We start from the raw sequence: 102,736 nt of genomic DNA on the forward strand, positions 1-102,736 counted from the left end.
CCCCGGCCGCGGCGCTACCGGCCCCGCGTCGGCCTCGTCGGCTGCGGGGGGATCAGCGGCTACCACCTGGCGGCCTACCGGGCGATGGGCCTGGAGGTGGCCGTGCTGTGCGACCGCCACCTCGAGCGCGCCCGAGCCCGCCGCGACGAGTTCTTCCCCGAGGCCGCCGTCTGCACCGACCCCTACGAGCTCCTCGGGCGCGAGGACCTCGAGGTCCTCGACCTCACCCTCCACCCCGAAGGCCGCGCCCCGCTGACGGAGGCCGCGCTCGAGGCCGGCAAGCACGTGCTCTCGCAGAAGCCCTTCGTGCTCGACCTCGACCTCGGCGAGCGCCTGTGCGACCTGGCCGACTCCCGCGGCGTGAAGCTGGCGGTCAACCAGAACGGGCGCTGGGCCCCGCACCTCGCCTACATCCGCGAGGCGGTGGGGGCCGGGCTCGTCGGCGAGGTGCTCAGCGTGCACTGCGGGGTGCACTGGGACCACACCTGGACCGCCGGGACCCGCTTCGAGGAGGTCGAGGACCTCGTACTCTTCGACTTCGGCATCCACTGGTTCGACTTCCTCGCCAGCCTGGCGGGCGCTCGAGCCCGGCGGGTGCAGGCCTCGCGCGGCTTCGCGGCGGGGCAGGCCATGAAGCCGCCCATGCTCGCGCAGGTGATCGTCGAGCTCGAGGGCGGCCAGGCCTCGCTGGTCTTCGACGCCCACCTCAAGCACGGCCCGCTGGACCGCACCTACGTCGGCGGGAGCCGGGGCTCGCTGCTGAGCACGGGGCCCGACCTGGGCCGGCAGGCCCTCGAGCTCCACACCGCGCAGGGCCGGGCGGTTCCCGCGCTCGAGGGCCACTGGTTCCAGCAAGGTTTCCAGGGTACGATGGGCGAGCTTCTGTGCGCTATCGAAGAAGGCCGTGAGCCCTCCAACGGGGGCAGGGCCAACTTATCCAGCCTCGCGCTCTGCTTCGCCGCCGTCGCCGCGGCCCGGGAGGGCGTCGCCAAGGTCCCCGGTCAGGTCCGGAAGCTGCCTTCCGTGCATTGGACGTAGGAGGTGATTCGAGAATCGAGTTCAGGTTTTAGCGCTCCCGTCGGCCTCGAGGCAATCCATACCCAGGAGGAAAAGATGAAGCTCAAGCAATTGGCATTCGGTCTGTCGGCATTGGCCCTCACGAGCGCGGCCCTGCTGGCCCTCACCCCGGCCCAGGCCCAGGCCAAGACCTACCGCATCGGCATTTCCAACGGCTTCGTAGGTTCGGAGTGGCGCACCCAGATGCTCGACGGCATCCGCGAGGTGGTCGAGGAGTACAAGAAGGCCGGCACCAACGTCGAGCTGGTGATCCAGAGCGCCGACGTGGACGTGCAGGGCCAGATCCAGCAGATCCGCAACCTCATCAACGCCAAGGTCGACGGCATCATCATCAACCCCAACTCGCAGACCGGCCTCAACCAGGTGATCCGCGAGGCCACCGACGCGGGCATCAAGGTGGTGGTCGTGGACCAGGAGGTCTCGGCCCCCACCGCCGTCAACGTCGCCATCGACCAGCGGGCCTGGGCCAAGGACAAGATGGACTGGCTGGCTAAGGCCCTGGGCGGCAAGGGCAACATCGTCGTGATCAACGGCATCGACGGCCACCCCGCCAACGAGGCCCGCGAGGCCGGCATCGCCGACTCGCTGAAGAATTACCCCAACATCAAGGTGCTCAACACCGCCAACGGCGACTGGGACCACGCCAAGGCCCAGCAGGTGCTCTCCTCCATCCTGGCCTCCCAGCCCAACATCGACGGCATCTTCACCCAAGACGGCATGGGCCAGGGCGTGCTGCGCGCGCTCATCGCGGCCAAGCCCCGCAAGATGCCCATCGTCTCGGGCGAGGCCTACGTGGGCTACATGAAGCTGTGGACCGAGATCAAGAAGAGCTACCCCGACTTCCGCTCCTACGGCCTGGCCAACCCGCCCGGCGTGGGCGCCTCGGGGCTGCGCGTGGTGATGAGCCTCATCCAGGGCAAGCAGCTTAAAGACGGCGTGCTGAAGGGCCCCTACAAGAACACCATCTACGTGCCCATCCCCGCCCGCGTCGACGACAGCACCCTCGCCAAGACCCTCGCCGACCTGCTGGCGAAGAAGAAGGCCGACACCTACACCATGGACGGCTACCTGACCCAGGCCCAGGCCAACGCGTACTTCAAGTAGCCGGGGGACGAGGGCGGGTGGCTCGCGGTTTTTGGCTCACGGCCTCGAGCCCCCGGCCCTCGACCTTCCGCCAACCGCCGGGGCGGGACTTTGGGGCCCGCCCCACCCCCGACCCCTTTGAGAGCGACAACGGCACAACCGCGCTATGAGTGAGACCCTTTTGCTCCAGGCCCAGCGCGTGAGCAAGCGCTACGGGGCCACCATCGCCCTGCAGGAGGCCAGCTTTGGCCTGCGAAAGGGGGAGGTGCACGCCCTGCTGGGCGCCAACGGCAGCGGCAAGTCCACGCTGGCGAAGGTGGTGGCCGGGGTGGTGGCGCCCGACGGCGGGGAGATTTGGCTGGGGGGCCAGGCGGTGCGCTTCCGCAACCCGCTCGAGGCCCGCGCCGCGGGGATCGCGGTGGTCTACCAGGAGCTCTCGCTGGTCGAGGACCTCAGCGTGCAGGACAACCTCTGGCTGGGGCACGAGCCCCCGGCCCGTTTCGGGCGGGTGGACGCCAGGGCCGCCCGCGCGCGCACCGAGGCCCTGCTGGGGCTGTTCGAGGACGTCGCCGGGCCGCGCTTCGCCCCCGAGACCCTGGCCGGGGAACTGCCCCCCGACGAGCGGCAGTTGGTGGAGATCCTCAAGGCCGTGAGCCTGGAGCCGCGGGTGCTGGTGCTCGACGAGGCCACCGCCAGCCTGGACGGGCGGCAGGTGGAGCGGCTGTTCGGCCTGGTCGGGGAGTGGAAGGCCAGGGGCTGGGGCATCGTGATCGTGACCCACCGCATGGAGGAGATCTTCCGGGTGGCCGACCGGGCCACGGTGCTCAGGAACGGGCAGGTCGTGGGCGAGGTGCGCATCGGGGAGACCAGCCGCGAGGAGCTCATCGGGCTGATCTCGGGGGAGGCCAGCCGGGCGCTGCACAGCGCCGAGGCCAGGGCGAGCGCCCCGGCCCGGCGCACGTCGCCGCTGCTGAGCCTGCGGGTGCGGCGGGGCCGCAAGCTGCGCGGGCTCGAGCTCGAGGTCTACCCCGGCGAGATCCTGGGCCTGGGCGGGCTGCACGGGCAGGGCCAGAGCGAGCTGCTGCTCAGCCTCTTCGGGGCGCTGCCGGGCCAGGACCTGAGCCTGCGGCTGGAGGGCCAGCCCCGCGCCTTCCGCCACCCCAGCGAGGCCATGCGGGCCGGCCTGGCCTACGTCCCCGGCGACCGCAACCGCGAGGGGCTGCTCGCGGCGCGCTCGATCCTCGAGAACTTCCTGCTGCCGAGCTGGAAGAGCTACCACCGCGGCCCCCTGCTCGACTTAGGCCAAGCCCGGCGGGCCGCGCTCGAGGTGGGCGAAAAGCTCAAGCTCAAGTTCGGGGCGCTCGACGACCGCGTGACCTCGCTCTCCGGCGGCAACGCGCAGAAGGTGGTGCTGGGCAAGTGGCTGCTGCGCTCGCCCCGGGTGCTGCTGCTCGACGACCCCACCAAGGGCATCGACGTGGGCGCGAAGGCCGAGTTCTACCAACTGCTGGCCGAGCTGCGCGCGCAGGGCCTGGGCGTGGTCTTCTACTCCTCCGACGACGACGAGCTGCTGAGCCTGTGCGACCGTGTGCTGGTGCTGCTCGAGGGCCGCATCACCGCCGAGCTGAGCCACGCGGAGCTCACCCGCGACCGCCTGATCCGCGCCAGCCTGGGCGTGAAGGAGGTCGTCAGCGGTGAGCCCTGACGCGGGGAAGGGCCCGCCCACCTGCCACCGGCCTCGAGCCACACGCCCCCTTCGTCCGCGTCACCCCTGCCCGGAACCTGATCCCGCCCTATGACCCTCCTCCGCCGCCTCCTCGCCCAACCCTACGCCCTGGCCCTGATCCTGCTGATCCTGGGGCTCGTCGTCACCGCCCTCTTCCAGCCGGCCTTCTTCACCCCCCGCACCTTCGCCAACAACCTCCGCACCTACCTGCCCCTGATCCTGCTGGCGGTGGGCCAGACCGTCGTGGTGCTGGGCGGGGGCATCGACCTCAGCCTGGGGGCCATCCTGACGCTCTCGAGCGTGGTCATGGTGCAGGCTTTCGGCATGGAGGCCGACCCCGGCCCCCTGCGCACCTTCGGCGGGGTGGCGCTGGGCCTGCTGGTGGGCACGCTGGCGGGGGCGGTCAACGGCTTTTGCGTGGCCTACCTGCGGTTGCAGCCCATCATCGCCACCTTCGCCACCTCCTTCATCTGGGGCGGGCTGGCGCTGTGGGTGCTGCCCCAGCCGGGGGGCAACGTGCCGACCGTGCTGCAGGACTTCGTGCGGGCCTATTTCCTGATGCCCTTCTCGCTGTGGGCGGTGCTGGCGATCCTGCTGGCGTGGGCCTGGTTTTTGGGGACGCGCTGGGCCCGCGCGCTCTACGCGGTGGGCGGCAACCCCCAGGCGGCCTTCACCTCGGGGCTGAGCGTGGAGCGCACCCGGCTGGGCGCCTACGCCGCGGCGGGGCTCCTCACCGGCCTGGGGGCCTTCTTCCTCACCGCCGACATCGCCACCGGCGACCCCCTCATCGGCGGCCCGCTCACCCTCGCCAGCGTGGTGGCGGTGGTGATCGGCGGCACCCGCCTCTCCGGCGGGGCGGGCGGCATCGTGGGCAGCATCCTGGGCGCGGTGGCCTACTACCTGCTCAAGAACGTGGTGGCGCTGTCGGTGTTCAACTTCAACCTCTCCCCGCAGTGGCAGACCCTCATCGACGGCACGGTGATCGTGCTGGCCCTGGCGGCTCCGGGGCTCTTGCGCCTGGTGCGGAGGCAGCCGTGAGGGGGAGCTGTCAGGCCTGTGGGGTGTGGCTCGAGGTTAAAGGCTTTTCCCACGGGCCTCGAGCCACCCGCCACGAGCCTTCTTTGACCTCTGACCCATGCCTATGACCCGTCCTCCCAACCCCCTCCCGACCCTGCTCCGCACCCCCCCGATGATCGCGGTGGGGCTGGCCGTCCTGCTGCTGCTGCTGGGCGAACTCGTGCGCCCCGGTTTCGCCGACTACGGCCAGGTCACCAACATCCTGCGCATCGCGGCTTTCTTAGGCATCGTGGCCATCGGGCAAACGCTGGTGATCCTGTCGGGCGGGGAGGGCATCGACCTCTCGGTAGGCGCGGTGGTGACGCTGGGGGCCATCATCATCTACCGCTTCACCGGCGGCTCCGACGCCCTGCTGCTGCCCGCGCTGCTGATCGCGCTGGGGGTGGGCTTCCTGATCGGGCTGGTCAACGGCGTCGGCATCGCCTGGGTCAAGATCCCGCCGCTGGTGATGACCTTGGGCATGATGGGGGTGGTCAAGGGCCTGATCCTGGTCTACACCGGCGGCCGCCCCCAGGGGGCCACCCCGCCCGTGATGAAGAGCATCATCTCCGACCCCTGGGTCCTGGGCATCCCCGGCGACGTGTTCATCTGGGTGATCCTGGGCGTGGGGGTGACGCTCTTGCTCCAGCGCACCGCCTACGGCAAGGCGCTCTACGCCATCGGGTCCAACCGCACCACCGCCCGGCTCTCGGGGGTGCGGGTCGAGCGCATGCTGATCCTGACCTACGCCCTCTCCGGGATGTTCTCGGCGCTGGGCGGCTTCGTGCTGCTGGGCTACCTGCAGAACGTCTTCATCAACTTGGGCGACCCGTACACCCTGCCCACCATCGCGGCGGTGGTGGTGGGCGGCACCGCGCTGGCCGGGGGGATGGGGGGCTACGCGGGCACCATGGCGGGGGCGCTGGTGCTGACGCTGGTCTCGAGCCTCCTCATCACCCTGGGCCTGCCCGAGTTCGGGCGCCAGATCACCTACGGCCTGATCCTGCTGGTGCTGCTGGCGGTGTACGGGCGCGAGCGCCGCCTGCGGGGCTAACCATGACCCGCGCCGAACGGCGACGCCTGCTCGAGCCCGCCGTCCAGGGGCCCGGCACCTGGGCCGACCTGGGCGCAGGCTCCGGGGCCTTCACCGAGGTCCTGGCCGAGCTGCTGGGCCCCGAGGGCACTGTCTACGCCGTGGACCGCGACCGCCGGGCGCTGGAACACATCCCCCGCCCGCCCCACGGCGCCCACGTCGTCACGCTGGCCGCCGATTTCACGGGCCCGCTCGAGCTACCCCCCTTGGGCGGCATCCTGCTGGCCAACAGCCTGCACTACGTGCGCGACGCAGCCGTCTTGTTGCGGCATTTGCGGGGGCTGTTGAAGCCGGAGGGCGTGGTGCTGGTGGTGGAATACGCCGACCGCCGCCCCAGCCCCTGGGTGCCCTACCCGGTACCACCTGCCCGGCTGGGCGAGCTAGCGCAGGAGGCAGGTTTCGAGGGAATGCGAGAACTGGGGCGGGTGGGCTCGAGCTTTGGGGGGAGCGTGTATTCGGCTTTGTTGTCGATGGTCGATGGTCGATAGTCGATAGCCGAACGCCCTGTTGAGATCAGTCATCCACTGGGGTTGTGCCCGGCCTGCAGGCCAACTACAGCCCCACGCCCCAGGGGACATCCGCTCGGTGGTCGCTGCCCCGCCCCGGCCGGGGTGTGCGGCTCACGGGGGAGGGGGTGAGGGAGGTGGCGCAGACGAGCATGCCGCCGGGTCAAGGTGCGGTCCGCACCCCCGCGTACGCGGGCACTGAGGCCCGGCGGCACGTCCGCGAGTCCCTCGGGGGAGCCCAGGGGGAGCAGGTTTCCGGCGCATGCCGGATCGCGTACCGCGATGCCCTCGCCACGTGGAATGGCCTCCCCCTCGCTCCCCCGACGGCGGAACCGCGGTCGCCAAACCAAAGCACCGCAAACCGCCCTTCCCCGCCAGCAAACAGAGAAAAAAGGCGCACACGCCCCTACGCGGTTCGCCAAACGGCATCGCTCGCAGAAGGGTCCAGCCGTTCGTGGCGCTCGAGGCTCCCCTCCACCGCCTCCCGGCTCAGCAAGGCCTCGCGCATGGCCTTGCGGGCGAAGAGCTCGAGCTGGTCGCCGTTGTGGGGCGAGCCCGGCTGCGAGCTGTTGCCGTAGCTCAGCAGCACCTTCGCCCGCACCACCTCGCCGAACTCCACCGCCGCCACGTAGGTCGTGCCGAAAGCCGTGTCCCAACGCCCGTCCGGGGCGGGAGCGAAGCCACTGACGCGGAACACCCCGAACGGGTCCAGGTGCCCGTGGCCCGGCACGTCGTAAGCCCCCCGCCGCGCCCGCACCACCTCGCCCCAGGGACGCTCGAGGGTGCCCGCCTCGCCCAGCAGGCCCAGGGCGGCCACCCGCAGCGCGAAGAGCGCCCGGGCCGGGTCGGCCAGCCCCCGCGGGGTGTCCAGCGGCCGGGCGGGGTCCCAGGGCTCGGCGACGAGGTTGGAGGCCAGCCGGTCGGCGGGCTGCATCGCCAACAGCCAGCGCGAGAAGAGGTCGGCCCCCACGCTCTGGGGGTCGAAGGCCCGGTCCCAGCGCTCGAGCACCCCCGCGGCCCGGCGCACCAGGGGGTCGGGGGCGTTCCGGGCGGCCTCCAGCAGCGGCGGCACGAGCCGGTCGGCCAGCTCCGAGCGGGTAGAACCGGCGGCCTCGACCATCTTCTCCAGCGTCGCCCCTCCCTGCGCGAGGGCGGCGAGCAGCCGGATCGAGCGCTGCTCACGGAAGATCATCAGTTGCGGGGCCACGTAAGGTGGGTAGTCCTCGGCCCGCAGCGCGGGCGGGAGGGTGGTGAACCAGGGCGGGTTGTTGGCGTTCTGCAGCCAGCCCGTCTCGGGGTCGAGCACGCGGGGCAGCTCGTCGTAGCCGTGCACCTCGTGCCAGATCAGGCTCGAGTCGTCCCCCGGCAGCGTGCTTGCCCACGCGCTCCAGTCGCCCCCGGGCCGCCGGGGCACCAGCCCGCCGAACAGGTGCAGCACGTGGCCCTCGCCGTCGGCGTAGAGCACGCTGAACATCGCGTTCTGCTGCTTCCGCAGCGCGGCCTCGAACCCGGCGAGGTCGTGGGCCTTGCCCATCGCCCAGTACTGCTCGAAGACGCCGGGGATGGGGGCCACCTCGAGCCCCACGCAGCGCACCGCCACCGGGCGGCCGTTCTGCTCGCCCACCACCGGCCCGTGGACCGAGCGGCGCACCTCGAGCCGCTCCTCGCGCAAGCCCCCGTCGGGCTGGCGCACGCGGAGGGTCTGGTGCCCCACCTCGAAAGGCCGCCACCGCCCGTCCAGCCAGTAGCCCTCCCCCTCCGCCCGCAGGGCGTAGGCGTCCCAGCCCTTGAGGGTGTTGACGGTGTGGGCCCAGCCCAGGCGCGGGTTGAAGCCGTAGCGCAGCACCGGCCATCCCACCTGCGCCACGCCGTAGAGCTCGAGGCCCGGCGCGTTGAGGTGGGCCTCGAAGAAGGTGTGGTAGTCGCCCCAGTAGAGGTGGGGGTTGGCCAGCAGCAGGCTGTGCCCGCGCTCGGTGCGGCTCGCCGCCACCGCCCAGGCGTTCGAGCCCGCGACCCCCGTGCCCATCGCCGGGGCGTCGGGCAGCAGGTCGGGGATGGGGATCACGTCGTTGAAGGGCTCCCCCGCCGGCCGCTGCCCGCCCAGCGTGAGGTAGACGAAGTAGACCCGCTGGATGTGGGCGAAGAGGTCCTCCACCGTCACGGGCAGCACCGGCCGCACCTCGGGGGCGAAGTGCTCGGGGTGCGCCCGGGCGAAGGCGTTGACGCCCCGCACGAAGGCCTCGAGGTTCGCCCGCATCGCCGGCGACTGGGCCTCCGCCCACCGCGGCGCCCGCTCCGGGATGCCCATCCGCCGCAACAGCCGGTCGCTCGGCAGGTACTTCGGCCCGAAGTACTCCGCCCCCCTCCCCCGCGCAACCCCGTACAGCCTGAGCAAGAGGTCCCCGTGCGCCTGGGCCTGCGCCCAGCCGAAGGCATAGAAAACCCCCGCGTCGTCGGGGGCATAGACGTGCGGGACTCCCCAGGTGTCCCAGAGGATCTCGGTATCGGAAGATGGCGTGGGCACGACTCAGTTTAGCGGGGAACAGTAATACCGGATTCAAAAAGATAATCATCCGATCCGAAGAGCCCGGAGGCTATCTTTTCGGATCCTAGAGCACACCCCTCCCTGACGGCCGGCGAAGAAAGCGTATCCCTTCCAAGGGGCGGTACCGCCCTCCGCCACGCGGATAACTTCGGCCGGCCGCCCCGCCTTGGCGGGGCGGCGTCACCGAACGGTGACGAACCAACCGAATCTGGTATAAGCCGTCAGCGGTCAGCTCTCAGCCGTCAGCGAAATTCCCCCCAGCCCCCCTTGCTAAGGGGGGAACAAGGCGTCTTGCGTCTTGCGTTTTGCGTACGACGTACGACGTACGACCCGCCCCCGGCGCCCGGCTATCAGCCATCCGCTCACTTCTGAAACGGCGTCCTAGGCAACCGGTGATAAATCTGCGCGTCCCCGTTGTCGTAGACCCGGTTGTCCAGCAGCAGCAGCGGCTGGCGGAAGCGCCAGGCGGTGTTGTTGGCCTCCTGGGTGCTCGAGTACAGGGCGTGGTAGGCGCGGGGGTTGTAGTCGCCGGTGACGAGGTTGTTGTCGTTGGGCAGGCCCAGGCCGTGGTTCATGTACCACGCGTCGTTGAGGCGGGTGGTGCGCCCGGCGTAGAGCAGGCTGCTCTCCTCGTAGCGCGCCCAGGTGCGGATGGCCTGGAGCTCGGTGCGGGTGTACTGGAGCCAGAGGTTGGAGATGTGGGGGTCGAGGGTGGCCTTGACCACGCTGAGGAAGCCGAAGGTCGTCATCACCAGCGCCACCAGCACCCGGGTGCGCGGCCCCACCAGCCGGGTCAGGCCCAGCACGAAGACGGGGGCGGCGAAGAGCACGAAGTAGGTGTACATGCGCACCTGCAGGTTGCTGCCGGCCTCGAGGCCCAGCAGGTCCACGGGGATCGCCACCGCCATCTGGAAGCCGAAGGCGCCGTAGAGCGCCAGCAGGAACACGCGGGTGAGCGGGGCCTTGGAGTTGCGGAAGACCGTGGGGGCCAGCAGCAACATCCAGGTGAGGAAGGAGACGCCGAAGAGGATCCAGCGGAAGGAGGAGATCAGGCGGTAGCCCAGCACGCTGGCCCAGGGGTCCACGTCCTGCACGTAGGGGTTGGACTCGGGCGTGAAGCTCAGGAAGAGGCTGCCCAGCTTCTCCACCGCCGTCTTGAGCAGGTTGAAGTTGTCCCCGGCCGAGGGGTAGATGTACCACATCACGATCAGCACCAGCAGCCAGGAGGTCGCGATGCGCAGCGTCAGGCGCTCGAGCGGCTTGCGGATGATGCCCCACTGCGAGGGGCGGAAGCGCAGGAAGACCCAGGCCACCACCACCGTGAGCGTGGAGGCCACGATGAAGGAGGAGCCGAAGAGGACGTTGAGCGAGGAGAGGGTGAAGGAGATGAAGTAGTAGACCGTCAGCCAGGAGGCGAAGAGCTTCCAGTTGCGCGCTTGGATCTCGAGGAAGCTCTTCAACAGCGCCAGCGAGGCCAGCAGCGTGAGCGAGACCGTGATCTTCTCGTGGTTGCCGCGCGAGACCGTGAAGACGAGCTCGGGCACCAGAAACAGCACCGACGCCGCCAGCAGGCCCAGCCGGTCGCTGCCCAGCCAGCGCCGGTAGGCGCAGAAGCCGAACAGCGCCAGGAAGAGGTTGCCCACCATGGGCGTGTACCAGCGCATCAGCTCGCCCACCGGCAGCCCGGTGAGGTAGGAGAGCGAGGCCATCCACACCGGGTAGGCGTAGCCGTGAGGGTAGTTCTTGGGGTTGACGTCCTGGCTGAAGCTGCCGTAGTGCTGCAGGTTGGAGATGATGCCGCTGAAGGCCACCGAGTCGATCTCGGCCCACTGCCCGCTGTAGCGCAGGATGAAGTAGCCGCCGAAGGCCAGCCCGATCCAGAAGGCGTAGGTGAAGGACGAGACCCGCAGGGGCTGGCGGGCGATGGCCCGCGGGGCCCACAGCAGGTCCTGCACGCGTTGGGGGAGGCGGGGCAGGTTCACGCGGCCTCCCTCCAGACCCGCCAGATGCCCAGCAGGCCCAGCATCAGCACCAACAGCGCGAAGGGCGCGGCCAGGGGGTTGGGCGGCTGGGCGGTGACGCGGGGGGTGGGGGCCACCTCGAGCCGCCCCACCTCGAGCCGGCGCTCGCCCAGCGTCAGCACCACCTCTTCAGGGCCGGCCGCGCGGGGGGCCCAGGGGATGGCCTCGCGGAAGGTGCGCTGGCCGGGCAGTTCCAGCCGCTCCCAGCGCTTGAGCACCTCCGGCTCGACCTTGCCCCACGGGTTGGTGCGCAGCGCCACGAGCTCGGCGGGGCCGGCCCAGGTGACGCCGCCCTGGTTGTGCACCTCGAGCTCGAGCACCGTGGGGTAGAGCTCGCGCAGCGTGCGGCTCTTCAGGCGGGCCACCAGGCGGGGCGGGGGGCTCTCCTCCAGGCTCCAGCGGCCCGTGGCCGCGGCGTAGCGCAGCACGTAGGTGCCCGCCCGCCCGGGCGCCAGGCTCCCGCGGCCCCTCCCCTCGCTCCACAGCACCAGGCGCAGGCCCTCGGGGGTGCGCTGCACCTCGCTCAGCCGGGCGCCGGGGTCTTGCAGCAGGGTGGCGCCGCCCAGCGGGCCCAGCCAACTGTCCAGGCGGCGGGGGTCGCGGCCGCCCTCGAGCCCCGGCAGGCGGCTGGCCCAGGGCTGCCAGGTCTCGCGGTTGGTGGGGACGGGCAGCTCGAGGCCGTGCAGCTCGGCCGCGCCCCGGCGCACCACCACCCCGGAGGGGCCGGAGTAGATGAGGAAGCCGGACAGGTAGTGCAGCCGCTCGAGGGGCTCGCCCGGCTTGGCGATGACCACCGGGCCCTTCTGCAGCGGCACCCGCTCGCGCACCCAACTGTCGATGTAGTCGTCGGGCTCGAGGTTGTAGCTGCGCAGCACCTGGCCCTGGCCCAGGTTCCAGACCCCGGCCTGGGCCCCCTTGAGGTGCACGCGCCGGTCCACGGGCGAAAAGTAGATCTCGGGCACGCGGTTGTAGGCCATGCTGTACTCGCCGCGGAAGCCCTCGGCCAGCCGCTGGGGGTGGATCTGGGGGAACTCGATGTAGGGCTGGTCGTAGCCGGGGGGCGGCACGTCGCGCAGGCCGTTGACCCAGTAGGCCAGCTCGGGCGTGTCCTCCACCGAGTAGTCGTAGATGCCCTCCGAGCCGGGCTCGCCCTGCGTGGACTCCACCAGCGTCACCGCCTTCCAGCTCTTCGTCGCCACCCAGGCCGGGTAGTCCCAGTAGGGCACCGCCAGCACCTCGTGGTCGCCCACCTTCACCCGCGTGCGCATCTCGTGGTTGCCCGCGACGGTGAGCGAGTAGCGCCAGTGGACGGGGTCGTCGGCCTTCCAGCTCATGCGGAAGGCCGAGCGGGTCGTGCGGTAGACCTCGGGGCCGAAGAGGCTCTTCTGGGGCCAGTAGTCGGCGCGCACCACCAGGTCGGCGTACTTGGGGTCGGGGGCGGTGCGGTTGAAGCGGTACCAGGCGAAGGGGGCCTCGAAGTCGGTGTAGGGGGGGAAGGACTTGGAGTTGAAGGAGAAGACCCCCGCGCTCTGGAAGCCCGACCAGGTGGTGCGGAAGGCGTGGGTGTTGAGCTCGTAGACCATGGGGCGGTTCTCGCCGAAGGGGTCGAAGCCCTGCACCACGCTGAGGTAGGGGAAGCTGGGCAGCAGGGGCTCGGCCAGCACGAAGGGCACGGCGGGGTCGGAGCGCACCCCGGCGCCGAAGCGGGAGTAGCCGCGGTCGGCGGAGGCGTCGTTGACGATGCGGGTGGTGTGCCACAGCGGCTCGCCGGGGCGGCTGGGGTTGGCGGCCACGCTGAGCCCGAACATCAGGCCCTGCTGCTCGTCGCTGGGCACGAGGCCCTCGAGGTCGAAGTTGGGCCGCCCGTCGCGCAGCAGCCAGTCCTCGTTCTCGTCGCGCGGCCACAGCTCGATGACCTGCTTGTGGGTGCCGGGGAGGATGTACTGCCCGGCCAGGGCCCGCACCTGGGCGCGCTCGCGCTGGTCGACGACGTAGATGCGCACCCGCGGCCGGTCCACCCGCAGCCCGAAGTCGAGGATCAGGTCGTAGCCGCCCGGGGAAAAGCCGAAGAGGAAGACGTCGCTGTTGGTGCGGCCCCACTGCCACCAGGGCTTGTTCCGGCGGTCCTCGGCGGAGATGGTGTGGCCGCGCGCCACCACCGCCACGTGCAGGGCGAGGCCGTTCCACTGCCCCTCCCAGCGGGCCACGTCGCCCTGGGCCCGTGCCAGCGGGAGGCAGAAGGCCAGGAGCAGCAGGCCCAGGGGGAAAGCCCACCGGGGCCTGGGCTTTGGCGGGGAGGCTCTCCTCATGCGGGCACCGTGTCGAGCTGCATCTGCCGGGCCCAGCCCTCGAGCAGGGCCAGGCTCCAGGTCTGGTAGGCGGCCTGGGTCGACTCCACGCGCGCCTCGGGCAGGCGCTGCCCCAGGCGCTGGCCCAGGGCCTTGAGCTGGGAACGCGCCCAAGGCTCCAGCGCCCCGCCCTCGCGCAGCCAGCCCAGCAAGGGGGCCTGGAAGTGGCGCTTGGGGCGGTGCAGCACCTCGCGGGGCAGCTCGGCGAAGCTCTGCTTCATCAGGCCCTTGAGCCCCCCGTCCATCAGGGCCTCGGCGCCCAGCCGCAGCACGCAGTCGAGGAGGTCGAGGTCTTGCAGCGGCACCCGCGCCTCCACGCTCGCGTTCATGCTGGCGCGGTCGAGGCGCTGGTTGTAGTGCTCGGGCACGTTGAACAGCAGGTCCATGCGGGCGGCGAGCTCCACCGGGCGCAGGGGACGGCCCGCCGGCGAGGGCAGGCGCTGGGCGCGCCCGTGCGCCTCCTCGAGCAGCGCCCGCAGGGTCTCGCCCACCTCCGCAGCGGGCAGCCCGGCCAACCGCGCCGCGGTCGCCGCGTCGAAGAGCACGGCCGAGCGCCGGGCGTAGCCCTCGAGGAAGGGCTGGCGCCACACGCTGGCCGCCCCGCGCAGGTTGTCGCGGGCGTCGCCGGGGAGGAAGGGCAGGCTCGAGGCCGCCCGTAGGGCCGGGCCCAGCAGGGGGATGCGGTCGTAGCGCTCGCCCTTCTCCACCGCCTGGTAGGTGGGGTAGCCCATGAACACCTCGTCGCCGCCGTGGCCGGTGAGCACCACGATGACCCCGGCGGCCCGCGCGGCCTGCGAGAGCAGCACCTCGCCGCGGAAGTAGGGCTCGAGCACCGGCTCGTCCATGCGGGCGAGCAGGTCGGCGGGGTCCTGGGCCACCTCGGCGGGGTCGAAGGGGATCTCGTGGTGCTCGAGGCCCAGCTTCTTGGCCTGCGCCGCGGCGAGGTCGGCGTCGAGCTCGGCCTCGGGGCTGCCGCCGTGCAGCGGCCGCAGGCTGAAGGAGGCCAGGGGGCCGGTGCGGGCGACCACGTGCGCGATGGCCGAGGAGTCCACCCCGCCCGAGAGGAAGATGCCCACCGGCACGTCGGAGAGCAGTTGCCCCTCCACCGCCCGCTCCACCGCCGCGCGCAGGTCGCCGGGCTCGACGTCGCGGGCTTCCTGCCAGGCGCCGTACTGGATGAAGCCGCTGCGCGGCTGGCGCCCGAAGACCCGCACCTCGCCGGGGCGGAGCTTCTTCACGTCCTCGAGCAGCGAGAAGGGCGCGGGCACGAAGCCCAGCGCGGCGTAGAGCGCCACCCCCTGCGCCGAGAGCCGCCCGCGGCTGTGGGGGCGCAGGGCCCTGAGCTCGGAGGCGAAGTAGACCGAGCCGCCGTGCTCGAGGTAGAGCAGCGGCTTGACCCCCAGCGGGTCGCGCACCAGCGTGAGCTCCTGCTTGTGCTTGTCCCAGACGGCCAGGGCGTACATGCCGTTGAGGCGGCCCAGGGTGCGCTCGAGGCCCCACTGCTCGAAGGCCTGCAGCACGGTCTCGGTGTCGGAGTGCCCGCGCCAGCCACCCGCGGGCGTGGCGAGCTCCTGCCGGAGCCGGGCCTGGTTGTAGATCTCGCCGTTGAGCATTAAGGTGAAGCGCTCGCCCTGCATGGGCTGGTTGCCCGCCTCGGAGAGGTCCTGGATCGCCAGGCGGCGGAAGCCGAAGCCGACGGGGCCGTCGTGGTAGGTCCCGCCGGAGTCGGGGCCGCGGTGCAGCACGATCTGGCTCCAGACCGCCAGGTCGGGGCGGGGTTTGCCTTGGGGAATGAGGTATCCGACGAAACCGCACATGAATGATCCTCCGGGCGGGAATGCTTGGCTAAGTCCGGCTGCCCACGGCGGCCGGGGGGTTGAGGCAGGCGTGGTAAATCGCTTCGACCTCGGCCGCGACCTGCTCCCAGGTTAAGGCCTGCATGGCCCTCCTTCCGTGAGACCCGAGCTGCTGCCGCAGGGCCGGGTTCTGGCTGAGGTCGCGCAGGGCGCTCTCGAGCGCGGCCTCGTCGCCGGGCGGGACCAGCTTGCCCCCGCCCTGCACCACCTCGGGCAGCCCCCCCACGTTCGAGGCCACCACCGGGCGCTCGCAGGCCAGGGCCTCGGCGGCCACCAGCCCGAAGGGCTCGAGCCACACCGAAGGCACCACCAGCCCGTCGCAGGCGGCGTAGACCGCCGGCATCTCGCCCCCGCCCACCACCCCCAGCCAGTGCACCTGCCCACGGGCCTCGGCGGCGGCGAGGGTGCGGCGCACCTCGAGCTCGTAGGCGGCCTGGGGGTCCTCGCGCTCGAAGCTCTGGCGCCACAGGGCGCTGCCCCCCGCGATCACCAGGTGGGCCTGGGGGATGCGCTCGGCCAGCCGGGCAAAGGCGCGGGCCAGGTGCAGCACGCCCTTCTCCGGCACCACGGCCCCGGCGTAGAGCCAGGTGGGGTCGCCCGCCTTAATCCCCCAGCGCTCGCGCAGCTCGGCGCGCTCGCGGGCGTAGCGGGCGGGGTCGAAGCGCTCGGTGTCCACGGCGTTGTAGACCCGGTGGACGCGCTCGGCGCTCCCCAGGCCCTGCTCGAGCCGCCGCGCCACGAACTGGCTCACCGCCACGAAGGCGTCGCAGTGGCGGGCGACGGCGGCGAGGTCGGCGCCCGCGCCCTCGTGCAGCGGGTCGTGGTGCACGTGCACCACGCGGGCCCGTGCGCGCAGGAAGCGCAGGTAGCTGTAGAGGTGGCCGTGCGCCACGTCGAAGCCCTCGCGCAGCGACAGCAGCACGTAGGGCAGGTGGGCGCGGAAGTCGAGGCCCCGCCAGCGGGCCCAGGGCAGGGGCTTTAGCTGCACCAGCCGCACGCCCTGCCACTCCTGCCGCCAGGCCTCGGGCCCGACGCTCACCACCCACGGCTCGTGCCCGGCCGCCGCCTGCTGGCGGGCAAGCTCGAGCGCCACCCGCACCGCGCCGCTGGCCTGCTCGTGCTCGGGGTCCTTGGGCAGCAGCAATTGCCCCACCAGGTGCAGCACCTTCACGCCGTACCCCCCTGGGCCGGGGCCAGTTCCTGGGCGATGCGCCCCACGTAGCCCAGCTTCCACATCGCCGTCGCGTAGGACGCCGCCGCCAGCACGATGCCCAGCAGCAACCCCACCGCGCCGGGGAACAGGTGCAGCGTCAGCAGCGGGAGCAAGAAAGCGCACACGAAGCCGATGAGCACGACCCGGGCGATCACCCCCCACGGCAGGCCCACCCCGGCCAGGCGCTGCACCAGGAAGTACTTGAGCGCGGCGTAAATCACCTGGGCGACGGTGTTGGCTATGGCCGCCCCCACCGCCCCGTGCTGCGGCACCAGCCACACGCTCAGGGCGATGCCCAGCAGCGAGGTGCCGATGCCGATGGGGAACACCGCCCAGGGGCGGTTGATGGCGTTGAGCGTGAGGCCGTACAGGCCCACCAGGCACATCGGCAGCATCCCGATGAAGAGCACCTGGGCCGGGTGGGCGGCCGCGGCCTTGTCGGCCCCGAAGAGCAGGGCGATGAGCTCAGGCAGCGTCACCAGCCCGCCCAGGCACAGCGGGATGGCGTACACCGCGCTCAGGAGCCCGGCCTGCTGGATCTTGTGGCGGATCGAGGCCCAGTCCCCCTGCCCGAAGCTGCTGGAGATGGCGGGGTAGAAGCTGTTGACCAGCGCCCAGCCGGTCATGAACAGGAGCTGGAAGATGGTGTAGGCCAGGCTGTAGAAGCCGATCTGGGCCTCGGTGGAGTAGCGCTCGAGGAAGAACACCCCCGAGCGCTGGATCATCACCAGCTCGAGCATCCCCATCACCACCAGCGGGAAGCTGAAGGTGAGGTAGTAGCGCACGGTGGCGGGGTTCGGCCACCAGCGGCGCGGGCCGGGCTCGGGCTCCTCCTGCGCCGGGCTCAGCAGCAGCGCCGCGCAGTTAGCCACCGGCAGGGCCAGCGTCAGCAGCAGGTAGCCCGCCACCCCCCAGCCCTGCCAGTAGGCCAGCAACACCAGCAGCACCTGCAAGCCGCTGCCCAGCAGGTTGGCGATGGAGGTGATGCGGTAGTTCTCCCGGCTCCAGAACACCGACGACAGCAGCGAGGCCAGCACCCCCGGCAGGGGCGCGGCCGCCACCACCAGCAGGTAGTAGCGGAAGGGGGGCGCGGCGCCCAGGGCCTTAGCCAGCAGCGCCACGCTCAGCAGCAGGCTCGAGCCCACCAGCACCAGCATGACCCCCCGCCCCAGCGCCCGCGCCTCCCCCACCGCGCCCTGGCCCCGCAGCTCCGCGGCCACCTTGGTCAGGGCCGAGCCGAAGGCCTGGCTGCTCAGGACCGCCACCAGCACGCCCGAGAGCCAGGCGTAGTAGCTGTAGATGCCGAACTCGTGCTCGCTCAGGCTGCGGGCCACGATCACCGAGGTGACCACGCCCACCAGGGCCATGAGCAGGTTGGCGGCGCCGTTCCACAGCCCGTTGCGTACGGCACGGGCGAGGCGGGCAGGAGGGGCGGGCGGGGAAATGTCGTTCATGAAGACCTTGCGTGCGGGGCCCAGCGGGCCGGGAATAGGGAAAAAGGAGTTCAGGCCGGGCTACGGCGGGCCCGGAAGGCCAGGTTCTCGGCGAGCTCCCAGAGCTTGGAGCGGATGCCGCGCGAGAGGGGTAGGTTGGCGATGAAGTGGGCGATGCGGATGCCCAGGCTCGGGTTGGGGTCGAGCCGGGCCGCCTTGACCAGGATCTCTTTGGCCTCTTCCTCCTGGCCGGCCTTGAGCAGGCGCTGGGCCAACGCCAGCATACGGCTGCGGAGGTTGGCGATGCGCTCGCCCTCGAGCTCGGGCGGGCAGCTCTCGGCCGCCGTCTCGAAGATGCGCACCTCCTCGCGCAGCCGGGGGATGATGTTCTTGTCGATGGTGTGGGACTGGGGGTGCTCGCGGAAGTAGGCCAGCTTCTCGGGCAGGTAATACCCGACCGCCCCCCGGTTCATGATGTCGACCCAGAGCATGTAGTCGGGGGCGTAGTTGAAGCCCAGCCGGTAGAGGTGGGGGTAGGGCTTGTGCTGCTCGAAGAGCGAGCGCCGCTGCAGCACGGTCTGGGCGAAGATGTAGTTGTTGCGGTAGAGCTCCTTGAGCGCGCGGTGCTTGCCCGCGGAGGGCAGGTGGGCGAAGAGGTCCATGTACTCGAACAGCGGCTTGCCCTCGGGGTCGACCTTGTAGCCCGCACAGTGCACGAAGGTGAGCTCAGGGTCGGCCTCGGCGATGGCGACGAGCTTGGAGAGCATGTTGGGCTCCCACCAGTCGTCGGCGGGAAGGATGATGACATAGCGGCTGTCGGGGTGCATCAGCTCATAGCAGCGGTTGTAGTTGGGCGTCATGCCGATGTTCTCGGCGTTGCGGTGGTAGCGCACTCGAGGGTCGGCCAGGTACGGCGCCACCACCGCCTGGGTGTCGTCGGTGGAGGCGTTATCGCTGATGATCAGCTCGATGTCCCCCAGGTCCTGCCCGAGTGCACTCTCGATGGAATGCGCGATGAATTTCGCGTAGTTGTAGGTAGGCATCAAGATGCTCACCAAGGGGGCTTTCTTCATAAGCGCCACAACACTCCTCTCAGCCTAGAGCGTAGTCCTTGGCGCGTTAAGCTGCCGTTACCTGCTCCAGCGCACTGTCGCGCGGGGGGAAGCGGGTGTCGGGGGAAGGGGGAAGGGTCCAGGGAGGCCCGTGGCCCGTGGTCTGTCGAGAGTCGAGGGTCGAGGGCCCAGGCGTCTCGCGTCTTGCGTTTGGCGTACGACGTACCACGCAGGAGTACGACCCACCTGCAGCCCCCGTACCTGGCCCGATTATCGATATGTCGGGGTAACGCCCGGCATAACGCGAGCGTGCCCTACGCCTCGGGGAGGACGAGGGCGATGGCCAGGCCGTCGTAGCCCTTCGAGCCCACGGTCTGGATCGCGGTGGCGCTCAGGCGGGGCTCGGCGGCCACCTGCTCGTAGAAGCGGCGGATGCCCTGGACGTTGGGGTCGCGGCTCGAGCCCTCCAGCACCGCCCCTGCGCGCACCACGTTGTCGGCGACGATCAGGCTGCCGGGGCGGGTGAGCTCGAGGGCCCATCGCAGGTACTCGGGGGTGGAGGGCTTGTCGGCGTCGAGGAAGACCAGGTCGAAGGGGCCCGCCCCCTCGTCGGCGAGCCGGGGGAGGGTGTCCAGCGCCCGCCCCAGCCGCACCTCCACCACCCCCGCCAGCCCGGCCCGCTCGAGGTTGGCCCGCGCCACCTCGGCGTGGCGGGGGTCGGCCTCAAGGGTGATCAGGCGCCCGCCCGGGGGCAGCGCCCGCGCCAGCCAGACGGTGCTGTAACCGCCCAGGGTGCCGACCTCGAGGATGAGGCGCGCGCCCTGCAGCCGCGCCAGCAGCCACAGCAGCTTGCCCTGGTTGGGCGCGACGTGGATGGGCGGCAGGCCGGCCGCCGCGCTGGCCTCGAGCACCCCCTCCAGCACGGGGTCGGCAGGCACCAGCCGCTCGGCGATGTAGCGGTCCACCTCGCTCCACAATTCCGGGTCGTGGCTCATGGCGCTTCGCCCCAGCATAAACCGGGCGGGGGTCGGGTGGAAAATGAGAAATACACGCGGGCCGGATGGTCAAAATCGCGAGCGCCGCGCCACACAGTTATGTAAGGTACGGCTGAAGTGGGCGCGCGTGCTCAGACCACAAGCTCGACACCGGCCGCCGCTGTCACGCTGGCGGCGCTGGTAGCCGCGCACCTGCTATGGACGGCGCTCCCGGCCTCCGTCCGCCCGTGGGAATGGTTCGGGAGCGTCGTGCAGCCCCTGATCGGGCTGGTGGTGGTGTGGCTGGTCTGGAGCAGCCGGCCCTACCACCCCCGGCACCTCCACGGGGCCTGGGCGCTGTACGCCCTGAGCCTGTCGACCTGGACGGTGGGCGACCTGCTGTACTACTCCTACGCCCTGGCGGCGGGGGAGGCCCCCTTCCCTTCCTGGGTCGACGGGGTCTACCTGCTGTACGCCCCGCTGCTCCTCGTGGCGATGTTCCAATTCGCCCACCCGCGCCCGGCCCAGTCCTGGGAGCGCCTGCGGCTGCCGCTGGACGTCGGCACGGTGGTGACGGCCATCGGGGCCTACCTCTGGTACTCCCTGCTGGCCCGCACGGCCCAGCCCTACTTCGGCGACCCCCTGGGCCTGGGCGTGACGCTGGCCTACGCCTTCACCGATCTGCTGCTCGTCAGCGTGCTGTTGCTGTTGCTGCTGCGCACCTCGCCCTGGCTGCCGATCCCCACCGCGCTGTGGCTGGGGGTCGGGCTGGTGCTCAACATCGTGGCGGACATCTGGTACACCGCGCTCGAGGCCGTCGAAGCCTACGGCCCCGCCCACCCGGTGGACGTGCTGTACGTGCTGGCCCAGAGCGCCTTCGCCCTGGCGGCCCTGGCCGGCCGGGGTAAGCCCGCCCGTAGCCTGCCCTTCCCCCGGTGGCTGCGCCGCCTCTCCTGGTACCTGCCCTACGTGGCCGTGGCCGCGACCTACGGCCTGGTGGTGCTGGTTTACGGCCGGGACCGGGACGGGGCGACGGGGGCTCTGCTGAGCATGGGGCTGGTGACGCTGCTGGTGATCGTGCGGCAGGTGCTGGCCCTGCGCGAGAACGACCGGCTCAACCAGGCCCTGCGGCTGTCGTCGGAGGAGCTCGAGCTGCGGGCGGCGGCGCTGTCGCACATGGCCCACCACGATCAGCTCACGGGCCTGGCCAACCGCACCCTCTTCGAGGCCCAGCTCAGGGAGGCCATCGCCCGGGCCGAGCGCGAGGGCCACCTGGTCGGGGTGCTCTTCATCGACCTCGACCACTTCAAGGCGGTCAACGACACCCTGGGCCACGACGCAGGCGACGAGTTGCTCGTCGCCGTCGCCCAGCGCATCCGCGCCACGGTGCGGGCCTCCGACACCGTCGCCCGGCTGGGGGGCGACGAGTTCACGGTGGTGCTCAGCCAGCTCCCCGAAGCCAAGGCGGCGGAGCGGGTGGTGTCGAAGCTGCTGGGGGCCCTGTCGGAGCCCTTCGCGGTGGCCGGGCGCTCCCTGTTCGTCACCGGCAGCATCGGCATCGCCCTCTACCCCCGCGACGGCCTCGACCCCTCCACCCTCCAACGCCACGCCGACGCGGCGATGTACCAGGCCAAGGCCGCCGGCCGCAACGGCTTCCGGGTGTTCCGCCCGGAATACACCGCCCAGGCCCTGCAGCGCCTCGAGCTCGAGCAGGACCTGCGCAAGGCGCTGCACCAGGGCGAGCTCGAGGTGCACTACCAGCCGCAGTTCTCCCTCGACGACCGCCGGGTCATCGGCGTGGAGGCCCTGCTGCGCTGGCGGCACCCCAAGCACGGCCTCGTGCCCCCGGCGCGCTTCATCCCCCTGGCCGAGGAGAGCGGCCTGATCGTGCCCATCGGGACCTGGGTGCTGCAGCAGGCCTGCCAGCAGGCCGCCTCCTGGCGGACCCGCGTCGCGGTCAACGTCTCGGCCATCCAGTTCTGCCGCGCCGACTTCGCGGACGCCGTGGCCGCGACCCTGGCCACGACCGGCCTGCCCCCCCAGCAGCTCGAGCTCGAGCTCACCGAGAGCACCGTGATGCGCGACGCCGAGGAGTCGCTGTGCCAGCTCAAGCGCCTGCAGGCGCTGGGCGTGCGCATCGCCATCGACGACTTCGGCACCGGCCACTCCTCGCTCGGGCTGTTGCGCTCCTTGCCCATCGACGCCGTCAAGATCGACCGCTCCTTCGTCGCCGGCCTGCCTGCTTCCGCCAGCAACCTCGCCCTCGTACGCGCCATCCTGACCCTGGCGGAAGCCTTCGGGCTCGAGGTCGTGGCCGAAGGGGTGGAGACCGCGGTCCAGCAAGACACCCTCAGCCAGATGGGCTGCCACTCGGCCCAGGGCTACGCGCTAGCCATGCCGATGCCCGCGGAGGAGATGGGCAGGATTCTCGAGAAGAACAACCCGAAATCCTAGGGCGCTCTGCGGCCCTTCACGAGGAATGGGCTGTAGGGTAGGCCAAGGACTGGCGTCAGGGTCGCTACGGTTGCGTTCGGAATGGTACGTGACGCGAGCGTAGAGCGTGATAAGCTCCCCCGGAAGTGGTTTTAACCAACCGGGCAACAGGACCGGTTCGTCCCCTCTCATACCCGATTCGGTTAGTTCGTCACCGAATGGTGACGCCGCCCCGCCAAGGCGGGGCGGCCGACCGAAGTTATCCGCGTAGCGGAGGGCGGTAGCGCCCCTCGGGAGGGATGCGCTTGCTTCGCCGGCCGTCAGGGAGGGGTGTGCTCTGGGATTCAAAAAGATAGCCCCTGGGTCTCTTTGGTTCGGATGATTATCTTTTTGAATCCGGTATCACGGCGCAATGCCCGAGGGTTACCCGGGGTTGCAGCCTCGTGGTGGATGGTTAAAAGCGAAATCCCCCACTCTGAGAGTGGGGGATCTATATCAAATGGAGCGGGAGACGAGACTCGAACTCGCGACCCCAACCTTGGCAAGGTTGTGCTCTACCGGCTGAGCTACTCCCGCACGCGCGGCGCGGGGCGCTGCGCGGGGCGAAAGAAAAGGAAAAAACCTCTGCGCTGCCCTACTCTCCCGGGCCCCTTCGGGCCGAGTACCATCGGCGCAGGTGCGTTTCACTTCCGTGTTCGGAATGGGGACGGGTGGGACCACACCGCTATGAGCACAGAGGCGTCTGCTGTTGCTGGTTGCGATTACTCACGCCTTGGTCTGTAAAGGTCGGACCGGCGAAAGCGAAGCAGCCGAGAGGGGAGCGGGTATGAGTGCTGAAGAGGTCAAGACCTCGGGCCATTCGCACCGGTCGGCTCCGTGCATTGCTGCACTTCCACCCCCGGCCGATCCACCTGCTGGTCTCGCAGGGCCCTTACCGGATCACTCCGTGGGAAGTCTCATCTCGGGGCGAGTTTCCCGCTTAGATGCTTTCAGCGGTTATCTCTCCCGTACTTGGCTACCCGGCATTTGCCCTTGGAAGGACAGCCGGAAAACCAGCGGTACGTCCACTCCGGTCCTCTCGTACTAGGAGCAGCCCCCCCCAAACTTCCTCCGCCCGTGACGGATAGAGACCGAACTGTCTCACGACGTTCTGAACCCAGCTCGCGTGCCACTTTAATGGGCGAACAGCCCAACCCTTGGGACCTTCTTCAGCCCCAGGATGTGACGAGCCGACATCGAGGTGCCAAACGATTCCGCCGCTATGGACGCTCGGGAATCATCAGCCTGTTATCCCCAGGGTAACTTTTATCCGTTGATCGATGGCCCTTCCACACGGTACCACCGGTTCACTAGGCCCAGCTTTCGCTCCTGTTCGGCTCGCAGGCCTCACAGTCAGGCTCCCTTCTACCCTTGCGCTCACCGCGTGGTTTCCGTCCACGCTGAGGGAACCTTTGGGCGCCTCCGTTACGCTTTGGGAGGCGACCGCCCCAGTCAAACTGCCCATCAAGCACTGTCCCCCGCCCGGGGTTAGGCTCCCGAACAGGCCAGGGTGGTATTTCACCGACGCCTCCCCCCGGCCCGAAAGCCGGGGATCGCAGGCTCCCACCTATCCTACGCAGGCCTGTCCAGAAGCCAATGCCAGACTACAGTAAAGCTCCATGGGGTCTTTTCGTCCTGCCACGGGTAGGCTGCATCTTCACAGCCAGTTCAATTTCACCGAGTCCCTCGTTGAGACAGCGCGCTGATCGTTACGCTTTTCGTGCAGGTCGGAACTTACCCGACAAGGAATTTCGCTACCTTAGGACCGTTATAGTTACGGCCGCCGTTCACTGGGGCTTCGGATCAGGGCTTGCACCCCTCCCCTTGACCTTCCAGCACCGGGCAAGCGTCGCTCCCTATACCTCCACTTACGTGTTCGCAGAGAGCTGAGTTTTTGGTAAACAGTCGCCAGCGCCTATTCACTGCGGCCCCCGTCGCCGGGGGCACCCCTTCTCCCGAAGTTACGGGGCTAGATTGCAAAGTTCCTTAACGAGGGTTCTCTCGCGCGCCTTGGTGCGTTCACACCCACCCACCTGTGTCGGTTTGCGGTACGGGCACTCTTCGGTTATGCTTAGAAGCTTTTCTCGGCTCCGTGGCTTCGGCAGGTTGTCAGCTCGCGCCTTCCCCACCACGCACGGGTAGCGGGCTACGGGTTTGCCTGTAGCCCCCCTTGCGCTTCTGGCCGGGCTCGTCCATGGCTCCGGTCTGCCTAGCCTAGAGCGTCCCTCCGTCGCACCTAGAGTGGGACTGGAGTATTAACCAGTTGTCCGTCGACTACGCCTCTCGGCCTCGCCTTAGGCCCCGCCTAACCCTACGATGACGACCATAACGTAGGAAACCTTGGGTTTACGGCGATGGGGATTCTCACCCCATTTATCGTTACTCATGCCGGCATTCGCACTTCCCGTACCTCCACCACCCCTCGCGGTATGGCTTCGTCGGCATAGGGAACGCTCCCCTACCGGTGCGCTCGCGCGCACCCCGCAGCTTCGGTGTCGGGCTTAAGCCCCGATCATTTTCGGCGCAAGGCCACTCGACCAGTGAGCTATTACGCACTCTCTCAAGGGTGGCTGCTTCTAAGCCAACCTCCTGGCTGTCTGTGCGGCCTCACATCCTTATCCACTTAGCCCGAACTTGGGGACCTTAGCTGGCGGTCTCGGTTGTTCCCGCGCTTGGACATGGATGTTAGCACTCATGCCCTCACTCCCGGACTCCCCTTGCGACCCTTCAGAGTTTGACAGGGTTTGGTAGGCTGGTAGGCCCCCTAGCCCAATCAGTGCTTTACAGGCCGCAATCAGCGTCCGAGGCTGACCCTAAAGTCATTTCGGGGAGAACTAGCTATCTCCTGGATCGGTTAGCTTTTCACTCCTAGACCCAGCTCATCCGAGGGATTTGCATCTCCAACCGGTTCGGCCCTCCACGCGGTGTCACCCGCGCTTCAGCCTGGCCAGGCCTAGCTCTCCAGGTTTCGAGTCTACGCCGACGTACTCGCCGCCCTCTTCGGACTCGCTTTCGCTACGCCTCCGGCTATCGCCTTAAGCTCGCACGCCAACGTAAGTCGCCGGCTCATGCTTCAATAGGCACACCGCAACGCCCGTGTGGCGCCGCGATTGCTTGTAAGCACACGGGTTCAGGTTCTGTTTCACTCCCCTCCCGGGGTTCTTTTCACCTTTCCCTCACGGTACTGCTTCGCTATCGGTCACCCGGAATATTTAGCCTTACGCGGTGGGCCGCGCAGATTCGCCCAGTCTTCCACGAAAACCAGGCTACTCGGGTACGCCCTACTAGTCTCCTCTTTTCGCCTACAGGACTTTCACCCTCTCCGGTCAGCCTTCCCAGGCTGTTCGGCTAAGACTCGACTTCGACATCGGGCGCCCCACGACCCCGGCGTGCACGCACGCCGGTTTAGGCTGCTCCCCTTTCGCTCGCCGCTACTCAGGGAATCGCTTTCGCTTTCTTCTCCTGCCGGTACTTAGATGTTTCAGTTCCCGGCGTTCCCCCCGCTCGCGCGGTACCCCCTGTTCCCAGAGGGTGGGTTCCCCCATTCGGACACCCACGGATCAACGCTCACTACCAACTCCCCGTGGCTTTTCGCAGGTAATCACGTCCTTCGTCGGTTCGGGTGCCAGGGCATCCACCGTGTGCCCTTCCTATCTTGACCCTTCTTCTGCTACACACAGCCCCTCGGCCCCCGCCGGCCCGCGCCCCGTATCCCTACGGCGCCCGCGCCCCTCGGCGGCCCAGGAGCAGTGATGTCATCGCTACTCTCGACTCCTTCGCTTTCAAGGTCCCCGCACCGCCCTCTGGACAGCGCAACGAGTAGATTACCGCTCGCCCTGAGTTATGTCAAGCCTCCCACCCCACGACGCCGGTTACCCCCCTCGTTTTGTGCGCTCAACAACGAAATTTCTTGCCGACGCGGAGCATCACCTTCAGGACATGGAGCCCTCAGACGCCAGCGGTTTGGTAACGATTCTCGTTCTCAAAGGCAATAAATCCGACTGGATTACTTGACATTCAACGGGGGCCTGCCTAGACTGCCCCTTGGTGAGTTGTCGGGGCGGGATCATCTGTACCCGGGCAGCTCGAGAGGAACCGCCATGAAGAACCTGAGAATCGCGATCGTTGCTGCGCTGGCTCTGGGAGCCCTCGCGCAGGCCCAGGGAACCCTGACCATCTACTCCGGGCGCAGCCAAGGGCTCGTCGACCCCCTGGTCAAGCAATTCCAGGCCGAGACCGGCATCAAGGTCAACGTGAAGTACGGCCGCGACGCCGAGCTGCTGGCCGCCCTCCAGGAGGAAGGGGCCCGCAGCCCCGCCGACATCTTCTGGGCCAACACCTCCGGAGCCCTGGGCGCGGCACAGCCCCTGATGATCAAGTTGCCCGCCTCCATCACCAGCAAGCCCAGCGGCTTCATGCCGGGGTCGGGCACCTGGACCCCCCTCTCCATCCGCTTCCGGGTGCTGGCCTACAACACCCAGAAGCTCAAGCCCGAGCAGTTCCCCCAGTCGGTGATGGAGCTGCCCCAGCAGACCCAGCTCAAGGGCCGCATCGGCTGGACCCCTACCTACTCCAGCTTCCAGGACTTCATCGCCGCCATGATCCTGGTCCACGGCGAGGCCAAGACCAAGGAGTGGCTCGAGGGCATGAAGCGGCTCGAGCCCAAGGTCTACCCCTCCAACCCGCCCATGATGGAGGCCATCCGGGCCGGTGAGATCGATGTGGCCCTGACCAACCACTACTACATCCAGCGCTTCGTCAAGGCCGGCTACCCCATCGGCACCTACTACTTCGCCAAGGGCGACGTGGGCAGCCTGGCGCTGGTGACCGGCGCGGGCATCCTCAAGAGCAGCAAGAACGTGGCCAACTCCACCCGCTTCCTGATCTGGCTGCTCTCCCCCAAGGCCCAGCAGTTCTTCCCCGGCGAGCTCTTCGAGTACCCGGTGACCAAGGGGGCCATCCTGCCCACCACCCTCAACCCCCTCGACGACATCCTCGCCCGCAGCCCCAAGATCGACTTCGAGAAGCTCCAGCTCGACAACGCCCTCAAAGTGCTGCGCGAAGCCGGGCTGCTTTAAACCCCTGATTGCCGATCGTCCCGATCGGGTGCCGGAGGCGGAGGGCGAGCGTGCCCTCCGCCTCCAATTGGCGCCCGGGCGGTTCGGGTATCGTGGAGGCTCATGGAACGGGAAACCGCACCCACCCTTTCCCCCCTGCCGACGGCCGAGCTGCTCGAGCTCATCCGCCGGCGCCGCAGCGTCAAGCAGAACCTGCTGCGCCCCGACCCCGTCCCGCGGGAGTGCGTGGAGCAGATGCTCGAGGCCGCCAACTGGGCCCCCAACCACGGGGGGAGCGAGCCCTGGCGCTTCACGGTCTTCGCCGGGGAGACCCGGCGGGCGCTGGGCGAGACCTTCGCCCGGTCCTACCGGCTGGGCATCGACCCTGCCAAGCACAGCCCCCAGGCCGAGCAGGCCCAGCTCGAGCGGGTCTGGCTGGCGCCGGTGTGGATCTCCATCGGGATGCAGCCCGGCGGGCGCCACCCCGAGTGGGAAGAGGTCGCCGCCGTGGGGGCCGCGGTGCACGCGGCGCAGCTGGTCGCGGCCAGCCGGGGCCTGGCCGCGTTCTGGACCTCGGGCATGCCGGTGCTGCACGAGAACACCGCGCGCTTCGTGGGGCTCGAGGCCCCCGCCCGCCTGCTGGGCTTCCTCTACGTGGGCTACCCGGCCATCCCCTGGCCCGAGGGCGTGCGGGGCGACTGGCGCGAGAAGGTCGCCTGGCGCTGGGGGTGAGCCCCGCTTATTGCGAACGATTCGCAGTGTGTTTTTTGCCCCGAAACCCTAGCGGAAAACTAGGATAAACTCATCAGGCTGTGGTGCGCGCCAGCCGCCGGCCCATCCCCTGGCACTTCCTAATCCCCGCCCTGATCGCGGGGGCCGGGGTCTTGCTGCCGCTGGCCTACCTGGGGGTGCGGGCCCTCGAGGCCGACCCCCGCACCCTGGCCGAGCTGGTGCTGCGCGAGCGCAACCTGCGGCTGCTGCTCAACACCGTGGCCCTGCTGGTCGGGGTCTTGCTGGGCACCGCCCTGCTGGCGCTGCCCCTGGCCTGGCTCACCACCCGCAGCGACCTGCGCGGCAAGCGCTTCTGGACGGTGCTCCTGACCCTGCCGCTGGCGGTGCCCGGCTTCGTGGGGGCCTACGCCCTGCTGGGCGCGACCGGGCCGAGCGGGATGCTCGAGGCCGTCCTGGGCATCGACTGGCCCCGCCCCTGGGGCTACTGGGGGGCCTGGGGGGTGCTGGTGCTCTTCACCTACCCCTACCTCTTCCTCAACCTCAGGGCCGGGCTGCTGGGCCTGGACCCCAGCCTCGAGGAGGCCGCCCAGAGCCTGGGTTACCGGCGGATGGAGGTCTTCCTCAAGGTGGTGCTGCCCCAACTGCGCCCCGCCTTCTACGCCGGGGGGCTGCTGGTGGGGCTGCACGTGCTGGGCGACTTCGGCGTGGTCAGCCTGATGCGCTACGAGACCTTCAGCTACGCCATCTACCTGCAGTACTCCGCCTCCTTCGACCGCGTCTACGCCGCCTGGCTCTCGCTGATGCTCATCGGGCTCACCGGGGGGTTGCTGTGGCTCGAGTCGCGCCTGCTCTCGGGGCTCAGCTTTTCGCGGGTGGGGCTGGGCAGCGCCCGGCTGGCGCGCCCGGTGCCGCTGGGGCCCTGGCGCTGGCTGAGCTACCCGCTGCTGCTGGTCCCGGTGGTGGGCGCGCTGCTCATCCCCCTGGCTACCATGCTCTACTGGGCGCTGCGCTTCCCCTACGAGAACCGGGTGTCGGTGACCGAGGCCCTGGCCAACTCGGCCCAGGCCGCCGCGCCCGCCGCGCTGGTGGCGGTGCTGCTGGCCCTGCCCCTGGCCTACTTGGGGGTGCGCTTCCCCTCCCCCTTCTCCCGGCTCCTCGAGCGCACCGCCTACCTGGGCTACGCCACCCCGCCCCTGGCCTTCGCCCTGGCCCTGATCTTCTTCAGCCTGCGCGGGGTGCCCTTCCTCTACCAGACCCTGGCCCTGCTGGTGCTGGCCTACGCCCTGCACTTCATGGCCGAGGCCATCGGGCCCATGCGCAGCGCGCTCTACCAGGCCCCGCCGCGGCTGGAGGAGGCCGCGCGCAACCTGGGCTTCGGCCCCCTCCAGGCCTTCCTCAAGGCCACCTTCCCGCTCTTGTGGCGGGGGGTGCTCGCCAGCTTAGCCCTGGTCTTCCTCTCCTCGGTCAAGGAGCTGCCACTGACCTTCCTGCTGGCGCCGGTGGGCTACAGCACCCTCGCCACCCAGATCTGGGCCTACACCTCCGAGGCCATGTATGCTGAGGCAGCCCCCTACGCCCTGCTGATCGTGCTCTTCTCGGCCTGCTTCGTCGGGCTCTTGATCTCCCAGGAACGCCGCCGATGATCGAAACCGCCCCCAACCCCCAGACCCCCGCCCAGGCCCTCGAGCCCGTCCTGCGCGTCGAAGGGCTGACCAAGCGCTTCCACCCCTCGATCCCCGCGGTCGTGGACCACGTGAGCTTCGGGGTGGCCCCCGGCGAGATCTTCGCCCTGCTGGGCCCTTCGGGCTGCGGCAAGACCACCACCCTGCGGCTCATCGCCGGCTTCGAGCGCCCCGACGGCGGGCAGGTCTGGCTGGGCGGGGAGAACCTGACCCACCGCCCGCCCGAGAAGCGCGGCATCGGCTTCGTCTTCCAGGACTACGCGCTCTTTCCCCACCTCAGCGTGTTCGAGAACGTGGCCTTCGGGCTGCGCAACCTGAGCCCGGCCCGGCGGCGGGAGCGGGTCGAGGAGGTGCTGAGCCTGGTCGGCCTCACCGTCTTCCGCGACCGGCGGCCCCACGAGCTCTCGGGCGGGCAGCAGCAGCGGGTGGCGCTGGCCCGCGCCATCGCGCCCGGCCCCAAGGTGGTCTTGCTCGACGAGCCCTTCAGCAGCCTCGACGCCGGGCTGCGCCAGGCCACGCGCGACGAGGTGCGCGAGCTGCTCAAGCGCTCGGGCATCGGCGCGGTGCTGGTGACGCACGACCAGGAGGAGGCCCTCTCCTTCGCCGAGCGCCTGGCGGTGATGCGGGCGGGGAGCCTCGAGCAGGTCGGCACCCCCGAGGAGGTTTACGCCCGTCCCCGCACCCCCTTCGTCGCCCAGTTCCTGGGTCGCACCAACCTGATCCCCGGCGAGGCCCACGGCATCGAGGCCGAGACCCCCTTGGGCTCGGTCCGGCTGGCCGAGGGCGCCCTCGGCCCCGTGCTGCTCTCGCTGCGCCCCGAAGCCCTGGCGCTCGAGCCCGGCGGCGAGGGCGTGGTGATGAGCCGCGAGTTCAAGGGCCACGACCTCACCTACCGCGTCCGGCTCGCGGGCCGCGACTACGTGGTGCAGGCCGACCCCCACTGCCCCTGCCGGCCCGGGGACAAAGTGCGCCTCGAGGCGCGCGACCCGGCGGTGGTGGTCGGGCGGAGCGGCGGGGAAGCCTGACCTGGGGTCGGTCGCCGGTAGCCGAAGGCCGCAGGCGAGAAGCGTTCGCCCACCCCGGCCGTGATCACCGGCAGGGCGCCTCTCCCTCCGGGCGCGCGGCGTACGACGTACTGACGCGAGACGGTACAATAGCGTAGTCTTGATAGCCGTGCTGGACCCGCTGGAACAGCTCGAGACCGAACCCGCCGCGCCCTCCGGGATGCGGCGCATCCGCCTGACCGTCGAGTACGACGGCACGCACTTCGCGGGGCTTCAGACCCAGGCCCGGGGGGAGCGCACCATCCAGTCCGTGCTCGAGGCCGCCCTCGCCCGCATACCGGGCGCCTCCCCCAAGGTGGTGGCCGCCGGGCGCACCGACGCCGGGGTGCACGCCCTGGCGATGCCCTTCCACTACGACACCGCCGACTCCATCCCCGCCCCCAAGATCCCCTACGCCCTCAACGCCCTCCTCCCCCCCGACCTGCGGGCCCTTAGCGCCGAGGAGGTCGAGCCCGACTTCCATGCCCGCAAGAGCTGCCACTGGCGCTGCTACCGCTACCGCATCCTGCAGCGCCCCATGGCGCCGGGCCTCGAGCGCCACCGGGTGTGGTGGATCCCCCAGGCCCTCAACCTCGTCGCGATGCGGCACGCCCTCGAGGCACTCGAGGGCGAGCACGACTTCCGGGCCTTCGCCATCAAGGAAGAGCGCAGCACGGTGCGCCGGATCTACCGCGCCCACCTCACCGTGGTCACGCCGCTCGAGGGCCGCTCGGCGCAGGAGATCTGGCTCGAGTTCGTCGGCAGCGGCTTCGTGCGCGGCCAGGTGCGCAGCATGGTGGGCACGCTGGTCGAGGTGGGGCTGGGCAAGCGCGACTCCAGCGACATCCCCCGCCTTCTCGAGCACGGCACCCGCAAGGACGCCGGGCCCACGGCCCCGCCCCAGGGGCTCTACTTCGTGCACGCGGGGTATACGCCTTGGAATGGCTGATAGCCGATAGCCCATAGCCGAACGCCAAACGCAAGACGCAAGACGCCTTGGCCCTCGGCCCTCGACTCTCGGCGCCAGCGGGAAGGATTCCTTTCACCACAGGTCAAAGGCCACAAGCTGACGGCTGACCGCTTACCCCTTCCTCCCGTCTACTACGAGCCATACGCCGCTCCGCTACCCGCCTCCCTCACGGCACCGTGAGCTCGAGCCACAGCCGCCAGGCCTCGACCGGGCGCCACGAGGCGTCGGCCCCGATCTTGAGGTGGGGGTCGAGGCGGTACGACAGGCCGAGGAGCAGCTTCGAGGCCAGGTCCTCCCCGGGGTTCCACCAGCCCCAAGCCCCGAGGGCGCTCGCCCCGTCCAGCGGCCAGCGCAGGCGGCCCCATAAGCCGGTGTTCCACTGGTAGTAGAGCTCGCCCAGCTCGCCGCTAACCCCCACGCGCGGCGTGAGGCCACCGGGCGAGATCCACGTGCCCCCCTCCAGGCCTCCCAGGCGCCCGCCCACGTACGCCTGGCCCTCGACGTAGGCGGCCTCGAGGCGTGCCTGCTCGTCCAGGCGGTACTGGCCGTACACGCCCCACTGGCCCTCGTCGCCCCACGGCGTGCGGCTGTAAGGGGTGGTGTACACCGCCTGTTTGCCCAGGCTCAGGCGGAACTCCTCGAGCGGCACCAGCAGATAAACCTCCCCGACCCCGGCCTGCACCGCGCTGCCGAAGGCGGCGTAGCCGCGGCCCCTGAGCTCGTACCACCCGGCCAACAGGTTGGCCTCGAGGCGCACCCCGAATTGCACCTGCTCACCCGTACTCCCGCTCTGCCAGCGCCAGAAGCTGCTGGGGAAGAGGTTGAGGCTGAGCAGGCCCGAGAGCAGGGGGAGGGAGATCCACGAATAAAGGCGGTTGTGCATCGCCCTCCACCATAACCGAGCCCTGGCGAAGCGCGCAGCATGAAAAAGCCGACCCCGGAGGGCCGGCGAAGAAGCCATTGGGCCTTCAGGCGCTGCAGCACCCGCCGCTGCCCTCGCCCTCGGGGGCCTTGGCCCCGTCGGTGCGGAAGGAGTGGCCGCAGCCGCAGGAGGAGGTGGCGTTGGGGTTGTTCACGCTAAACCCGCCGCCCATCAGGTTCTCCACCCAGTCCACCTGCGAGCCCGCCAACAGCGGCAGCGACATGCGGTCGACGACCAGGCGCACCCCGTGCATCTCGGTCACGGTGTCGCCCTCGAGCTCGCGCTCGTCCACGGCCATGCCGTACTGGTAGCCGCTGCACCCGCCCGATTTAATGAACACCCGGATGGCCGCGTTGGGCTTGTTGTAGCGGGCCAGAATCTCCCGCGCCCGCTCAGCGGCCAGTGGGGTGATCGAAAGCGCAGTCTGTTCCTGAACCATCCCAGCACCTCCATTGCCTTTTGCTCTCGAGGATTCCCCGCTTTTCGGGCAAAAGCCCACGGCGGGGCGGCAACTGCTCCTGATCAAGAGGTTAGCACACGAAAGGGGGGCAAACGTGATGGGATGCACCGCGTTGGGTGCCGATGGTCGATAGCTGATAGCCGATAGTCGATAGCGGGGAGAGGGCGGGCACGGGGGCCCGCCCCTACGTCATGCGTTTGGCGTCTCGCGTACGGCGCAGGACGTACGACGTACGACCCGCACCCGGCGTTGGGCGTTCGACGCCCGGCGTTTTAGACTGACCCCGTGGACATCGCCAAAGCCCAACACGCCCTGCGGAAGGCCGGACTGCCCGGCTGGCTGCTCTACGGCTTCTTCGGCAACAACCCCCTGGCGCTGGAGACGCTGGGGCTGCGCGGGCTGCACCTCTCGCGCCGCTTCGCCTACCTCATCCCGGCGGAGGGGGATCCCGTGTTCATCGTCCACGCCATCGAGAGGGCCAACTTCCCGGCCCTGCCGGGGCGCTGGGTGGTGTACTCGAGCTGGTCGAGCTTCGTCGGCGCCCTCCAGGCCCACGTCGCCCCGCTCGGGCGGGTGGCGATGGAGTACCACCCGGGCGGGGGCATCCCCTACCTCTCGCGCCTCGACGGCGGCACCCTCGAGCTGCTGCGCGGCATGGGCCTGGAGATCGTCTCCTCGGCCGAGCTGCTCTTGCAGTTCCAGACCTGGGACGCCGAGGCCCTGGCCTCCCACCGCCGGGCGGCACGGGGCCTCGAGGCCGCTAAGGACCGGGGGTTGGAGTACATCCGCTCGCGCCTCGCCGGCTCGACCCCCCCCAGCGAGCTCGAGGTGCAGGCCGAGATCCTCAAGGTGCTGCACGCGCACGGCCTAGTCTGGGACCACGACGCCAACGTGAGCTTCGGGCCCAACGCCGCCAACCCGCACCACTCCCCGGACGCCAGCCGCCTCGAGAGCGGCCAGGTGGTGCTGTTCGACATCTGGGCCAAAGAGCCCTCCGGCCCCTACGCCGACATCACCTGGATGGCCGGCTGGAACGTGTCCGGCGAGGTCGAGGACGCCTTCCGCGTGGTAATGGCCTCCCGCGATAAGGCCGTGGACTACGTGCGCGAAGCCTACGCCAGGGGGCGGCACCCCCGGGGCTACGAGGTCGACCGCGAGGCCCGCGAGGTGCTGGTAGCGGCGGGCTACGCCGAGCACGTGCTCCACCGCACCGGCCACAACCTGGGCTGGGACGCCGCCCACGGCAACGGCACCCACCTCGACGACCTCGAGACCCACGACACCCGCCCCCTCATCCCCGGCCTCGCCTTCACCGTCGAGCCCGGCGTTTACCCCGGCCCCTTCGGCCTGCGCAGCGAGATCAACGTCTACCTGCACGAGCACGGGCCGGAGGTGACCACGGCCTTGCAGACGGAGATGGACAGGCTTTAGCGGTCGTACGCCGAACGCTAAACGCCGATAGCCCATAGCTGATAGCCAAACGCCGAACGCGGGACGCAAGACGCCCTCGGCCCTGGACCCTCGACGTTGGCGGGGCTGGCTCGAGGCCTTCGGCCATCGGCGTTCGACGTTAGGCTTTCGGCGGGTTATGCTTTTGGGCGGTTATGGATCGCCCCCTGATGATCTTTAGCGGACAGTCCAACGTCCCGCTGGCCCAGGAAATCGCCGACAACCTGGGCGTTCCTTTGGGCAAGAGCAGCACCGAGCGCTTCGCCAACGACTGCCTCTTCGTGCGCTACGAGCAGAGCCTGCGCGAGGGCGACGTGTTCATCATCCAGTCCCTCACGCCTCCGGTGCAGGACCACCTGGTCGAGCTACTGATGATGATCGACGCGGCCAAGAGCAGCAGCGCGGCCCGCGTCACCGCCGTCATCCCCTACTACGCCTACGCCCGCTCGGACAAGAAAGACGCCCCCCGCATCTCCATCACCGCGCGCCTGGTCGCCGACCTGATCCAAACCGCGGGCGCCGACCGGGTGCTCACCATGACCCTGCACTCCGCCCAGGTCCACGGCTTCTTCAAGATCCCCGTCGACCACCTTTCGGCCGAGCTGGTCATCGCCAACTACTTCGCCACCCGCGTGGACCAGCTCGAGAACGCCGTCATCGTCGCCCCCGACGCCGGCGACCTCAAGCGCGCCAGCGCCCTGGCCCGCCGCCTGGCCCTGCCCCTGGCCTTCATCGACAAACAGCGCCTCTCCGACACCGAGGTGACCTCGAGGGGCCTCGTCGGCAACGTCAAGGGCAAGACTGCCCTCATCATCGACGACGAGGTCTCGACCGCCGGCACGCTGGTTCAGGCCGTCGACGTGCTCAAGCAGAACGGGGCCGAAGCCGTCTACGCGGCCTTCACCCACGGCGTCTACGTGGGGCCCGCCATCGAGCGCATCGAGAAGAGCCCCATCCTCGAGGTCGCCGCCACCAACACCTGCCTCTACAAGGGCCAGCCCAGCCCCAAACTGCAGACCCTCTCGGTGGGCCCGCTCTTCGCCGAAGCCATCTGGCGCACCCACCGGGGCGAATCGGTCTCCTCGCTGTTCACCTAGCGGGCCTCGAGCTTCGGCAGCTTCCACCCGCTGGGCTCTGCCGAGCGGGTCCCGTCCGAGTTGACCTGCACCCGCACCAGCTTGGAGACCGTCACCGTCGCCGGGTAGGGCTTGGCCCGCTTGCCGGCCTCGGCCAGAGCCTGCACCAGGGCGTTGGAGAAGTCCAGCAGCAGGGCGTCTTGCTGCCAGGCGGGCAGGGTGCTCGAGGCCGCCACCCGGGTGAAGCACGAGGGGTTAGGACTGGCGCAGTGGGGCTCGAGGCGGAGCTGCCCGCCCTCGAGGCGCAGCACATACGCCCCCAGCTCGACCCTCCCGCCCCGCTGGAGGATGGCCTGCCACTGCGCCACCGCCCCGGCCCAGAAGGCCCGGGCCTCGGCCGTGCGCGGCCCGACCGTATACCGCCAAGCCCCGGGGGTGGCGGCCGCCCGAGACTGCGAAGCGGTGATCCCGAAGAAATTCGCCGTCTGCACCACCTGGGCCAGCCCCAGAGCGAACAGGCCCAGCAGGGCCGTCAGAACCCACCGCCTCATTTAGACCCCGCCACCACCTGGGTGTCCCGCTGCCTCACTACCCCGGCCTGGGGCGGAGCCAGCGCCTCCGCCAGGAAAGCCCAGAACACGCCCACGAGCAAGCCCAACACGCCGGCGATGGCCGTGTAGAGCAACGGGCGCGGCGAGATCGGGCGCAAGGGCTCGGCCGGAGGCACCAGCACCTGCACCTGCAGCGCCTGCCCCACCAACTGGCTGAGCTGCTCCGGCTTGTCGAGCAAGGGGGTCAGGGTATCGATCCGGGCCTGAAGCTGCGCTACGGTCGAGCGCAGGCGCGACTCGTCGAGGCTCAGGCTGGTGAAGGCGGGGCTCGAGCTGCGCGCCGTCTCCGGGCCTACCTGCCGGGCCTCCAGGGCGGCCGCGATGGCCGCGTCCGAGCGCCCCTCGGCCGAGAGGTTCTTCAGCTCGGCCTGGATGCGCTTGAGGCTCTCCCGGGCGGACTCGAGGTCGAGCTGCGTCTGCGCCAGCAGAGCCCGGATGTTGGAGGCCGCTCCCTCGGCCATGCGCGCCCGGAGGTAATCCGTCGCCACCTGCACGATGCGCTCTGCCCGCTGACGAGCCTCGCCGGGGGTTCCCCCTTTCGCGCTGAGGTTGAGCAACCCCTTCTTTTCATCGAAGCGAGCACCGTAAGTCGTAGGGGGTTGAGCAACACCGAGGTCTCTAGCCAGCAGCGTAGTGTTCTGGAGGTCCACGAAACCCTGGGCAAGCCCAGGTAATGATGGGAGATTGCTCAGTACCCCTGATTGATTCGTAAGCGATAGGCTCACGACCACCTTACTGCTATAGGTTTTCGGCAGGACCTGGCCCACGGCAAAGATGAGAATTGCCAAGCCGATCGGAAGTCCGATGACTAGATTCCGGCGGCGCTTCAGCACCAGGTACAGGTCACGTAGCGATAGCTCATCGCTCTGAGTGTGAGACTCCATATTCACCCGCGCATTGTATCAGGGGACGGTAATTCTGGCTTAGAAGGTGTTCTTAACGCCCAAGCCACAGCAACCCAGAGCGGGTAGTAAACCCCAGCATAAAACCAAGTGTAGTCGAACAGGTTCACTATTAGAGCCCCGCTAATAACAGTAAGCACTCTCAACTCACGCAGTTGCCATAATTTCCATATTATATAACCCCAGAGCATCAGGAACCCGGACAAGCCGAGTAGCCCCATCTCAGCCAGAAGGTGTAAGAACAGATTATGGGCATGACTTGCCACAGGCTCCAGAGCATCTATAGGGCGATGCTCGAGGTAGTAAATCTCGAAGCGGTTCGCGCCAACTCCCGTAAGGGGGTGTTCCATAAAGGCCTGCCAAGCCACTCGCCAAATCTCCAAGCGGGATTGGCTCGAGGGGGAACTTATGTCAACAATGCTAGAAAATCGTCCTAGGTGGTCCCCCCAACCGAGCCCAACGGCAAGGGCAGCGCTCAAGAATAAAAGCGTTAGCGTTACCCACTTCCACCGTAGGGGTAACCCCTTAATCCAGATCATCCCCAAGAATAATGCGCCTAGAAAAGCGGCTCGACTACCTGATATCCACACCGCACTGATCATCACCCCTAAGGCGGGTATCGCTAACCTGCAATCTCCTATCAGCCAAGTGAGGCCAGCAACTACTACGCTAGAAGCACCAAAGGCGTTTGGGTTAACTGTTAACCCGGTAGCTCGTAGATTATCTGAAAGGTACTGCTCCACCCCTATACCTACGTGAACAATAAACCCTATAACTATCATCAGCGAAGCTTTAAATCCGTCTATATGAGGAAACAAATGTTTGCTCATATAAAGTACCATCCATCCCAAGAGGGCTGTTCCTATCCACCACAAAAAACGTTCCCAACCAGCTGAATTAGGCCAACCACCTAAAATATGGGATGGGGCAGAACCTACTTCGAGTTGAGCATAACCAATATCAATGTATCTCCACACACCTCTAAAATTGATCAAATCTGGGCCCTGGATCAGATCGTCACCTGGTCTAGCTTGATACGTGGCATATGCGCGCTTAAGCCCTCCACCCACATCTTCAATCACTGTGGAAACTGCTTGTCTACCTCGCCGGGTCCAAAAAGTGAGGTCAAACACCAAGTTCGGATTATCACTGCGGAAGTATATGCTTTGTGTATATACCTTACCATTATCGATAGGTACAGCGTAGTCTGAAGTAATGACTGTAGTAAAAGCACTGTCATCCGAATATTTTCTGTAAAACCGAAATAAACCATCCGGCTTAAGCTCACCAAGATAACGGGAACCGTATACATACAGTTCTGCAGCGGCATTATACCTAAATAAATTCGCCATACCTCGAGTATCTTGCGGATAAGAGTATGGAAAACTAGGGTTTAACTGCACTTGCTTTAGCTGTGGTAGACCGCCCAAAAGGACGTAAAGAAAGAATATAATCTGAATATGCCTGTCAAGCACCACTTTTACCTTGTTCTTAAAAGAAAGAAATAGTACTACAGCAACAGCCAAGCTGATAAACCAAACTGGCTGTACAGGCAGTAAAAGGAAAGATAGTGTAACAAGCCAAGTAGTCAAGGGCTAGTTTTTCTCATGCAAGATATTAATAAAGGCACGCTCCCAGCCAGTGTAATACTGCTTAACAACCTCTGAAGATGTTTCTTCCGTTAGATACTTCACGTTGCTATATATAGGATTACGATAATCTACAACATCACCCCTTCGGATAGCCTCGACAACCTGCTGAACACCTTGCTCTAAAGTCCACTGTGGCTCAAAATTGAGCATTCTGCGAATTTTACTAAAGTCTACCCGGTAGTTACGTCGATCTCCATCTTGACCGGAATCGATTAGTTCTGCACTAGGGATAATTCGTTGAATAAGTTCACCAACCTGCCCTAGAGTCATATTCTGCTCGTTCGAGCCCACGTTGAAAATCTGGTTGCGTACTAGCTCGACCGGCGCCTCTATAGCCTTAAGGACCGCTAAGGCAGCATCATCCACGTGGACGAACGGCCGCCACTGATCCCCCCCGAACACGGTGATCTTACCGTCCACCACAGCTTTGGCTGCCAAGAGGTTGACTACTAGGTCAAACCGTGTACGTCCTGAAAGGCCGTATATGGTGCCGAAGCGGAGGTTAACTACTGCAAACTGTTCATCAGCCAGCATGGCCAGAACGCGTTCCGAGGCGATCTTGCTCCGAGCATAAAGGGACACGGGGTTGAGACTCGAGCGCTCGTCAAGAATCTGATCGCTAGCCCCATAGACTGAGCAGGTGCTCGCAAAAATAAACTTTGATATCCCGAATCCCTTGGCCACCTCAGCGATCATCCGAGTCGCCATCAGGTTAATTTCGATGGTTAGGTTCTCATCTACCGCGCAAGCAGGATCGCCTACCAACCCTCCGAGGTGCACGACCGTATCCATCCCCTGCATAGCCTCGACCACCTTATCGACCTGACGGAAATCCGCCTGGATGATTTCGAGGTGGGGGTGATTAATTACGCTCTGGATGGGCTCCTTACCATAGAGAAGTAGATCCAGCAGGCGCACTTTGTACCCGCGCTCTAACAGCTTAGGTAGCAACGCCGAACCGATGTACCCGGCCCCGCCGATCACCAGCACATTCTTGCCTGAGGTAGCTTTAGGCCGCTCATAAGTGGTGACTTCCGCGATCGCCAGTCGTTTCCAAAAGTCCGACCACAACCGTGCCGAGATGATCAGCGGCAGGGCAAAAGCCCAGGCGATGAGAATAACTGACCGGGGGGGGTTCACATGTTGGGGCAACAGGAATCCCAGGAAGCCGAAGAGCAAAAAGCTCAGGGTTACCGCCTGCACGACCACAAGCACCTTATAGCGGCTGGCATAAGCCCGCCCCTTGGTGTAGAAACCGAAGAGTGCAAACACAGCTATCCCCAACGGCAACAAGATCGGCAAGGAGCGTAGATAAATGTCTACGTAGCCCTGAACCAGGCTGATATCCTGGCTCTTCTCCACGTAGAAGACAACAAACAGCCGGGTAAGCAAGGCCAAGGCGTAGCTAGCCGATAATAGGGCAGCGTCTGCCAGCACACGCACAAGTATTTCGCGGTTGAGAACTTTCATGCTTTTACCTCGAGGCCTGCTCCATCACCTGTTCAACAGCGGCTGCTGTTGCTTCGATATGCTCCGGCTGGAGAGTGGGGTGCACCAGGAACATCAGTGAGGTCTCGCCAAGTTGCCGTGCGATCGGCAAGCGCTCAGCAGGCCGTAGCCCTGCTTTTTCGAAAGCCTTCTCCAGGTAGATCTCACTGCAGCTGCCGCTAAAGCACGGGATCCCCATCTCACCAACCGCCATCATAATACGGTCGCGGTCCCAGCCGGGTTTGAGTTTTTCAGGACGCACGTAGACGTAGTACTTGTAGTAAGCATGATGAATATCTCTGGGGACGGGTGTAATCCGCAGGGCGGGAATTTGCCCGAATCGCTTATTAAGGTAATTAGCATACTCCCTTCGCTTATCGACCCAACGGTCTAGCTTCTTCAAGATCACACGGCCAATAGAGGCTTGTAACTCGAGCATACGCCAATTGGTGCCGAAGTCCTCATGGAGCCAGCGGAATCCGGGAGGGTGTTGGCGGTTGTATACCGCGTCGTAGCTCTTGCCATGGTCCTTGAACGACCAAGCTTTAGACCAAACCTCAGGATCATCGGTCGTGAGCATTCCGCCCTCACCACCCGTGGTAAGGATCTTATCCTGACAGAAGGACCACGCGCCGACATGCCCGATGGAGCCCACTGAGCGCCCTTTATACTTGGCCCCGTGGGCTTGAGCACAGTCTTCGATCACCTTAAGACCATACTTACCGGCTAGGTCCATGATAGGGTCCATGTCGGCCGACCACCCCGCCAGGTGGACCACGATAATGGCCTTGGTTCGCGGAGTAATCACTTTTTCGATGGTCTCAGCGGTAATATTACCGCTGTCGGGATCAACGTCTGCGAAAACCGGCTTAGCCCCACGCATTACTGCCGCGCTAGCCGAGGCGACAAAAGTACGGGGAGTCGTGACGACCTCATCCCCGCTGCCAACGCCCAAGGCATAAAGGGCGAGCTCGAGGGCTACCGTACCGTTGTGTAGGGCCACCGCATAGCGAGTGCCTACATATTCTGCAAACTCTTGTTCAAATAACCGCCCTTCCTGCCCAGTCCAGTAATTAACCTTTCCAGATTGCAGAACCCTCGTGGCCGCCTCAATTTCATCGGCTTCGAAGTGGGGCCAAGGTGCGAAGGGCTTGCTTAGCGAGCTTTTCACCATTGTCTAGTCTCCTGTCAAACCACCATACAAGCTTTAGCAGTGGTGCTTAATGACTTTTGCGGGTATCCCCACCGCGGTGACATGCGAAGGCAAATCTCGGGTTACCACCGCTCCGGCTCCCACTGTGGTCCAGGCTCCAACACGGACTAGCGGAATAGCAACACTACCGGTCCCCATCATTACACCCTCCTCCAGGACAACCCCACCAGCAAGGTGAACCCCGGGCGTGACCTGGGCATAATCATCTAAAAAGCAGTCGTGGTCTACGGTAGCTCCTGTGTTTACTACCACGTGCCTGCCGAGTTTGGCATGAGGCTGGACGACCGTTCCCGCGAAGACCACCGACCCCTCACCAACCTGAGCCGAGGGATCTACCCAAGCAGAAGGATGGATGAGGCGAACCCAATTCACATCTCTGAAGCACTCGGCAATACGCTTTCTTATACGGTTATTACCGATCCCGATAACTGCCTTAAGCCCAGGGTACTCTCTGGCTGACTCCACGGGCCCTAAGACGGGGACTCCCAATAAGCTCTGGCCTTTTTTGGTGGGGTCATCATCAAAAACACCGGCTATTGGCTTTCCTAGGGCTTTTAGCAAGCCAATAATCACCTTGGCGTGCCCGCCGGCGCCGATGACAAATATACCCTCAGCCATTTCGGGAACCCCTAAATTCTGGCATTGTGGCATGGCCAGCTGCACTGATCCCATCCCGCCGAACAACTTTAAGGAGTGTCAACCAGAGGATTCTTAGATCCAACGTTAGGGTCCAGTTGTCTACATACCATACATCGAGCTTAAACTTCTCTTCCCAAGTCAAGGCGTTACGCCCATTAACCTGTGCCCATCCGGTTATGCCCGGTTTAACCTCATGCCGTCGGGCTTGTTCCGGTGTGTAGAGCTCGAGGTATTTCATCAGTAAGGGACGAGGGCCGACCAGGCTCATCTCTCCCTTGATTACGTTCCACAGCTCCGGCAGTTCGTCCAGGCTTGTACTCCGCAGAAATTGGCCAAACTGGGTTAGTCGCCGGTCATCAGGCAGTAATTGCCCCTCAGAGTCTCGAGCGTCAGACATGGTGCGAAACTTGTACATTACAAAGGGCTTGCCGCCTAGGCCAGGACGCATCTGGGTAAAGAAAATGGGCGACCCTAAATTTCTGCGCACAAGGTAAGCCACGATGGCTATTAGGGGCGAGAGAAGCACGATGGCCAGTCCCGCACCTATAAGATCAAATACCCTTTTAAGCACCAAAGAACGCACTTCTTTTCTCCCTCAGTACTTCGTCATACAACTCCATGTGGAGGCGCAGGATGTTTGCGAGGTCATAAGCACGTATGGCCTCGAGTCCATGCTTCCCCATTCTATCTGCCTCCTCAGGCTGGTTGATCAGGTACTGCATCGCTTCCGCCAAGGCTACAACATTACCCACAGGTACAACAATTCCAGCTCCACTTTCTAGAAGGTCGCGTGTTCCCCGAGCATCTGCACCAATCACTGGAACGCCAAGGGCCATCGACTCCATTACTGCTCTAGGCAGTCCCTCCCGCTCTGACGTGAGCACGGTGGCAACCGATGCCCGCATCAAGGCAGGTATGTCTTTCCGAAACCCCAGGAAGCGCACTTGCTCAGCTACCCCAACACTTTGAGCCAGCTCCTCGATCCTGGGGCGTAGCGGTCCTTCCCCGGCGAAAGCCAGCACCACCTCTTTCCTACGGAGCAACGCCAGCGCCTCAATAGCATCTTTATGGCGCTTACCCGGGTCAAAAGCCGCCACCATTAATAAGAGTTTTTGTCTTTCCTCGAGCTTTAGCTCTTCACGTACCCGCTTAATATCCTCCTGAGAAACCCGCTCTGCTGTGTACTGGTTAAGGTCAATGCCGATACCGGGCATGTAGCGAAGCCGCTCTGGGGGAACAATACGGTAACGTCTGGCTGCGGCCTCGTCCTCCCGGTTGATGACCACCAGATAATCGGTCCAGCGCCCGGCCAGCTTCTCGAGCCCCAGGAATATTGCATTGCTCAACGGGCGACCGTTCCGGTGGAAGTGGAAGCCGTGAGCTGTATAAATTACCTTTGGTTTTTTAATTCGCCGTAAGTTCCTCAGTGCATAGCGGGTAACGAAGGCCGCTACCGGGGTATGTACATGAACCAGGTTATATGCTCCTTCTTCAACCGCTTTACGCACTCGAGACACGGCTCGAGTAAAGTTGTCCGAATCTAGGGGATTGCGAGACCATTCAATCTCGTAAACTCGATCATAATCGGTTTTACACTCTGAGCACGATGTAATTCCAGCCGCCATGGCGTCTACCCGCCAATTCTTCATCCGAAAATACCGAGCGAACGGCAACAGGAAAGCCCGGTGGGTAGCATGGACGGTAGTGATAAAGAGAATTCTAGGTGTGTTCACCGCTTAGTTTCCTTTGCGCTAGAAGTTTCTCATACAAGGTTTCCCATTGCTCTATTACTGCCTCTAACTTATAACGTGCCTCTATGTGTGCTCGCCCAGCCGCCCCTATAACCTTTTGCCGTTCGTTAGTGAAAGTCATTAGGCGGAGCATGGCGTCAGCCAAAGCCTCGGGATTTTTGTGAGGCACCAACAGACCCGTCTTCTCGTGAAGTACTACCTCGCTATTCCCACCCACGTCAGTAGCCACAACAGGAAGGCCCGTGGCTGAAGCTTCCAGCAGCACCAACGGCATTCCTTCCCAAGCAGAAGATAATACGTAGGCATCCGCTGCGTTCATCAGATCAGGTATGTCCCTCCGAAGTCCCAGAAATCGCACAGCATTAGCAATTCCCAACCCTGATACCAAGTTTTCAATAGCTTCCCGCATTGGACCTTGACCAGCAATGAGGAGTTGAGTAGGGACGCCATCGTTATATTGATGGACTTTAGCGAAGGCATGAATCATGGTTGGATAATCCTTCGGCTCCTCAAATCGTCCTACTGCCAACCACACAAAGGAATTCTTGAGGTCTAATTCTTCCCTAAGCCGTCTGCGCACCGTAGGTCTGGGGCTGAAGCGGTTAGTATCTACTCCATTAGGTACAACCTGAAGCTTTGTCCTAGGGACAGCCCCGACTTGGATGTACCGTTCTGCACCAATTTGACTTACCTGGGTAGTTAGGTCGCACAGAAAATCAGTGAACCGGTAAGCCCATTCTCTGTGACGCCCTCCTTCATCAATACTATGAGCGGTACAAACCAACACCGGCACCCAGGCCAGAGGTCGGACTAGCCGGGCTAGAAGGTTGGCATGAACCATGTGACTATGGAGCACCTGTGGACGCTCCCTTCTCAGAATTCGTGCTAGCCGCAATAGTGCTCGGGGGTCAGGTACTCCCCGCCTCATTCCTAAAGACTCTACTGGGATCCCCAAGTCCTCCAAATCAGCCACATAGGCTCGAGGTGGAAGCATAGAAACCACCCTGACTTCCCAGCCTCGAGTTTTGATTTCTCTGGCCAGTTGTACCAGTTGAGTTTCCGCCCCACCATAGGCGAGGCCAGTAATCAGGAAAATTAGCTTGCGATTGGCTTTATCTTTCTCTTCCATAGCGGCTTGAGCAGCTCCGAAAGAATATACATTCCAGCTATCAAGAGAATTACCCAAAAATAAGCACTTAACGTTCCCCCAGTACTGCTTCTGTGTACTATAAGCACGAACATAGAAAAAGACGTATAGAAAGAAGCAAACCACAGCGAGTGCGTTTGCAGACGCAGCCTCTCAAGCATTCCCAGCAATAGGCCATAGGAGAAGAATACTAGTAAAGGACCTAGGTTACCGAAGTTCCATCGGGCTTCTAAAAGACTAGAGAATGCCGTACCGGCTATTGTAGAGTTCTTAGCCCAATCACTGAAAAAAGTATCTCTAAACTCATAAAGAATGCTTTGGGGCTTTTCTCCAGGATATAAGAAACTCGGTATCGCCACGGTCAAATCCATGAGGTAGCTCTTTCCCCATAAGAGTTCGAAGTCATCTCTTTGCATAAAAGTAGAGTAATTGCCAAATGAAGCTCCAAATTCATTAAGGGCTGGGTTTAAAGAGGATAAGACAAGCCTTTGGCTATCTTGAGCTAGGCTTATTTCCTCTCCAGAAATAAGTAAGGGGAAGGCCCACCTAAAGGCATAGAGGGGGGCAAAAATCAAGTATATCAGTAGCCCAATGAAGAGTGCACGGGTTGGGAATCTGGTAAGGGGGTAGTAATAGTACCTACCTAATGTTAGAGCAATCAAGTACATAGCTAACTCGAGCCTTTGACCCAGTATTAAATGAACGATCAATAGTGGTAACGCAATGATAAGAAAGTAAGAAAGCAGTACCAGGGTTTTTCTGGTAGGGGAGTTAGCAAGACCTAGACCCAAAAGTCCGAACGCGAGCAGAGCGAAAGTAGAGGACGGCAGGGTTAATGTAAGTTCAGAAACTTCACTTTGATAGATTGCTTTTCCTGCAAGGAGAGCGGAAGGTCCTACCCTTACGAGATTAACTAACTCACTAGAAGCGGCTATAAGTATAAGTGCAATAGCAAAGCGATAAGGATCAGGCTTAGTTGACAAGGTTATGCGATTAGATCCTCCTAAAGGAACTAAAAGGCGAACCAGAAATATCCCCAAAGAAAAGGCTATTATTCCTACTGAGGCGTCTACTAACCAATCTATTAATGGGAAGGGTGGCGAAAATGGTGCAATTTGGCCGGAGCCAAAGAGAATTTCATATGGGCCAGAAAGCGTATATAGTGCAAAAAAAAGCACAAAGATGTGAGAAAGTGTGAGCCAAGAGCCCCAAAGGACACGCAGCGTAGCAAGTAGGCAAAGCAGACTGGTCAGAGTAAACACTAAGGATAACCCTAATAGGGTTTCAGGCGCGCTCGAGCTTATCCCTAGACCCAGGAGAGCAAGAACATTCGTGGCTAGAAGAAGAAGTACGCCTTTCATCCCTCACACCTATAGGCCTAGAATGTCTACATAAGCTGAGACAACTCTTTGCAGCTCATAAGGATGAGAAGCCTCTCTTGGCGAAGAAGGCACCTCCCCAGACAACGCACAAAGGATGGCTTGGGCTAGTGCATTTACGTCTCCTACAGGCACTAGCCGTCCCCACCTTCCACCTTCTAAGATCTCTGAAGGGCCACTCGGACAGTCGGTCGAGATAACTGGAGTTCCTAAAGCCAAGGCTTCGATGAGTACTGTAGGAAGACCTTCCCACTTAGAAGAAAGCACAAAAACCGCAGCCCGCTTTATATACTTATAGGGGTTACTCACAAACCCTGGTAGTTCCACGCTATCTTCTAGATCTAAATCACGTACGAAGGTTTCCAGACGAGTCCGCTCCTCTCCTTCACCTAATATTATAAGTCTAGCAGGACAAACCTCTTTTACAATAGAAAATGCCCGAATAAGGGTGGTGAAATCTTTCGGCTCGGTAAGTCGGCCCACACCAAGTACCACCGGTAGTTCATCAGCTGCGAACCAGGGATGATCTAAGACTTCCTCAGCCTGAACAAAGAGTTCCGGGGCTACTACTGGATTATAAATAACGTGGACCTTCTCCTTCCGCAGTTTAGAAACTCGCATTAAGTCATCTGCTACTCCTTTAGAAACGGCAATAACGGCATCGGCCCATGGATAAAATAAGCGGGTCCAGGATGGTATAAGCCGCCCTCTGAGGCTCATCGCGCGCGCGCTTGATTGGCTTAGCGTGCTATGTACACTTACTGCCAAGCGCACGGGTGATCTGGAAAGTAGCTTTGCCCCAAGAGCTATTACATTAGCATGATCTAGTGCCGAAATTAGCGCTTCGGGTTTTGACTCTCTCAAATAGCGGACCAAGCCTGGTAGGCTATAAAGTACCCGTCTAGCCTTGAGATCTACGATTCGTACACTTTTGGGTACTAAAGAAAGGTAGGGCCCATCAGCTTTAGCCAATATAAGGTCAACGTCAAAACCCCACTCAGAAAACCCTTGTGCAAGGTTAACCATTATCCGTTCAGCCCCACCGCCCTCAAGAGAAGGAATGAACAAGGCAACTCTACTTTTCATTTAGTACCTTCCACCTATCACGAGCCCATAACGTTAAACCTATAGGTAAACTTAAAAGCCAAAGTGTCTTTTCTGAGGATTCTAGTGCCTGACTCTTAAGCGGAATGTTCGCGTGTAAAGAGAATCTAACGAAATTTACATATGCTTTGAGCCGCTCCACCGCAGGTACATGTAATTGGGGACTCAACGATACATACTCTTTATAGTAAAGTCGTGCCGCATGAGGTGAGGTAGATCTATTGATAACGTCCTTTGCGCTCATTCCTCCGGGTTGATAATCAACATAAGCCCATACCTCGTCAACAAACCGCAACGAATATCTGCGAGCTATCCGATTCCAAACCAAGGCATCAGCCACATAGCGGCCCAGATTTTCAGGGAATGGATATTGTTTAAGCACATCTACTCGATTTGCACCAAATTTATCTCCTTTAACATAATATTTTGTGCGGATCTCCACAGCATTAGAATCAAGTATTTTTTGTGGAAATCTTGTACCGACTATTGCCCCAGATGGACTAGCACATAAACCGACCACACCCGCGAAATACTCGCGGCTAGTTACTGGTATAGAGAGCCAGGCCTTCTTAATAGAATGCAACGCATTCGGCGCTAGCCAATCATCGGAATCCACTGATACAAAGAGGTATCCTTTAGCAAGAGACACACCTCGATTTATCGCCACATGCCTCCCTGAATTCGGTTGGTAATGATATCGTATCGTAAAATCCGACTCTCTTATCCACTCTTCGGCTAAATCCCTTGTATTGTCTGCTGACCCATCATCCACAATCACCCACTCAAAGTCCCTATCTACCTGCGTCCTTAAGCTCTCATAAACACGTGGGAGAAGGTGAGCCCGATTAAAAGTAGCTGTGAACACCGTAAAAAACGGCACCACATCAACCTGATCAGTCATTTTTTGACCTCCAAAAGCGGAACATACATAGAAGCCTACTCCTATAGCCACCAACATTTAATAGGGTGGTCAGCACAATATACGTTGCACTTCCTACAAGCACCTGGATCACCAGCCCTTCAACACCGCGATACCTTAGGGTTGGCAACAGCACTAAGCCTGTAATTAAGGATGCTAGAATTATCTTACCTATATCCTGGTACGGAATAGGAAGTACAAAAACCCGCCGCCCCAGGGCACTACTTAGTAAGAGCGCTAGTAGGTAGGCAAAAAGGGTAGCATATGCTGCACCCAAGAGACCAAAGATAGGAATCCACCATAAATTCAAGATGAGATTTAAGAGAGCAGCAGCCCCTACCACCCAAATCTGTCCTGAAGTATATCTCGACAACTGAAAGGCTAAGTCAAAGTAGTACGCTCGTATCCCTGCAAGTAGGATAGCTATAGTAATCCATGGCAAGAGAAAGGTGGCTTGATCACGAAAACCTGATCCTAGCAGGATACTTATTATATTGGGCCCTAGTATGATAAGCCCTACTGCAGCAGGAAAACTTACTCCCATGAGCAGGATGCCATTCCGGCGAAGTTGCTCCTGGGCAGCCTCAAAGCCTTGTCTTTCAAGGGCTTGTACAGCCAAAGGGTAAGCTGCCAGGTTCACTACCATCATGAAGTAAGCAAGGCTTTGTTGAATTAAGTCATAGCTTGCTGCATATATCCCTGCAGGCCCCTCACCTAAGAACCTTGCTATAATAAACCGATCTGAAGCACTAACTACAAAGGTCAATGCGAAGGTGGCAGTAAGCGGAAAACCATAACGTAAAAGCGCACCCATTAGTGGCTTAGAAATCCTTATAGGTACTTCTTTCCAGTCTGTCCCAGCCCGCCAGAGCCCTGCTGATAGTAAGCCTACTAATAGCCCAAGTATGGGGCCATAAGCGCCCAGTCCCCATAAAACAGCTGCAGTTCCAAAAGCCAAAGCGCTAATCGCACTACCCCCAGTCATCAGGCCGTAGCGTACTAACTGAAAGCGGATACGAGCAAACTCTAGGTTAAGGTCAAACCAAGCTTGTGCCCAAAGAAGTAGTACCGCGACTAAAATTAGGCTACGCCAAACAGAGCTAGGCCAGAATAAAGCTACTAGGAGGCCTAAAACCCCAGTTAAACAAACAATACTTAAAAAGCTCGCAAATATAGTAGAAAGTAGGGGTTTAGAGTCTTCATGGGCCGCAGGGAAAAATCGTAGTAGTGAGAGCCTCAACCAATGGAAGAAAACCACGTTGAAAAGCCCGACTCCTCCTAGGATCAAAACATATTGTCCATATTCTTCGGGGGAAAGAAGCCGGGTATACAAAGCAATAGCCATGAAGTTAATCAGGCCTGGTATTCCACGGGCTAGGATATATATGGAGCTGTGTTTGATGAGAAGCATTATTAACCCTATTGATTGCCAATCAACATGACCATAGCTATTGCTCTGAAGAGCTATGAAAACAAAGTCTTCTGAGCACTAAAACCTGATGTCCCCTAAAAGTCCACAACTAGGTTAGATGGCTCGAGTTGATAGCCTTAGTTAGTGTTTTCTTTTGGCGCTGCCAACGCTCGAGGCTCAACGATACATCCTCCGGCAGTGGGACAGGCGCGTCTTTCCGGCTCGAGGGCCTCACGTCCGGCCGGGTACGCACCGCCAGTTCGTAGGCCGACTTGCGCTCGGTGGCGATGTGGAGGGTCGAGTAAGGGATGTGCTCGAGCCCCCTCAGCGCCAGGGCGATCTCCGGGGCGATCACTTCCACGTAGTCCTGGCTGGTGTAGAGGTCGGTGAAGGCGGTGGGGTAGGGCCAGGGCGAAGGGCGGAAGGAGGTGCGGATCACCAAGTGCTGGGGCAGGACGCGCACGACCTCCTCGGCGACGAGCTTGGAGAGGGCGTAGTAGTTGCGCACCGGGCCTACGGGGTCGTCCTCGCGGTAGTTGCCGCGGTCGCCCCAGAAGACGTAGTCGGTGGAGATGTGGACCAGGAAGACGCCGGTGCCCTGGAGGGCCTGCACGACGTTGCGGGTTCCCCCGACGTTGACGGCCCAGCACTGCTCGCGCTCCTGCTCGGCCCTGGCGACGTCGGTGTAGGCGGCTGCGTGGAGGAAGACTTTGGGCTGGTGGCGCTCGAGCACGCGCCGCACGCTCTCGGGGTCGGTGACGTCGAGCTCGCTGCGGGGCGGGGCTACAACCTCGGGCATCAGGGCGCGCAGGGCCGTGCCCAGGCGGCCGCTGCCTCCGGTCATGAGGATCGGGCCCGTCACAGCTTGACCTGGCTGCGGTCGCCCAGCACCAGTTGCAGGGTGTGGCGGCGGGTGCTGCCCTGGCCGTCCACGACCACGCCGTGGCCGAGGATGCTGGCGTCGAGGCGGTAGGCGAGCTGGCGCACCTCGGCCTGGTCCATGAGGATGGAGTACTCCAGCTCGCTGCCGATGACCTTGGCGCCCTTGCCGATGGCGCTGTAGGGGCCGATGAAGCTGTCCTCGACGAGGCTGCCCGCCCCGATGAAGGCGGGGCCGCGCACGGTCGATCGCACGATGCGGGCGCCGGGCTCGACCACCACCTCGCCCACCACGTCGGCGTGCTCGAGCTCGCCCTCCACCCGGCGGGCGATCTGGGAGAGCACCAGGCGGTTGGCGTCGAGGAGATCCTCGGGCTTGCCGGTGTCCTTCCAGTAGCCGCGCACCTGGTGGGCCACCACCTTCTGGCCGCGCTCGACCAGCCCCTGGATGGCCTCGGTGATCTCGTACTCCCCGCGCCCGGAGGGCTTGAGCGTGGCGATGACGTCGTGGATGGCGGGGCTGAAGAGGTAGACGCCCACCAGCGCCAGGTTGGACGGGGGCTCCTTGGGCTTCTCGACCAGGCGCACCACCCGGCCCTGCACGTCGAGCACCACCACCCCGAAGGCGCGGGGGTCCTCGACCTCGGTCAGGAGCACGATGGCCTGGGGCTGGGTCTGCTGGTACTCCTCGACCAGGTGCCGGATGCCGCCGGAGAGCAGGTTGTCGCCCAGGTAGAGCACGAAGGGGCTCTGGCCCAGGTAGTCCCGGGCGGTCATGACGGCGTGGGCGATGCCCAGCGGGGCTTCCTGCACGATGAAGGTGAGGTTTACGCCCCAGCGGGAGCCGTCGCCCAGGGCCTCGCGCACCTCGTCGCCGGTCTCGGGGCTGAGGATCACCCCGACGTCGCGGATGCCCGCCTCGAGGAGGTCCTCGAGGGCGTAGAAGAGGTTGGGCTTGCCGGCGATGGGGATGAGCTGCTTGGCCCGGGTGTGGGTCAGAGGGCGCAGGCGGGTGCCTTTGCCGCCGGAGAGAATAAGTCCTTTCATACGAGCTTCCTCACGTCATGCCCAGACTCCCCGGCCGGGCAGGCTCCGCTGGCCCGGGCGGGCTCGAGTCAGTCCTTCCAGCTTTCTACTTCCTTGTAATGAACGAGCGCTGAGTAGTTGACCTGCGCGCCCTGCATGGCCGTCGAGAACTTGACGTCGACGAGCACCACGTCCTCGTCGAGGTCGGCGATGAAGCGGTTAATGCGCTCCTGGAACACGTCGGGGTCGTTGGCGAAGATCAGCCGGAAGCGGATGCCCTCCATACCATCTCCTAGGATAGTCAATCCCGCGCGGCTTTGAGTTCATCGGGCACATCGCCGATCACCCCGCGCACGCCCCACTCCAGGAGTTCGCGTGCCCGGCGGGCGTCGTTGACGGTCCAGGTCGCCACGAAGTAGCCCTGCCCCCTCAGGCGTTCGACCTCCTCGCGGCTGAGCAGGCTGTGGTGGGGGTGAACGCCCTGCACCCCCAGGCAGGGGAGCAGCTCGAGCACCTCCTCCTGGGCGTAGAGCAGGGCCAGGGGCACGTCGAGGCCCTGCCGGCGCAGGCGGATCAGGGCCAGGGGGTCGAAGCTGGAGACCCAGGCGCGCCCGCGCCCGCCCCAGGCCCCCAGCAGCCGGGCCAGGGCCGCCTCCCGCCCGTCGGAGGTGGGCGGCTGGCTCTTGAGCTCGAGGTTAATCCAGGCTTCAGGGTGGGCCTCGAAGAGCTCGAAGACCTCCTCGAGCCGGGGCATCCACGGGGCCCTCCGCCTTATCTCGACCCAGTCCAGCTCGGCGAGGGGAACGCCCTCCAGGTCGAAGTCGTGGTGGATCACCAGCACCCCGTCGCGGCTGCGCTGGACGTCGAGCTCGACGCCGTCGAGGCCGTCCTGGAGGGCCATGGCGAAGGACTCGAGGGTGTTTTCGCGTGCCCGACGCGGTGATCCCCGGTGACCCAGCAATAAGCGCGTATCCATAGCGATAGTGTATATTGACACATATGGGCAAATACGATGCGCGTCTTGCAGAACTGGTGCGGGACGAGGTGATTGCCCGCCTGGAAGGGCCGGGTGGCGTCATCGCCATCACCCGTAGGGACCTGTGGTTTCTCAGCGACGAGGGGGGCAGCAGCACGCCCCTGAACTCAATCAAGCGCATATCGCGCGGCGAGGGCAACACCGTCGCCGTGCTGGGTGCCCAGGGCTCTCTGATGGACATCCCCCTGACGGCCTTCAAGGTGGACGAGCTCAAGAACTTCCTCGAGTCGCTCAAGGAGCACGTGGTGCGCGCCCGCAGCACCCAGACCCAGTCCTCGCCGCCGCCCGCGGCCGTGCAGGCGGCCCCGCCGCCTCGAGCCGAGCCGGAGCCCGTGCCCATGCCGGAACCGGAGCCCGTGGCCGCCTACACCCCCCCTCCCCCCGCCGAGACGGTCTGGCCGGAGTCCCAGCCCCAGGCCGCGCCGCACGAGCCGCGCCACCCCTCGGTGATCCAGGTCCCCGACAACGAGCCCGACTTCCCGCCCGCGCCCACCCAGGTGTGGGAGGAGGAGCGCACCCGCAAGACCGCCGAGGAGCCCGCGGCCCCCACACCCTCGCTCGAGGAGGCCCCGGCTCCTGTCCCCACCCCGGTGCCCACCGTCCCCGAGCGGCCGGCCGTAATCACGCAGGCCCGCCCTCGCTCGGGAACGGGCGTGCTGATGAAGGTGTTGTCCGCGGTCACCCTGGCCTACAGCCTGGCCTACGTGGCGCTCAAGGCCAGCGACCCGGCCGCCGACGTGTGGACCACGCTGGGCGTGGTGGTCTTCGGGCTCGGGCTGGCGGGCATCCAGTGGCGTCTGTCCGAGACCTCCTGACCGCACTCTACCTGCTGCTCGTCGCGGGCCTGGGGGTGGCGAGCCTCTGGCCCCGCCTGACCGAGCGCTTCGTCCCGGTGGAGGTGGTAAGCCCGGGCGCGGTGTCGCCTGCGGCCAGCGACCCGGCCTCAGCGCCCAGCCCCCAGCCGCTCAGCCTCAACCGGGCGAGCCTCGAGGAGCTCGAGCGCCTGCCCGGCGTCGGCCCGGCCCTGGCCCGGCGCATCGTGGAGGGCCGGCCCTACGGCAGCGTCGAGGAGCTCGACCGCGTGAAGGGCATCGGGCCTAAGACCCTCGAGCGCCTGCGACCCCTCGTCGTGCCATGATCCCCCACGCCCTCGGCCTCGGCGCCCTGGCCGGGGCGCTGACCCAGGCCGGCCCGCTGGCGTACCTGAGCCTGCTGCTCCTCCCCTTCTGGCCCCGGCCCGAGCGCTGGTTCTTCGCCGCGGCCTTCGCGCTGCTGTGGCTGCGGCTGCTCCTGCCCGCCGACCCCTGGGCCGGCCAGGTCGGGCAGCGGGTGGAGCTGGAGGGCACCCTCCGGGAGGGCTTCCTCAGCACCCCGCAGGGCCGGGTCTACGTGCGGCACTTCCCAGCGCTGAAGGACGGGCGCTACCGGCTCGGCGGGGTGCTGCAGCGCCCGCAGGGCCGGCGCAACCCCGGCGGCTTCGACCAGGCGGCCTGGCTGCGGGGAGTAGGGGTCACGGCGGTCCTGAAGGTGGAGCGGGTGCTCGGGAGCCAGCCCCCGCCGAGCGGGCCGCGGGAGGCGGTGAGGGGGCGGCTCGAGGCCGGCCTCTCCCCCGCCGTGGCCGCCCTGGCGGTGGCCATGACCCTGGGCGAGCGGCGCGACCTGGGCGAGACCTACGAGCAGTTCCAGCGCTCGGGGCTGGCGCACGCCCTGGCGCTGTCGGGCCTCAACGTCGCCATCCTGACGGGCTTTCTGGTGCTGTTGCTCAGCTTCTTGGGCCCGTACCGCTACCTCGCGGCCCTGGCGGTCTTGCTGGCCTACCTCGCCCTGGTGGGCCCCTCGGCCTCGCTGGTGCGGGCGGAGATCATGGCCGCCCTGGTGCTCGTCGCTTTGTTCCTGGGCAAGGGCAGGGTCGACGTGCTGGCGGCGCTGGCCTGGGCCCTGGCGGCGCACCTGCTGGCCCAGCCCTTTGCCCTCTTCAGCCTTTCCTTCCAGCTCTCCTACCTCGCGGTGCTGGGCATGGCGCTGGTGCTGCCCCGCCTGCCCCGCCCCGCCGGCGTCCGGGGCTGGGTGCTGGCCGGCTTCGCGGTGACCTTCGCCGCCCAGCTCCTGCTGCTGCCGCTTTTGCTGCACAACTTCCACGCCCTGCCCCTCCTCTCCCCTATCGCCAACCTCCTGGTGCTGCCCTTCCTCAACCTGCTGGTGCCGCTGGGCTTCCTCAAGATGTTCGCCGGGGAATGGCTGGCCTGGCCGGTCGAGGGGCTGGGCCGGCTGACGCTGGGCCTGGTGGCGCTCTTCGCCCAGGGGCCCCAGTTGCGCTGGGGCGAGATCTCCCCGGCGGGGTTCGCGCTGTACTACCTCGCGGTCCTCCCGCTGCTCGCCGCCCTCTACCGGCGGATCTCCTGGCGGCGCGGGGCGCTGCTGAGCGGGAGCGCGGCCCTGGCTTCCGGCCTGGGCCTGCTGGTTCCCCCCGCGGAGTACTGGCAGCTCGACGTCGGGCAGGGGGACGCGGCGCTGCTGCGGCTGCCGGGCGGGGTGGAGGTCTTAGTGGACGGGGGGCGGGACTGGGCCGGCGGGCGGGTGGTCGGGGCCCTGCGGGCGCTGGGCGTGGACGACCTCGAGCTCGTCGTCGCCACCCACCCCGACGCCGATCACGTCGGCGGGCTGCCCGAGGTGCTGGGCAGCGTGAGGGTGGGGGCGCTCGTCACCGGCCCTCCCCGGCCCGGCGACGAGCACGACCGGCGGTTGCGCGAGGCGGCTCGAGCCCGGGGCGTGCGAACGCTCGAGGCCGGCGCGGGGAGCGTGCTCCGGGTGGGCGAGGCCCGGCTGCGCTTCCTGGGGCCGAGGGCCAGCGGCGCGGACGACAACGCCCGCAGCCTGGTCTTCGTGCTGGAGTGGCGGGGCCGGCGCGTCCTGTTCACCGGGGATGCCCCGGTCTCCGAGGAGGCCCACTGGGAGGCGGGGCCCGTGGACGTCCTCAAGGTGGGGCACCACGGCTCGGCCGGCAGCACGGGGGAGGAATTGCTCGAGCGCTTCCGGCCCCGCCTGGCGGTGATCGGCGTGGGGGCCAACGTGTACGGCCACCCGACCCCCGCCGTCCTGGAGCGCCTGCGAAGGCACGGCGTCGCGGTGCGGCGCACCGACCTCGAGGGGGCAGTCCGGGTCCCGCTGCGCTGAGCGGCTGCGGCGTGAGCTTGCCGGGGAGCGGGGTGACGAGCTCGCGCCGCAGCCCTCGTTCGCCCGGCAGGCGCTCAGGCCTCGTAGCCCAGCCGCTGGAGCAGGGCGGTGAGCTCCTCCTCGGAGTGGTAGCTGATCTCGAGCTTGCCCTTCTTCTCCCCGCTGAAGCGCACCTTGAAGCCGAGCTGGCGGCTCAGGGCGCGGGCGATGTCGAGGTAGGCCTCGGCCCTCTCGTGGCTCCTGGCTGCGGGCGGGGTCTTCTCCTTCAGCCGCTCGGCGTCGCGCACGCTGAGCTGGTGGCCCAGGATCTGGTTCAGGCCCCACTCGCGCTGATCCTCGGGCAGCATCAGCAGGGCCCGGGCGTGCCCGGCGGTGATCTGGCCCTGGCGCAGGGCCTCGAGCGCGGCCGGGGGGAGCTGCAGCAGCCGCAGGGCGTTGCTGACGGTGGCGCGGGCCTTGCCCACGGCCAGGGCGATCTCCTCCTGGCTGGCCCCCATCTCGACGAGGCGCTGGTAGCCCTGGGCCTCTTCCACCGGGTTAAGGTCCTCGCGCTGCAGGTTCTCGATGAGGGCGATCTCGAGCACCTCCCGCTCGCCGAGGTCGCGGATGATGACCGGGACCTCGCTCAGGCCGGCCTCCTGCGCCGCGCGGAAGCGCCGCTCGCCGGCGACGAGCTCGTAGACGTCGCCCTTGGGGCGCACGAGCAGCGGTTGGAGCAGGCCCTTCTGCTTGATCGAGGCGGCGAGCTCGGCCAGGGCGGTGGGGTCGAAGTGCTTGCGGGGCTGGTCGGGGTTGGGCCGGATGAGGGCCAGGGGGAGCCGGTTGAGCGAGCCCTGGCTCTTGGGGATCAGGGCCTCGAGGCCCCGCCCCAGGCCGCTAAGCTTCTTGGACACGGCGCATCACCTCCTCGGCCAGGCGGCGGTAGGCGTGGGCCCCGCTCGAGGTGGGGGCGTAGTCGCCGATGGCCTGCCCGTGGCTGGGGGCCTCGGCCAGCCGAACGTTTCGGGGAATCACCGTCCAGAACACTTTTTCTCCTAGGTGGGAGCGGATGTTGGACTCGACCTGCTGCGAGAGCAGGGTGCGGGAGTCGAACATGGTGATGAGCACGCCCAGGAGCCGCAGGGCCGGGTTGAGGGAGCCGCGCACCTCGTCGACGGTCTCCATCAGCCCGGCGATGCCCTCGAGGGCGTAGTACTCGGCCTGTACCGGCACCAGCAGCCCCTCGGAGGCCACCAGGGCGTTGAGGGTGAGGGGCCCCAGGCTGGGCGGCGCGTCGATGAGGATGAGGTCGTAGACCGGGCTGATGGGCTCGAGCACCTCCCGCAGGCGGTGCGGCTGGTGGGTGAGCTCGGCGTTGGCCCCCACTAAGTCGGCGCCCGCGGGCAGGAGGTGGAAGCCCTGGGCGATCTCCCGCACGCTCTGCTCAGGGCTCGACTCGCCCAGCAGCAGCGAGTAGATCCCGTCGTCGGTGGGCTGCTGGTTGAGCCCCGAGGTGGCGTTGGCCTGGGGGTCGAGGTCGACCAAGAGCACCCGCTGCCCGGCCCTGACCAGATAGCTGGCCAGATTGATGGCGGTGGTGGTCTTGCCCACCCCGCCCTTCTGGTTGACTATGCCGATGCGGTTCATTGGCTATCAGAATAATCTATGTCGGGCGATCGCTTCGGGCTTGCGGGGGTAGCGCGGGGCGCTGGGGGCCACTTTTTTGATGATGACGAGACGGCGCTGGTCACCGGTGAAGGGGAGTTCGAAGGCCTTGACCTCCTCGAGCACCCCGCCCAGCGGCTTCAACCCCTCCTCCGCCCCCTCGAGCTCGGCCCCCACCTCGGGCCCCTTCTGGGCGATGAGGTAGCCCCCGACCCTGAGCAGCGGGAGGCAGAGCTCGCTGATTTCCCCCACCGGCCCCACGGCCCGGACCACCGCGCGGTCGAAGTGCTCCCGCCACCGCGGCTGGTGAGCGACGGCCTCGGCGCGGTCCCACAGGAAGGCGGTGCCGAGCAGGCCTAAGGCCGTGCTGGTTTCCTCGACGTAGCGGAGCTTCTTGCGGGTGGCCTCGAGGAAGTGCATGCGCAAGGCAGGCCGCACGATCTTGAGGGGCAGCCCCGGGTAGCCGGCCCCCGTGCCTACGTCGATGACCTCGAGCTCCCCCTCGAGCCGGCCGCTGAGCAGGCAGCTCAGCGAGTCGATGAAGTGCTTGAGCACGATGGCCGGCTCCTCGCGCAGGGCGGTGAGGTTGACCTGCCGGTTGGCCTCGGTCAGGCGGTCGTAAAGCTGCTCGAACCGGGGCAGGTGCGGCCCGAGGTCTTCACCCAGGGCCCGGGCCCCCTCCAGCAAGAGCCGCTTCCCCTCCTCCGAGAGCTTCATGCCCCCACCTCCAGCCCGTAGCGGAGCTTCATCTCCTGGTAGCGCCGGTAGCTCGGGGGGTCGACGTGGGCCCAGGGCAGCCGGTCGAGCAGCGGGACCAGGTACTCGCGCAGGGCGGCGCCCCGGACGATCCACTGGTAATAGCTCCGCCCGCCGTGGTCGTAGGGGCCGTAGAGCCGGGAGCCGGGAACCTGCTGGGTGAGCCAGGCAAACAGCTCGTGGTGCCTCGAGTGCATCCGCAACGTCACCTGGGGCTGGCGGCCGTCCCCGCCGAAATGCCCCTCCCCGATGAGGATCCCCAGCAACAGGCCCTGGTGGAAGCTGCCGGGGTCGAATGCTGTTTCACCGTGAGATTTCACGTGAAACATTGTGCCACATCCGGCACGGGTACCCCCCCAGTTGTTTCACCGTGAGATTTCACGTGAAACGCTAGGCAGGAACTTTAGTCAGGTGGATCAGCAGCGCGGTGAGGTCGGAATCGCGGATGCCGGGCACCCGTGAAGCCTCGGCCACGGTGCGGGGGCGCACCCTGGACAGCTTCTCCACGGCCTCCCTCGAGAGGCTGGGCACCGTGGCGTAGGCCAGGCTCTCGGGTATTTGGTATGCGTCGAGCTCCGCGAGTCGTTCCCGCAGCTTGAGCTGGCGGTCGATGTAGCCCGCGTACTTGGCCCGGATCTCGACCTGCTGGGCTTCCTCTTCGCCCCGGAGATCCCCCGCGCCGATCTTCTCCACCACGTCGGCGTAGCCGACCTCCGGGCGGCGCAGGTAGTGCGCGGCCGAGACGCCCTCGAGCCGAACGGCGCCGAGCCGCTTCAGCTCGGCCTCGACCCGGGCGTACTTCTGGCGCACCGCCTCGAGCCGCTCTGCCGGCTGCAGCCCCCAGGCCACGGCGCGTTCGGCCAGCCGCTCGTCGGCGTTGTCGGCCCGGCACAGCAGGCGCAGCTCGACCCGCGAGGTCATCATGCGGTAGGGCTCGTCGGTGCCCCGGTGCACGAGGTCGTCCACCATGACCCCGATGTAGCCGGAGTCGCGGGGCAGCACCGCCTCCTCGAGGCCCATGGCGTAGCGGGCGGCGTTGAGCCCCGCCAGCAATCCCTGGGCGGCGGCCTCCTCGTAGCCGCTGGTGCCGTTGAGCTGCCCGGCGGTGAAGAGGCCCGGCAGCTTGCGCGACTGGAGACCGGGGGTGAGCTCGGTCGAGCGCACCGCGTCGTACTCCACGGCGTAGGCGTAGCGCTGGATCACCGCACGCTCGAAGCCGGGGAGGCTGCGCACCATCCGCTCCTGGAGTTCGGGGGGGAGGCTCGAGGAGAAGCCCTGCAGGTAGAGCTCGGAGGTCTCGAGGCCGTCCGGCTCCACGAAGAGCAGGTGGGTCTCTTTGTCGGCGAAGCGGACCACCTTGTCCTCGATGGACGGGCAGTAGCGCGGGCCGACGCCTTCGATGTCGCCGCCGTAAAGAGGGGAGAGGTGCAGGTTCTCCTGGATCAGGCGGTGGGTGGCCTCGGTGGTGCGGGTCTGCCAGGTGGGGCGGGCGGTGGCGTGGGGGCCGGGCTGCCCCGTGAAGGTGCCGGGCGGGTCGTCGGCGGGGACGGTCTCGAGCGCGGCGTAGTCCACCGAGTCGGCCTGGATGCGCGGCGGGGTGCCGGTCTTGAAGCGCAGCAGGGTGTGGCCGGCCTCGCGCAGGCTCTGGGAGAGGAAGCGGGCAGGGGGCTCGCCCTGGCGGCCGGCCGGGCGGGACTGGCGTCCGTACCAGACGACCCCGCTGAGGAAGGTGCCGCTGGCGACCACCACGGCCTGGGCCGCGAGGGTCCGGCCGTCCACGGTGCGCACGCCCCGGAGCTGACCGCCCTCGAGCCACAGCGCCGCGACCTCGGCCCGCACGCTCTCGATCCCCGGGTGGGCCAGGAGGACGCGCTGGGCCCCCAGGGCGTAGGCGTCGCGGTCGACCTGCACCCGCAGGCTCTGCACCGCCGGGCCCTTGGAGCGGTTGAGCACCCGGGTGTGGATGGCCGTGGCGTCGGCCAGGCGGCCCATCAGCCCGCCCAGGGCCACGATCTCGGCCACCAACTGGCTCTTGCCCGGCCCGCCTACCGCCGGGTTGCAGGGCATCAGGCCGATGCGCTCGGGGTTGCTGGTGACCAGGCCCACCCTAGCACCCGCCTGCGCCGCCGCCCAGGCTGCCTCGATCCCCGCGTGCCCGCCACCCACCACAATTACGTCGTAGACCGCCATCTTAACCACTTTAGCAGATGCCGGGAATGTGCAATAGAATGGTCAAGCCCTAGGCAGCGCACCGCGCGCACGGCCTTTGCAAGGAGTGAGTGGCCTTGACCCAGCACACCATCTGGCAAAACGTCCTGGATTACATTCGCCAGAGCATCACCGACGTCGAGTACAACACCTGGTTCGTGAAGATCCGCCCGCTCGGCGTCTACAACGGGGTGCTCGAGCTGGGGGTTCCCACGTCGTTCGCCGGGGAGTGGATCAAGAAGCATTATACGGAAACAATCCAGGAAGCTCTGTTGCACCTGGGGGCCCAGACCCCGCGCTTCGAACTCAAAGTCACCCCGGGGAACCCCGTCCAGGAAGACATCTTCTCCGCCGCCCCCGAGCCCGGCAAGCCCACCGACCCGCGCTCGAGGCTCAACTCCAAGTACACCTTCGAGAACTTCGTGGTCGGGCCCAACAACTCCATGGCCCACGCCGCGGCGGTGGCGGTGGCCGAGTCGCCGGGCAAGGCCTACAACCCGCTGTTTATCTACGGGGGCGTGGGGCTGGGCAAGACCCACCTCATGCACGCGGTGGGGCACTCGGTGGCCTCGCGCTTCCCCCAGCTCAAGATCGAGTACATCTCCACCGAGACCTTCACCAACGAGCTCATCGAGGCCATCCAGAAAGACCGCATGACCGAGTTCCGCGACCGCTACCGCTCGGTCGACCTGCTGCTCGTCGACGACATCCAGTTCATCGCCGGCAAGGAGCGCACGCAGGAGGAGTTCTTCCACACCTTCAACGCGCTGTACGAGGCCGGCAAGCAGATCATCCTGTCCTCCGACCGGCCGCCCAAGGACATCCTCACCCTCGCCGCCCGCCTGCGCAGCCGCTTCGAGTGGGGCCTCATCACCGACATCCAGTCGCCCGAGCTCGAGACCCGCGTGGCGATCCTGAAGATGAACGCCGAGTACCGGGGCATCCGCATCCCCGACGAGGTCTTCGAGTACATCGCCAAGGTGGTGACCTCCAACATCCGCGAGCTCGAGGGCTCGCTGATGCGGGTGGTGGCCTACGCCTCCTTGAACGGGGTGGAGATCAGCAAGCAGGTGGCGGCGCGGGCCCTCTCCGACGTGTTCATGGCCAAGGCCGAGTACGCCCCCGAGGAGATCCTGCGGGCGGTGGCCGAGTTCTACGGCCTGCGCATCGACGAGCTCAAGGGGGCCGGCCGGCGCAAGGAGGTGGTGCTGCCCCGGCAGGTGGCGATGTACCTCATCCGCGAGTTGACCCACTCCTCGCTGCCGGAGATCGGGCAGTTCTTCGACGGCCGCGACCACACCACCGTGCTCTACGCCATCCAGAAAGTACAGGAGGCCCTCGACAGCGACACCAACCTCCAGCAGAACCTCCGGGCCATCCGGGAGCGGTTGGGGTGAGGTCGGTTCGGCAGCCCTTCAGCCTGTGGATAACTCTGTGGATAAGCTGTGGATAAGTCTGTGGAAAGCCCTGTGAATAACTCGATCCGCCCAGACCCTGTGGATAAGTGGGGAGGTTATCCACAAGTTATCCACAGCTGGGGGTGGGTTATCCACAGAAGTTATCCACAGCCAATTGGTGATGGGAATGGCGCTTTAAGCCACTTTTCCACACTATCCACAGGCCCTACTACTATTACTACTAATTATTTAAAGTCTTTAAAGACAGAAGAAGTAGAGCTTTAAAAGGCCGAGACTATGGAAGCGAGAATCCCGAAAAAGACCCTGGCCGATGGCCTCTCAATCCTCGAACGGATCATCCCCAGCCGTAGCTCCAACCCCATCCTGACCTACCTGCCCATCACCTTGGGGCAGGGTAGCCTGATTCTGCGGGGCACCAACGGGGAGGTCGACCTCGAGGTCCGGCTCTCGGCCGAGACCAACGGGGAAGGGCAGGTGCTCATCCCCGCCCAGCCCTTCTTCCAGATCGTGCGCAGCACCCCGGGCGAGCTCATCGAGCTGATCTTCGCCGAGCAGATGCAGCTCATCTCCGGCAGCTACCGCACCCAGCTCCAGACCACCAACCCCGACGGCTACCCCGAGCTCTCCTTCCGCAAGCCCGCCGGGGAGAAGCTGCCGGCCGCGCGGCTGGCCCAGGCCATGACCCGCGTGCGCTACGCCGCGAGCACTGAGGAGTACCGCGCGATCTTCCGGGGGGTGCAGCTCGAGCTCTCCCCCGGCAACCTGCGGGCCGTGGCCTCCGACGGCTACCGCCTGGCCCGCTACGACCTGCCGGTCTCGAGCGACTCGACGCGCAAGCTGGTAGTGCCCGCCCGCAGCGCCGACGAGATCATCCGCATCTTCAAGGACGTGCAGGGCGACGTCTCCGTCGAGGTAGGGGAGGGGACGCTGACCTTGGTGGGCGACGCGGTGCGCATGGCGGTGAAGCTGATGGAGGGCGAATTCCCCGACTACGCCCGCGTCATCCCGCAGAGCTTCGTGCTCGAGGCCACCCTCCAGGCCGACGCCCTGCGCGAGAGCCTCAAGCGCGTGGCCGTCCTCTCCGACCGCAACAACCACCGCGTGGACCTGATCTTCAGCGGCGACAAGCTCGAGATCAACTCCGAGGGCGACTACGGCCGCGGCCGCGAGGAGATCGCGGTGGAGGCCAAGGGCGAGCCCCAGTTGGTGGTGGCCTACAACGCCCAGTACCTCATCGACGCCCTGGGCCCCATCGAGGGCGGCGTGAAGCTCTCGCTCTCGGGGCCCACCAGCCCGAGCCTGGTGCAGGCGGTGGAGGACAGCGGGTATTTGTCGGTGGTGGTGCCGCTGCGGGTGTAGGGGCGGCACGGCGGGCGAACGCTGATGGCCGATAGCCCATAGCCGATAGCTAAACGCAAAACGCCAGACGCAAAACGCCAGACGCCTCGCCCCTCGACGCTGGCGGGAAGAGTGGGGGAGGGGGTCAACCACACGCCACGAGCCATGTGCCTCCTGTCCCCAGCTATACCGCGTCCATCCCCGGGACGCCCCACTTTCGGTATACCAAGAGTCAAGGTGTAGACTGTGACCCGGTTGTAAGTGTTTCCACGGAGGAGCAACGCTATGACGACGATTGTGGAAATCAAGGGCCGGGAAGTGCTGGACTCGCGGGGCAACCCCACCGTCGAGGCCGAGGTGATCCTCGAGGGCGGCGCGCGGGGCCGGGCCCTGGTGCCTTCGGGGGCTTCGACCGGGGCCCACGAGGCGGTGGAATTGCGCGACGGCGGCCAGCGATTCGGGGGTAAGGGCGTGCTCAAGGCGGTCTCGGCCGTCAACGAGCACATCGCCGACGAGCTGCAGGGCCTCGACGCGCTCAATCAGGAGGCCGTGGACCGGGCCCTGCTCGAGCTCGACGGCACGCCCAACAAGGGCAACCTGGGCGCCAACGCCATCCTGGCGGTATCGCTGGCCACGGCCCGCGCGGCGGCCGAGGCGCTGGGCCTGCCGCTGTACCGCTACCTGGGCGGGGTGCAGGGCGTGACCCTGCCGGTGCCCCTGATGAACGTGATCAACGGCGGCAAGCACGGCGACAACAACGTGGACTTCCAGGAGTTCATGCTGGTGCCGGCGGGGGCCCCGAGCTTCAGCGAGGCCCTGCGCTACGGGGTCGAGACCTTCCACGCCCTAAAATCGGTTTTAAAGGCCCGGGGCTATAACACCAATGTCGGGGACGAGGGCGGCTTCGCACCCGACTTAAAATCGAACGTAGAGGCTCTGGAGGTGCTTGTCGAGGCGGTCGAGAAGGCGGGGTACGAGGTGGGCAAGGACATCTCCTTCGCGCTCGACCCGGCGACCACCGAGCTCTACAAGGACGGCAAGTACCACCTCGAGTCCGAGGGCAGGGCGCTCTCGAGCGAGGAAATGGTGGCCTACTGGGAGAATTGGGTCAACCAGTACCCCATCGTCTCCATCGAGGACGGCCTGGCCGAGGACGACTGGGAGGGCTGGAAGCTCCTGACCCAGCGCCTGGGCAAGCGCATCCAGCTCGTCGGCGACGACCTCTTCGTCACCAACCCCGCGCGGCTGAAGCAGGGCATCGAGCAGGGGGTGGGCAACTCGATCCTGGTCAAGGTCAACCAGATCGGCACCCTCTCCGAGACCCTCGAGGCCATCCGCCTGGCCCACCGCTCGGGCTACACCGCCATCCTCTCGCACCGCTCGGGCGAGACCGAGGACTCCACCATCGCCGACATCGCCGTGGCGGTCAACGCGGGCCAGATCAAGACCGGCTCGGCCTCGCGCTCCGACCGCCTCGCCAAGTACAATCAGCTCCTGCGCATCGAGGAAGAGTTGGGCGTGGGGGCGAGGTTTTTGGGATATGGCGCTTTCTAAACGCACCAAGATCGTCTCCACGTTGGGGCCGGCCTCCTCCAGCCCCGAGGTCATCAAGGCCCTGATCGAGGCCGGGGCCGACGTGTTCCGCCTCAACTTCAGCCACGGCACCCCCGAGGACCACCGGGGCCGCGTGCAGGTCATCCGCCAGGTCTCGGAGGAGCTTGGGCGCACCGTGGCCATCCTGCAGGACCTGCAGGGCCCCAAGATCCGGGTGGGGCGTTTCGCCGAGGGCGCGGTCGAGCTGCAGGTGGGGCAGCGCTTCACCATCACCAGCGACCCCGTCGACGGCGACGCCAGCCGGGTCTCGACCACCTACCGCGGCCTGCCCATGGACGTCGAGCCCGGCATGATCCTGCTCCTCGACGACGGCAACCTGCGGCTCAAGGTCGAGGAGGTGCGCGGCAACGACATCCACACCACCGTGCAGGTGGGCGGGCGGCTGTCGAACAACAAGGGCATCAACATCCCCGGCGCCGACCTCTCCATCCCCGCGCTCACCGACAAGGACATCGAGGACCTGGCGCTGGGGGTGGAGCTCGAGGTCGACTGGGTGGCCATGAGCTTCGTCCGCAGCCGCGACGACCTGCTCTTAGCCCGCCACTACCTCAACCGCCACAACTCCCGCGCCCGGCTGATGGCCAAGATCGAGAAGCCGAGCGCGGTGGCCCGCTTCGACGAGATCCTGGAGGAGGCCGACGGGATCATGGTGGCCCGCGGCGACCTGGGCGTGGAGATGCCGCTGGAGGAGGTGCCCATCATCCAAAAGCGCGTCATCCTCAAGGCCATCCACGCCGGCAAGGCGGTGATCACCGCCACGCAGATGCTCGAGAGCATGGTCAAGAACCCCATCCCCACCCGCGCCGAGGCCTCCGACGTGGCCAACGCCATCTTCGACGGCTCCGACGCGGTGATGCTCTCGGCCGAGACCGCCTCCGGCGCTTACCCCGTGGAGGCCGTGCAGACCATGGCCAAGGTGGCCCGCAAGATCGAGGCCAGCCCCGAGTACCTCAACCGCCTGCAGGAACTGCGCCCCGCCCCCACGCCCTCGGTGCAGGACGCCATCGCCCTGGCGGTGGACAACGTCGTCGACGCCTCGGGGGCCAAGCTCATCGTGACCTTCACCGCCACCGGCGGGGCCGCGCGTCGCATCGCGCGCACCAAGCCCTCGGTGCCGGTGCTGGCGCTCACCCCCAACCCCCACGTGCGCAACCAGCTCGCCCTCATCAGCGGGGTGCTGCCGCTGCTAGCCCCCGACCCCAGGGACACCGAGGACATGGTGGACATCGCCCTGCGGATGGTCAAGCAGGCCGGCATGGCCGACCCCGGCGACCGGGTGGTGATCGCCGCGGGGGTGCCCTTCGGCGTGCGGGGGACGACGAACATGTTGCGGGTGGAGCGGGTGAGTTAGGGGGGTTGTCGATAGCTGATAGCCGGACGCCGGGTGCGGGTCGTACGTCCTGCGCGTCCTACGTCGTACGTCCTACGTTGTACGGAAGACGCCCCTTCTTTACCCCCCTTAGCAAGGGGGGCCAGGGGGGATATTCCCTCCCTACGTGCGGGGAGGGTTGGGGAGGGGCAGACCACGAGCCGCAGGCCTCCCGTTCCCTCTGAACCCAGCACCCGACGCTAGCCCCGCCCAGTCCTAAGACGGTTCTCGGGAAAAGGGGGTAGGCTCGAGCGGTGACTGTTCAGATCGTGACCCAGCGCTTCCGGCAGGCCGCCGGCATCCCCGACGACCCTGCCCGGGCGCGGGGCATCACCATCCTGCTCGTGGACAACTTCCTGATGTGGGCGGGGTTCTTCATGGTGGTGCCCCTGATCTCGGTGCACTACGTGGGGGGGCTGGGCTGGGCGGCCGCGGCGGTGGGGGGCGTGCTGGCGGTGCGGCAGTTCGTGCAGCAGGGGGTCACGGTATTCAGCGGGGCGCTGGCCGACCGCTTCGGGGCCAAGGGGCTGATCCTGGGCGGGCTGTTGGTGCGGGCGGTGGGCTTCGTCAGCCTGGCGTGGGCCGACAGCTTCGCCCTGCTGATGCTGAGCGGGCTGCTGGCGGGGTTGGGCGGGGCGCTGTTCGAGTCGCCGAAGTCGGCGGCGGTGACCGCGCTGAGCGACGAGGCCACCCGGCGGCGGGTCTTCGCGCTGCAGGGCACGCTGGGCAACGTGGGGATGGCGCTGGGGGTGCTGGCCGGGGGCCTGCTGATCCGGGCCAGCTTCGACGCGGTGGCGGTGGTGGCGGGGCTGTGCTACGTGCTGTGCTACGGCATCACCGCCTTCCTGCTGCCGCCGGTGCGGGTCTCGAGCGGGGAGCGGGGGCTGCTCGAGGGCATCGGCATGGCCCTGCGCGACCGGCGCTTCGTGGGCTTCACCGCCGTCTCGATGGGCTACTTCATGCTGTGGGTGCAGCTCTCGCTGAGCATCGCCCTGCAGGCCGAGCGGCTGGCCGGCACCAGCACGGCGGTGAGCTGGGTCTTCCTGCTCAACACCGTCATCAGCGTGGGGCTGCAGTACCCGCTGGTGCGGGCGCTCGAGGGCCGCCTGAGCCCCTTGCGGGCGCTGGTGCTGGGGACGGTGGTGATGTCCACCGGCCTGGGCCTGATCGCGCTGGCGGGCAGCATCGTGGCGCTGCTGGCCTGCGTGGCGGTGTTCGCGCTGGGGGTGGTGATCCTCTCGCCCCACCAGCAGGTGGTGATGGCCGAGCTCGCCGACCCGCGGGCGCTGGGCTCGTACATGGGCTTCGGCTGGCTGGGTCTGGCGGTGGGCGGGGCGCTGGGCAACCTGGCCGGGGGCGTGCTGCTGGACTGGGGCCGTGCCAGCGGCCTCGAGGCCCTGCCCTGGCTGGTCTTCGCCGCGGTGGGCTACCTGAGCGCGCTGGGCCTGGTGCTCTTCGAGCGCGCCGCCCGGCCCGCCGCCAGCCACTGACCGGCAGCCGCACCCGGGAGCGGGCGTTTCCGGGGAGGGGCCTCGAGCCCCCTGCCCTTGGTAGGCTTACGGGATGGAAGACCTCCCGCCGGTCACCCTCCGCCTCATGCGGCCCGCCGACGCCGAAGCCGTGGCCCGGATGGTGCGCCGGGCCTGGGCCGGGCGGGTGGCACCCGACTCCAGCGGCCACCTCGAGACGGCCGAAAAGGTGCTCGCCGACCTCGAGCGCGGGCGCGGCTTCGTGGCCGAGGCCGGGGGAGAGGTGGTGGCCTCGGTGCGCTGGGTGCCGCACCCCGGCGAGGAGGGGGTCTGCGAGGTGCACAAGCTGGGCGTGCTGCCCGGGTACCGCAAGCTGGGCCTGGGGCCGAAGCTGCTGGGATTGCTCGAGGAAGACGCCGCCCGGCACGGCGTGCGGGAGGTACGGCTGGCGGTGCGCCACGACCAGTACCGGCTGGTGGAGTGGTACAGCGCTCAGGGCTATGTCCTGGACGCGAGCCTGGTCTACAGCTCGGCCAACCCCCGCACCCCGCCGCCCTTCGTGCTGCGCAAGCGGCTGGCGTGAGCCGCCCGGTCGGGCCGAACGCCTGATCGCCCCGCGTCGGCAGCCGGGACTCGCCCACGCGCCCGTAGCGCTGGGAGGTCAAGATGTGGACCTCTAGACGGCCTCGAGGTGGCGTCACGCCTTCAGGGGCGGCCTATCAGGGCCCCGATGGTCCCGAGCAGTTCCTGGAACTCCACCGGCTTGACCAGGTAGGCCTCGACCCCCAGGCCGTCGTCCTCGCTGTCCTCGGGGACCCGGCCGGTGAGCATGATCACCGGCAGCCGGGGGCATCGTTCCCGCAGCCGCGCCAGCACCTCCGGCCCGCTCATGCCGCCCATCTTCCGGTCCAGGATCACCAGGTGTGGGGCGAAGCGCTCGAGCGCCTCGAGCCCTGCCGGCCCGTCGGCGGCGGTCTGCACGGTGAAGCCCGCGAGCGTGAGGCCGCGCCGCAGGAAGCTGCATACGCTAGGATCGTCGTCGATCACGAGGATCCGGTGCATGCAGGCAATCTATTGCTTTTAGAACGCTTGCAGCCCTATCGTGAACCCATAAGTTTATGATCCGCGGCTGAGACGGGACTGAGCGATAAATTGTTCTTGGCTCAAAATGAACCCGAACGACTTTATCGACGAGCTTGGCGACGCCTACTACTGCGTGGGGCGTCCGGTTCTGGAGGGCAAGGTGATCGCCCTGCTGCTGCTCGCCTCCGAGCCGCAGAGCCTGGGCGAGCTCGCGGCACGGCTCGGGGTGAGCAAGGCCGCGCTCCTCAAGGTGGTGCGGCCGATGGTCGAGCGCGGCGACCTCAAGCGCTGGCGCGAGCCCAGCAGCCGCGCCCACCGCCTGGGCCTCACCGACCAGGCCTACATCCACGACCTGCGGGTCCACGTGCTCAACAGCCGCCGCGTGCTCGAGGCCACCCGCAAGATGCTGCGCAAGAAGGGCCTGGAAGAGGGGGTGCGGGCCCAGCTAGCCCGCCACGCCGAGGTGGTGGGGAAGGCGGTGCAAAGCCTCGAGGCCGTGGTGCGCTCGGTGGAGGAGGAGCAGAGCCGCGACCTGGAAGAGCACCTCGAGCGCGACTGGGACGCGCTGCCCCCGCGCAAGGGGCGCGGGCGCAACCCCAAGCTCAAGCTGACCTGACCCTGACCCCGGTCCCTGCGGCACCCTCAGCCTGCCGGGCCCGGCAGGGCGTAAACTACGGCCAAAAGCCATGGAACACCAATCCTACGCCTACGGGCACAACCACTTCCGGCTCGACCCCGACCTCCCGGCGCTGCTGGGGCGCTACTGGCGCGGCTGGGAGGCCCGCCGGGGGGAGCTCGAGGCCTTCGGGGAGCTGGCCGGGGGCGAGGCCTACCGCGTGGCCGACCACGTGGACAAGGAGGCCCGCCCGGTGCTGGTGATGCATGACCTGGCGGGCAACCGCATCGACCGCGTGCGCCTGTCGCCCGCCCAGGAGAGCCTGCTGCGGCGGCTGGCGGCCGTCAACCGCCCGCCCTACGAGGGCGGGAGCTGGCACCACCACTTCGCCCAGGGCTACCTGCTCGCCGACCCCGGCCTCTACTGCGTCCAGACCATCACCAACTGCGTGATCTACAGCATCCACAAGTACGCACCGCGCTTCTCGGCCTGGAAGGAGCAGCTTTTGAGCGGGGAAGCCTTTGGCGCCACCTGGATGACCGAGGTGCAGGGCGGCTCCGACCTGGGCGCCAACCAGACCCGGGCCTTGTGGGACGGCGAGGCCTGGCGGCTGGAGGGCGAGAAGTACTTCTCGAGCGGCGCCGGGCTCACCGACTACGCCATCGTCTCCGCCCGCCCGGAAGGGGCCCCGCCGGGGCCGAAGGGGATCGCGCTGTTCCTGGTGCCCCGCCTGGACGCGCAGGGCCGGCTCAACTACCGGGTGCGCCGCCTGAAGGAGAAGCTGGCCACCCGAGCGGTACCCTCCGGCGAGGTCGAGTTCGCGGGCACCGAGGCCCACCTGATCGGCAGGGCCGAGGAGGGGATCTACTACCTGCTCGAGACCCTCACCCTCTCGCGCCTGGCCAACGCCTGCGGCGCGATGGGGCTGGCGAGGAAGGCCCAGCTCGAGGCCCTCTTCCGCGTGCGGCAGCGCAAGGCCTTCGGGCGGGCGCTGCTCGAGCACCCCCTGGTGCGCCGCGACCTCACCGACCTGGCGGTACGCATCGCTGGGGGCCTGGCCCTCACCTTCCGGGCGGTGGCCGCCTGGGACGAGGCCTGGCTCCTGCGCCCCCCCTACGACCCGCGCTACCACTATGCCCGCCTGCTCACCCACCTCGCCAAGGCCCGCACCGCCGAGCACGGCACCTACTGCACCCAGCTCGCCATGGAGCTCTTCGGCGGGGTGGGCTTCGTGGAGGACTTCGCCATCGCCCGCCTCAGCCGCGAGGCCCTGATCACCCCCATCTGGGAGGGCCCGGCCAACGTCCAGGCCCTCGACACCCTCGAGGTGCTCACCCGCAAGGGGGCCCAAGAGCCCTTCCTGGCAGAGTTCGTGCCCCGGCTCGAGGCGGTCGGGACCGAGGAGGCCCGCCTCGCGCTCGGGGCCCTCCGGCGCACCCTGGACCGCCTGCGCGGCCTCGAGCCCGCCGAGGCCCAGTGGCACGCCAAGGAGGCCCTGCGCACCCTGTCCGACGCCGCCAGCGTGGCGCTCTTATACGACCTCGAGGCCGCCGGGGGCGAGCGCTACGCCAAGCTGGCCGCCCTCTACGCCCGGCGCTTCCTGGGGGGCGAGGAATACCCGGCGTGGGCCCTGAAGGAGCCGCAGGTGTGGGCCGGGGAGACGGCCCCGGAAACCCCCGCGTAACTCATCCTCGGCTACACTACAGTACAGGTCGGGAGGCTTATGCAAGATCGCTCATCGGCGTTTTGGTCGGGGTTTTGGGACGTGGTCAGCAAGGCGTCCATCGTGGCGATCCCGGTGGTGCTGGGCTGGGCGCTCAACCTGGGCTCGCAGCGCATCGCCGACTCCATCGCCCAGCGCGACTTCATCCAAAGCCTCATCGACGAACTCTCCGACACCAAGAGCCAGGCCCGCCAGGACATCGCCCTGATCCTGCTCAAGGAGTACATCGGCAACGAGCAGCCCAAGATGGTCGCCCGCATCGCCGAGGTGGTCTTCAGCGACAACATGAACCGCATCGTCGACACCGACAAGAGCGACAACGCCCTCTCCGAGCTGCAGGGCTCCACCGCCTACCAGATCCTCGCCGAGCTCAACCCCGAGCGGGCCAAGGCCATCGCCGAGTCCAGCCAGCAGCGGGTGCTGGCCGCGCTGCTCGACGAGATCAACAAATGACGGAGACCGCGTGAACAAACTGCTGCTCAGCCTTTTCGCCCTGCTGCTCACCCTCGCGCTGGCCCAGAGCGCCTCGAGGGTCCTCGGACAGCCCCTGCCCGTCGAGGGGGCCACCGCGGTCAAGACCTTCGACGAGCGCGTGCTGCGGGCCTTCGCCGTCACCGAGGGCAAGCGCTGCCAGATCTTCGAGGGCTGGAGCTTCAAGCAGGCCACCCAGGACGAGTACCGCAAGCTCGTGGACGGCTTCAACGAAGCCCTCAAGAAAGCAGGCTGGAAGGTCGAGTCCAAGGGCCAGGTGGCCCAGGGGGAGTCCACGGTGGAGGCCTACAAGCTCACCGGCGGCAAGGGCGAGCTGATCATCGGCTACTGGTTGCTGGCGAAGGGGGCGAGCCAGTTGTACTGGTGCCGGTTGGGGTAGGGATGTCGATGGTCGGTGGTCGGTGGTCGATAGCCCATAGCCGATAGCTAAACGCCAAACGCAAGACGCAAGACGCGAAACACCCTTTCCTTACCCCCCTTAACAAGGGGGGCTGGGGGGATATTCCCTCCCCGCCGCCGGAGAGGGGTTTACCACGAGCCACGAGCTGCTGACGGCTGACCGCTTACCGTTTAACGTGCCCTCGCCCGCATCCGCAGGCCGCCCTTGGCCCACAGGGTGAAGTTGGGCTCGGGCTGGACTTCGGTCTCTTCGGCGTGCTCGAGGTCGAAGCGCTGCAGCACCCCGGCCACGATGATCTTGAACTCGGTGGTGGCGAAGCTCTGGCCGGTGCAGACCCTGGGGCCCAGGCTGAAGGGGAAGTAGGCCCCGCGGGGCAGGGACTTCTCGAACTCGGGCGTCCAACGCTCGGGGATGAAGGCGTCGGGGTTCTCGAAGAAGCGGGGGTCGCGGTGCAGGGTCCACTGGCACAGCACCAACTGCGACTTGTAGGGCAGGTACATCCCGCCCAGCTCCACGCCCTCCTCGGCGGCCACCTCCCGGCCGATGATCCACACCGGCGGGTAGAGCCGCAGCGCCTCCTTGAACACCTGGTCGAGGTAGGTCAGGCGGGGGAGGTCCTCGAAGGCGGGGATGCGGCCCAGCGCGTCGAGCTCGGCGCGGAGCTTGGCCCGCACCTCGGGGTGGCGGTCGAGGAGGTGCCAGGTCCAGATCAGGGCGTTGGCGGTGGTCTCGAGGCCCGCCGTGATCACGGTCAGCACCTCGTCGCGCAACTGCCGGTCGCTCATCTGGATGTCGGCCTGCTGCTGGGCCTCCATGAGCATCGAGAGCAGGTCGTCGCCCGGCTCGCCCTGGGCACGGCGCTGGGCGATGTGGCGCTGCACCATCTCGTTCAAGGCCCGCACCACCCGGATGCCGGCGCGGTTGAGCGAGGGGGTCCAGTGGGGGTCGGTGAGCCAGCCGTGGATCATGTGCCCCACCACCTGCTGCCCCAGGATGATGGCCTTGTGCATGATGTCGCGGTCGTCCTTGGCCTCGACGTTGAACATGCACTTAGCCACCACCCGCAGCGTCAGGGCGTTCATCTCCTCGTCCACGTGGATCAGGTCGCCGTCCTGCCAGCCCTCGAGCATGTCCAGGGTGAAGCGGGTCATGACCTCGGCGTAGCCCAGCAGGCGCTTGTAGTGAAACGCCGGGCGCATCAGGCGGCTCTGCTGCTTCCAGAACTCGCCCTCGCTCACCAGGATGCCGTGCCCCATGCCCCCAGCGAAGGCCCGGGTCATCTCCGACTTGTGGAACATCTCGGCCCGCTCGACGAGCACCTCGCGCACCAGGTCGGGGTGGTTGAGGAAGACGATCTCCTGCCCGCTGGCGAACTGGAAAGTGGAGATGTCGGGGCCGCCGCGGGCGAGCTGGGTGAAAAAGCGCAGCGGCTCCTGGCGGAGCTCGAGGTCGGGCAGGTCGCGCACCATATCCCGTAAAGCTTACCCTGCCGGGGGACAAGGGCGTTGGGGGTTTGGCCCATAGAGCGCTCTGCGGTACGGTCAACACCGCTCACAACCCGTGCTCGCGAACCGCGAGCGGCAAAGCCATGGCGAAGGGCGATAGGGGAGTTAAAAGAAAACTCCCCACCCGTGAGGGTGGGGAGAGTGAACCTTGCACAGATCGGGCGAGTTGCTGAGCTGCACGCGCGTGGCGTACAACTGAGTACTCCTTAGAAAGGAGGTGATCCAGCCGCACCTTCCGGTACAGCTACCTTGTTACGACTTAGCCCCAGTCATGAGCCCGGCCCTCGGCGCCTGCCCAAGGCTACCGGCGACTTCAGGCAGAACCCACTTCCATGGCTTGACGGGCGGTGTGTACAAGGCCCGGGAACGTATTCACCGCGGCGTGGCTGATCCGCGATTACTAGCGATTCCGGCTTCATGGAGTCGAGTTGCAGACTCCAATCCGAACTGGGGCTGCGTTTGCGCGATTGGCTCCCCCTCGCGGGGTGGCGGCGCTCTGTCGCAGCCATTGTAGCACGTGTGTCGCCCAGGCCGTAAGGGCCATGCGGACCAGACGTCATCCCCGCCTTCCTCCCGCTTTCGCGGGCGGTCTCACCAGAGTGCCCAGCCGGACTGCTGGCAACTGGGGATAGGGGTTGCGCTCGTTGCGGGACTTAACCCAACATCTCACGACACGAGCTGACGACGGCCATGCAGCACCTGTCTCCGCGCTCCCTTGCGGGCACCCCCCCCTTTCGGCGGGGTTCGCGGGATGTCAAGGCCTGGTAAGGTTCTTCGCGTCGCTTCGAATTAAACCACATGCTCCACCGCTTGTGCGGGCCCCCGTCAATTCCTTTGAGTTTCACACTTGCGTGCGTACTTCCCAGGCGGAGTGCTTAACGCGTTAGCTACGGCACCCGGCAGGAGCCGGACACCCAGCACTCATCGTTTAGGGCGTGGACTACCCGGGTATCTAATCCGGTTTGCTCCCCACGCTTTCGCGCCTCAGCGTCACAAGTCGTCCAGGCAGCTGCCTTCGCTATCGGCGTTCCTTCCGGTATCTGCGCATTTCACCGCTACTCCGGAAATTCCGCTGCCCCCTCCGACCGTCTAGCCCGACAGTATCCAACGCACCCCCGGGGTTGAGCCCCGGTCTTTAGCATCGGACTTGAGGGACCGCCTACACGCCCTTTACGCCCAGTAAATCCGGGTAACGCTCGCACCCTCCGTATTACCGCGGCTGCTGGCACGGAGTTAGCCGGTGCTATTACCTCGGTACCGTCACCATCGTCCCGAGTTCAGAAGTTTACACCCCGAGGGGCTTCGTCCTTCAAGCGGTATCGCTCGGTCAGGCTTTCGCCCATTGCCGAAGATTCCTAACTGCTGCCTCCCGTAGGAGTGGAGCCCGTGTCTCAGTGCTCCTGTGGCTGGTCGTCCTCTCAGACCAGCTACGCGTCGTCGGCTTGGTGGGCCCTTACCCCACCAACTACCTGATGCGCCGCGGGCCGATCCCCAAGCGCCGAGGCTTTAGACGGCCGCCACAGCGGCCGTCCACATGGGGGATTAGCCGGGGTTTCCCCCGGTTTTCCCCCGCTCGAGGGCACGTCTCCCACGTGTTACTCACCCGTCCGCCACTGGCCGGCCGAAACCGGCCCGTGCGACTTGCATGTCTTAGGCATACCGCCAGCGTTCACCCTGAGCCAGGATCAAACTCTCCAAGAACAGGCGGCACCGAAGTGCCGTTTTTGGGTGTGCTTTACGCACGTATTTACTTCAGTGGTTTCCCGATCTGTGCTTTCAAGGTTCGCGGTCACCGTTAGGCGACGCAAAGAAGAGAGTATCAAGGATTCGCAAAGCTGTCAAGGGGGGCATCTGTCCCGCCGCCGAACCCGGCCGAAACGCCCTCTCCGTGGGGCTCGAGCGCCCCGTTGCAGGGTAGGATGAGGCGCTATGGACCTGCTGGTGATCGTTCCGCATCCCGACGACGAAGTGTTTGGCGCAGGCGGCACCCTCATCGAGTACGCCGAGCGGGGCCTCGAGACCGGCCTCATCACCCTGACCAAGGGGGAGGCGGGCCGGACACTGGGGCTGTGCGAGGCCCCGCACCTGGGGGCTTTCCGCGCCGAGGAGCTGCGCCGGGCGGTGGAGGTGCTCAAGATCGGGCACTTCGAGCTCTACGACTTCCCCAACGCCCGCCCCGGCATGGTCGTCGATGGGGAAGCCCGGGGCGCGGGTTTCGCCATCAACCGCGGGGTGGGCGACCACCCCGAGATCGCGGACCTGCTGGTGCAGCGCCTGGAGAGCCTCAGGCCCCGGGCGGTCATCACCTTCCCGCCCAACGGCGTCAACGGCCACGTGGACCACGTCGCCACCAGCCGCTGGGTGCGGGCAGCGGCCGAGCGCTACGGCCGGCCGCTGAAGCTCTTCTACTACGCCCCGCCCACCCCCTACCCCGGCCACGAAGAGGGCTACCTTCCCCCCACGCACTACCGGCCCCTCCCCGTCCCCGTCCTGACCCAAAAGCTCAGGGCCATGGCCCAGCACCGCACCCAGGCCCTCTCGGTGCTCGGCTTCATGGACCGCTCGGCCGAGCGGCTGGCGAGGGAGACCTTCCACCTGGCGGGCTACCAGGGCGAGCCGCAGAGCGAGCTGCTGTAGGGCGCCGGCTCCCTGAGAACCATGAGTGCCCTCGAGCGTCCTGCTCGAGGGTGCTTCGGGCGCGTGCATCCTCCTGACGGCTGAGGGGGCTCATTCAACCGTAATGGCCTTAAAACCACACCTTCGCCCGATTGAGCCAACCTGATTTCGTGGCATAGTGCGCTTCGCACTCCTAAGGGAGAGTTTGGCTGGTGGCATCAGGAGGAGATGAGGTTGAGAACGCAAACTACCCGCTTGTTGGCTGTAGGCGTGCTGTTGAGCGGCTTAGGGCTGGCGGCCGTGCCGGCCAACACCCTGCTCATCCAGCAGTCGGCGGACATCCCCACGCTCGACCCGGGCGAGACCTACGACACCTCCTCGGGGCAGGTGGTCGAGAACATCTACGAGACCCTGCTGACTTATAAGGGCAAGAGCGTGGCCGAGCTCCAGCCGCTGCTAGCGACGTCCTGGAGCGCCTCGAGCGACGGCCGCACCTACACCTTCACCCTGCGCAAGGGCGTGAAGTTCCACTCGGGCAACACCTTCACCTGCGCCGACGCGGAGTACAGCCTGCGGCGCAACCTGGTGACCAACAACCACAGCTCGGGCAACTGGTTCCTTTCCGAGAGCCTGCTGGGCACCGCGTCCAACGCCAAGGACGACTCGAGCATCACCTGGGCCAAGATCGCCGCGGCGGTGAGCTGCAACGCCAACGGCCAACTGGTGCTCAAGCTGCCCAAGGCCGACCCCGCGCTCCTGGTCAAGCTGGCCTTCGCGGGCAACTCGGTCGTCGATAAGAAGCACGCCGTCTCCATCGGCGAGTGGGACGGCACCGAGGCCACCTGGAAGGACTGGGTCGACCGCGAACTCACCGAGTCGGCGCTCTCGCAGAAGCCCAGCGGCACCGGCGCCTACCGCTTGGTGCGGCGCGACGCCAACACCACCGTGCTGCAGGCCTTCGACGGCTACTGGGGCGGCAAGCCCAAGCTGCAGAACGTGATCATCCAGATCGTCAAGGAGCAGGCCACCCGCCTCGAGGCGCTGAAGAAGGGCGACGCCGACGTCGTCGAGACCGGGCCCCGGCCGGTGCTCGAGCAGCTCAAGGGCGTGGCCGGCCTCAAGGTCATCGACGGGCTGCCCAACGTCTCGGCCGCGGTCATCGCGATGAACCAGAACATCAAGGACCCCGCGGTGCTGGGCTCGGGCAAGCTCGACGGCAGGGGCATCCCCGCCAACTTCTTCTCCGACGTCAACGTGCGCAAGGGCTTCGCCTACTCCTTCGACTACGCCCGCTACATCAAGGAGGTCCAGCAGGGCAAGGGCCTCCAGCGCACCATGGCGATGCCCGACACCTACTTCGGCTACGACGCCAAGCTCAAGAAGTACACCTACGACCCCAAGCAGGCTGAGGCGGCCTTCAAGAAGGCCTTCGGCGGCCAGCTCTGGAGCCGCGGCTTCGTGCTCAAGGCCCGCTACCGCGCGGGCTCGGCGGCCTCGCAGACGGCGATGGAGATCCTCAAGACCAACATCGAGAAGCTCAACCCCAAGTTCAAGGTCGAGCTCGAGCCCAAGACCTGGTCGGACTTCCTCAAGGACTCCCAGGAAGGCAAGGAGGCCATGATCCTCGTGAGCTGGGCCCCCGACTACGCCGACCCCGACAACTTCCTCTACACCTTCTACGCCTCGGACGGCTACTACAGCCCCCTGATGGGCCTGAAGGACGCCCAGATGGACCGCCTGCTCGAGCAGGCCCGCACCACCACCGACCGGGCCAAGCGCGCGGCGCTGTACAGCCAGGTCGGGAAGCGCGCCTACGACCTCGCGCCCTCCATCCTGGTCCCCGCCGGGCAGGTCTTCATCGTGCATAGCGACAAGCTGCGCGGCATCGCCGAGAACTACAACCCCATGTTCTCGGGCATCACCGGCACCTTCTGGAAGAACCTGAGCAAGGCCGGGCTCTGAACGGCCTTCTGACCCATGGTCCCCCCGCGAGCAGCGGGGGGATTTGCCTTCGAGGGGCATTAATCACAGCTTCCAGGGCTTCCTCGAGCTAAGGTGCGAGCTGGAAAGGTTCGCCTTTCCGCCTCGGAGGCGACGAAGCCTGTCCTGCACTTGGGCGCCTGGGACAGGCCGAGCCAGTGGCGCAACCGGCCGAGTCGAGCAAACCCGCACCGCTGCCCTGGGCGTTGGCAGCCTGTTCGAGGTCTTTCGGTCGGTGAGGCACCCAGCCTGGCCGACCGTGCCTTAATTTCGGCCGGACCCCCCAACGCCAGCCAGGCCCTAGCGAGGCCATTCATGCGCATCGGAATTCTCTCGGACATCCACGCCAACCTGCCCGCCCTGGCGGCGGCGCTGGGCTGGTTGTCCAAGCAACAGCTCGACGCCATCGTCGCGGTGGGCGACATCGTGGGCTACGGCCCCCACCCCAAGCCGGTCATCCGCATGCTCCAGCGTTTCAACGTGCACTGCATCGGGGGCGGCAGCGACATGCGCGTGGCCTTCCGGGTGCTCTCCAGCGCCCCCCGCAGCAGCATCTCCGACATCACCCTGCGCTGGACCATCGCCCAGCTCGAGGAGCCGGAGATCGCCTTCCTCAAGGGCCTGCGCTACCGCCACCGCGTGCCGCTGGGCAGGGGCCAGCTCATGGCCTTCCACGGCACCCCCGAAGACCCGGAGGTCAAGATCGACCTCGAGCTCCCCGCCGCCGACCTGCTGCCGTTGTTCGAGCGCTTCGACGCCTCCTGCATCGTCGCCTCGGGCAGCCACCTGCCCTTCCAGCGCTGGCTGGGCGACCGCCTGATCTTCGACCCCGGCTCGGTGGGCCTGAGCCTGGGCGGGGCCCCCGGCGCCGACGTGGCGGTGCTCGAGGACACCCCCCAGGGCCTCAAGGTGCAGTTCAAGAAGCTCCCCTACGACACGGAGTGGGTGGCCCAGGACATGGCCCTCTTCGGCTTCCCCCCGCCCCTCATCGAGGCAATCCGGCAGGGCTCCTTCACCCCTTCCGACCACCCTGCCTCCAACGCGACCATCGAGTGGGTGCCGGCGGTGCATGGGTAGGGTTGGCGGGCACGGGTCGTACGTCCTGCGCCCTACGTCGAACGCCGAATGCCGAACGCCGAATGCCGAACGCAAGACGCAAAACGCGAGACGCCTCGGCCCTGGACCCTAGACCCTAGACAGACCACGGGCCACTAGCCAATAACCTCTAAGGCCATTCCCCTTTCTACGTCCGGCGTTAGGCGTTGGGCGTTTGGCGTTCGGCGTGCTTAGAATGACCCGGTATGCGCCCTGCCTGGCTCGAGGTCAACCTGGACGCGCTGGCCCACAACGTTAGCCTGCTGCGCGAGCGTGCCGGGGGGGTGCCGCTGATCGGGGTGGTCAAGGCCAACGCTTACGGGCACGGCAGCGTGGAGATCGGGCGGGAGCTGGTGCGGCTGGGGGTGTGGGGGCTGGCCGTGGCCACGGTGGGGGAGGGGCGACACCTGCGGGAGGCGGGCATTACTGCCCCCGTCCTGCTGCTGGGCGGCCTGCACCCCTCGCAGGCGGGGGAGGTGTTGGCGGCTGGCCTGATCCCTTCGCTCTCGACGCTCGAGGCCGCCCGCGCCCTCGACCAGGCCGCCCGCGCGCTGGGGCGGCGGGCCGTGGTGCACGTGAAGTGGGACACCGGGATGGGGCGGGTGGGCTTCCCCTGGGAGGACGCCGCGCGGGTCAAGGCGGCGCTGGAGGGGCTGGAGGGGCTGGAGGTCGGCGGGCACTACTCCCACTTCGCCGACGCCGAGGAGAACGACGCCTGGACCCGCAGCCAGATCGCGCACTTCGAGGCGGTGCGGGCGGCGTGGGGGGCGGGCTACCTCTACCACCTCGCCAACACCGCGGGCATCCTGAACTACCCCGAGGCCGCCTACGGCGCGGTCCGGCCCGGGATCTCGCTCTACGGCCTGTGGCCCGGCGTGGGCTTGAAGCCCGTTGCCCGCCTGCTGGCCCGGCCCACCTTAGTCAAGTGCCTGCCCCCCGGCCACCCCATCGGTTATGGCGGGCTCTACACCACGCAGGGCCACGAGTGGATCGCCACCCTGCCCATGGGTTACGCCGACGGGATGCCGCGCCTGCTCTACAACCGGGCCACGGTGCGGCTCGAGGGGCACAACCACCCCGTGGTGGGCCGCATCTCCATGGACCAGATCACCGTGCGCGTCCCGGGGCCGATGAGCCTCGAGACCGTGTTCGAGGTGGTCACCCCCGACTTCCACCCCAGCTCGAGCCTGTGCGGCTGGGCCGAGCTCACCGGGACGGTAAGCTACGAACCGGCGGTGCGGCTGGCGGCGCGGCTGCCCCGGGTCTACCTGCGCGGCGGGGTGGAAGTGGCCCGCGCGGACGCGTGATAGCGTAAAAGGCATGTACCACCCGGCTCACTCGCCTTTCGCCCGCAACCCGGGCGTGCTGGAGGGCGCATGAGGGGCGTAAAGCTCTTCCAGGGCTACCTCTGGCACCCCAAAGAGCTCGAGTTCGACCCCAAGCAGGCCCTGCCCGCGCGGCTGGGGGAGGGGCTCGAGGACGGCCCCGTCCACCTGCTCATCGACCCCGTGCGCCCGCCCTTCGCCTTCTTCCAGGACGGCACGCCCACCGAAGGCCAGGCCTTCTACCAGCTCACCCTCCTGGTGCGCACCGAGAAAGCGCCCCCACAACTCAAGCCGCTCACCCAGCCCGTGAGCGAGGAACTCGACCCTTACCTGCAGGCGACGCCGCAGGGGGTGGGGTGGATGTTGCTGGAGGATTTGCGGGAGGTGTAGGTTGGGGGATCGATGGCCGGGCGCGGGTCGTACGTCGTACGCAATACGCAAAACGCAAGACGCAAGACGCCTTGGCCCTAGACCTTGATGTCGGCGGGTAGGGTTGGGGAGGGGTTCCCATGAGCCACAAGCTGACGGCTGACGGCTGAAAGCTGACGGCTTACCGCTTCACTTCCCGAAGTCGATGTCGATGTCCTCGTCCTTCTTGGCCTTTCCCTGGCCTCGAGGCCGGCGTGGGGGTTTGGGGGTGGCCGGTCGTCTGCGGGGGATCAGGAAGGCGAGGAGGAAGGTGAGCAGGCCTGCGCCGGCGGCGACCCAGGTCCAGAGTTTGCGGTCGATGGTGGCGCGCACGGGGGGGAGCACGCCGCTTTGGTAGGCGGCGGCCTGGTCGTTGGCGAGCGCGTCCACCGCGGCGGGGGCGTCGACGGGGGCGTTGAGGGTCCAGGCGCCGCCGCCGGGGCGGGTGGGGCGGAAGCGCCAGGGGGTGAAGGGGTCGTAGAGGCCGACCGTGACGTAGTAGCCGTAGTCGCCGGGCGGGAGCTCGGGCGAGACCTCGAGCCAGTCCTCGCTGCGGCGCAGCTCGAGGGCCCGGGCGGCCCCGCCGGGGTCGCGCTGCTCGGCGCCCCAGCCCGTTAGCAGGACGGCCTGGTCCCAGCCCTGGCCTTCGGGGGTCTTGAAGCCTGCCCCGGGCAGCTCCTCGCTGCCGCCGGGCTGGGTGTCGAGGTAGACGCCCACCACGGCCAGCGAGAAGCCTTTGGGGGCCTGGAGGGGGTTGGCGTAGCGGGCCAAGCGCACGCGCAGCACCAGGCGGCCGTCGCGCTCGAGGGCCTCGAAGCCGGTGAGGTCGGCGAAGCCCACCTCGCTGTAGAGGCCGGCCTGGGGGTAGCCGTAGCCCAGGCCGTGGTCGTCGCCGATGCGGTCGGTGAGGAGGAGAGGGATCATTGCGATCTGAGGCCCATCAGGGCCCGTACCAGTTTAGCCGGGTCGTGCTGGGCGTAGGGGCCGTCCTCGAGGAAGTCGCCCTTCACCACCCGTACGCCCTGGGCCTCGAGGGCCTCGAGGTCCAGGGCCACCGGCTGCTGGCCCTCGGCCTCGTAGCGGGCCTGGCGCTCGGCGCCGATGGGCTGGGTGTGGGCCACCACGATCTCGGGGGCGCGGCCTAGGTGCGCGGCGATGGCGCGGTAGTGCTCGAGGGCGGAGAGGTGGTCGGTCTCGCCCTTCTCGGTCATGACGTTGAGGATGTAGCACAGCTTGCCGGGCGCTTTGAGGATGGCCTCCTGGATCTGCGGCGGCAGGAAGCTGGGGATCACGCTGGAGTAGAGGCTGCCCGGCCCCAGCACGATCAGGTCGGCGCGGCGGATGGCCTCGAGCGCCTCGGGCATGGCGGTGAGCTCCGGGGGCTGCCCCGGGGCGCCGCCGGGTTCGGCGAAGCCTTCCGCGGCCACCCGCACCGGCTCGCGGTGCAGCGCCTCGAGCCACACCCGCCGGATGCGGCTTTTGCCCTCGCGCAGCCGGGTCTCGCCCTCGCTGGTGCTGCCGTCCTCGCGCAGGGCGCACAGCTTGGCGGGCAGGGCGGTGGCGGGCCAGACCGCCCCGCGCAGGCGCAGGATCTGGTTGGCGTTGCGCAAGGCCTCGGCGAAGTTGCCCTCCACCTCGTGCAGCGAGACGAGCATCAGGTTGCCGAAGGTGTGGCCCGCCAGCTCGCCCCCGCGCCTGAAGCGGTAGGCCATGAGGTCGGGCAGGCCCGGCGCGTCGGAGAGGGCGGCCAGGCAGTCGACGAGGTCGCCCACCGCCGGGATGCCGAAGCTGTCGCGCAGCCGCCCCGTGGAGCCGCCGTCGTCGGTGACGGCCACGACGGCGGTGAGGTTGGCCGTTTCCTCCTTGAGCCCCCGCAGCACCCGCGACAGCCCGGTGCCCCCGCCCAGCGCCACGATGCGGGGGCCCGCCTCGAGCCGCCGCCGGATGTAGACCTGCTCGGGCACGGTGTCGGGGTCGGTGAGGGCGGAGAGCATGCTGCGGTTCATCCAGCGGATGCCCTGCGCCAGCAGGAACACGCCCAGGCCCAACCACAGCGAGCCGGTCAGCCAGGCCGGGGCGTCGAAGGGCCGGGCCCAGTGCACGAGCTCGTAGAATTTCGAGACCAGCGGCCCCTCCCACGACAATTGCAGGATCCCCACCAGCCCCAGCAACCCGCCCAGCACCGCCACCAGCAGGTAGCGCTTGACCCGCATGCCCGGCAGCAGCCAGCGCCAGCTCTGCCAGCGCAGCCCGAGGCGCACGGCCCTACCCTGCACAGCCCACCTCGCACGAGGAAAGGGGCTGGCTCGAGAAGGGGCTAATCACCTTTGCCCACATCGCGGTGCTCGACTTCTACTCTAAACCTTCCGCCCATGTCCTGCGCCAGCCGCTCGGCCACCGCCACGCTGCGGTGGCGCCCCCCCGTGCAGCCGACGGCGACCGTGTAGGCCGCGCGGCCGTTCTCGCGGGCCCCCTCGGCCGCCAGGCCCGCCGTGGTCATGAGGGCGCGGTAGAAGGGCTCGTCCTCCTTGCGGCTGAAGACGTAGCGGGCCACCTCGGGCTCGGTGCCCGCTCGAGGCTTGAGCTGGGCGTCGTAGTAGGGGTTGGGCAGGCTGCGCACGTCGAGCACCAGGTCGGCGTCCTGCGGCGGCCCCCACTTGAAGCCGAAGGACAACAGCCGCAGCACGAAGCCCTCCTCCTCGCCCAGTGCCCGCTCGAGCGTCTCCTTGAGCTCGCGCGCCGACTTGTCGGAGGTGTCGATGACCAGGTCGGCCTGGTCGCGCAGGGGGGCGAGGGCCTTCTTCTCGGCCTCGATCTCGCTCAAGAGGTTGCCCGTGCCCAGGGGGTGCAGCCGGCGCGAGAGGTTGTAGCGCTTGAGCAGCACGTCGGGGCGGGCCTCGAGGAAGACCAGGAAGGGCTTGAGCTGGGCCAGGGTGGGACCCAGGTGGTCCAAGAACTTGCGGGTGCGGATGTCAACGACCACCGCCGCCTTGTCGATGCCCGCTTGCCGCAGGGTCTCCAGCAGCGGAGGCCACAGCGCGGGCGGCAGGTTGTCCACCGAGAAATAGCCCAGGTCCTCCAGCGCGAAGTGGGCGCTGGTCTTGCCCGCGCCGGAGAGGCCGGTGATGACGACGAATCTCATCTGGGGTACCTGTCGATAGCTGAACGCCGATAGCCGGTAGCCGGGCGCGGGTCGTACGTCGTACGTCGTACGCAAGACGCCAAACGCCAAACGCAAGACGCCCTGGCCCTCGACCCTCGACCCTCGACAGACCACGGGCCACGGGCCACGAGCCTCCCGCCCTTCGCTGGCGGCTGAGGGCTGATGGCTGAGAGCTTTTCCCTCACTTCACCTCCATCAGCTCGACGTCGAAGATCAGGGCCGAGTTGGCGGGGATGTCGGTGCTGGGGGAGCGGTCGCCGTAGGCGAGGGCGGCGGGGATGTGCAGCCGGCGCTGGCCGCCCACCTTCATGCCCAGCACGCCGCTGTCCCAGCCCTGGATGACCTGACCCTGGCCCAGGGTGAACTCGAAGGCGTCGCGGCCTTCCTGGCAGGAGGTGTCGAATTCCTTGCCGTCGACGAGGCGGCCGATGTAGTGCACCCGGACGGTCTTGCCCGGCAGGGCCTCGGCGCCGTTGCCCACCTTCACGTCCTCGATCTTGAGGCTGGTGACGGCCTCGTTGGTGGTCTTGAGGGCCTCGGGCTTGTTCTTGCAGATGGCGGCGGTCTTGTCGTTCTGGCAACCGGCGAGCAGCAGGCTCCCGGCCAGCAGCAGCGTAGCGGTGAGGGTTGGCTTCATACCGCTGAGCATTGTATCGGGTCTGGATGAGGCAGGGCAGCTTTTCGCAGGGGATAGCTGCCCGGTGCGGGCACTCGAGCTTTCCGAGCTGATTGTGCCGGACCCCGGTAGGCGTTAGGCTCGAGCCAGGTGGAAGCGACCCTGACCTACGTCGGAGCGGCCACGGTGCTGCTCGAGGTGGGCGGCTGGCGCTTCCTCACCGACCCCGTGCTCGACCCGCCCGGCGGGGTGTACGCGCTCGAGCAAGGCCCCATCCGCGGCGAGGCGGCCCGCCGCCTGCGGCTGCGCTCGCGCAAGCTCACCGGCCCCGCCGTGGCACCCGAGAACCTGCCGCCCATCCACGCCGTGCTGCTCTCCCACGACCAGCACTTCGACAACCTCGACACCGCCGGCCGGGCCTTCCTGCCCAAAGCCGGGCACGTCCTGACCACGGTTTCGGGCGCTAAGCGGCTCGGCGGCACCGCGGTGGGGCTCGCCCCCTGGCAGTCGGCCCAGGTGGGCGAAATCCGCATCACGGCTACCCCGGCCCAGCACGGCCCGCGCATCGCCCTGCCCGTGGTGGGCGAGGTGACCGGGTTTTTCCTCGAGTGGCCCGGCCAGCGGCACGGCGGGCTCTACATCTCCGGCGACACCGTGTGGTTCGCCGGCCTGGCCGAGGTCGCCCGGCGTTTCAAGGTGAGCGCGGCCCTGCTGCACGTAGGAGCCGCCCGCTTCCGCGTCACCGGCCGCATCCGCTACACCCTCGACGCCGAGGATGCCGTCAAACTCGCCAAGCACCTCGAGCCCCGCACCCTCATCCCCATCCACCACGAAGGCTGGTCCCACTTCTCCGAGGGCCGCACCGAGGTCGAACAGGCCTTCCAAAAAGCCGGCCTCGAGGCCAAAACGCTGTGGCTCGAGCCAGGAGTCCCCACACGGCTGGAGGTCTAAACGCCAGCCCCATGGATGGCGGGTGGCCTGTGGCTTGTGGCTGTAGTGGAAAGACGCCCCACCCCGGCCCTCCCCGCGCGCGGGGAGGGGTTATACCAGATTCGGTTGGTTCGTCACCGTTCGGTGACGCCGCCCCGCCTTGGCGGGGCGGCCGACCGAAGGGATACGCTTTCTTCGCCGACCGTCAGGGAGGGGTGTGCTCTGGGGTTCAAAAAGATAGCCTCCGGGCTCTTCGGATCGGATGATTATCTTTTTGAATCCGGTATTATCCCCCCCAGCCCCCCTTGCTAAGGGGGGTGAAGAAGGGGCGTCTTGCGTTTGGCGTTTGGCTATCGGCGTTCGGCGTTCAGCTATCGCCACCCTCACGCCGGCTGCCTCAACGCGAGCTGCCCGCACGCCGCCCCCACGTCGCGCCCCCGGCTCCAGCGGATCGACGTCGGCACGCCCATGCCCTCGAGGATCGCCGCGAACTTGAGGATGTGCTCCTTGGAGGTGCCCTGGTGCGGCGCGCCCTCCCAGGGGTTCCAGGGGATGAGGTTGAGGTGGGCGGATAGGCCCTCGAGGTGCTTGGCGAGCGCCTTGGCCTGCCAGGGGTGGTCGTTGAGGCCCTTGAGCATGGTGTACTCAAAGGTCACCCGGCGCTTGACCCTGGCGTAGTAGTGCCGCACCGCGGTCATGATCTCCTCGAGGCTGTAGCGGTGGGCGGTGGGGATGATGAGCTTGCGGGTCTCGTCGTCGGGGGCGTGGAGGGAGAGGGCCAGCCGCACCCCCAGGTCCTCCTCGGCCATGCGGTAGATGCCGCGCGGGATGCCCACCGTCGAGAGGGTGATGCGGCGGGGGCTCATCGCCAGGGCCTCGGGGTCGAGCATCCGGCGGACGGCGGTGAAGACGTGCTCGAGGTTGAGCAGCGGCTCGCCCATGCCCATCAGCACCACGTTGCGGATCTCGCGCGGGGAGTGCCCCTGGTGGTGCGCGGCGAAGAGGATCTGGTCGAGGATCTCGGCGGCGGTGAGGTTGCGCCCGAAGCCCATCTTGCCCGTGGCGCAGAAGGTGCAGCCGGCGGGGCAGCCGACCATGCTCGAGACGCAGATGGTGCGGCGGCCCACGTAAGGCATGTAGACGGCCTCGGTCTTTTTGCCGTCCCACAGGGTGTAGAGGTACTTCACCGAGCCGTCCTGGCTCACGAAGGGCGTGACCTCTGCGAACTCCGACACCCGGTAGCGCTCGGCCAGCTCCGCCCGCAGGGCCTTGGGCAGGTTGCGCATGCCCTCCCAGTCCCGCACGCCCTGGTTGTAGAGCCACCCCGCGATCTGGGCGCGGCGGAAGCCCTCGGCGGGGAGGGCGGAGGGCTCGAGGCCCAGGACCGGGGTGCGGGGGTCGGCAGGCGTGCTCACAACCTCTGAGTATAGCCAGCTTTCCCAGGGCGAAGGTGGTGGGCGGCAGGATGGGGGTTAAACGCGGGCGGCGGGGTGGACTTCCACCCCGCCGCCCGCGTTTAACCCCCGAAGTAGCCGCGCCACTCCCGGGGCACCTCGAGGATGTCCAGCCACAGCGCCTGGGTGGGGCGGCCGGGCTTGCGCAGGAGCTTCATGCCCGCTTCCTCGGGGGTGCGGTCGGCCTTCTTGTGGTTGCAGGGGCGGCAGGCCGCGACCAGGTTGTCCCAGGTGCTGGGGCCGCCGCGGCTACGGGGCAGCACGTGGTCGAGGGTGAGGTCACGGGTGGGGCGGCCGCAGTACTGGCACACGTAACCGTCACGCTTGAACACATTGCGGCGCTTGAGCCGCACCTTGTGGACGCGGGGCCGCACCATCTTGCCCAGCCGGATCACGGCGGGCACGGGGTAGAGCGCGTTGGGGGTGCGCAGGAACTCGCCGCTATCCTCCATCACCTCCGCCATGCCGGCCATCACCAGGCTCACCGCCCGGCGGATGCTGGCGATCCCCAGCGCCTGGTAACCCGCGTTGAGCACCAGCACGCGGGGTGCGTCAAGGTTCAGCCGCCTTGCTACTTCCTCCATGACTTCTCAACCTCCTTCCTGGGCTCGAGCGCCCTCTGTGGCCTTCGGCAGGGCTCGAACCTGCACCGCGCTGCACGAGAGGCAGCCGCTCTGCGTTGAGCTACGAAGGCGCGAAGCCCGCTGCCGTGGGCGGGACAGTTTTGGTGAAGGCGGTAGGGGTCGAACCTACACGGTCTCGAGTAAGCGTCGAGTGCCGAGTAGAGCTACGCCTCCACGAAATAGCTCCCTCGGACAGCCGAGAGGGCCGCTGGCGGAAGGAGCAGGATTCGAACCTGCGGGGCTTTAGCCCGCCTCCTTAGCAGTGAGGTGGTTTCGACTGCTCCCCCACCCTTCCACGGTTCCTGGTCCCCCAGGTGGGATTTGAACCCACACTCAGCCGCTTTTGAGGCGGTTGCCTCTGCCGATTGGGCTACCGGGGGCCTTTGGTGGCTCCGGGGAGATTCGAACTCCCAAGCTCCACGTTCTAAGCGTGGAAGGTTTGCCAATTACCGTCACGGAGCCGCGTTTTTGGGCCTGAAAGGGGGGAGAGGTGGGATTCGAACCCACACAAAGGCGCTGTCGCTTTTAGGAAACGCGCTTCCTGCGGCAAGTTACAAACCCGCTCGAGGCTCACCACCTCGAGCCGCCAGCCAGTGCATCCGTAAACCCGCGACGGCTTTTGGCCTGCGCCATACCTGTTCGGTTTACCGGCTCCGAGTTTTTCCGGCGCTCTTACCCTCTTGAGCTACTCTCCCCAAGTGCCCCCAGGGGGACTCGAACCCCCAAACCCTTGCGTCTCGCACAAGGAGGTATGCCCATTCCCTTCACGGGGGCAGGGTGTCGGGGTCCGGACAGTGCGTCGGCTGCCGGACCCCTGTGCTGGCGAAGAAACGAGGATTCCCTTAGCTGTTCTCATACCAGATTCGGTCAGTTCGTCACCGAACGGTGACGCCGCCCCGCCAAGGCGGGGCGGCCGACCGAAGGGATACGCTTTCTTCGCCGACCGCCGGGGAGGGGTGTGCTCTGGGATTCAAAAAGATAGCCTCCGGGCTCTTCGGATCGGATGATTATCTTTTTGAATCCGGTATCACCTCCTTTCCTGGGGCTGCCTCCCGGAGTCGAACCGGGCGCCTTACGAGACGGGCGCTCTGCCGGAGCGATGGCAGCGTGCTGGGGTAGACGGCGGGGCTCGAACCCGCACCTTCCGGTCCCACAAACCGGCGCTCTGCCAATTGAGCTACGTCAACCGTGCTGGAGCTGCGAGCTGGAGTCGAACCAGCACCCTTTCCCTTACCGGGGGAACGCTCGAGCCTTTCGAGCTCTCGCAGCATGGTCCTCGAGGGTGGACTCGAACCACCGGCCTCACGCTTATCAGGCGTGTGCTCTAAACCTGCTGAGCTACTCGAGGATGGAGACGAGAGAGGGAATCAAACCCTCGTGGACCGGGTTGCAGCCGGTCGCCTGGTCACTCGGCCATCTCGTCGTGGTCGGACGGGTAGGGGTCGAACCTACGCCTCGCTCCTTATCGCGGTTCGCTGTAGGTTTGCCGCTGGCACAAGCGGCAAACTGGCTGTGCAGCGGTAGATCCATCTGTCCTCACCGGCCAAACATTCCGCAAACCGCTCTATGAGGGAGCCGCTCTGCCGCTGAGCTACCGTCCGGCTTGGTGTCAGCGGCTGGACTCGAACCAGCAACCTTCGGCTTCGCACGCCGATGCTCGTCCCTTTGAGCTTCGCCAACGCGTTGGAGCGGGATGGGGGGCTTGGACCTCCGGCCCGCTGTGCGCAAGGCAGGCACCCTCGCCGCCGAGCTACGCGGGTATGGCTGACCAGGTAGGGCTCGAGCCTACATCCTCCCGAGTAACAGTCGGGCGCTCTACCAAGTTGAGCTACTGGTCAATGTGGCACTCCCAGCGGGAGTCGAACCCGCGCCGCCCGATCGAGGGTCGGGCATCCTTGCCGCTAGACGATGGGAGCTAGCGCGAGAACTGGCCTGGCGCTCTCGCCGTGAAAAGACTTTTTACGGGAGCGGTGCCAAACCGATCGCTAAGCCGTGCCGGACATGGCCATCCGCTATCGGCTATGGGCTATCAGCGACTCCCCGTGGAAGTCCTTGGCTGGGGAAGCTGGGATCGAACCAGCGCTGCCTGATCCAGAGTCAGGAGTCCTGCCTTTAGACGATTCCCCAACGGGGCCTGGAAAAGCTCGGGTACGGGGCTTTTCCAGGCGGGCGATAGGCTTTTAGTCGAGGAAGAGGACGTTACGAACGCCGGGGGCCTGGCCCTCGGTGTTCATGAGGACGCGATGCCAGCCGTGGAGCACGATGGTGGCGTGGTCGGGGTGCGAGACGCGGCCCCGCACGTAGACGTTGGCACCGTGGACCATGGTGCGCCAGTCCCACTTCCGGGCCTTGTGGTTGCGCTCCAGGAGCCGCTCGTACTGCTGCTCGGTGAGGGGGCGGGGGTGCTGCTCGCTCACGTAGACCAGCACGCCGCGGGTGCGGTACAGCTCCTCGCACCAGTGCGCCTTGCCGTTGCCGCGGCGGATGGGCTCGTCGCGGAAGATCATCCACTCGCTCACCACGAGGCCGGGCTGGGGGACGAAGAACCACTCCCCCTGACGGCGGTAGGCGCGGTTGTGGCGGCGCAGGCGCTCCTTCTCGCGCAGCGCGAGGCGGGTCTCGCTCCAGCGCACCTCGGCGGGCTTGAGGGCCTCGAGCGCGTCCTTGACGTTGCTCACGCTGCCGCCGGGCACGGCGCAGGTGAACCAGTGGCGCTCGTCGTGGCCGCAGAGGAACTTGTCCTTGCGCCCCTCCTGGCGGACCATCAGCAGCAGGTGGCGCAGCTCGGGGCGCACGTCGAGCACGGCGAGCTCGAGCCCCTCGCCCCGGGGGACCCGCAGCTCGAAGAAGGGGCCCTTGCGGTCCTCGAGCACGTCCACGCCGAAGCGGGTGACGGGCTGGAGGCCGTGGCGGGTCTCGAGCGCGTCGCGAACCTTGGCCCTGGCGCCCATACGGGCGAACTTGTCCTGCAGGTGGTGCATCATCGCGTGTCTCCCTGAGCGTTTCGCTCGGGTTGGGGAGGGCACGCGACGTCGGCTAAGGGGTCGCGGGCGCCTCCGGGCTATGGGTCGTGGGGCCTGGGGAATCGGGGTTCAGACTTTGCCGCATGGGGTGCTCCTTTTGGCGGTTCCAAGGAGAATCGAACTCCTGCTTACGCATCGACAGTGCGTCGTGCTGGGCCACTACACTATGGAACCTTGGGCGTCCGGGAAGACGCTGGTGGACCGAGGAGGGAGTCGAACCCTCATCTGCCGGGTGCAAACCGGCTGCTCTGCCGTTGAGCTACTCGCCCGTTGGTGCTTCGGGGCAGTTTCGGGCTGCCGACCCCCTGCTCTTCAGGCAGGTGCTCTACCTCTGAGCTACCGAAGCGCGTGCTCGCGGGCATGCCCGCGAGGGCTGGTGCGAAAAGTGGGGCTCGAACCCACAGCCTCCTCGTCGGCAACGAGGCGCTCTGCCCGTTTGATACCGGATTCAAAAAGATAATCATCCGATCCGAAGAGCCCCGGAGGCTATCTTTTTGAATCCTAGAGCACTCCCTTCGGTCGGGTTAGTCCGCCGCCATCCGGCGCCGAACTAACCGAATCTGGTATGAGCTATTTCCGCGTGGCGGGCCCGGCAGGATTCGAACCCGCAGCGGCTGGTTTTGGAGACCAGCACCCTTCCCACAGGGTCTCGGAGCCCGTTCGCGTTTCCCACGAGCACTCGTAGCGGGCATTCGTGGGAAACGCTCCATGAACGGCTGCCGGGTGGGGTTTCCTACCCACGTCTCCGCGCTTCGGTTGAGCGCTCGAGGTCTCGAGCACCCTCCCGTGCGCACGGCGTCCGTCGAAGCTGGACCACCGGCAGCAGAAGCCACGTTGTCAAAGTTCGCGTGCCCGAGCGGACACCCTGAATGGTAACATTTGAATGCTACCAACAAGGGTGATGGTAGCATTCGAATGCTACTTTGACAAGAGGTTGTCGGATTGGACTCAGTGTATCGCGCGCTTCAGCCTTGCTGGACGAGAAAATCCCTAGCCCTGGCGCCGCCGTTTCGGGTCGGTCCAGCTTTCCCACACGGCCTGCTGCTGCCGTGGGCTCAGGCGGGGGCGGTCGTAGAAGCCGGCGGCGAGGCGCTGGCGCTGGGCCTCGAAGAGGATCACGGCGGCGGCCACCGAGACGTTGAGGCTCTGCACCATGCCCAGCATGGGGATGATGATGTGCCCGTCGGCCAGGGCGGCGGCCTCCTCGCTCACGCCCCACTTCTCGGCGCCCAGCAGGATGCAGGTGGGCTGGGTGTAGTCGAGGGTGCGGTAGTCGGTGGCGCGCTCGGAGAGCTGGGTGGCGTAGACCTTGAAGCCCTGGCGCTTGAGGTGGGCGATGGCGGTGGCGGTGTCGGGGTGGACGTGCAGGCCCACCCACTTGGCCGCCGAGCCGGAGGTGTCGTTGTGGGTGCGGACGCGGTGGATGGTCTCGAGCGAGCCTTCCTCGGGCTCCTCGAGCGCGGGCAGGCCCTTCTGCGGCGGGACGGCGTGGACCTCGAGCACCCCCACCGCGTCGCAGGTGCGCAGGATGGCCGAGAGGTTGTGGGGCTTGTTGACCTGCTCCATCAGCACGGTGAGGTCGGGCTGACGGCGGGCGAGCACCGTGCGCAGCTTGTGTTCGCGTTCGGGCGTCACGAAGATTCATTGTAGAGCACTGCACCGGGGGCGCTGCGCTGCTTATACTCCCTGCATGAAAGCCATCGTGGTCGAGGAACACGGCGGGCCCGAGCAACTGCGCCCGCTCGAGGTGCCCCTGCCCCAGCCGGGAGCGGGACAGGTGCGCATCCGGGTGCGGCTGACGGGGGTCAACTACGCCGACGTGCAGGCCCGGCGTGGGGGCTACGACGCGGGTTCCAAGCCGCCCTTCACGCCGGGCCTCGACTGCGTGGGCGTGGTGGACGCGGTGGGGGAGGGGGTGAGGGGCCTCGAGCCGGGCGTGCGGGTGGTGGCCTTCCCGGCGGGCGGCTCCTACGCCGAGCAGGTCCTGGCGCCCGCGGTCCTGACCTACCCCGTCCCCGACGAGCTGCCCGACGAGGCGGTCGCGGGCCTCACCGTGCTGGTCACGGCCTACAACGTGCTCACCCTGGCCGGGCGGCTGCGGGCGGGCGAGAGCGTGCTGGTCCACGCGGCGGCGGGCGGGGTGGGCAGCACGGCGGTGCAACTGGCGCGGGCGCTGGGGGCGGGGCAGGTCGTGGGGGTGGTGGGGAGCGAGGCCAAGGCCGAGGTGGTGCGGCGGCTGGGGGCCGACGCGGTGCTGGTGGGCTACGAGGGCTTCGCGCCGGAGGTGCTGGGGCTCACCGGCGGCACCGGGGCCGACCTGATCCTCGACTCGGTCTCGGGGCCGGTGTTCGAGGAGGGGATGCGCTGCTTAGCCCCCTTCGGGCGGCTGGTGGTCTACGGGCACGCGGGCGGGCAGGCCGGGAGCTTCGAGACGCGCCCTTTGCACCGGCAGACCAAGGCGGTGATCGGCTACAGCAGCGGGCACTACCGGCGCTCGAGGCCCGAACTGCTGCGGCCCAGCGTGGAGGCCGTGCTGGGACACCTGCGGCGCGGGGAGGTGCGGCTCGAGATCGGCGCGCGCTTCCCCCTGGAAAAGGCCGGCGAGGCCCACGCCCTGGTGGAGAGCCGCCGGAGCGTGGGGAAAGTCCTGCTCTACCTGTAGCCTGGGGGCGGCATGACTCGAGTTCGAGCGACCGTACTGCCGGGGCACGGCGTAGCCTCGGGGCGTTCGGGCGACCCGCGCTTCCCCGGCGGGACCATCGCCCTGCAGAAGCCTTTTTTCCTCGAGCGCGGCCTGGACCTCAGCCCTTTCCACCCCGGCACCCTCAACCTCTCCATCGCGCCCTGCCGCTACCGCGTCCTGCGCCCCAAGCACACCTTCCGCGGCGTCAAGTGGGCCGAGACCGAGCCCCCCGAGGACTTCTCCTTCTTCGACTGCCGCGTGCTCTGGAACGGGCGGAGCTACGCCGGGCTGGTCTACTACCCCCACCCCGAGACCAAGCCCGAGCACTTCCAGCCGCCCGACGTGCTCGAGGTGCTGGCCCCGCGCCTGGAAGGGCTCAGCTACGGGGACGTGGTGGAGCTCGAGCTCGACCCCGCGCAGATCGCGGTGGACTGTTAAGGCCGCGTGAACAGGTAGTCTTTGGCCTTCGCGCCCGTGTGGCAGCCCACGCAAAGCTGCTGCTTGCCGGGCCCGCCGAACTTCAGCACGTACTTCCCGGCCTCGGGCAGGTATTCCTCGTAGTACCAGCCCTCGGCACGCTTCTCCATCACGGCGATGAGGGTGGGCGCGCTGGCGGGCCCGGTGGTCTTGACCACGATGCTGCCCAGCGGCAGCGCCTTACCGCCCTTCCACTCCCTGGCCGCGACCGGGTTGGCGTAGACCACCTTCTGCTGCCCGGCGTGGGGGCCGCCGGTGGGCAGGCCCTTATCGGCTACGATCTCCCACTTGGCGTATTCGGCGTACTTGGCCGGAACCCCGTTCAGACCGGCCGCCAGGGCCAAGGCCAGCAGCAGCGCTCCGCTCGATAAGCCTCGTCTCATCTCGAGCCTCCTGCCAACCCGTACGCAGCTACGAGGCCAACGGGATAGCTCGAGCCCACCCCTCACCAGATCGCAGGCCCGAGGCGGCCCAGGGTCTCGCCCCAATCGCTCAAACTTCCCTTTCGGTGCGGGAGAGCGGCCAGCTCGAGACCTCGTTGAGCGCGGCCACCTCCTCGCTGCTGAGCTGCAGGCTGGCAGCAGGCATCAGGTCGCGCAGCTGCGCCACGCTGTTGGCCCCCACGATGGGGGCGGTGACGTAGGGCTTGGCGAGCAGCCAGGCCAGGGCCACCTGGGCGGGGTGGGCGTTCCGGCCGGCGGCGACCTCGAGCACCTTATCCAGGAGGGCCCAGTTCTGCTCGTTCATGCGGCTGTTGGCGACGCCCTGCGCCCGTACGCTCTCGGGCAGGTTCTCGCCCCGCCGGTACTTGCCGGTGAGGAAGCCGCCCGCCAGCGGGCTGTAGGGGATCACGCCCAAGCCGTAGGCCTCGCACACCCGGGCGATCTCGCGCTCGAAGTTGGCGCGGGTGGGCTGCACCAGCGAGTATTCCGGCTGGACGGAGACGAAGGACTCGAGGCCGTGCTTGTCCGAAGCCCACAGCGCCTGCATCAAGCGCCAGGCCGAGAAGTTCGAGCAGCCGACGTAGCGCACCCAGCCCCGGCGCACCAGGTCGGTGAGGGCCGAGAGGGTTTCCTCGATGGGGACCTGGTTGTCCACCCAGTGCACCTGGTAGAGATCGATGTGGTCGGTCTGAAGGCGGCGCAGCGAGTCCTCGGCGGCCCGCAAAATCCACTTGCGCGAGAGCCCCTCGCGCTGCAGGGGGTGGTTGCGCCCCTCCGAGCCGTTCTGGCCCATCGGCCCGCGCACCTTGGTAGCGATCACCACCCGGTCGCGGTTGCCCCGGCTCTTCACCCAGCGCCCGATGATCTCCTCCGAGACCCCGCCGGGGTTATTAGGCGTCCAGTTGGAGTAGATGTCGGCGGTGTCGATGAGGTTGCCCCCCGCCTCCACGAAAGCATCCATCACGGCATAGGAGGCCTCCTCGTCGGCGCTCCAGCCAAACTGCATGGTGCCCAGGGCGATGGGGTGCACGAAAAGGCCGCTCTTGCCGAGTCTGCGGTAGCTCATGGGCGGGATTGTACCGCTAGGTAGGAAGGGGGGCAGGATGGTTGGGTTACAAAGGGCGGTGAGCCGTCAGCCGTCAGCCATCAGCCGTCAGCTTGTAGCTCGTGGCCTGTGGCGTGTGGTGAAAGGAAGCCCTCCCCGACAGCGGGGAGGGCGTATCCCCCCTGGCCCCCCTTGTTAAAGGGGGTGAAGAAGGGGCGTTTCGCGTTTTGCGTTTAGCTATCGGCTATAGGCGATCAGCTATCGACAACCCCTCAAGCCTTCGTCGGCTCGAGCACGTCCTCCAGCGCCTGGGTGAAGAGTTCGACGGCGGTGTCGGCCTCCTCCTGGGTCAGGATCAGGGGCGGGGCCAGGCGCATAGCGCTGGGGCCGGCGCCCAGGACCAGCAGGCCCTTCTCGTAGCAGCGCTGGACCACCTTGTCGCGCAGGGCGGGGTCGGGGGTCTTGGTCTGCGGGTCGGCGACGAACTCGAGGCCGATCATCAGGCCCTTGCCGCGCACGTCGCCCAGGCGGGGGAAGCGGGGCTGCAGGGCGCGCAGACGGCCCATAAGGTACTCGCCCACCCGGGCGGCGTTCTCGGTGAGGCCCGCGTCGAGCAGGTCCAAGGTGGCGTGGGCGGCGGCCACGCTCACCGGGTTGCCGCCGAAGGTGGTGCCGTGGGCGCCGCTGGGCCAGCTCGAGACCTCCTCGCGGAAGATCACCGCCGAGAGCGGGTAGCCCGAGGCCAGGCCCTTGGCCATCACCACGACGTCGGGCTTCACGCCCTCGTGCTCGGCGGCCAGGAAGCGCCCGGTGCGGCCCGCGCCGGTCTGCACCTCGTCGAGCACCAGCAGGATGCCGTGCTCGTCGCAGACCTCGCGCAGCAGCTTGAGGAAGCCCTGCGGGGGCACGATGTAGCCGCCCTCGCCCTGGATGGGCTCGACGAAGATGGCGGCCACGTCCTCGGCGGGGACGGTGTGCTGGAAGAGGTCGTCGAGGCTCTTGCGCAGCCGCTCGAGGGCGTCGGGGTGGCGGTAGGGGTTGGGGTAGGGCAGGTGGCTCACGCCGGGCACCAGGTTGCCGAAGCCCTTGCGGTACTTGCTGTTGGAGGCCGTGAGCGAGAGCGCCCCCATGCTGCGCCCGTGGAAGCTGCCGCTGAAGGCCAGGAAGAAGGGGCGGCGGGTGTGGTAGCGGGCCAGCTTCATCGCGGCCTCGATGCCCTCGGTGCCGGAGTTGCCGAAGAAGACCCGGTAGCCCCCGCCCAGCTTGCCGCTCAGGCGCTCGGCCAGGGCGATCTGGGGCTCGGAGGGGATCACGGCGAAGCACAGGTGCTGCAAGCGGGCGGCCTGCTCGGTCACGGCCTGCACCACCTTGGGGTGGGCGTAGCCGGTGGTGTTGACGGCGATCCCGGCCATCAGGTCGAGGAAGCAGTTGCCGTCCACGTCCCACACCCAAGAGCCTTCGCCGCGCTCGGCCATCACGGGGTAGCCGCGGGCGTTGGAGGTGGAGAGTACGGCCTTGTCGCGTTCGAAGAGGGCCCGGGCGTTGGGGCCGGGGAAGGGGAGTTTGACGGAGGGTTTCATGGGGTGCTCCTGATCACTGCCGCACCGCGGTCTGGTGGGAGTAGGTGCTCTCGAAGATCTTGTCGGCGTTGCCGGCCTCGAAGCCCTCGCGCCGGTGCTCGCGGCGCAGCTCGGACTTGGGCAGGTGGGCGAACTCGGGCAGCGGCCTGCGCTCGGCGAACTCCACGTAGGAGCCCGAGATTTTGTGCTTTTCCCCACCTGAGTGCCGGCCTTGGCCGGGGTGCGCGGGCGCACCTTCACTGGCAAATTCGGCCTCGATCATCTCGGCCACGGTCGAGCTCTGGATCAGCAGGCCGTCGGGGCTGACCTTGGCCTTGCCGCCGGAGGTGTTGAGCTTGAAGCCGTGGCGCTCGAGGAAGTCGTTGAAGGCGGGGATGGTGTCGTAGCCCTCGGGCAGGTTGTGCACGCTGACGGTGTAGTGATTGAGGTAGTAGCGGTTGTAGATGACCCACGCCGCGTACTCGCTCTCCTCCTGAAGCCGCTGGTAGTCGGCCCAGGTAGGCAGCCGCCACAGCGCCTTGTGCAAGAACTCATCCACCTGGCGCCAGTCGTCTAAGTCGAGCGCGTCCACGGGGTCGGTGGTCACCTCGTCGGTGTAGGAGGTGATGATGGCCTGGGCGGTGGGGGAGAGGTCGTCTACGCGCAGCTCGCTGATGAAGATGCGGGGGAACTCGGGGCTGGGCGGGCTGTACCAGTGGGCATTGAGCTTCTTGGCCTCGAAGTTGTAGCGGTCGCGGCGGGTGTAGCCGTAGTGCAGGAAGATCTTCTCGAGCGAGGCGATGCCGAGCTGGGGCACGCCCATGGTGCGGAAGGCGATGTGGTCGTTCTCCACGTCCTCGGGGCGGGAGATGAGGCCCTCCTGGGTCATGGCCCGCAAGATGGCGGGCACGTCGGGCACGCGCTCCTGGTAGCGGCGCATCAGGCCGTCGAGCACGGCTTCGAGGGTCTCGAGCTTGGCGGTCTGGGACAATTGGCTCATGTGTATAATTGTATACAATATCGGGGGCGCCCGGTGTCAAGTTCGGGAAGCCGGGCGCAGGGATCGTACGTCCTACGTCGTACGTCGTACGTCGTACGCAAGACGCTAAACGCAAGACGCCTTAGCCATCGGCCATCGACCATCGGCCATCGACCATCGACATTATTGAACCAGGGAAACCGCAGACAGGAAGCTGAAAATGGCGATAGGATTGAGCCAGCGTATGGACCTCGGACAGCTCGCAAAGACCCTGGGACAGCGCAGCCAGACCACCCCGGAGACGGTGGCGGCGGTGCTGCGCGAGGCCATCGCCAAGGGCATCCTGCGGGCGGGCCAGCCCCTGCGGGGTGAGGAGATCGCCCAGCAGATGGGGGTCAGCCGCATCCCCGTGCGCGAGGCGCTGCGGCAGCTCGAGGTCGAGGGGCTGGTGCACTACTACCCCAACCGCGGGGCCTTCGTCGCCGACCTCGACACCGAGCAGATCCGCGAGATCTACGAAATCCGCATGATGCTCGAGGTCGGCGCCCTGCGCCGCGCCGTGCCCAGGCTGGGGCCCGCCCAGTTGCAGCGGGCGCGGCACCTGCTCGAGGCCACCGAGGCCGCCGAGGACGGCGGGGAGTGGGGACGGCTCGAGGTCGAGTTCCACGAAGCGCTCTACGCCCTCGAAGACCGCCCCCGCTTGGCCCGCATGATCGACAACCTCCTCAACATCGTCGACCGCTACTGGCACATGCACGGCCTCACCCTCAAGCACCGCGCGGTCTTCGAGCGCGACCACCGCGCTTTGTGGCAAGCCTGCCACGACCGCGACGTGGAGCGGGCTGTGAAGCTTTTGGAACAGCACCTCGAGCGCTCGGCGAACCTGCTGATCGGGGAGCTCGAGGGTAGGGCGGTGAAGTAGGCGGGCCGGCGAGGCGTCGGGCGCCGATAGCTGAACGCTGGGCGCAGGTGGCGCGTCGTACGCCAGACGCAAAACGCCAAACGCAAAACGCAAGACGCAAAACGTCTTGTCACCCCCCTTAACAAGGGGGGCCGGGGGGGATAAACCCTCCCCGCGCGCGGGGAGGGCGGGGGAGGGGTAACCACGAGCCACAGGTCACTAGCTATCGGCTATCAGCTATCAGCTATCGACCATCAGCGTCCGGCGTCCTGCGCCTCCCTACCCCTCCGCCAACGCCTGGCTCTGCTGCCGCAGGCGTTCGATGAGGGGCCGCAGGAGGTCGCTCTTGAGCTTGAGGGCCTGGCGGTTGACGATCAGGCGGGCCGAGGAGTGGGCCAGCACCTCGATCTCCTTTAGGCCGGCGGCGCGGATGGAGGCGCCGGTCTGGACCACGTCCACCACGGCGTCGGCGAGGCCGGTGAGGGCGGCGAGCTCGACGTTGCCGGCGAGCTCGAGCACGTCGGCCACCCAGCCGCGCTCGCGCAGCACGCGGCCGGTGAAGTTGGGGTACTTGGTGGCGATGCGGCGGATGGGGCCGGTGCTGTCGGGGTGGCGGATGAGCGAGAGGCGGCAGACGCCGGTGCGGAGGTCGACGGGCTCGTAGACGTCGCGGCCCGACTCCAGCAGCACGTCCTTGCCCACTACGCCCGCGTCGGCGATGCCCAGGTCCACGTAGAGCGGCACGTCGGCGTTGCGCAGCTCGAGGATGGCGATCTTGCCCTCCTGCCCGTGGATCATGGTGCGCTCGCCCTCGATGGGGGGGAGCTCGAGGCCGGCCCGTTGCAGGGCGGCGTAGCCGTCCTCGAGGTTGCGGCCTTTGGGCAGCGCCAGTGTCAGCGCGTACTTCCCGCGTATCATCCTTCCAAGCCTATCAAATCGGCGAAGCCGTGCCCCAGGCTGAGTCCTCGTGAGCGGGCCCGCTGCAACAGCTCGCGGTTGGTGGGGTTGTGGCGCAGGAAGCCCAGTCGGTGTTCGGGAGGGACGTGTTTTTCCGCGGCCTCGAGCACCCAGCGCAGGGCGTGCTCGAGCCAGTGGGTCGCCTCGGGATGGCCCAGGGCCTCGAGCGACCGGTGGTGGGTCAGCCAGACCTCGGGGCGGTAGGGGAAGGGGCTGTGGTGCTGGCTGAGGTCCAGGGCCTGCTGGCTGGCCTCGAGGGCCTCCTGGGGCCGCCCCAGCGCCAGCAAGGCCTGAGCCTGCCGCACCCACAGCCCGATCTCCAGCCCGCGCAGGCCCTGTTGCTGCACCCGCGGCAGCGCGTGGCGGGTGGTCTCCAGCGCCTGCTGCGGGGGTTGCAGGCGGGCGCGAACCAGCTCGAGCTGGTGCCGGTCGAAGCCGTCGCTGCCGGCCCCGATGCGCTGCCCGGCCTCGGCCAGGAGGCTCGGGGGGTCGCCCAGGGCCATCTCGGCCTGGGCCAGCAGCACCTGGTAGCGGTTGTAGTTGGGGAAGCCGGGCCACTCGACCGCGGTTCGCAGCGCGGCGCGGGCGGCCTCGAGGTCGCCCAGGGCCTGCAGGGTGAGCGCGCGGTTGAGGTGGAGCATGCCCAGCCAGCCGAACTGGGTGCCCTCGCCGAGCTCGAGGCCCTGCCGGACGGCCTCCAGCGCCTCGGCGAAGCGCCCCAGGCCGCGCAGGCTGTAGGCCCGGCCGTTGAGCGAGACCAGCCGGACGTCGACGGCGCCGCCGGTGTCGGCCATCAGGTCGGCGGCCTCGCTGAAGTAGCGCAGGGCCTCGAGCACCTGGCCGAGCTCGTAGTGGGTGCGGGCGATGTTGTTGAGCGCCGAGACCTGCTCCTGCTTGAGGCCCGCCCGCGCCGCGATGCGCAGCGACTCCTCGAACAGCGCCAGGGCCCCCGGGCGGTCCTCGACCCGCCGCACCGCGCCCAGCCCCACCATGGCGGTGGCAAGGCCCACCGGGTCTTCGACCTGGCGGTAGATCTCGACCATGCGCTCCAAGGAGGGTACGGCGTCGCGCGCGTCGCCCAGGGTGAAGCTGATGGAGGCGCGGGCCTCGAGCAGGTCGGCCTCCAGGCGCAGGTCGTGGGCCGTCACCGCGTTGGCCAGCCCCTCCTCGACCACCGTCCCCAGATCCTCGAAGCGGCCGTGGGCGAACAGCAGGTGGCAGTGGATCAGGCTGGCCTGGGCCTTCTGCCGGGCGGTGCGGGCCATGGTCGAGAGCCCGGCGAGGGCCTCCTCGGCGCGCGCGCCCGCCTCGAGGTCGATGAGCTGCCGGGCCTGGGCGAAGCGGGCCTCGAAGGCGGCGTCGAGGTCGCCCATGCCCTGCAGGATGCCGGCGGCGCGCCCGTAGAAGTCGGCGGCCTCGGCCAGGCGCAGGCTGGCCCTGGCCTGCTGGGCGGCCTCGAGCAGGAAGGGGGCGGCGCGCTCGGGCTCGCCGCCCTCGAGCCAGTGCCGGGCTACGCGGGCGGGGGAGGCCTTCTGGGCCTCGAGCTGCTGGGCGGTGCGGCGGTGCAGCAGGGTTTTGATCCCCGCGGGGGTGCCCGCCAGCACGCTCTCGTAGATCAGGTCGTGGCTGAAGCGCTCGCCGCGGGCGAGCTGGGCCTTCTCGAGCTCCTCCCAGAAGGGGATCAGGCTCAGCCAGTCCTTCTCCATGACCCGCGCGGCGAGCTCGAGCGAGAAGTCGGTCCCGGCGACGGCCATCAGCCGCGCCAGTTGCAGCGCCTCGGTGGAAAGCCCCTCCAGGCGGCGCTGGATCAGCGGCCCCACCTTGCCGGGCGGGGGCAGGCGCTGGGGGAGCCCCCCCTGGAGCTGGTCGGTCTCGAGCAGGTGCTTGAGGGTCTCGAGCACGAAGAGGGGGTTGCCCCCGGTGTAGCGGCGCAGGTCGGCGGCGAGGTGCTGGGGGTGGGGCAGCTCGAGGCTGGTGAGCAGGGCGTCAATGTCGTCCTGGCGCAAGGGCTGGAGCTCGACGTGCACCGCCACCCCGCTGCCCACCATCACCTCGAGCCGCTGCTGGAGCTCGGGGCTGAGCTCGTCGGTGCGGAAGCCCAGGATCGAGCGCACCGGGCTCTCGGGGCGGCCCCAGAAGGCCGAATAGACGTACTGCCCGGCCTCGAGGCTGGCCGGGTCCACGAACTGCAGGTCGTCGGTGACCAGGATCAGCGGGGCGCGGGCGGCGATCTGGCGCAGCACCTCGGTCTTGGCCTCGTAGAAGTGCAGCTTCTCGCTCTCGGAGGTGATGGGGCCGGGGGCCTCGCCCAGCTCGGGGATCATGCGGGCGAGCTCGCGCCGCACCCAGGGGGGCAGGTCGAGGTCGGGGTAGGCCTCGAGGGTCTGGCGGTAGGTGCGGGCGTGGGTGGCGTAGGGCACGTCGCGGTCGCCGGGGCGGCCCTCCAGCAGCAGGAAGTTGCCCTTGGAGGCGGCGAAGTCGAGCATCAGCCGCGACTTGCCCGAGCCCGGCGGCCCGCTGACCACGATGCCCAGCCCCCGCTCCCAGGCGTCCTCCAGCAGGGCCCACTCGCGCTCGCGCCCCACCAGCCGCGGCGGGCGCACCACCGCCAGCGGAATCTGGCGGCGGGCGCTGCTGGGCAGGGCGT

84 protein-coding genes, 20 tRNA genes, 3 rRNA genes, 1 pseudogene and 1 riboswitch are annotated in these 102,736 nt (G+C 66.9%); of the genes and pseudogenes, 36 read left to right on the forward strand and 72 right to left on the reverse strand.

The features are described 5' to 3' along the window. The 6 genes from MEICH_RS0103395 to MEICH_RS0103420 all read left to right on the forward strand — a co-directional run. Positions 1–1,038: Gfo/Idh/MocA family protein (locus MEICH_RS0103395; protein ID WP_027891443.1), on the forward strand; the 1,038-nt coding region annotated here is incomplete at its 5' end. Between the two features lie 75 nt (positions 1,039–1,113). After that, on the forward strand, positions 1,114–2,181 hold the full coding sequence (locus MEICH_RS0103400) for a substrate-binding domain-containing protein (protein ID WP_084542158.1): 1,068 nt from the start codon (positions 1,114–1,116) through the stop codon (positions 2,179–2,181). A gap of 145 nt (positions 2,182–2,326) precedes the next feature. Continuing rightward, positions 2,327–3,865: a sugar ABC transporter ATP-binding protein gene (locus MEICH_RS0103405; protein WP_027891445.1), complete on the forward strand. Its 1,539-nt coding sequence runs from the start codon at positions 2,327–2,329 to the stop codon at positions 3,863–3,865. A 90-nt stretch (positions 3,866–3,955) separates the two neighbouring features. Then, positions 3,956–4,924: an ABC transporter permease gene (locus MEICH_RS0103410; RefSeq protein ID WP_027891446.1), complete on the forward strand. Its 969-nt coding sequence runs from the start codon at positions 3,956–3,958 to the stop codon at positions 4,922–4,924. Positions 4,925–5,027: 103 nt separating this feature from the next. Further along, positions 5,028–5,996 (forward strand): ABC transporter permease, encoded by a 969-nt coding sequence (locus MEICH_RS0103415; protein ID WP_027891447.1) that lies wholly within the window; start codon positions 5,028–5,030, stop codon positions 5,994–5,996. 2 nt (positions 5,997–5,998) lie between these two features. After that, complete coding sequence (locus MEICH_RS0103420; protein ID WP_027891448.1) at positions 5,999–6,523, forward strand: class I SAM-dependent methyltransferase; 525 nt, start codon at positions 5,999–6,001, stop codon at positions 6,521–6,523. 424 nt (positions 6,524–6,947) lie between these two features. Here MEICH_RS0103420 and MEICH_RS23435 read toward each other — a convergent pair whose 3' ends face one another. The 8 genes from MEICH_RS23435 to MEICH_RS0103460 form a co-directional block, all read right to left on the reverse strand. Then, complete coding sequence (locus tag MEICH_RS23435; RefSeq protein ID WP_051303880.1) at positions 6,948–9,065, reverse strand: penicillin acylase family protein; 2,118 nt, start codon at positions 9,063–9,065, stop codon at positions 6,948–6,950. 383 nt (positions 9,066–9,448) lie between these two features. Continuing rightward, a complete protein-coding gene (locus MEICH_RS0103430; protein WP_027891449.1) occupies positions 9,449–11,068 on the reverse strand; it encodes a hypothetical protein in 1,620 nt (539 codons plus the stop codon). Beyond that, entirely contained in the window at positions 11,065–13,416 is a 2,352-nt protein-coding gene (locus MEICH_RS0103435) for a hypothetical protein (RefSeq protein ID WP_027891450.1), read from the reverse strand. Before MEICH_RS0103435 ends, MEICH_RS0103430 begins: the two co-directional genes overlap by 4 nt. Continuing rightward, positions 13,413–15,272, reverse strand: coding sequence for an asparagine synthase (glutamine-hydrolyzing) (asnB, locus tag MEICH_RS0103440; RefSeq protein ID WP_027891451.1), 1,860 nt, complete (start codon positions 15,270–15,272; stop codon positions 13,413–13,415). The genes MEICH_RS0103435 and asnB overlap by 4 nt, the downstream gene beginning before the upstream one ends. Before the next feature lie 28 nt (positions 15,273–15,300). Then, the gene (locus MEICH_RS0103445; protein WP_027891452.1) at positions 15,301–16,482 is read right to left on the reverse strand and encodes a glycosyltransferase family 4 protein; all 1,182 of its coding nucleotides are present in this window, start codon (positions 16,480–16,482) and stop codon (positions 15,301–15,303) included. After that, positions 16,479–17,978 carry a flippase gene (locus MEICH_RS0103450; RefSeq protein WP_027891453.1) on the reverse strand — a complete coding sequence of 500 codons (1,500 nt, stop codon included), beginning with the start codon at positions 17,976–17,978 and terminating at the stop codon, positions 16,479–16,481. The genes MEICH_RS0103445 and MEICH_RS0103450 overlap by 4 nt, the downstream gene beginning before the upstream one ends. A gap of 50 nt (positions 17,979–18,028) precedes the next feature. Further along, positions 18,029–19,030 (reverse strand): glycosyltransferase family 2 protein, encoded by a 1,002-nt coding sequence (locus MEICH_RS26860; RefSeq protein ID WP_051303881.1) that lies wholly within the window; start codon positions 19,028–19,030, stop codon positions 18,029–18,031. Between the two features lie 293 nt (positions 19,031–19,323). Beyond that, a complete protein-coding gene (locus tag MEICH_RS0103460; RefSeq protein ID WP_027891454.1) occupies positions 19,324–20,004 on the reverse strand; it encodes an O-methyltransferase in 681 nt (226 codons plus the stop codon). A 249-nt stretch (positions 20,005–20,253) separates the two neighbouring features. On the opposite strand from MEICH_RS0103460, the gene MEICH_RS23445 reads away from it, so the two are divergent. After that, positions 20,254–22,437 (forward strand): putative bifunctional diguanylate cyclase/phosphodiesterase, encoded by a 2,184-nt coding sequence (locus MEICH_RS23445; protein ID WP_051303882.1) that lies wholly within the window; start codon positions 20,254–20,256, stop codon positions 22,435–22,437. A 479-nt stretch (positions 22,438–22,916) separates the two neighbouring features. On the opposite strand, the gene MEICH_RS0103470 is transcribed toward MEICH_RS23445, so the two are convergent. The 3 genes from MEICH_RS0103470 to MEICH_RS0103480 all read right to left on the reverse strand — a co-directional run bounded on the left by MEICH_RS0103470 (position 22,917) and on the right by MEICH_RS0103480 (position 26,116). Then, positions 22,917–22,992: transfer RNA gene (locus tag MEICH_RS0103470), tRNA-Gly, on the reverse strand. A gap of 45 nt (positions 22,993–23,037) precedes the next feature. Beyond that, positions 23,038–23,154: ribosomal RNA gene (gene rrf, locus MEICH_RS0103475) — 5S ribosomal RNA — on the reverse strand. 100 nt (positions 23,155–23,254) lie between these two features. Next, positions 23,255–26,116, reverse strand: a 23S ribosomal RNA gene (locus MEICH_RS0103480). 439 nt (positions 26,117–26,555) lie between these two features. Between MEICH_RS0103480 and MEICH_RS0103485 the strand changes: the two genes are divergently transcribed. The 5 genes from MEICH_RS0103485 (at position 26,556) to truA (ending at position 31,918) form a co-directional block, all read left to right on the forward strand. Beyond that, complete coding sequence (locus MEICH_RS0103485; RefSeq protein ID WP_027891455.1) at positions 26,556–27,533, forward strand: iron ABC transporter substrate-binding protein; 978 nt, start codon at positions 26,556–26,558, stop codon at positions 27,531–27,533. 102 nt (positions 27,534–27,635) lie between these two features. Then, positions 27,636–28,244, forward strand: a complete 609-nt coding sequence (locus tag MEICH_RS0103490; RefSeq protein ID WP_027891456.1) for a nitroreductase family protein — start codon at positions 27,636–27,638, stop codon at positions 28,242–28,244. 80 nt (positions 28,245–28,324) lie between these two features. Beyond that, positions 28,325–29,887, forward strand: a complete 1,563-nt coding sequence (locus MEICH_RS0103495; protein WP_157202596.1) for an ABC transporter permease — start codon at positions 28,325–28,327, stop codon at positions 29,885–29,887. After that, positions 29,884–30,951, forward strand: a complete 1,068-nt coding sequence (locus MEICH_RS0103500) for an ABC transporter ATP-binding protein (RefSeq protein ID WP_027891458.1) — start codon at positions 29,884–29,886, stop codon at positions 30,949–30,951. The genes MEICH_RS0103495 and MEICH_RS0103500 overlap by 4 nt, the downstream gene beginning before the upstream one ends. A 199-nt stretch (positions 30,952–31,150) precedes the next feature. After that, positions 31,151–31,918 carry a tRNA pseudouridine(38-40) synthase TruA gene (gene truA, locus MEICH_RS0103505; RefSeq protein ID WP_027891459.1) on the forward strand — a complete coding sequence of 256 codons (768 nt, stop codon included), beginning with the start codon at positions 31,151–31,153 and terminating at the stop codon, positions 31,916–31,918. 187 nt (positions 31,919–32,105) lie between these two features. Here the strand turns inward: truA and MEICH_RS0103510 are convergent, their stop codons facing one another. Next, positions 32,106–32,822, reverse strand: a complete 717-nt coding sequence (locus MEICH_RS0103510) for a hypothetical protein (RefSeq protein WP_027891460.1) — start codon at positions 32,820–32,822, stop codon at positions 32,106–32,108. An 85-nt stretch (positions 32,823–32,907) separates the two neighbouring features. After that, positions 32,908–33,300, reverse strand: a complete 393-nt coding sequence (locus MEICH_RS0103515) for a HesB/IscA family protein (protein ID WP_027891461.1) — start codon at positions 33,298–33,300, stop codon at positions 32,908–32,910. Positions 33,301–33,606: 306 nt separating this feature from the next. Between MEICH_RS0103515 and MEICH_RS0103520 the strand changes: the two genes are divergently transcribed. Next, a complete protein-coding gene (locus tag MEICH_RS0103520) occupies positions 33,607–34,752 on the forward strand; it encodes a M24 family metallopeptidase (protein WP_027891462.1) in 1,146 nt (381 codons plus the stop codon). 173 nt (positions 34,753–34,925) lie between these two features. Beyond that, positions 34,926–35,867: a ribose-phosphate diphosphokinase gene (locus MEICH_RS0103525; protein WP_027891463.1), complete on the forward strand. Its 942-nt coding sequence runs from the start codon at positions 34,926–34,928 to the stop codon at positions 35,865–35,867. Here MEICH_RS0103525 and MEICH_RS0103530 read toward each other — a convergent pair. From MEICH_RS0103530 to MEICH_RS0103570, 18 genes and pseudogenes are all read right to left on the reverse strand, one after another. Next, the gene (locus MEICH_RS0103530; RefSeq protein WP_027891464.1) at positions 35,864–36,397 is read right to left on the reverse strand and encodes a hypothetical protein; all 534 of its coding nucleotides are present in this window, start codon (positions 36,395–36,397) and stop codon (positions 35,864–35,866) included. The two genes, MEICH_RS0103525 and MEICH_RS0103530, sit on opposite strands and share 4 nt — an antisense overlap. Further along, positions 36,394–37,014, reverse strand: a complete 621-nt coding sequence (locus MEICH_RS0103535; RefSeq protein ID WP_245587681.1) for a hypothetical protein — start codon at positions 37,012–37,014, stop codon at positions 36,394–36,396. The genes MEICH_RS0103530 and MEICH_RS0103535 overlap by 4 nt, the downstream gene beginning before the upstream one ends. Before the next feature lie 135 nt (positions 37,015–37,149). After that, positions 37,150–37,341, reverse strand: a pseudogene (locus MEICH_RS29995) (Wzz/FepE/Etk N-terminal domain-containing protein); the annotation flags it as partial. Positions 37,342–37,343: 2 nt separating this feature from the next. Next, entirely contained in the window at positions 37,344–38,951 is a 1,608-nt protein-coding gene (locus tag MEICH_RS27750) for an O-antigen ligase family protein (RefSeq protein ID WP_157202597.1), read from the reverse strand. A 3-nt stretch (positions 38,952–38,954) separates the two neighbouring features. Continuing rightward, positions 38,955–40,481 carry an NAD-dependent epimerase/dehydratase family protein gene (locus MEICH_RS0103540; protein ID WP_027891466.1) on the reverse strand — a complete coding sequence of 509 codons (1,527 nt, stop codon included), beginning with the start codon at positions 40,479–40,481 and terminating at the stop codon, positions 38,955–38,957. Positions 40,482–40,485: 4 nt separating this feature from the next. After that, positions 40,486–41,673, reverse strand: a complete 1,188-nt coding sequence (locus tag MEICH_RS0103545; RefSeq protein WP_027891467.1) for a DegT/DnrJ/EryC1/StrS family aminotransferase — start codon at positions 41,671–41,673, stop codon at positions 40,486–40,488. Between the two features lie 33 nt (positions 41,674–41,706). Beyond that, complete coding sequence (locus MEICH_RS26865) at positions 41,707–42,330, reverse strand: acetyltransferase (protein ID WP_051303883.1); 624 nt, start codon at positions 42,328–42,330, stop codon at positions 41,707–41,709. Next, a complete protein-coding gene (locus tag MEICH_RS26870; protein ID WP_051303884.1) occupies positions 42,323–42,934 on the reverse strand; it encodes a sugar transferase in 612 nt (203 codons plus the stop codon). Before MEICH_RS26870 ends, MEICH_RS26865 begins: the two co-directional genes overlap by 8 nt. Beyond that, positions 42,915–44,084: a glycosyltransferase family 4 protein gene (locus tag MEICH_RS23450; protein WP_036218253.1), complete on the reverse strand. Its 1,170-nt coding sequence runs from the start codon at positions 44,082–44,084 to the stop codon at positions 42,915–42,917. Before MEICH_RS23450 ends, MEICH_RS26870 begins: the two co-directional genes overlap by 20 nt. Then, the gene (locus tag MEICH_RS30410; protein WP_036218254.1) at positions 44,071–45,231 is read right to left on the reverse strand and encodes a glycosyltransferase; all 1,161 of its coding nucleotides are present in this window, start codon (positions 45,229–45,231) and stop codon (positions 44,071–44,073) included. The genes MEICH_RS23450 and MEICH_RS30410 overlap by 14 nt, the downstream gene beginning before the upstream one ends. Continuing rightward, a complete protein-coding gene (locus tag MEICH_RS28385) occupies positions 45,198–46,610 on the reverse strand; it encodes a hypothetical protein (protein WP_157202598.1) in 1,413 nt (470 codons plus the stop codon). The genes MEICH_RS30410 and MEICH_RS28385 overlap by 34 nt, the downstream gene beginning before the upstream one ends. A gap of 9 nt (positions 46,611–46,619) precedes the next feature. Next, a complete protein-coding gene (locus MEICH_RS23460; protein WP_036218257.1) occupies positions 46,620–47,714 on the reverse strand; it encodes a glycosyltransferase in 1,095 nt (364 codons plus the stop codon). Next, positions 47,704–48,633, reverse strand: a complete 930-nt coding sequence (locus MEICH_RS27755; protein ID WP_169730631.1) for a glycosyltransferase family 2 protein — start codon at positions 48,631–48,633, stop codon at positions 47,704–47,706. The genes MEICH_RS23460 and MEICH_RS27755 overlap by 11 nt, the downstream gene beginning before the upstream one ends. After that, the gene (locus tag MEICH_RS23465) at positions 48,626–50,062 is read right to left on the reverse strand and encodes a lipopolysaccharide biosynthesis protein (protein ID WP_036218260.1); all 1,437 of its coding nucleotides are present in this window, start codon (positions 50,060–50,062) and stop codon (positions 48,626–48,628) included. The genes MEICH_RS27755 and MEICH_RS23465 overlap by 8 nt, the downstream gene beginning before the upstream one ends. A 109-nt stretch (positions 50,063–50,171) precedes the next feature. Next, positions 50,172–50,906, reverse strand: a complete 735-nt coding sequence (locus tag MEICH_RS0103555; protein ID WP_036218263.1) for an SDR family oxidoreductase — start codon at positions 50,904–50,906, stop codon at positions 50,172–50,174. 14 nt (positions 50,907–50,920) lie between these two features. Further along, entirely contained in the window at positions 50,921–51,988 is a 1,068-nt protein-coding gene (locus MEICH_RS0103560; RefSeq protein ID WP_027891469.1) for a glucose-1-phosphate thymidylyltransferase, read from the reverse strand. Positions 51,989–52,056: 68 nt separating this feature from the next. Beyond that, positions 52,057–52,251 (reverse strand): hypothetical protein, encoded by a 195-nt coding sequence (locus tag MEICH_RS0103565; RefSeq protein ID WP_027891470.1) that lies wholly within the window; start codon positions 52,249–52,251, stop codon positions 52,057–52,059. 17 nt (positions 52,252–52,268) lie between these two features. Next, positions 52,269–52,943 (reverse strand): glycerophosphodiester phosphodiesterase, encoded by a 675-nt coding sequence (locus MEICH_RS0103570; protein WP_027891471.1) that lies wholly within the window; start codon positions 52,941–52,943, stop codon positions 52,269–52,271. A 23-nt stretch (positions 52,944–52,966) separates the two neighbouring features. Between MEICH_RS0103570 and MEICH_RS0103575 the strand changes: the two genes are divergently transcribed. From MEICH_RS0103575 to MEICH_RS0103585, 3 genes are read left to right on the forward strand one after another with little or no spacing between them, the layout of a single operon-like run. Then, positions 52,967–53,818, forward strand: coding sequence for a hypothetical protein (locus MEICH_RS0103575; RefSeq protein ID WP_157202599.1), 852 nt, complete (start codon positions 52,967–52,969; stop codon positions 53,816–53,818). Next, a complete protein-coding gene (locus MEICH_RS0103580) occupies positions 53,794–54,141 on the forward strand; it encodes a ComEA family DNA-binding protein (protein WP_420804458.1) in 348 nt (115 codons plus the stop codon). Before MEICH_RS0103575 ends, MEICH_RS0103580 begins: the two co-directional genes overlap by 25 nt. Continuing rightward, entirely contained in the window at positions 54,138–56,177 is a 2,040-nt protein-coding gene (locus tag MEICH_RS0103585; protein WP_027891474.1) for a DNA internalization-related competence protein ComEC/Rec2, read from the forward strand. Before MEICH_RS0103580 ends, MEICH_RS0103585 begins: the two co-directional genes overlap by 4 nt. Positions 56,178–56,251: 74 nt before the next feature. Here the strand turns inward: MEICH_RS0103585 and MEICH_RS0103590 are convergent, their stop codons facing one another. The 5 genes from MEICH_RS0103590 to mnmG all read right to left on the reverse strand — a co-directional run bounded on the left by MEICH_RS0103590 (position 56,252) and on the right by mnmG (position 60,767). Further along, positions 56,252–57,070, reverse strand: a complete 819-nt coding sequence (locus tag MEICH_RS0103590; protein WP_027891475.1) for a ParB/RepB/Spo0J family partition protein — start codon at positions 57,068–57,070, stop codon at positions 56,252–56,254. Beyond that, on the reverse strand, positions 57,054–57,803 hold the full coding sequence (locus tag MEICH_RS0103595) for a ParA family protein (RefSeq protein ID WP_027891476.1): 750 nt from the start codon (positions 57,801–57,803) through the stop codon (positions 57,054–57,056). The genes MEICH_RS0103590 and MEICH_RS0103595 overlap by 17 nt, the downstream gene beginning before the upstream one ends. Before the next feature lie 6 nt (positions 57,804–57,809). Continuing rightward, complete coding sequence (gene rsmG, locus MEICH_RS0103600; RefSeq protein WP_027891477.1) at positions 57,810–58,538, reverse strand: 16S rRNA (guanine(527)-N(7))-methyltransferase RsmG; 729 nt, start codon at positions 58,536–58,538, stop codon at positions 57,810–57,812. Beyond that, on the reverse strand, positions 58,535–58,906 hold the full coding sequence (locus MEICH_RS0103605) for a hypothetical protein (protein WP_051303885.1): 372 nt from the start codon (positions 58,904–58,906) through the stop codon (positions 58,535–58,537). The genes rsmG and MEICH_RS0103605 overlap by 4 nt, the downstream gene beginning before the upstream one ends. 61 nt (positions 58,907–58,967) lie before the next feature. Continuing rightward, on the reverse strand, positions 58,968–60,767 hold the full coding sequence (gene mnmG, locus MEICH_RS0103610) for a tRNA uridine-5-carboxymethylaminomethyl(34) synthesis enzyme MnmG (RefSeq protein WP_027891479.1): 1,800 nt from the start codon (positions 60,765–60,767) through the stop codon (positions 58,968–58,970). Positions 60,768–60,862: 95 nt separating this feature from the next. Between mnmG and dnaA the strand changes: the two genes are divergently transcribed. The 6 genes from dnaA to MEICH_RS0103640 all read left to right on the forward strand — a co-directional run bounded on the left by dnaA (position 60,863) and on the right by MEICH_RS0103640 (position 68,576). Further along, a complete protein-coding gene (gene dnaA, locus MEICH_RS0103615) occupies positions 60,863–62,182 on the forward strand; it encodes a chromosomal replication initiator protein DnaA (protein WP_027891480.1) in 1,320 nt (439 codons plus the stop codon). A gap of 297 nt (positions 62,183–62,479) precedes the next feature. After that, a complete protein-coding gene (dnaN, locus tag MEICH_RS0103620) occupies positions 62,480–63,562 on the forward strand; it encodes a DNA polymerase III subunit beta (RefSeq protein WP_027891481.1) in 1,083 nt (360 codons plus the stop codon). 264 nt (positions 63,563–63,826) lie between these two features. Then, on the forward strand, positions 63,827–65,095 hold the full coding sequence (eno, locus tag MEICH_RS0103625) for a phosphopyruvate hydratase (RefSeq protein WP_027891482.1): 1,269 nt from the start codon (positions 63,827–63,829) through the stop codon (positions 65,093–65,095). Next, positions 65,082–66,506, forward strand: a complete 1,425-nt coding sequence (gene pyk / locus MEICH_RS0103630; protein WP_027891483.1) for a pyruvate kinase — start codon at positions 65,082–65,084, stop codon at positions 66,504–66,506. The genes eno and pyk overlap by 14 nt, the downstream gene beginning before the upstream one ends. A gap of 272 nt (positions 66,507–66,778) precedes the next feature. After that, the gene (locus tag MEICH_RS23470; RefSeq protein ID WP_218916381.1) at positions 66,779–68,014 is read left to right on the forward strand and encodes an MFS transporter; all 1,236 of its coding nucleotides are present in this window, start codon (positions 66,779–66,781) and stop codon (positions 68,012–68,014) included. Positions 68,015–68,087: 73 nt separating this feature from the next. Beyond that, the gene (locus tag MEICH_RS0103640) at positions 68,088–68,576 is read left to right on the forward strand and encodes a GNAT family N-acetyltransferase (RefSeq protein ID WP_051303886.1); all 489 of its coding nucleotides are present in this window, start codon (positions 68,088–68,090) and stop codon (positions 68,574–68,576) included. 122 nt (positions 68,577–68,698) lie between these two features. On the opposite strand, the gene MEICH_RS23475 is transcribed toward MEICH_RS0103640, so the two are convergent. Beyond that, entirely contained in the window at positions 68,699–69,055 is a 357-nt protein-coding gene (locus MEICH_RS23475; protein WP_036218266.1) for a response regulator transcription factor, read from the reverse strand. A gap of 106 nt (positions 69,056–69,161) precedes the next feature. Here MEICH_RS23475 and MEICH_RS0103650 point away from each other — a divergent pair, with 106 nt between their 5' ends. From MEICH_RS0103650 to MEICH_RS0103665, 4 genes are all read left to right on the forward strand, one after another. Continuing rightward, positions 69,162–69,692 carry a hypothetical protein gene (locus MEICH_RS0103650; RefSeq protein ID WP_027891485.1) on the forward strand — a complete coding sequence of 177 codons (531 nt, stop codon included), beginning with the start codon at positions 69,162–69,164 and terminating at the stop codon, positions 69,690–69,692. A 70-nt stretch (positions 69,693–69,762) separates the two neighbouring features. Next, positions 69,763–71,376, forward strand: coding sequence for an acyl-CoA dehydrogenase family protein (locus MEICH_RS0103655; protein WP_027891486.1), 1,614 nt, complete (start codon positions 69,763–69,765; stop codon positions 71,374–71,376). 39 nt (positions 71,377–71,415) lie between these two features. After that, entirely contained in the window at positions 71,416–71,868 is a 453-nt protein-coding gene (locus MEICH_RS0103660; RefSeq protein WP_157202600.1) for a hypothetical protein, read from the forward strand. A gap of 10 nt (positions 71,869–71,878) precedes the next feature. Beyond that, on the forward strand, positions 71,879–72,286 hold the full coding sequence (locus tag MEICH_RS0103665) for a hypothetical protein (RefSeq protein WP_027891488.1): 408 nt from the start codon (positions 71,879–71,881) through the stop codon (positions 72,284–72,286). 191 nt (positions 72,287–72,477) lie between these two features. On the opposite strand, the gene MEICH_RS0103670 is transcribed toward MEICH_RS0103665, so the two are convergent. Both MEICH_RS0103670 and MEICH_RS0103675 read right to left on the reverse strand, forming a co-directional pair. Next, positions 72,478–73,776, reverse strand: coding sequence for a cytochrome P450 (locus MEICH_RS0103670; protein ID WP_027891489.1), 1,299 nt, complete (start codon positions 73,774–73,776; stop codon positions 72,478–72,480). A gap of 246 nt (positions 73,777–74,022) precedes the next feature. Then, positions 74,023–75,513: ribosomal RNA gene (locus MEICH_RS0103675) — 16S ribosomal RNA — on the reverse strand. A 228-nt stretch (positions 75,514–75,741) separates the two neighbouring features. Between MEICH_RS0103675 and MEICH_RS0103680 the strand changes: the two genes are divergently transcribed. From MEICH_RS0103680 to MEICH_RS0103700, 5 genes are all read left to right on the forward strand, one after another. Then, positions 75,742–76,449 (forward strand): PIG-L deacetylase family protein, encoded by a 708-nt coding sequence (locus MEICH_RS0103680; protein ID WP_027891490.1) that lies wholly within the window; start codon positions 75,742–75,744, stop codon positions 76,447–76,449. A gap of 234 nt (positions 76,450–76,683) precedes the next feature. After that, positions 76,684–78,390, forward strand: a complete 1,707-nt coding sequence (locus MEICH_RS0103685; RefSeq protein WP_245587610.1) for an ABC transporter substrate-binding protein — start codon at positions 76,684–76,686, stop codon at positions 78,388–78,390. Between the two features lie 116 nt (positions 78,391–78,506). Continuing rightward, positions 78,507–78,590: riboswitch (cyclic di-GMP riboswitch) on the forward strand. Positions 78,591–78,723: 133 nt separating this feature from the next. Beyond that, positions 78,724–79,485, forward strand: coding sequence for a metallophosphoesterase family protein (locus MEICH_RS0103690; protein WP_027891492.1), 762 nt, complete (start codon positions 78,724–78,726; stop codon positions 79,483–79,485). Between the two features lie 224 nt (positions 79,486–79,709). Next, positions 79,710–80,810, forward strand: a complete 1,101-nt coding sequence (gene alr / locus MEICH_RS0103695; protein ID WP_027891493.1) for an alanine racemase — start codon at positions 79,710–79,712, stop codon at positions 80,808–80,810. Positions 80,811–80,879: 69 nt separating this feature from the next. Further along, a complete protein-coding gene (locus tag MEICH_RS0103700) occupies positions 80,880–81,218 on the forward strand; it encodes a DUF3208 domain-containing protein (RefSeq protein WP_027891494.1) in 339 nt (112 codons plus the stop codon). A gap of 168 nt (positions 81,219–81,386) precedes the next feature. On the opposite strand, the gene MEICH_RS0103705 is transcribed toward MEICH_RS0103700, so the two are convergent. The 4 genes from MEICH_RS0103705 to MEICH_RS0103720 all read right to left on the reverse strand — a co-directional run bounded on the left by MEICH_RS0103705 (position 81,387) and on the right by MEICH_RS0103720 (position 85,036). Continuing rightward, positions 81,387–82,160 carry a glucodextranase DOMON-like domain-containing protein gene (locus MEICH_RS0103705; protein WP_027891495.1) on the reverse strand — a complete coding sequence of 258 codons (774 nt, stop codon included), beginning with the start codon at positions 82,158–82,160 and terminating at the stop codon, positions 81,387–81,389. Next, the gene (locus tag MEICH_RS0103710) at positions 82,157–83,512 is read right to left on the reverse strand and encodes a 2-phospho-L-lactate transferase CofD family protein (RefSeq protein WP_027891496.1); all 1,356 of its coding nucleotides are present in this window, start codon (positions 83,510–83,512) and stop codon (positions 82,157–82,159) included. The genes MEICH_RS0103705 and MEICH_RS0103710 overlap by 4 nt, the downstream gene beginning before the upstream one ends. 41 nt (positions 83,513–83,553) lie before the next feature. Further along, positions 83,554–84,378, reverse strand: a complete 825-nt coding sequence (gene rapZ / locus MEICH_RS0103715; protein ID WP_027891497.1) for an RNase adapter RapZ — start codon at positions 84,376–84,378, stop codon at positions 83,554–83,556. A gap of 202 nt (positions 84,379–84,580) precedes the next feature. Next, entirely contained in the window at positions 84,581–85,036 is a 456-nt protein-coding gene (locus MEICH_RS0103720; RefSeq protein WP_084542161.1) for an FKBP-type peptidyl-prolyl cis-trans isomerase, read from the reverse strand. Between the two features lie 129 nt (positions 85,037–85,165). On the opposite strand from MEICH_RS0103720, the gene MEICH_RS0103725 reads away from it, so the two are divergent. Then, positions 85,166–85,966 (forward strand): MBL fold metallo-hydrolase, encoded by an 801-nt coding sequence (locus MEICH_RS0103725; protein ID WP_027891499.1) that lies wholly within the window; start codon positions 85,166–85,168, stop codon positions 85,964–85,966. Positions 85,967–86,328: 362 nt separating this feature from the next. Here the strand turns inward: MEICH_RS0103725 and rlmN are convergent, their stop codons facing one another. From rlmN to trmH, 23 genes are all read right to left on the reverse strand, one after another. Further along, entirely contained in the window at positions 86,329–87,360 is a 1,032-nt protein-coding gene (gene rlmN / locus MEICH_RS0103730) for a dual-specificity RNA methyltransferase RlmN (protein ID WP_027891500.1), read from the reverse strand. A 101-nt stretch (positions 87,361–87,461) separates the two neighbouring features. Further along, positions 87,462–87,983, reverse strand: a complete 522-nt coding sequence (locus MEICH_RS0103735) for an HNH endonuclease (RefSeq protein ID WP_420804459.1) — start codon at positions 87,981–87,983, stop codon at positions 87,462–87,464. Between the two features lie 39 nt (positions 87,984–88,022). Further along, positions 88,023–88,093: transfer RNA gene (locus MEICH_RS0103740), tRNA-Glu, on the reverse strand. Positions 88,094–88,124: 31 nt separating this feature from the next. After that, positions 88,125–88,196: transfer RNA gene (locus MEICH_RS0103745), tRNA-Lys, on the reverse strand. Positions 88,197–88,231: 35 nt separating this feature from the next. Beyond that, positions 88,232–88,317 (reverse strand) — tRNA-Ser (locus MEICH_RS0103750). Between the two features lie 8 nt (positions 88,318–88,325). Beyond that, positions 88,326–88,402: transfer RNA gene (locus tag MEICH_RS0103755), tRNA-Leu, on the reverse strand. 4 nt (positions 88,403–88,406) lie between these two features. Continuing rightward, positions 88,407–88,484, reverse strand: a tRNA-Leu gene (locus MEICH_RS0103760). Between the two features lie 237 nt (positions 88,485–88,721). Beyond that, a tRNA-Leu gene (locus tag MEICH_RS28390) sits at positions 88,722–88,796 on the reverse strand. Between the two features lie 266 nt (positions 88,797–89,062). Further along, a tRNA-Ser gene (locus MEICH_RS0103765) sits at positions 89,063–89,129 on the reverse strand. Between the two features lie 4 nt (positions 89,130–89,133). Further along, positions 89,134–89,209 (reverse strand) — tRNA-His (locus tag MEICH_RS0103770). Positions 89,210–89,214: 5 nt separating this feature from the next. Next, positions 89,215–89,291 (reverse strand) — tRNA-Thr (locus MEICH_RS0103775). A gap of 1 nt (position 89,292) precedes the next feature. After that, positions 89,293–89,370, reverse strand: a tRNA-Ile gene (locus tag MEICH_RS0103780). 1 nt (position 89,371) lies between these two features. Beyond that, a tRNA-Cys gene (locus MEICH_RS0103785) sits at positions 89,372–89,445 on the reverse strand. A gap of 181 nt (positions 89,446–89,626) precedes the next feature. Beyond that, positions 89,627–89,702: transfer RNA gene (locus tag MEICH_RS0103790), tRNA-Arg, on the reverse strand. A gap of 81 nt (positions 89,703–89,783) precedes the next feature. Beyond that, positions 89,784–89,860: transfer RNA gene (locus tag MEICH_RS0103795), tRNA-Asn, on the reverse strand. Between the two features lie 3 nt (positions 89,861–89,863). Beyond that, positions 89,864–89,938 (reverse strand) — tRNA-Glu (locus tag MEICH_RS0103800). Between the two features lie 137 nt (positions 89,939–90,075). Next, positions 90,076–90,149 (reverse strand) — tRNA-Gln (locus tag MEICH_RS0103805). 53 nt (positions 90,150–90,202) lie between these two features. After that, positions 90,203–91,006, reverse strand: a complete 804-nt coding sequence (locus MEICH_RS0103810) for a hypothetical protein (RefSeq protein ID WP_036218269.1) — start codon at positions 91,004–91,006, stop codon at positions 90,203–90,205. A 137-nt stretch (positions 91,007–91,143) separates the two neighbouring features. Further along, positions 91,144–91,219, reverse strand: a tRNA-Asp gene (locus MEICH_RS0103815). Positions 91,220–91,239: 20 nt separating this feature from the next. Beyond that, positions 91,240–91,314: transfer RNA gene (locus MEICH_RS0103820), tRNA-Ala, on the reverse strand. 2 nt (positions 91,315–91,316) lie between these two features. Next, positions 91,317–91,391, reverse strand: a tRNA-Phe gene (locus MEICH_RS0103825). 235 nt (positions 91,392–91,626) lie between these two features. Beyond that, a tRNA-Trp gene (locus MEICH_RS0103830) sits at positions 91,627–91,703 on the reverse strand. A 332-nt stretch (positions 91,704–92,035) separates the two neighbouring features. Then, a complete protein-coding gene (gene trmH, locus MEICH_RS0103835) occupies positions 92,036–92,680 on the reverse strand; it encodes a tRNA (guanosine(18)-2'-O)-methyltransferase TrmH (RefSeq protein ID WP_036218270.1) in 645 nt (214 codons plus the stop codon). Between the two features lie 55 nt (positions 92,681–92,735). Between trmH and MEICH_RS0103840 the strand changes: the two genes are divergently transcribed. Both MEICH_RS0103840 and MEICH_RS0103845 read left to right on the forward strand, forming a co-directional pair. Beyond that, positions 92,736–93,707, forward strand: coding sequence for a quinone oxidoreductase family protein (locus tag MEICH_RS0103840; protein ID WP_027891504.1), 972 nt, complete (start codon positions 92,736–92,738; stop codon positions 93,705–93,707). Between the two features lie 12 nt (positions 93,708–93,719). Then, the gene (locus MEICH_RS0103845; RefSeq protein WP_027891505.1) at positions 93,720–94,166 is read left to right on the forward strand and encodes a hypothetical protein; all 447 of its coding nucleotides are present in this window, start codon (positions 93,720–93,722) and stop codon (positions 94,164–94,166) included. On the opposite strand, the gene MEICH_RS0103850 is transcribed toward MEICH_RS0103845, so the two are convergent. The 4 genes from MEICH_RS0103850 to MEICH_RS0103865 form a co-directional block, all read right to left on the reverse strand. Continuing rightward, positions 94,163–94,588: a cytochrome P460 family protein gene (locus MEICH_RS0103850; RefSeq protein WP_084542162.1), complete on the reverse strand. Its 426-nt coding sequence runs from the start codon at positions 94,586–94,588 to the stop codon at positions 94,163–94,165. The two genes, MEICH_RS0103845 and MEICH_RS0103850, sit on opposite strands and share 4 nt — an antisense overlap. 109 nt (positions 94,589–94,697) lie before the next feature. Beyond that, positions 94,698–95,714, reverse strand: coding sequence for an aldo/keto reductase (locus MEICH_RS0103855; RefSeq protein ID WP_027891507.1), 1,017 nt, complete (start codon positions 95,712–95,714; stop codon positions 94,698–94,700). A 251-nt stretch (positions 95,715–95,965) separates the two neighbouring features. Then, positions 95,966–97,273 (reverse strand): acetyl ornithine aminotransferase family protein, encoded by a 1,308-nt coding sequence (locus tag MEICH_RS0103860; RefSeq protein WP_027891508.1) that lies wholly within the window; start codon positions 97,271–97,273, stop codon positions 95,966–95,968. 13 nt (positions 97,274–97,286) lie between these two features. Beyond that, positions 97,287–98,252: a DUF1338 domain-containing protein gene (locus MEICH_RS0103865; RefSeq protein WP_027891509.1), complete on the reverse strand. Its 966-nt coding sequence runs from the start codon at positions 98,250–98,252 to the stop codon at positions 97,287–97,289. A 223-nt stretch (positions 98,253–98,475) separates the two neighbouring features. On the opposite strand from MEICH_RS0103865, the gene MEICH_RS0103870 reads away from it, so the two are divergent. Beyond that, positions 98,476–99,153: a GntR family transcriptional regulator gene (locus tag MEICH_RS0103870; protein ID WP_051303887.1), complete on the forward strand. Its 678-nt coding sequence runs from the start codon at positions 98,476–98,478 to the stop codon at positions 99,151–99,153. Positions 99,154–99,411: 258 nt separating this feature from the next. Here the strand turns inward: MEICH_RS0103870 and hisG are convergent, their stop codons facing one another. Then, on the reverse strand, positions 99,412–100,050 hold the full coding sequence (gene hisG, locus MEICH_RS0103875) for an ATP phosphoribosyltransferase (protein WP_027891511.1): 639 nt from the start codon (positions 100,048–100,050) through the stop codon (positions 99,412–99,414). Further along, the coding region (locus MEICH_RS26875; protein ID WP_084542164.1) for an ATP-binding protein at positions 100,047–102,736 on the reverse strand (2,690 nt) is incomplete at its 5' end. The genes MEICH_RS26875 and hisG, both read right to left, overlap by 4 nt.

Origin of the sequence: Calidithermus chliarophilus DSM 9957 (assembly GCF_000430045.1) — a bacterium.
GTDB lineage: Bacteria > Deinococcota > Deinococci > Deinococcales > Thermaceae > Calidithermus > Calidithermus chliarophilus.

What these genes read in the sequence shown, in the direction of transcription:
- MEICH_RS0103870 (WP_051303887.1), top strand. Translation starts at nt 98,476, where the DNA reads ATGGACCTCGGACAGCTCGCAAAGACCCTGGGACAGCGCAGCCAGACC.
- MEICH_RS0103735 (WP_420804459.1), bottom strand. Translation starts at nt 87,983, where the DNA reads ATGGAGGAAGTAGCAAGGCGGCTGAACCTTGACGCACCCCGCGTGCTG.
- MEICH_RS0103705 (WP_027891495.1), bottom strand. Translation starts at nt 82,160, where the DNA reads ATGATCCCTCTCCTCCTCACCGACCGCATCGGCGACGACCACGGCCTG.
- MEICH_RS23465 (WP_036218260.1), bottom strand. Translation starts at nt 50,062, where the DNA reads ATGCTTCTCATCAAACACAGCTCCATATATATCCTAGCCCGTGGAATA.
- MEICH_RS0103650 (WP_027891485.1), top strand. Translation starts at nt 69,162, where the DNA reads ATGAACCCGAACGACTTTATCGACGAGCTTGGCGACGCCTACTACTGC.
- MEICH_RS0103720 (WP_084542161.1), bottom strand. Translation starts at nt 85,036, where the DNA reads ATGAAGCCAACCCTCACCGCTACGCTGCTGCTGGCCGGGAGCCTGCTG.
- eno (WP_027891482.1), top strand. Translation starts at nt 63,827, where the DNA reads ATGACGACGATTGTGGAAATCAAGGGCCGGGAAGTGCTGGACTCGCGG.
- MEICH_RS0103485 (WP_027891455.1), top strand. Translation starts at nt 26,556, where the DNA reads ATGAAGAACCTGAGAATCGCGATCGTTGCTGCGCTGGCTCTGGGAGCC.
- MEICH_RS0103560 (WP_027891469.1), bottom strand. Translation starts at nt 51,988, where the DNA reads ATGAAAGGACTTATTCTCTCCGGCGGCAAAGGCACCCGCCTGCGCCCT.
- MEICH_RS0103810 (WP_036218269.1), bottom strand. Translation starts at nt 91,006, where the DNA reads ATGATGCACCACCTGCAGGACAAGTTCGCCCGTATGGGCGCCAGGGCC.
- MEICH_RS0103570 (WP_027891471.1), bottom strand. Translation starts at nt 52,943, where the DNA reads ATGGATACGCGCTTATTGCTGGGTCACCGGGGATCACCGCGTCGGGCA.
- MEICH_RS0103460 (WP_027891454.1), bottom strand. Translation starts at nt 20,004, where the DNA reads ATGAGCCACGACCCGGAATTGTGGAGCGAGGTGGACCGCTACATCGCC.
- MEICH_RS0103655 (WP_027891486.1), top strand. Translation starts at nt 69,763, where the DNA reads ATGGAACACCAATCCTACGCCTACGGGCACAACCACTTCCGGCTCGAC.
- MEICH_RS0103415 (WP_027891447.1), top strand. Translation starts at nt 5,028, where the DNA reads ATGACCCGTCCTCCCAACCCCCTCCCGACCCTGCTCCGCACCCCCCCG.
- MEICH_RS0103595 (WP_027891476.1), bottom strand. Translation starts at nt 57,803, where the DNA reads ATGAACCGCATCGGCATAGTCAACCAGAAGGGCGGGGTGGGCAAGACC.
- MEICH_RS0103690 (WP_027891492.1), top strand. Translation starts at nt 78,724, where the DNA reads ATGCGCATCGGAATTCTCTCGGACATCCACGCCAACCTGCCCGCCCTG.
- MEICH_RS0103585 (WP_027891474.1), top strand. Translation starts at nt 54,138, where the DNA reads ATGATCCCCCACGCCCTCGGCCTCGGCGCCCTGGCCGGGGCGCTGACC.
- MEICH_RS0103545 (WP_027891467.1), bottom strand. Translation starts at nt 41,673, where the DNA reads ATGGTGAAAAGCTCGCTAAGCAAGCCCTTCGCACCTTGGCCCCACTTC.
- MEICH_RS28385 (WP_157202598.1), bottom strand. Translation starts at nt 46,610, where the DNA reads ATGAAAGGCGTACTTCTTCTTCTAGCCACGAATGTTCTTGCTCTCCTG.
- MEICH_RS26865 (WP_051303883.1), bottom strand. Translation starts at nt 42,330, where the DNA reads ATGGCTGAGGGTATATTTGTCATCGGCGCCGGCGGGCACGCCAAGGTG.
- MEICH_RS0103530 (WP_027891464.1), bottom strand. Translation starts at nt 36,397, where the DNA reads ATGAGGCGGTGGGTTCTGACGGCCCTGCTGGGCCTGTTCGCTCTGGGG.
- pyk (WP_027891483.1), top strand. Translation starts at nt 65,082, where the DNA reads ATGGCGCTTTCTAAACGCACCAAGATCGTCTCCACGTTGGGGCCGGCC.
- MEICH_RS0103500 (WP_027891458.1), top strand. Translation starts at nt 29,884, where the DNA reads ATGATCGAAACCGCCCCCAACCCCCAGACCCCCGCCCAGGCCCTCGAG.
- MEICH_RS0103840 (WP_027891504.1), top strand. Translation starts at nt 92,736, where the DNA reads ATGAAAGCCATCGTGGTCGAGGAACACGGCGGGCCCGAGCAACTGCGC.
- MEICH_RS27755 (WP_169730631.1), bottom strand. Translation starts at nt 48,633, where the DNA reads ATGACTGATCAGGTTGATGTGGTGCCGTTTTTTACGGTGTTCACAGCT.
- dnaN (WP_027891481.1), top strand. Translation starts at nt 62,480, where the DNA reads ATGGAAGCGAGAATCCCGAAAAAGACCCTGGCCGATGGCCTCTCAATC.
- MEICH_RS0103540 (WP_027891466.1), bottom strand. Translation starts at nt 40,481, where the DNA reads ATGAAAGTTCTCAACCGCGAAATACTTGTGCGTGTGCTGGCAGACGCT.
- MEICH_RS0103670 (WP_027891489.1), bottom strand. Translation starts at nt 73,776, where the DNA reads ATGGTGCGCGACCTGCCCGACCTCGAGCTCCGCCAGGAGCCGCTGCGC.
- MEICH_RS26860 (WP_051303881.1), bottom strand. Translation starts at nt 19,030, where the DNA reads ATGAAGAAAGCCCCCTTGGTGAGCATCTTGATGCCTACCTACAACTAC.
- MEICH_RS0103855 (WP_027891507.1), bottom strand. Translation starts at nt 95,714, where the DNA reads ATGAGCTACCGCAGACTCGGCAAGAGCGGCCTTTTCGTGCACCCCATC.
- MEICH_RS0103515 (WP_027891461.1), bottom strand. Translation starts at nt 33,300, where the DNA reads ATGGTTCAGGAACAGACTGCGCTTTCGATCACCCCACTGGCCGCTGAG.
- MEICH_RS0103860 (WP_027891508.1), bottom strand. Translation starts at nt 97,273, where the DNA reads ATGAAACCCTCCGTCAAACTCCCCTTCCCCGGCCCCAACGCCCGGGCC.
- truA (WP_027891459.1), top strand. Translation starts at nt 31,151, where the DNA reads ATGCGGCGCATCCGCCTGACCGTCGAGTACGACGGCACGCACTTCGCG.
- rapZ (WP_027891497.1), bottom strand. Translation starts at nt 84,378, where the DNA reads ATGAGATTCGTCGTCATCACCGGCCTCTCCGGCGCGGGCAAGACCAGC.
- MEICH_RS0103435 (WP_027891450.1), bottom strand. Translation starts at nt 13,416, where the DNA reads ATGAGGAGAGCCTCCCCGCCAAAGCCCAGGCCCCGGTGGGCTTTCCCC.
- MEICH_RS0103865 (WP_027891509.1), bottom strand. Translation starts at nt 98,252, where the DNA reads ATGAGCCAATTGTCCCAGACCGCCAAGCTCGAGACCCTCGAAGCCGTG.
- MEICH_RS0103410 (WP_027891446.1), top strand. Translation starts at nt 3,956, where the DNA reads ATGACCCTCCTCCGCCGCCTCCTCGCCCAACCCTACGCCCTGGCCCTG.
- MEICH_RS0103680 (WP_027891490.1), top strand. Translation starts at nt 75,742, where the DNA reads ATGGACCTGCTGGTGATCGTTCCGCATCCCGACGACGAAGTGTTTGGC.
- MEICH_RS0103490 (WP_027891456.1), top strand. Translation starts at nt 27,636, where the DNA reads ATGGAACGGGAAACCGCACCCACCCTTTCCCCCCTGCCGACGGCCGAG.
- MEICH_RS23460 (WP_036218257.1), bottom strand. Translation starts at nt 47,714, where the DNA reads ATGAAAAGTAGAGTTGCCTTGTTCATTCCTTCTCTTGAGGGCGGTGGG.
- MEICH_RS0103510 (WP_027891460.1), bottom strand. Translation starts at nt 32,822, where the DNA reads ATGCACAACCGCCTTTATTCGTGGATCTCCCTCCCCCTGCTCTCGGGC.
- MEICH_RS0103845 (WP_027891505.1), top strand. Translation starts at nt 93,720, where the DNA reads ATGACTCGAGTTCGAGCGACCGTACTGCCGGGGCACGGCGTAGCCTCG.
- MEICH_RS0103400 (WP_084542158.1), top strand. Translation starts at nt 1,114, where the DNA reads ATGAAGCTCAAGCAATTGGCATTCGGTCTGTCGGCATTGGCCCTCACG.
- MEICH_RS0103405 (WP_027891445.1), top strand. Translation starts at nt 2,327, where the DNA reads ATGAGTGAGACCCTTTTGCTCCAGGCCCAGCGCGTGAGCAAGCGCTAC.
- MEICH_RS0103450 (WP_027891453.1), bottom strand. Translation starts at nt 17,978, where the DNA reads ATGAACGACATTTCCCCGCCCGCCCCTCCTGCCCGCCTCGCCCGTGCC.
- MEICH_RS0103850 (WP_084542162.1), bottom strand. Translation starts at nt 94,588, where the DNA reads ATGAGACGAGGCTTATCGAGCGGAGCGCTGCTGCTGGCCTTGGCCCTG.
- MEICH_RS0103555 (WP_036218263.1), bottom strand. Translation starts at nt 50,906, where the DNA reads ATGACCGGAGGCAGCGGCCGCCTGGGCACGGCCCTGCGCGCCCTGATG.
- MEICH_RS0103700 (WP_027891494.1), top strand. Translation starts at nt 80,880, where the DNA reads ATGAGGGGCGTAAAGCTCTTCCAGGGCTACCTCTGGCACCCCAAAGAG.
- MEICH_RS0103640 (WP_051303886.1), top strand. Translation starts at nt 68,088, where the DNA reads ATGGAAGACCTCCCGCCGGTCACCCTCCGCCTCATGCGGCCCGCCGAC.
- rsmG (WP_027891477.1), bottom strand. Translation starts at nt 58,538, where the DNA reads ATGAAGCTCTCGGAGGAGGGGAAGCGGCTCTTGCTGGAGGGGGCCCGG.
- MEICH_RS23475 (WP_036218266.1), bottom strand. Translation starts at nt 69,055, where the DNA reads ATGCACCGGATCCTCGTGATCGACGACGATCCTAGCGTATGCAGCTTC.
- MEICH_RS0103525 (WP_027891463.1), top strand. Translation starts at nt 34,926, where the DNA reads ATGGATCGCCCCCTGATGATCTTTAGCGGACAGTCCAACGTCCCGCTG.
- alr (WP_027891493.1), top strand. Translation starts at nt 79,710, where the DNA reads ATGCGCCCTGCCTGGCTCGAGGTCAACCTGGACGCGCTGGCCCACAAC.
- MEICH_RS0103575 (WP_157202599.1), top strand. Translation starts at nt 52,967, where the DNA reads ATGGGCAAATACGATGCGCGTCTTGCAGAACTGGTGCGGGACGAGGTG.
- hisG (WP_027891511.1), bottom strand. Translation starts at nt 100,050, where the DNA reads ATGATACGCGGGAAGTACGCGCTGACACTGGCGCTGCCCAAAGGCCGC.
- MEICH_RS30410 (WP_036218254.1), bottom strand. Translation starts at nt 45,231, where the DNA reads ATGGAAGAGAAAGATAAAGCCAATCGCAAGCTAATTTTCCTGATTACT.
- MEICH_RS0103660 (WP_157202600.1), top strand. Translation starts at nt 71,416, where the DNA reads ATGCAAGATCGCTCATCGGCGTTTTGGTCGGGGTTTTGGGACGTGGTC.
- MEICH_RS0103605 (WP_051303885.1), bottom strand. Translation starts at nt 58,906, where the DNA reads ATGTTTCACGTGAAATCTCACGGTGAAACAGCATTCGACCCCGGCAGC.
- MEICH_RS0103420 (WP_027891448.1), top strand. Translation starts at nt 5,999, where the DNA reads ATGACCCGCGCCGAACGGCGACGCCTGCTCGAGCCCGCCGTCCAGGGG.
- asnB (WP_027891451.1), bottom strand. Translation starts at nt 15,272, where the DNA reads ATGTGCGGTTTCGTCGGATACCTCATTCCCCAAGGCAAACCCCGCCCC.
- MEICH_RS0103565 (WP_027891470.1), bottom strand. Translation starts at nt 52,251, where the DNA reads ATGGAGGGCATCCGCTTCCGGCTGATCTTCGCCAACGACCCCGACGTG.
- mnmG (WP_027891479.1), bottom strand. Translation starts at nt 60,767, where the DNA reads ATGGCGGTCTACGACGTAATTGTGGTGGGTGGCGGGCACGCGGGGATC.